Source organism: Pseudoalteromonas sp. AS84 (assembly GCF_038900255.1).
Lineage (GTDB): Bacteria > Pseudomonadota > Gammaproteobacteria > Enterobacterales > Alteromonadaceae > Pseudoalteromonas.
Genome location: NZ_JBBMQY010000002.1, coordinates 1 through 115,343 on the forward strand (window position 1 = coordinate 1; position 115,343 = coordinate 115,343).

Genomic DNA, 115,343 nt, shown 5'->3' on the forward strand with positions numbered 1-115,343 from the left:
GAGCTGGATTCGAACCAGCGAAGGCTGAGCCGTCAGATTTACAGTCTGATCCCTTTGGCCGCTCGGGAACCCCTCCAATGCAACGGCGCTGATAATAGCAAATTGCGTATTTAAGTAAAGAAAAAAGCTAAAGAAAATTGAAATAAAGCCGATAAATATCTATCAGTTACCACAATCGGCTAAAGACTATGCAAATAGATGATTTGTTAATCACAGAGAGTCAGTTAAACAGTAGACTCAATAATAGTGTGCATGAAAATCGCCGTGGCGAATTTGCACTATTATTAGCGATGCTGTCACATGACGCACTCGACTTTAGTCAATTTCATTTACCAAAAACTGAAATAGATAATTTAGTTATAGAAGAAGAGGCATTAAGAAAGCAATTTGGTGCAGGTCCAAAGCAACTTTTAGCCCCTGATGAATATAATATGTTGGTTGGACAATTTAATGCTTCATTAATATCTCAAGAAGGGGAGCGCTGTGGTATGACAAGTATTAAGCTAAGACAATGCTTAAGCCCTGAACCACTTGCGATTAGAAATGATGATATGCATATTCCACTTAATATAATAGATAACTGTGAGCTAGCTGTCAGAAGAAGAATTAAAAGCGAACAAACGCAACTAGCTAATCCCCCTATGGATGCAGCTGCTTTTTACGACAGCCTTAATAATGATGCATTACATCAACCACTTCACCTTATTGCTGTGTGATATATGATTGTAATAATCATCAGTTAATATATGCTTTATAACGGGTCTGCTTTATATATTTGCTAATAATTGATTTAATGAAAAAAAAGCATCCAAAAATTAAATGCAATTGCTATAATGGCATCAAATGGTATGACATGAAATGCCATTATCATTAAACCAAGGTAATTAGGAACGTAATGAAGAAAACATTCACGCTAAATCACGAGAAAATCAAATACCCTCGTATGGTTGATGCTGCAAAGCACGAAGTGAAAAAATATTTGAAAAGAGAGCGTAATAAAACGCTACCTGAAGATGCTGACTATTGGGCATTTGACTGTAAGTTTGGTAACACAGCTGAAGATGCGCAAGTTGTGCACGTAGCTGAATTAAGTAACCAAATTGGCGAAATTGAAAAGCAAGGTTTGACCTCTTTCTATGTAGAGATTTTAGCTCGACCTGCTCAACGTCAACAGTTAAATTTAGATGATGACGAATAACATTTAATTTAATTAAGTGTTCGAAGTTTTAAAATGAGCCCAAGTGGCTCATTTTTTGTTTTTATGTATTAAAGATTCACCATAAATCATTTTATTAGTAACTAATAAGTAGAATTTTAATTTATTAACATTTGCATAACAAAATGTAGTGATATAGGGTGTGTTTAATAAAAAAAACGAAACAGTTGTACCATGCCGATAAATTACTCTGACCATCAATTAAAATTAAGCCTAAAGAACTCTAAGGTACTTGTCGTTGACGATCAGCTATTGAGTCTCATAGTATTGAAAAAAATATTATCAGAGCATTTTAGTGTAACAACAACGAGCTGTGGTGAGGATGCGATTGAAATTTGTAAGCATAATCCGCCAGATATAATACTACTCGATATTAATATGGAAGGAATGAGTGGTATTGAAACATGTCTTAAATTAAAAAACATATCTGAAACACAAGATATTCCTGTTATTTTTGTTACCTCATCTGAAAATCAAGAAGAAGAGTGCTGGGAGGCCGGGGCTGTAGATTTTATAAAGAAACCAACTAACTCGGAAACTTTATATAGAAGGGTGCGCGCCCATATTACGATGAAACTGCAACATGACTTACTCAATCAAAAAGTATTTCTAGATGATTTAACAAAGGTATTCAATCGTCGTTATTTTGATGCGCATTTTTCTAAAATGGAACGAAGCGCTTTGCGAGAAAAAGTCGACTATGCGCTCTTACTCATCGATATAGATTACTTTAAGCAATACAACGATCTTTATGGTCATGTGCAAGGTGATACGGTTTTAAACCTTGTTGCACAAACTATTACTAATAGTTTACAAAGACCAACCGATTTTGTTGCGCGTTACGGCGGCGAAGAGTTTGTAGTTGTCCTACCGCATACAAGCATTGAAGGTGCAATTTGTGTTGCTGATAAAATTAAACAAAATGTGGTCGATTTAGGAATATTACACAGATATTCAGAATATGACTTTGTGACTATTAGTATTGGCGGTGCAACCCTACAACCATATGTAAATAACAAAAACACGTTGCAGATCGCAGATGAAAAAATGTATGAGTCCAAAATGCAAGGTCGTAATCAAGTGTGTTTTTAAGTTTAGCTAGCTAATAAATCACTCTGCCACTTAAAAACACCTTGTAGGTAATAAATATTAAATAAGATTATTTATTACACGCTATGACATTTTTTGTACTTTTTATTGCTACCACATGGGCAGTCATCATTTCTGCCCACTTTAATATCTTCAACTGGGTATATTGTGCCATCTAAATAACGCCATTGAGTATTTTCTTTAATAAACTGCGACTTTTCGTGAAGCTCACAAAATAAGTTTTGATAAAAATACTGGGCTTTAAATTCTACATTGCCAGTATTGTCATCATGGCTTGACCCAATTACATCAAGATTTATAAATCGACAGCTGTTAGCAAAATCATTGATTTCTTTAACCGGATTCTCAGCTTGTTTTTCTTTTGCGTAGGTTTGATAAACATATTTTGCATTTTTAATAACATAAGCGCTGAATCGTGAGCGCATAAGTTGTTCAGGAGTGTCAGCTTGTTTAACAGATAAGTGAAGCGGCTCGCAGCAATCGGCATAATTGTGCCCACTGCTGCAAAAACATAATGTGGTATCGAGTGAGGTCATAATAATAATACAAAGTTTAAAACATTAGTTTAACAAGCTTATTGGGCGAGTGATATCTCTGTTGTTTGAGACTTTTTAGTAAAACAGTATAGTTTTGTATTCGTTTTACTTAAATCGAACGATAAATTAGTCAGTAGTTGGTTATTAACTATATCGGTCCAAGTAATTACCGCTGCAAAGTTTCCGTTATGTAATGCAGAGTTTAATACATACTCTAGATTTACTAAGTGCTTTTGTCTAATAACAAGTAATTTACTTGTATCAATAGAGCATGAGTCAAGTAAAGCTTTACTCGGTACATGATCTGGAGCAATTAATAACGTCCATGCATTAGAGCTATTGTATTGGTGTAATACTTTTAAAAGCTCAAAGGTCGCTGAAATCTCATCTTCAATTTGAATCAAATTCACGCAATCGCTTTGCTCATCTTGTTGGTAACTTTTAACTGTTCTTACGGTAATAGGCTGTAACATAATTTCACTCACTGGGTTTTTATACAGTATCCATATACAGTAGTTTATACAGTGCTTTCGTGCAAGCATTTTATGCTATTTATTTGTACAGTCATTCAGCTTTTGATCATTTTTTTTGTTTTTTAATTTATAATTCTTTATTAATCAGTTTGTTATGGAGTTGTTTTTGAAAAGAGATTCTAAAAATAAATTTTTGAGTCGTGTCTTCATTACTGGCTTTTGTACTGTATAAGACTATTACTACAACCATATACAGTACTTTCAAACACTGTATACAGTACTTTTTCCATAGTTAGCCTATGTGTTTTCACTCGTGCGAGGGATCAAATGAGAAAACTGAAGTTGGTGGATTTGTTCGTACAAACTTGCTGCGTAACATTGAGCATCTTTAAATCGCTTAGTTTCGATATGTTTGCGTATATCTGTAACTGCTGCAGTGGCAGGTGCGTACCCTTGGCTACTTGCTAGGCTTAACCAAGCTACAGCATGAAATACACTTTGTGGTACGCCTTCACCTTTCACAAAAAATAAACCTAAATAAAACTGTGCTCTATGGTTTCCTGCCATTGCAGCAAGGCGCATCCATTTTGCAGCCAATGGAGCTTGATTATTTTTTAAATAATATAGGGCTTTATTTAACGTACTTTGTTCATCTTTTTTATTATCTACGGGCACAGAGGTATTTTCGGGTTGAGTAACAAAACCTAAAATATTATCTAGCTGTTGCTCTAAGTCTTGCTCACAAGGTGTTGTTTTAAGCATATTGGTTCATTTATTATTTTAACTACTTTAACAGTTTAGTATATAGCAAGGTAAAATGTCCTGTAAAAGATAATTTTTATGTTAAAATCTCGCCACTTTTTACTATCACAAGTTTATTATGTTCGAAGCCTTATTTAAACTGAGCGAAAATAATTCAACAGTTAAACGCGAATGCGTTGCTGGCCTAACTACCTTTATAACTATGGTATACATTGTATTTGTAAACCCGGCTATGCTCGCAGAGGCAGGGATGGATCAAGGGGCTGCATTTGTAGCGACATGTATAGCAGCTGCGATAGGCTGTTTCATAATGGGTTTATGGGCTAATTATCCATTAGCATTAGCGCCGGGTATGGGGCTAAATGCCTTTTTTACTTATGGTGTCGTATTAGGGATGGGCTATACCTGGCAAGCCGCGTTAGGGGCTGTATTTATGTCGGGTTGTATATTTTTGTTTTTAAGCTTATTTAAAGTCAGAGAGTGGATTATTAATGCCATACCTCTGGTGCTCAAGCGAGCAATCGCAACGGGAATAGGTGCTTTTTTAGCATTAATTGCCCTTAAAAATGCAGGCATTATTGTCTCAAGCCCGGCAACATTAGTGCAGTTGGGCGACATTACTTCTCCAGGACCGTTATTGGCTATATTAAGCTTTTTTGTAATTGCAGCACTTTTATACCGCGACTTTAAAAGTGGCGTGCTTATTAGTATTTTATTAGTGACTGGCATTGCTCTAAGTTTTGGGCTTGTTGAATATCACGGCGTTATGGCTATGCCACCATCAATAATGCCTACTTTTATGCAGCTAGATTTTGCAGCCGCTTTTGATATATCAATGATGAGTGTTATTTTTGCTTTCTTGTTTGTCGATCTTTTTGATACTTCGGGTACGTTAGTTGCTGTAACTCAAAAAGCAGGTTTAGCTGATGAAAAAGGTAACATGCCTCGTTTAGGGCGCGCACTAAGTGCTGACAGCTCAGCAACAATTGCAGGTGCGATGCTAGGCACGTCTACGACTACATCGTACATAGAATCGGTTGCTGGTGTATCTGTTGGCGGACGTACTGGCTTAACGGCTGTAGTTGTAGGTATTTGCTTTTTACTAATGATGTTTTTTGCACCGCTTGCACAAATGGTACCGGCATATGCAACGGCGGGCGCCATTTTATATGTCGCTGTGCTGATGCTGCAAAACTTAAAGTTTGTAAACTGGGATGATATGACCGATGCAATTCCTGTTACTGTGGTATTACTAATGACACCACTAACGTTTTCGATTGCGCATGGTATTGCACTTGGTTTTATATCTTATGCAGCGGTTAAAGTATTGTGCGGTAAGCAAGATCAAGTCAGTATTAGTGTTTGGATATTAACAGCCTTGTTTGTTTTCAAGTTTGCATTTTTGTCTTAATAGCTAACAAAAAATACAAAAAAAACCTGCATAAATTTTAATTTATGCAGGCTTTTTTAATGCTTATTTTTTAGTATATTAACGCTACCATTTCTTTTTAGGAGCAAACAGTATGTCTAAGTCGTCTTGCTCTTCTTCTGTTTTCTTTTTAAGTGCGCTTGCATTAGAGGCTCTTAGTTCAACACTAATCGCTTCTAAGTAACCTTCAACTTCTTGGCGTTTTGTTGTTACATATTCATCAGAGTAGGTAACTGCACTTAGTGTTGCCTGTGCTTTTTCAAAATACTGTCTTGCAGAACCAACCATGCTTGCTGAGCGGGCAGACAAGCCTCGTTTTATTTGGCTTTCAATATTAATACGCAGTTGTAGTTTTTCGAGACGCTTATCTTCTAAAACAAAAACTTGGCTGTCAATACGACCTTTACTGTGTTCAGAACGTAAAATTGAGCGTAATTTTTTAATGCCTTGAATTAGGCCTACAAGCTGTTTGTCATTGCTGGGTAATGTTAATGCTTCACTGCTGTTATCTTGAACTGGATTAGATAAGTGCGTTTTCGCTTCACTTAAGCGGCCTTTAAGTGCTTTAGATGTTTGCGAGTTAGTAACCATTGTATTTAAAGCTTCGTAAATACGGCGTTGTAACGTACGAATTAAATTTTCAGAAAGGGGAATATTAGCACTATTCATTAGCGCTTCTTCTGTTTCTTCTATTATAGCTTTTTGTTTTGTAAGCTCTTTACGGCGTTCAGCCTCTTGTTTTTCTTTGTGTTGCTGTACAGCACTTACCCAAAGTGCAATCACAATCAATGCAACTATAAGCACTATTATAATAGAAACGATCATGGCGTAATTCTCGGATGTATAACCTAATTTTTTAATCTTACATTAAATATACGTTAACAGGGTAGCTTTACGCTGATTAACTTAAAATATATACCAAAAATTTATAGGTTAAGCCCTTTACAAACTGTAGTAAGCCTAAGGACTTATAAACTGAAGCTGAATAATCATCGCTACCTCAAGCATATTTATTATGCTAGCCTTGAGTTCTAATCAGATAATTGCATACGTAAAGCCTATATGTGTCATTTTATGTAAATAACACTTGGTTTTAACTAGTATTGCCTTTATAAATAATATGAATAATAACGTTAAAATTTGCAGCCATGAAATTACAACAACTCAGATACATCGTAGAAGTACAAAATCATAAATTAAATGTTTCAGCGACGGCTGAGAGTTTATTTACCTCGCAGCCAGGAATTTCTAAACAAGTACGCATGTTAGAAGATGAGTTAGGTGTGCAAATTTTTGGTCGCAGCGGTAAGCATTTAACGCATGTAACGGGTGCTGGCGAAGATATTATTAATATTTCTCGCGAAATACTCTCTAAAGTAGAAGGTATTAAAGCTGTTGCTAATGAACATACGTTGCCTGACCAAGGTAAGTTAAACATTGCAACTACACATACCCAAGCTCGCTATGCTTTGCCTAATGTTATTCAAGGCTTTATGAAAAAATACCCTGCGGTATCGCTTCATATGCACCAAGGTACACCACAACAAATATCTGATGCTGCAGCACGTGGTGATGCCGATTTTGCTATTGCAACAGAAGCACTGCATTTGTATTCAGATTTAGTGATGTTGCCTTGTTATCATTGGAACCGCAGTATTGTTGTTGCTAAAGATCATCCGTTGGCTAAAAAAGCAAACAGTTTAACTGTGGCTGACATTGCTCAGTATCCACTTATTACCTATGTATTTGGTTTTACGGGGCGCTCAGAGTTAGATAAAGCGTTTAGCGCACACGGGCTTGAACCACACATTGTATTTACTGCAACCGATGCTGACGTTATAAAAACATATGTACGTTTAGGGCTAGGAGTAGGTGTTGTTGCGTCAATGGCGATAGATCAAGTGAGCGACACTGATTTAGTGTGTATTGATGCAAGCCACTTATTTGAAGCAAGTACAACTAAAATTGGTTTTAGAAAGGGCAGCTTTTTACGTACTTACATGTATGATTTTATCGAACGTTTTGCACCGCACTTAACTAAAGAGCGCGTAGAGAGAGCAAGTTTACTACGTAACCAAGATGACGTAGATAAATTATTTGCAGATATAGAGTTACCCGTTAAATAATGTCACTACATTGAACGAATAATAAAAAAGCCGTCTATTTTTAAATAGACGGCTTTTTACTTTTATAAAGAGCTGGTTAACATTCGATAATGTTAACTGCTAATCCACCGCGAGCGGTTTCTTTATATTTAGTTTTCATGTCGTTGCCGGTTTCAAGCATGGTTTTAATCACTTTATCAAGTGATACCTTTTGCTCGCCACTGCCACGAATAGCTAAACGTGAGGCATTAATTGCTTTAATTGCGCCCATTGCATTACGTTCAATACACGGCACTTGCACCAAGCCACCAACAGGGTCGCACGTTAGGCCTAAATTATGCTCCATACCAATTTCTGCAGCGTTTTCTACTTGTACAACGTTACCACCAACAATTTCTGTTAATGCGCCTGCAGCCATAGAACACGCAACGCCAACTTCACCTTGGCAACCTACTTCGGCACCCGATATAGAGGCATTCTTTTTATATAAAATACCAATAGCAGCAGCCGTTAATAAATAACGCGTGGCTATATCGCGGTCTACTTCTTTTACAAATGTGTGATAGTACATAAGCACAGCTGGTAAAATACCCGCAGCACCATTAGTTGGTGCGGTAACTACACGGCCACCAGCAGCATTTTCTTCGTTAACTGCAAGGGCAAATAAATCAACCCAATCCATTGCACGAAGAGGGTCGTTACTTACTTCTATATTTAGTTTTAAGTATAAGCTAGGTGCCCGGCGTTTTACTTTTAAGCCGCCAGGTAAAATACCTTCGGTGCGCATACCACGGTCAATACAAGCCATCATTACTTTCCAAATATGGAACAGTGTGTCTTTTACTTCATCTTCTGTGCGCAGTGTTTTTTCGTTTTTCATCATCAAGCTTGAAACACTAAACCCAGACTCTTTACACATCTCTAGCAGCTCTTTTGCGCTACCAAATGGAAAGGGGGCTGGGTTTTCTTCTCTTATATCGAGTGCCGCCTGTTTTTCGTTTTCAAACTCTTCGTCAGTAACAATAAAGCCACCGCCAATAGAGTAATATACTTTGCTGTAAACTTTTTTGCCGTTGTTTGAGGCAATAATTTCCATTGCATTAGAATGCTTAGGCAGCGTTTTGCGACGATGAAAAACAATAGCACCTTGTTTTGGAAACTTAGCTTTGTGTGTTTGGTTTAAATAAATAACCTGATCTTTTTCGATAGTTGCTAAAATATCGTCGACTAAATCGGCATCAATTGTTTCAGGATCGTAACCGGCTAAACCAAGAATTACTGCTTTACCCGAGCCATGGCCAACACCTGTTTGACCCAAAGAGCCATAAAGCTCTACTTTAATATCGGTAACATTTGCTAATAATTGTTGTTCTTGTAGGTCATTAACAAATAAGCGTGATGCGCGCATTGGGCCAACGGTGTGTGATGACGAAGGGCCAATACCAATGCTAAACATATCAAATGCACTGATCATAATGTGTGTCTCTACTTTGTTTTATCAGCACGAAGCTGCTCTTTGAACGGTCGAGCATGATAACGTGGAATTGTGATTGTGTAACTACTAATAACGAAGATTTAAACTGGTAAGGCGAGTTGTTTTGTAAAGTTTTTTATAATGCTTGCAGTCGCACCCCAAAGTAAACCATGTGGCGTTTTAAAACCTTGCAAAATAACCGTTTTCCCAGAACGTTGAAAAGGTAAGGGTTGCCAGTTAGCTTCGTTATTTAACTCAGTGACAGAGAGCAAAAAGCTCGCTTGTACTTCATTATAGTCATTTTCCCAGGTGGTGTCTTTTTTGAGTAAACCCACATAGGGGCTAATACTAAAACCCGTTAAGGTTGAATACTCAGGTAAGTGACCTAATACATTAACGTTGCTTTGGGCAATATTTAGCTCTTCTTTTAGTTCGCGAAGTGCTGTGGTGCGAAGGGTAATGTCGCTTACTTCAAATTTGCCTCCGGGCAAACAAATCTCCCCAGGGTGATGGTGTAAATAAGTAGGGCGTTTACACAGTAAAATATGTGCATGGTTATCTATATCAATAATTGGCAGCATAACAGCGCTAGCGCGCTTTTTACGTGTGTCTTTTAACTGATTTGGCGCAGCTGTAGGGCTTAACAGAAACCGCGCCGTAATGTGTTCACTATTCAAAGCGACCTACTGTTTTAATAAAGGGAGGATTTTATTTACTTTATCGTAAGTTTCTTGATATTCCAATTCGACTTTAGAATCAGCGACTATTCCGCCACCCGCCCAGCAGTAAATTTGCGCTTTGTGGCACACCAAGGTGCGAATAGTGATACTCGTATCCATATTGCCACAGGCACTTAAATAACCAATTGAACCACAGTAAATACTGCGGCGATGCGGCTCTAATTCTTCAATTATTTCCATCGCTCTAATTTTGGGTGCACCGGTTATTGAGCCACCCGGAAAAGCCGCTTTTAGCTGATCGACCGCTGTTTTACCTTCATCAAGTTCTGAGGTTACCGTGCTTACTAAATGATGCACTGCCGGAAAGCTTTCAATAGCAAAAAGGGAAGGTACGTGAACGCTGCCAGGTTTTGCTACTTTGCCTAAGTCGTTACGTAGTAAATCAACAATCATGACATTTTCAGCGCGATCTTTAGCTGATGCTGCGAGTATTTGCGCTTGGCGTTGATCCTCTAGTGCATCTGCTTTTCGCGGTAGCGTGCCTTTAATAGGTTTGGTTTCTACAACGTTATTATTTACAGATATAAAGCGCTCAGGAGAAATTGATAAAATAGCTCCTTGAGGGTGATTTATAAAGCTTGAAAACGGTGCTTTATTTGCTTCACGCAGTTTAATATAAGCAGCCCAAGGGGAGCCTTCAAACTGAGCGTTAAAGCGCTGCGCTAAATTAATTTGATAACAATCGCCACTTTTTAAATACTCCTCAATTTGGGAAAATTTTGCAGCGTACTCCGTTTCGCTCATATTTGATTGCCAGTCGCTGTTTAGGGCAAAGGACTGCGTATTAACTTGGGAGTTAACGTGTGTATTTAAATATTGCTGATAAAGCGCTAATCGATCGGTACTTGGCTGCGATACATAAAACCAGCTTTGTTGCTGCTTGTCGTAAATAAGGGCATCTAAGTAAAGGCCAATAGCCATTTGGGGAAGATTAATGTCTTCGATAGCACGAGTAGGGATGTTTTCAATTGTACGGCCTAGGTCGTAGCCAAAGTAGCCAAGCCAGCCGCCGTTAAAGGGTAAATCGTAACCGGCTTTTGTTTTATCAAGATGCGAAAGCTCATTATTCATAATTTCAAAGCAGTTATCACTACTTTCTATATTATTTAAAAAGCTTTTATTATTTTTTACTTCAAGGGTACTTTGCGGCTCAATGGCAATAATATCAAAACGGCTGTTTATATGATTACTATTTGCAGAATCTAATAGAATTGCATAAGGCAAGTGTGAAAAATGCGCAAAAACGTCAATGCAGTTTTGTGTTATGCCTAATTTAATACAATTTTTTTTATTGTTTAGCATTTACTGCCCCTTTAAGAACTGGCTCGAAACGGGCTGGGAGGGTATCATAAGTCAAATTTTTTGGCAGCACTAAGCTGCAAAAAACAGTGCAAACCACCGTCACCGGTTTGATTTAGATTACGCGACAACGCGTAACGGTAACTTAAGGAACCACTATGAGTACAATTTGTCAGCAAGACTTTATTGATAGCATTGAAGATGCATTGCAATATATTTCGTTCTATCACCCACTTGATTTTGTTCAAGCACTTGAAAAAGCTTACAACAAAGAACAAAGTAAAGCGGCTAAAGACGCCATTGCACAAATTTTAATTAACTCACGCATGTCGGCTGAAGGCAAGCGTCCACTTTGCCAAGACACCGGTATTATTACCTGTTTTGTTAAAGTAGGTATGGATGTTAAGTGGGATAAAACAGATTTAACCGTTCAACAAATGGTTGATGAAGGTACTCGTCGTGCATATTTGAATCCAGATAACCCTTTACGTGCATCTATTGTTGCAGACCCTGCTGGTACGCGTAAAAATACTAAAGATAATACGCCTTCGGTAGTACATATCGATTTAGTAGCGGGTGGTAAAGTAGAAGTAATGGTTGCGGCTAAAGGCGGCGGCTCTGAAAACAAAAGTAAAATGGTTATGTTAAACCCGTCTGATGACGTTGCTGAATGGGTAGAAAAAACACTACCAACAATGGGTGCTGGTTGGTGTCCGCCAGGCATGCTAGGAATAGGTATTGGTGGTACGGCTGAAAAAGCGGCAGTGATGGCTAAAGAGTCGTTAATGGATCCGGTTGATATCCATGAACTAATGGAGCGCGGCGCAGAGACAACTGAAGAAAAACTGCGTTTAGAAATTTTTGACCGTGCTAATAAATTAGGCATTGGTGCACAAGGCTTAGGCGGTTTAACAACGGTTGTTGACGTTAAAATTAAAACAGCACCAACGCATGCGGCTTCAAAACCTGTAGTAATGATCCCAAATTGTGCGGCAACTCGCCATGTACATTTTACGCTTGATGGCTCTGGCCCTGCGAATTTAAAAGCGCCTAAACTAGAAGATTGGCCACAAGTAACATTTGAAGTGGGCGAAGGCACACGTCGTGTTGACTTAAATACACTGACCAAAAAAGATGTTCAAGAATGGAAAATGGGTGAAACCGTTTTACTTTCGGGCACTATTTTAACAGGCCGTGATGCAGCGCATAAACGTTTGCAAGATATGATCAATTCAGGTGAAGGTTTACCAAAAGGCGTAGACTTTGATAATAAATTTATTTATTACGTTGGTCCTGTTGATGCGGTACGTGATGAAGCAGTAGGTCCTGCAGGCCCTACAACAGCTACTCGCATGGATAAATTCACCGATATGATGCTAGAAAAAACAGGCATTGTAGGCATGATTGGTAAAGCTGAACGTGGCCCTGCAACAGTTGAATCGATTAAAGAGCATAAATCTGTTTATTTAATGGCAGTAGGCGGCGCAGCTTACTTAGTATCTAAAGCGATTAAAAAAGCACGCGTAGTTGCTTTTGAAGATTTAGGTATGGAAGCTATTTATGAATTTGAAGTAGAAGATATGCCAGTGACCGTTGCAGTAGACAGTGAAGGCGCCAATGCGCATACACAAGGCCCTGCAATCTGGAAAGCTAAAATTGAAGAGCTTGATAGCAAGCTAAAATAACGTACGTTATGTTTTTAAAAAGCGAGCCTAGTGCTCGCTTTTTTGTTTTTTTAAATAGAGTTATTAGTAAGTTTACAGCTCTGACCAGTTAACGAAAAAGCTCACCTTCTACTGAAAACCTATAGGCAGCAGTACGTGGCGGCCAAGTCGCACCTGTATATTAAACTTTACACGCAATAGTGGTGTTACGTTCACGTAAACGTAAATTGGTATGGTTCTTATGTTTATAGTTTTTAAAACTTACAAATAACGATTTTGTGAATTTTTTATCTATTCAATTGTTTTAATTTGGTTATTTAATTTAAGCTCGATGTTTTCATCGGTTTTATCATCTGTGAGTGTAGCGAACTCTAATATGAAGTGATAAAGTCTCGTCAATTTCCAGCGCGCATACCCTCTCACGGGTTAACTATTTCGGAGTATTTTAAGTGGCTGTGTTTAATCGAGTTGAATTTGATAACCATGAACAAGTGGTTTTTTGTTCTGATGAAGAGTCAGGTTTAAAAGCAATTATTGCTGTGCATAATACTAACCTAGGTCCTGCAGTTGGCGGGTGTAGAATGTGGGATTATGCGAACGACGAAGATGCCGTTTATGACGTGCTACGTTTATCAAAAGGCATGACGTATAAAAATGCAGTAGCGCGCCTACCATTTGGTGGCGGTAAATCTGTTATTATTGGCAATGCAAAAGAAATTAAATCTGAGCAATTATTCCGTGCATTTGGTCGCCAATTAGAGCGATTAAATGGCAGCTATTACTCAGCAGAAGATGTAAACATCACATGTGCTGATGTCGCTATTATGAATAAAGAAACTAATTACGTACTGGGTCTTGAGGGTAAAAGTGGTAACCCATCACCATTTACAGCCTACGGTACTTTTTTAGGAATTAAAGCCGCGTTACAACATCAACGTGGCCACCAAGACTTTGCAGGCGTTAAAGTAGCCGTTCAAGGTTTAGGTGCTGTTGCTTATGGTTTATGTAAACATTTACATGATGCGGGTGCTGAACTGTTTGTAACCGACATAAACCAAGCAGCAGTTGACCGTGTAGTTAATGATTTTGGTGCCACTGCAGTTGGTATTGATGAAATTTACGACTTAAACGTTGATGTTTATGCACCGTGTGCATTAGGTGCAACGGTTAACGACTTAACTATACCGCGTTTAAAAGCGACTATTATTGCAGGCTGTGCCAATAATCAGCTGGCAGAGTCTCGCCATGGTGAAGTTATTCGTGAAAAAGGCATTTTATATGCACCTGATTACGTAATTAACGCCGGTGGTATTATTAATGTTTATTACGAAACAGCGCCAGAAGGTTACAGTGCAGCAGCGTCTAATAAACATGTTGAAGGTATTTTTAATACGTTAACTGAAATTTTTGCCCGTAGCGAAAAAGAGCAAAAATCAACGCATTTAATTGCTGATGAATTAGCGCAAGAGATCATTAAAAACGGCCTGTAATCTAAGTCCGAATTTATATAAGGGTGTGCAATTGCACACCCTTTTTTGATCTGTAAGTTAAGGGGGGTTGATCTTTACGGATTTAACCTTGAAAGATTAACAGACCCTAATGCAATTATTACTGAACAGCGGTACACTTTATTTTTAATTTTGTGCGGCAAATTATGACTCCCTCAACTTCTCTTATACAGCCTATCGATTTAGATAATTGGCCTAGAAAGCAACACTTTGAATTATTTAAACACTTTTCTCAGCCTTATTTTAACGTGTGTGTGCGTTTAGATGCTCAAGCACTGTACGACTATTGTAAAACCAATCAATATTCTTTTTTTCAAGCGTATGTATATTGCACCTTAAAAGCGTGCCATGAGTACGACTCAATAATGCTACGTATTATAGACAGTAAGCCATGGCTACTTAACAGTGTTCGCGCAAGCGTGGTGGAGCTTGCTGAAAACGATACATTTGTTTTTAGTTACTTTAATAGCACGGGCGAGTTTAAAGAGTTTGCAGAACATGCAAGAGATGTAAGCACAAAAGCGAAATTACAGCCGTTATTCTCTGATGCGTTTGCCCAAACGGAAGGGCAGGCAGACTTAATTCATATTTCTGTTTTGCCGTGGCTGAATTTTAGTGCGTTTTCGCATGCATTTAGTGAAGGTGAGAGTTTAGGTATTCCTAAATTTGTATTTGGTCAGTTTGATAAACACACCGGCACAATGCCTTTAGCTATTGATGTACACCATTCATTAATGGATGGTTTGCACGTAGCAAAGTTTATAAACACATTGCAGAATACATTTGGCACCTTTTGCAAAGTTTAATCTTAAAAGTCACCATTTTAACGGTAGTGCAAAGCAGTAAGTAATTTATAAGTAGTTTATAGGTCATACAATTCGAATTACTTTATATTTAAATACATACCTCATATGCTTGAAATACATGTGTGCCGGACATATTTATATACCATACCTTAGCTCAGGAAATCCCCATGATAAATGGACTGTTAATTGTTGTTTTAATTCTTTTTGTGGTGATTTTCTGGCGCTGGCCATCAATTCAAAATAGATTATGGCGCAGTAAATATAAAGACTTTGCTTTAAATTCGCAGCAAAAAGATATTTTACTGCGTTGCATGCCCATCTATAAAAAAATGACCGACGCTGACAGAGATAAATTAGAGCGACATATTACGTGGTTTTTAAACGAAAAACGTTTTGTCGGTTGTGATGGTTTAAGGTTAACGTCTGCAATGAAGTTAATTGTTGCCGCCGATGCGTGTGTATTAGTGCTTAATAAACCGTGGCCGTTATATAGAAATGTAAAAGAAATTTTATTATACCCAAGTGCTTATTACGCTCCGCAATCAACTCGCGATAGTGCAGGACTTGTGAGTTACCATAATACGGTAAGATTAGGTGAGTCTTGGCCTGGCGGTACGCTTGTACTCAGTTGGCATGATGTGCTTGAGGGTAATCGTTTACCAAGTGATGGACATAACCTGGTATTTCATGAGTTTGCGCACCAACTCGATCAAGAAACAGGCAAAACAACGGGGACACCCATTTTAAAAAGTTCAGCAGATTACAAAGAGTGGGGCCGAGTATTTAGCCGCGCGTTTACGCAGTTGAAAAGTCATGTTGCTTATAGCATGCCGCATGTTATTCACAGCTATGGTGCGACTAACGAAGCTGAGTTTTTTGCTGTACTCACCGAAACCTTCCTCGAAAAGCCCGCAGAGCTTCGCCGATACGATCCTGAAATTTATAGCATGTTGGTGAATTACTATCAATTTGACCCTATTGTTTGGCATTAAACCTACATAAACCGCGCTTTATCATATAACGCTGGCAAGTTGCGTTTGTTTTTGTTGCAATCATGTGAAATAGTTTTTACTGCAACAATAACAAGCGAGAAACGCATGAAAAAAATGCTTCATACAGTATTGGCGCTGTCGGTGTCATTAGCGATAGGGCAGGTAAATGCCGCTGAAAAAGATGAACAAAAATGGCAAGTAGATTCACCTAAAGGACAATTTGTTGACGCTGCAATTAGCGTTGAGCAGGGCACATGGATGAATATAGATATCAGCCCTGATGGTAAAACCGTGGTGTTTGACTTACTTGGCGATATTTATACTATGCCAATGAGTGGCGGTACAGCTACAAAGCTCACCTCTGATATTGCATGGCAAATGCAACCACGCTTTAGTCCTAACGGCAAAAGTATTGCGTTTACTTCCGATCAAGGGGGTGGCGATAACATTTGGATAATGGACTTAAATGGCGAGAACCAACACGCTGTTACTGACGAAACCTTTAGATTACTAAATAGCCCTGCATGGAGTCCTGATGGCGACTACTTAGTTGCACGTAAACACTTTACAGCTAGCCGCTCATTGGGTGCGGGTGAAGTGTGGTTGTACCATAAAGCGGGTGGCAAGGGCGTGCAGCTTACAAAACGCGAGAACGATCAAAAAGATTTAGGTGAGCCAATGTTTTCACCGGATGGTCGTTATGTATACTTTTCACATGATGCAACACCGGGTAAAACCTTTCATTATTCAAAGGATTCTGTAGCGGGCATTTATAAAATTAAGCGCTACGACCGTGAAACAGGTGAAATTGAAACCATAATCGATACGATGGGCGGCGCAATTAGGCCTACACCCTCACCAGATGGTAAAAAGCTTGCTTATATAAAGCGTGATGATTTTCAAACAAGCCTCTATTTATATGACTTAACTAGCGGTGAGCACACTAAACTTTACGATAAGCTTGAGCGAGATATGCAAGAAACATGGGCTATTCATGGTGTATACCCAACTATTGCATGGACACCCGATAACGAAGAGTTAGTATTTTGGGCTGGTGGTACAATTCACAAGCTAGATGTTGCAGAAAAATCCGTTAAAACCATTCCTTTTAAAGTGCAAACAAGTAAAAAAATTCAAAAAGCAGTGCGCTTTACACAAAACTTAGATACTGATGAGTTTGACGTAAAAATGCTGCGTAATGTGCAAGTAAGCCCAGATGGCGAAACGGCAATTTTTGAAGCGCTAGGACACATTTATAAACGCGATTTAGAGTCAGGTAAAATTAAGCGTTTAACAAAACAAACTGATCATTACGAATTATTTCCGCAGTATTCCCGCGATGGTAAAAAAATAGTTTACACCACATGGGATGATAACAAACAAGGGTCTGTAAGAGTGGTTTCTGCGCGCAGTGGTCGCGGCGATACAATTACTAAAGAGCCAGGTAAGTATGTAGAGCCTACGTTTAGTCCAGATGGGAAAACGGTTGTTTATCGTAAAGCCACGGGGGGGAGTATTTTAAACCCTAAGTGGTCACTTAATCCGGGGGTTTATAGTGTAAGCGCAAAAGGCGGTAAAAGTGAGCTTATTTCAAAAAGTGGTTATCAACCACAATTTGGAGATGCAAACGATCGCGTTTTTATAATGAGTCCTTGGCCAAAACCAACGCTAAGTGTGGTTGAACTTGAAAGTAAAAAAGTTCGCAAACTATATGAGTCAGAGCATGCTACAGAATTTAGAGTATCGCCAGATGGCAAATACCTAGCTTTTGCTGAGCGATTTAAAGTATTTGTAACGCCGTTTGTACAAAGTGGTAAAACAATTAATATTGGGCCTAAAGACAGCCAGTTTCCAATAGAGCAGTTATCGGTACGTGCTGGTGAAAACATTAGTTGGAGCGCTAAGAGCAACACGCTTTATTGGACATTAGGGCCTGAACTTTATCATGCAAGCCTTGATGGGATGTTTGCTATTAACAAAGCCGAAGATGCCGACCTTAAAGTAAAAAGTGGCGATAATATTGGTTTCAGTAAAAAAATGGCTGAGCCTAAAGGTATGATTGCGCTTACTGGTGCAAAAATTATTACTATGGACGGCGAAAAGGTTATTGAAAATGGTGTCATTATTACTGATGGCAAGCATATTAAAGCAATTGGTACAGCCAGTGATATAAGCATCCCTAAAGGTGCTGAGGTTATTGATGTAACAGGCAAAACAATTATGCCTGGTATTGTTGATGCTCATGCACATGGCTCGCAAGCAAGTAACGAAATTATACCTGAGCAAAACTGGAAAAACTTTGCAGGTTTAGCGCTAGGTGTAACTACAATTCACGATCCATCAAACGATACCTCTGAAATATTTACCGCAAGCGAAATGCAAAAGGCAGGCATGATTGTTGGCCCGCGTATTTTCTCAACGGGTACTATTTTATATGGCGCAAATATGCCAGGTTATACGTCGCATATTGACTCGTTAGACGATGCTAAATTTCATTTAGAGCGCCTTAAAAAAGTAGGGGCGTTTAGTGTTAAATCGTATAACCAGCCTCGCCGTGAGCAGCGCCAACAAGTTATTGAAGCAGGCCGGATGCTTGAAATGATGGTTGTCCCTGAAGGCGGCTCATTATTACAACATAACTTAAGTATGATTGTAGATGGACACACAGGTATTGAACATTCAATCCCTGTAGAGCACATATACGACGATATAAAGCAGTTATGGTCGCAAAGTGATGTTGGTTATACACCAACACTTGTAGTGGCTTATGGTGGCATTTGGGGTGAAAATTACTGGTACGATAAAACTGATGTATGGAATCATCCACGTTTAAGTAAATTTGTGCCAAAAAATCAATTATTACCGCGCTCTATGCGCCGCATTAAAGCGCCCGATCATCACTATAATCACTTTAATAACGCACGCGTTGCTGCTGAGCTGCAAGACCTAGGTGTATTAGTTAACTTAGGTGCTCACGGTCAGCGTGAAGGCTTAGGTGCACACTGGGAGATGTGGATGTTTGCACAAGGCGGAATGACACCGCTTGAGGCAATACGTGCATCGACACTCGATCCGGCTAAGTATTTAGGGCTTGATAAAAACGTAGGCTCGCTTGAAGTGGGCAAACTGGCGGATTTAATGGTTATAGATGGCGATCCGCTTAAAAATATTCGAGATTCGGATAAAGTAGATTACACCATGATCAATGGTCGATTATTCAATGCAGAGACAATGAATGAAGTGGGTAAAAAAGAGCGCGAACCACTTTATTTTGAAAAACTGTAATTTATTTTGATCTTTTGGAAGCGGCTATTAGCCGCTTTTTTTAGCTTTGTGTTATGTGTTTTAGCAAAGTAATACTTGGCATAACGAGAGATTGGTTACGCGTTACACGTGCTTGGCATATTAATCCCTCTTTGAGAGTAAGTAAGGTATGTGCAATTTCTAGCGCTTTAACTTTATTATTTTTGAGTTCGGGTGTAGCAAGTAATGCAGTTAAAATGATGTCTAATATGGTTTGTTTATGTTGCATACATTGCTTTGCTATAGGGTGTTGAGCATTAGGATACTCTGCTGCAGCATTTATAAAAAAACAGCCATTGAAATGCCCAAGCTTTGGTACTTGGTTGGCAAACCATAGTTTTAACCCAGTAAATAACGAAATAGCGACTTCAATAGCTAGTGGTTTATTACAGATCTCTTCAAACCAGCTATTAAACTGTGTATCTCTTTTGGCTAAGCACGCGCAAATTAACTCATCTTTACTGGCAAAATGATTATAAAGTGTTTTTTTTGCCACGTTAGATTCTGCTAGAATTTCATTAATGCCAACAGCATGTAAGCCTTTGGTGTAAAACAAAGTAAGTGCAGTATTTACAATATGTTCTTGTTTAGTCATTTAGTCTCCTCAAAAACAAAGGTTGACACAAGTAGACTGAGTTGTCTACCCTACGTGTATAGACAAGTCGGTCTACTTTTAATGTAAGAGATTAAAATGAATTTAAGTGATATCAAATTAGCCTGTGTTGCCGGTGTTTTTTCAGCGCTTGTGCTTGGATTTCTAGCGTGGTTGAACAACATGGGTGATTATGGGATATGGTTAATGGCACCCTTTGGTGCAACAGCAGTACTTGTATTTGGTATTCCAAATAGCCCATTAGCACAGCCAAAAAATGTGATTTTTGGTCATCTTTTAACTGCATTTGTGGGTATCGTTTTTGTAACTTATGTTGGCGATGGCAGTGCATCAATTGCATTGGCCGTTGGCATTGCAATTACACTAATGATGCTCACTAAAACAGTACATCCGGCGGCAGGTGCTAATCCTATTCTGATTATTGCATCAGGGCAGAGTTGGGACTTTTTGATTATGCCTGTATTAGCCGGGACGATGTTTATTGTTATTTGTGGCTTTGCTGCAAAATGGTTACTGGCTTTCTCGGTAAATAGTAGGCATAAAAAAACCGCTTAACGCGGTTTCTTTTAAAAATCATAAATGTTGATTAAACAACACCGCGCGGTAAGCGACAATCATGATCTTTACGAGCTAAAATTACAATCCAAAGCTCTTCCGCTGTGTAGCCTTCTTCATTTTCGGTAACAACAGTGAATGGGGCTTTTTTCTGTGCTTTTACAGGCGCAGCCGCTTTGGTTTTAGTTTTTTTAGCAGGCGCTTTGGGTGTCGTTTTACCAGAGCTTAATTCTTCAGTTAGCTCTACTAAATCAGCTAGGCGTAAGTTTTTCCCGCCATCGATGCTGTACCAGCCAGGTTTAGTTGTGATTTCAGGTTTTTTACCATTGGCAGCTTCGTACGCTGATTCAAAGGCAGATAACACTTCTGTTTTGTCTAGTTTGCTCATCAGAGACCCTATACGTTGTGAACACAGATAAAGAAGACGTATTTATACCTATTTTAAAACAGTTTTTCAATTTTTTGCGATTTTCCTTCCATTTTAAGCCTATAAGCGCCAATATTTGCACAAAATTCAGTGCAAAGTAAGGTAAGTTATATGCAACGTAGAGAATTTAACCAACTCCTAAATGACATTTTAAAGCCTCATTTAATTAAAGACTTTTGCCCAAATGGTTTACAAGTTGAAGGTAAAAATGAAATTAAAAAAATTGTGACGGGTGTAACCGCGAGTCAAGCATTAATAGATGCTGCTATTGAGCAACAAGCAGATGCTATTTTGGTTCATCATGGTTTTTTTTGGAAAGGGGAATCTCAACCAATAACGGGTATGAAAAAGCGTCGCATAGGCGCGCTACTAGCAAACGATATTAATTTATTCGGCTATCACTTACCACTCGATATTCATCCAGCAGTTGGCAATAACGCGCAACTTGCAAAGTTATTGGATATTGAAATTGAAACAGGGCTAGAGCCAACTTCAAATAGCGTAGCAATGAAAGGGCGTTTAAAAACACCATTAAGTGGTGAAGATTTTGCAGATAAAATTGCAAAAGTGCTTAATCGAACCCCGCTCACAAGCTTAGTACGCTCAGCTAAAATAGAAACCATTGCACTGTGTACTGGTGGTGGGCAAGGATATATTGACTTAGCAGCAGAGCAAGGCATTGATGCATATTTAACGGGTGAGGCATCGGAGCAAACAATTCATAGTTCTCGTGAGCAAAACATTGATTTTTTTGCTGCAGGGCATCATGCAACAGAGCGCTATGGTGTAAAAGCTCTGGGTGAGTTACTTGCTCAAGAGCATGGTTTTGATGTGACATTTATAGATATAGATAACCCAGTTTAACTAGGCTATCTATTAGTTAACCTGAACTCTACTTGAGGTAGATTTATTATCCAGAGTTCAGGTTAGTTAGACGAAATGAGCTACAGTGCCTCTGGATCTACCCAGCGGCGCAGACTTATCCAAGTGTTTCCTACTACTTCGTGACTGTATTGCGTAACCACAAGTAAGGCATGAGCATTGGGAATAAACTGTTTGTTCCATGGAAGTGCAGCAAAATTATGATAATCAGTGGCGGCGGTTATTACTTCAATACCTTGAGCATTGAATAAGTTTTTGGCGCGGGGCATGTGCAGCACAGATGTTACTAGCGCGACTTTAAAATCAACTAATTTAGGTGCTAATAATTTAGCTTCTGCTGCGGTATCCATCGCTTTAGGGTTTTGGAGTATACGACTTTTATTAATTCCTAAACTAATTGCTGTTTGATACATAAGCCCGCTATTAGTGGTATTTTTATAACCCCCGCCTGAAACTATAAGCTCTGCATTAGGGTAGTGCTTTGCTAGTTTTACACCTTCTAATAAGCGCGTTAACGCACAATTACCTAATTGATTATTAGCACTGAGTGCAGGATTTGGGTTTATATCGCAACCTAGTACAACTATTTTGTCTATTTTTGGATGCTTTAAAGCATTAAATGCAAGCGACGTAGGTTCATTATTGTGGATAATTAAATTGGCGATAAAGGGTGTGCTCAATGCAAGTAATACAATTAAGCTTGAAGCAGATAAGAAGAGAGCTGATTTGCGGCCTTTAAATGCGAGTAGGAGCATCAGGCACGCAAATAAACCAAATAGAGGCAGTGGCATAAGTAAACCACCAATAATTTTTTTAATAACAAACATAAGAGTTAAACGCTGTAGAGTTAATTACAGCGATATTACTCATTATATTGATGATTATCGACCGTTATTTAACTTACACGTATTTAAAAAGTGACGATAAACAGGGTTGTCTTTCATGTCTTTTTTCATTACTAAATACATAGGACGAGTAAGGCCAAGAGCACCCAAAGGAATTGACTTTATCAAGCCTTGGCTTTCATAAGGTGTAACTAGCCAATCAGGTAAAGCGGCAACGCCCATGCCGGCACTTACTAGTTGAAAAATAAGTAACCCTTGATCAACCGTTTTTAACGTACCGTCAAAACGTGCATTTTGAATGAAATGCTTAAATATATCTTGGCGTTCACGTGGGATTGGGTATGAAATAATAGTTTCGTTTTTTAAATCAAGCGCTGTTACATACGCTTTTTTAGCAAGTTCATGATCCGGTGCCACAATAAGCTTTAATTTAAAATCAAATAAGTGCGCGTATTCTAATGTGTCGGGTTCACGTATGTCAGATGTTAAAACTAAATCGAGCTCATCGCTTAGTAAGTCAGGAATCGCGTCGTAACTAAAGCCACGCTCGTAATCAATTTTTATATCAGGCCAAAAGTTATTAAATTCTTTAATAGTAGGTAATAACCAATGAAAGCATGCATGGCATTCCACACTTAAACGCAGTTGAGAAATAGGCTGATTTAAGCTTTCTTTCAAACGGCATTTAGTCGCTTCCATTTTTGGCAATATTTCGTGAGCTAACTCAAGTAATAGCATTCCCTGAGGAGTAAAACGGACTGGTTGAGTTTTACGCTCAAATAATTGGCAATCTAATTTGTTCTCTAAATCTTTGATTTGATGAGATAAAGCAGACTGTGTCAAAAATAACTCTCGTGCCGTATTAACCAAAGATCCTGTTTCTTTAAGGGTTGCTATGGTTTTTAAATGTTTAATACCAATCATCTTTAAAAATTCTCATGGGGAAAGTGAGTTCAGCTCAGATTAACCACATACTACGCCTATACAAAAAACGTTTCAACGTCTAGATGGCTAAAAGTTTGCGATTTATTGTGATTTATTACAGTTTATTGCTATGAATCGCGAAAATATTAGAGTTAGTAACGATAAAAGTCATTTAAAAACTGGTTTGATGAGTTTTAGATGAGTTTGCCTCATGTTGTATTTTAAGTATATCGATTACAGTGTGCTTTACATGAGCGTAAATTTTGACCATGTTGATAACTGTATGAGGCGGGGTTTGTTGAATGTTTACTTTAGATTATGATTTAAAAAATAGAGTCTTTTTGCTGTTTTGCTTTAGTTTAGCTCAATGGATGAGTATATACGTAATACCTAAGCCAGCGACTAACTCGCTGGCTCTTTTTATAAGGGTTTATTAATTAGTAATATGGCTTCTTTGGCAGTAACTGGTTTCGACTTTAAAAAGCCTTGGCCGTAATCGCATGCGGTCGATTGTAAAATAGCTAATTGTTCAGATGTTTCTATTCCCTCAGCAACAACTCCAAGCTTTAATGATTGAGCAAGTGATAAAATTGCTTCAACAAGTGGGTTGGTGGAATCTTGTAGGTGGTCAATAAAACTTTTATCTATTTTTAAAATATGAATAGGTAGTTGGTGCAAGTAGCCAAGTGCTGAATAACCCGTTCCAAAATCGTCAAGGCACAATTTTACTTTTAAAGGTGAAAGACCTTCTATTATTTGAGTGGCGAGTTCTAGATTTTCTATTAAGCCTGATTCGGTAATTTCTAAACATAAAGAACCCAGAGGTAATTGGTACTTATTATAAATAGAATGTATTTGCGCTACAAAATCGAGGCTTGCAAAATGTCGTGACGACACATTAACCGTTACTTTCAAAAAGCGATGACCTTGCTGGTGCCAATTGGAAATCTGCTGAGCGGCTAAATCAAGTAAATGTAAATCAAGATTTATAATTTGCCCTGTAGTTTCAGCTATCGGTATAAAGTCATTAGGGGGTACAAATCCTTTTTTAGGGTGATGCCAGCGCACAAGTGCTTCAAAACCAATAACCTCACTTGTGGTAATTGTAAAAATTGGCTGAAAATAGAGTTCAAATTCATTGTGTTCTATACCGTGTTGCAAGTCATTTTCGATATCCGCATGGGTTTTAAGTTTTTTACGCATCGTGTTATTAAAAAACTTAACTTGTCCACGCCCAGTGGATTTTGCTTCATACATAGCAGCATCAGCTTGTTGCAATAATATATAAGCTTTATCGTTTATGTTGTCGGTATAGGCAATACCAATACTAGTAGAGGCCTGAAGTAAGTGGCTATCTACATTTATAGGTTTTGATAATGCGCTTTTAATTCTGTTTAAAGCTTCATTAACTTGGTTTTTATGTGTAATATTTTCCATGAAAATAGCAAATTCATCACCACCTAAACGAGCGAACGTATCAGTGCCTCTTACTGTACTTTTAATTAAGTCGCATATTTTTATAAGAAAATGGTCTCCGACTTCATGCCCCAATGAATCATTAATACTTTTAAAACGGTCAAAATCTAGATACAACAGGGCATGGCTAGTACTCTTTTTAGCGCGCGTTAAACGTAAAATAGCATGTTTTATTCGCTCAATGAGTAATGAGCGGTTAGCAAGGCCAGTAAGTTCGTCATGTAATGCTTTGTGTTCGAGCTCTTGTCGGGCTAGTTGCCTATCTAACGCCATACTGATTTGGCGACTGACATAGGTGAGAAGAGCACTGTCGTGCTCGTTATAGTGCAGCGTTTTATCATAGCTTTGTACAACAATAACACCGCTTATTCGATCACTTGTTTTAAATGGAACACCTAACCATGACTCAGATTGTCTTCCCACCATTTTAAAGTCACCGTTATTAATATGACTTTGAAAGGCGTCTTTGTTGAGTAATAAGGTTTGTTCTGTTTGCAGTAGATAATATGAAGCAGTGTCTTTTAGCTGCTCTTTAGATATTTTTTGATGTGTTTTGGTATTAATGCCTTCTTCGACTATGTAAACAAGGTCAAGTATATCTACTTTTTTATCATATAAAGCGATAAAAAAATTATCAGCACGAAGTAGGTTGTTGATAATTGAATGCAGGGCTTCAAAGAAGGTATCTAAGTCGTTAGCTTTGTAGGTCAGGTTAGCTATTTGCAATAAGCTATTTTCTAATTTTTGTGCGTTGTTGAGCTGCTCAACGGTTTTTTGTAAGTTATTTACCGTATTTACCTGATTGATTTTAGCACTGAGTAAGTGGGCAACTGTTGTAAGTATTTCGAGGTGTGCGTTGGTAAAGTAGGCTTTAATAGGGTGCTCACAATCAATAACACCTAAAACTTGTTCTTTATATATAAGAGGCACGCATAGTTCTGATTGGGCAGGGCGCTCATCAGCAATGTAACGATGGTCTTTTGTTACATCATCGATAATTACGGCTTTGCCAGTAGTTGCAACAGCCCCAGTAATACCTTCACTAAAGCGTATTACTTTACGTTCGGCTTGATATTTGTCACGGGCGTGAGCAATACCCATAGATGCAACTTGATTTAATGTGTAAGCATTGTTGTCGGCAAGGTAAATCACACAATCAACAAACCCTAAACGGTTAACAACGTGCGTTGTAACATACTCAAATAGCTCGTCTAGTGTATCGAGTTGCAATAAGCTGGATGAAAATTGATTAATAATACTCAGTTGATCAGTTTTTATCTCAAGTGCTTTTGTAGCATCATTTTTGTAAGACATAGGCAATTTATATTATTCTTTTTATTTTTAAATACAGGGCTAAGTTAGCCTAATCTCGGATTTTGTACAAAATAAAGCGATGAGTGGTTTTAATTAGCTGTAAACTTTTACAACGAATGACTTTAATTAATTGTAAATAATAACAAAGGCTAATGCCAATTGAATTAGAGTACTAAGCTTTAACTAACAGCTCAGTAATGTAATCGACATATGCATTATTTTTAATAAAATCTTTACTCGAAAACCTCATATGCCTATGATCGGATAAATTCAGCCGTGGAACAAAGTAATGACAAGTAACAATACAAATTCTGTAACAACCCTTACTATCACTCGCCCAGATGACTGGCATGTACATTTACGTGATGGCGACCAGTTAAAAGATACTGTACGAGACATTAGCAGATACATGGGCCGCGCTATTATTATGCCAAACCTTGTTCCGCCGGCAACGTGTACTGATACCGCTCTTTCTTATCGAGAGCGCATTATGGCAGCAGGTCCAAAAGGTGTCTTTGAGCCTTTAATGGTGCTCTACCTTACTGATAAAACGACACCAGAAGAAATAAAAAAAGCCAAAGCAACGGGAAAAATAGTAGCTGCAAAGCTCTATCCTGCTGGCGCTACAACTAATTCTGACTCGGGTGTTACATCAGTAAAAAATATTTATCCGGTTTTAAAAGCAATGCAAGAAGTAGGTATGTTGCTGTTAGTACACGGAGAAGTTACCGATTCATCAATTGATATTTTTGACCGTGAAAAAGTATTCTTGGATACGATTTTAGGGGATGTTGTGAGTGACTTTCCAGAACTTAAAATTGTGCTAGAGCATATTACAACTAAAGATGCAGTAGAGTTTGTCGTTAATGCACCTAGCAATGTAGCAGCAACAATTACAGCTCATCACTTACTTTATAATCGTAATCATATGTTAGCCGGTGGAATTCGCCCACATTATTATTGTTTGCCAATTCTCAAGCGTAATATTCACCAGCAAGCATTAATGGCCGCAGCTATAAGTGGAAATAAAAAATTCTTCTTAGGAACTGATTCTGCACCACATTATAAAGATAAAAAAGAAGCTGCGTGTGGTTGTGCTGGAGCATATACGGCTCATGCCGCTATTGAGTTGTACGCGGAAGCATTTGAAGATGCGGGAGCTCTGGATAAGCTTGAAGGGTTTGCAAGCCACTTTGGCCCTGACTTTTATGATTTACCACGTAATACCGATACAATTACATTGCAAAGAAAACCATGGCAAGTACCAGCAAGCTTCACTTTAGGCGACTCTGAAGTTGTGCCTATAAAAGCTGAGGATACTATTGATTGGTCTGTTGAATAGCTAATATTATATATTTAAACCAAAAGCCGCCTAATTTTTTAGGCGGCTTTTTTGTTTGTGTTTTTGATATTATTGAGGCGTTATTTGACTGTATGGCGGTTGTAGGGAGTTTTTATACGGGCTTATAGCAATATATATTACAATAATACTTTATAGTTTTTGCTTGTAAATTAGTCAGTTAAAGGCGATTCAAAACAAATTTATATTTTTAATAAATAATTCCCAATTAATAGAGCGAAAAAAAATATAATGTGTTAATCTTACCTTGCTTTGAGTTTTTATGTATTGAATTTACGGATATTGTGCTGCGTTTAAGGTTACCGGTTAGGTTATTACTTGTTCCTGTACTGTACCTCCATATTTTTGAGCATTGACTCAGGGAGGATATTGCCATAATAATATGGCTGAATTTTAATTATTGACTTACAGGAAAATTTAGTATGTCGGTTACTGGTAAAGTAAAGTTTTTCAACGAAGCTAAAGGCTTTGGTTTCATTGAACAAGAAAATGGTCCTGACGTGTTTGTACATTTCAGCGCAATCACTGGTTCTGGTTTTCGCACTCTTAGCGAAGGTCAAGCAGTGACATTCAGCATCAAACAAGGTCAAAAAGGCCCTGAAGCTGAGAACGTAGAAGCAGCATAATTTATTATGTGAACTCTAGTTCATCTTGGTGAAGCAGTTCTCTGTTTCACCATAATTCCCCCCTCCTTAATCTACTTTATTTTACACTTTACAAATTCCTGCATTTAAAATATCTAGTTCATCTTTATTTCAATATACATCAAAAAACTTTAGCTATTCGAATAACCCAACAAGTTAAATCACTTTCTAGCGCTGTTAAAGCATTTCCTATAATTATGCAAAATAATCTTAAACTGATACCAATACAACCCCGAGATAATTCTTAATTAATTTGACGAATTAAGCTTGGCATTAACCAGATAAAAAATTCTGATATACGACTGCATGGATGTAGGAGGTGGTGCAGCAGCCTAAATAGACAAGAGAGCTAATTGTTATCAATAAGGTTTTATTACCCCAAAATAGATAGCGTAATTAAGAAAATTGGTATTCCTCGTGATTAGCTTAGATATTGGCTAACTTTAAGCTTTAAATAATATGAAATATTTTTGGAACGACGAGTGGGGTTCGTCTAATTATCAACAGTTATTGATTTACTAAATAAACCTGTCGTTAAGGTTATTATTACTATTTACGGGAAATACATTTTAATAGGAATTTTAAAAAGTACGAACGTGAAGTAGGTGCTTTTAATATTAGCGGTTACGCGGTGTTGTTTTTTTGTGCGATAAATGGTTTGTTTTTTCAGATGAAGTGTTGTTGGGGAGATAAAATGTACTGAAATCGTTTAAAAAATAACTTTTACGATATCTATCTATATTTTTTTTTGTTTTTTTTCAGTGCGAATTCAGCTTTAGCTAAATGTTGCAATAATGTTGTTTTATGTCAGTACAATGCGAATAAATACACCCCTTAAAAGGCTTTAATCGAAATATTAAGAAAAAGGTTAGTTGCAATAATGTTAACATTTGCGTGCTAGTACTTTTGTTTAAGCATTAACTTAGCTATTTATTTGCAGAGATTAGTAAACATCAAGTTGACAGCGCTAATTGCATTTAGCATTATTGGAAGGTTGATATCTATTAAAAGATATCAGGGTTGTTCTCTTCGGAGGATAATTAAATTATAAAAGTAACATTACTTAATTGGTTGGGAACTATGTCTGTTAAAATCAGAAAGAGTCTTGTAGCAACTGCGTTGGTTGGCGCTTTTGCATTTGCAAGCAGCAATGTGATTGCAGATCCTTTGAATGACGTGCAAAAAGCAGGTCAACAAATTCAAAAGGCTGCGGTTAAGTCTCAAACTAAAATTGACAATGTATATGGTCAAACTCAGGAGCTAATCGCTGAGTACCGTAGCGTTGTTGATGAGACTGAACTAATGAAAGTGTATAACGATCACGTGTCGCGCTTGGTTGATAGCCAAAACGCGTCTATTGAATCGTTTGATCGTCAAATCGCTACGATTGATAACACGAAACAAAACGTTGTGCCTTTGATGTATCGCATGATCGATACGCTTGAGCAATTCATCAAAGCGGACGTTCCATTTAATCTAGAAACGCGTTTAGCACGTGTTGAAAGACTACGTGAAATCATGGTTTCTGCGTCTGTAACGACGTCTGAAAAATTCCGTCAAGTACTTGAATCGTACACTATTGAAACAGCGTACAGCTCACTTGTATCTGCTTCACAAGGTACTCTAGAAGTTGATGGCAAGAGCATTAACGTTGATATCGGTCAGTTAGGTCGTATCACTTACGTTGCTCAGTCTTTTGACTTGAAACATGCTTGGGTGTGGGATAACAATACTAAACAGTGGAAAGAATTAGGTGAAGAATACCTAAAACCTGTTAAAGAAGTTATTCGTATGGCGCGTAAGCAAGCGACATTAGAACTTGTTAAACTACCTATCTTTGGCGCGGAGTAATCAATAATGAAGAAACTATTTAAAGGTTTTGCTGTTGCAGCAGTACTAACTGTTTCTGCAGGTACCGCGCTTAATGCACATGCAAATACTGGAGCTCTAGATAAAATTCTTGAGCAAGTAAAGCAAGAGCGTATCTCTGAAGGTAAAATTAATAAGCAACGTGAGCAAGAGTTCTTATCAGAACGTGCTGACAAGCAATCTTTACTTAACAAAGCTAAAAGCGAACTTGCTTCTGAGAAGTCTCGTGGTGAAAGCTTAGCTAAGCAATATGCACAAAATGAAAATACATTAGCTGAAAAAGAAGCAGCTCTACAAAGTGCTCAAGGTACTTTGGGTGAGATGTTTGGTGTTGTACGTCGTGCAGCTCAAGACGCTATTGGTTCTATCGAAGCATCACTAGTTAGTGCTGAGAAACCTGGCCGTGCAGAAATCTTACGTTCATTAGCTGCTGCTAAAGAACTTCCAACTGTTCGTGAACTTGAAGAACTTTGGATTTCACTTCAAACAGAAATGACTGAATCAGCTAAAGTTTCGACTTTTGAAACTGAAGTTGCTGGTCTTGATGGTAACCCGTCAATGAAGAAAGTAACACGTATCGGTAACTTTAACTTAGTTACAGATGATGGTTACTTAATCTACTCACCAGAAACTAAGTCTATTCAGCCTCTAGGTAAACAACCAGATGGTTATATTTTAGACGGTATCGCTGAGCTTGAAAATACATCATCAGATAACTACGCTGGTGTTTATATCGATCCGACTCGTGGTGCTATCTTACGTATCAACACTCAAAAAGCGACACTTATGGAATACTTCCATCAAGGTGGCGTAGTTGGTTATATCATTACAGCTTTACTAGCTTTAGGTATGCTAATTACTCTAATTCGTTTTGTTGACCTTACACTTACTACTAGTAAGATTAAGAGCCAGCTTAAAAATGTTGCTACACCGAATACAAATAACCCACTGGGCCGTATTCTTAAAGTTTACCATGACAACAAGAACCAAGATGTTGAAAACCTTGAGCTTAAACTTGATGAAGCGATTCTTCGTGAAACGCCACGCATCGAAGCTGGTATCAATATAATTAAGATTCTTGCTGCAATCGCACCATTACTTGGTCTACTAGGTACAGTAATCGGTATGATCCTAACGTTCCAAACAATCACATTGTTCGGTACGGGTGATCCGAAGATCATGGCAGGTAACATCTCTCTAGCACTTGTAACTACAGCGCTAGGTCTAATTGCTGCATTACCACTAATTCTACTTCATGCTCTTGTAGCTGGTCGTAGTAAGTCGGTATTACACATCCTTGATGAGCAAAGCGCGGGTATCGTTGCTACTCACGCGGAGAAGGAGAAAGCCTAATGCTAGTCCTGATGGAGATATGGGAATCTATCAGGGATTTTGTTGGCACAGGCGGCCAGGTTTTATACGTGGTCGCGATAGCACTCTTTCTGATGTGGGTTTTAATGATTGAGCGCTATTGGTTCCTACTTGCAGAATTTCCTCGCACAGCGAAAGAAATTGTAGCAAAGTGGGATGCCCGCCAAGACACTACGTCTTGGTACGCACACAGAATCCGTGAAGCATGGATTTCTGAAGCGTCTGAAAAATTAGATCAGCGTATGTTGTTGATTAAGACATTAGTAGCTGTTTGTCCTTTAATAGGCTTACTTGGTACTGTTACTGGTATGATCTCGGTTTTTGAAACCATGGCCAACCAGGGCACAGGTAATGCACGTTTAATGGCATCAGGTATTTCAATGGCAACAATCCCAACAATGGCTGGAATGGTTGCGGCATTATCTGGAGTATTTTTTAGCTCACGTCTTGAGACAAAAGCTAAAATGGTGAAAGCCAAACTTATTGATAGTATGCCTCATCACTAGAGAGAGAATTAAATATGGCACGTAAACAACGTTTTCGTGAAGAAGAAGAAGCTGCGGTTGATATGACGCCAATGCTTGACATCGTATTTATCATGCTTATTTTCTTTATCGTAACTACATCGTTCGTTAAAGAGGCTGGTATCGAGGTCAATAAACCAAAAGCTGCCCAAGCTACTAAGCAAAAAAATGCTAACATTTTTATTGCTATTCGTGGTAACGGCGAAATCTGGGTTGATAAACAACAAATTGATGTTGAACGTATTTCAGCAAAAATCGAAAGTTTATTAGCAGAGCAACCTACCGAAGTTGTAATTATACAAGCTGATAAAGAAGCTAAACACGGTACGGTAGTTAAAGTTATGGACCAGATTAAAGCGACGGGTGACAACCTTAGAATTTCAATAGCTGGAGATCAGTAATGATTCGTTTTCTGTTTTCACTGATTGCAGGTGGGGCAGTTACTTTCGGCTTGTTCTACTTCATGGCCTTCCTCATCTCTGGTGGGGCTGACCGTAATACGGAACAAAAAGAGCAGATCATAGTCGAAATAATGACGAATCCGCCTGAATCTAAGGTGCAGGAGAGGAAGCGTGTACCGCCTCCTCCTCCGCCACCGCCAAAGCAGCCGCCTAAACCGCAGCCGCCACAGCCGGAAAATAATAATCCTAATCCTGGTGCTATGTCATTTAACATGGGTAGCATAGATATAGGTAGTTCAGCTGGTGGACTAAGTGGTCCTGGTGCATTTGGACGAGATGGTGATGCGACACCGATCGTTCGTATAGAACCAAAATATCCAACGCAAGCAGCGCGAGATGGCAAAGAAGGTTGGGTACAACTTTCATTCACAATTGATGAGTTAGGTGGAGTAACTGACGTTGAAGTAATTGACGCAGATCCGAAACGTATCTTTGACCGTGAAGCTAAACGTGCACTGCGTAAGTGGAAGTACCGTCCTAAGATCATTGACGGAAAACCACAGAAACAACCAGGTTTACAAGTTCAATTAGACTTTAAACTTAACCAAGGCAACTAAGGAGGCGAGTAATGAGAAATTTTTCTAAAGTAACTGCTCTTGCAATTCTTATGTCTGTGACTGGTGCTACTTTAAGTGCATCTGTTTTAGCGGCGCCAGATTACGCAAAGATTGAAGAGCGTAAAAAAGCAAAAACTAAAATCATGGGCGAGCGTACTGGTAAAAAGGTAATTAAAGCGTTTGACTTGTACAACGAAGAAAAAGTTGATGAAGCAATTGTTTTGCTTAGAGAGATTGATGCTTCGAATGATTTTGATAAAGCGACTGTAAATCGTTACCTAGGTAGCATGTACGCGCAAAAAGAAAAGTATGACGAAGCAATTAAATATTCTAAACAAGCAGTTGCCCCTGATGTTTTAAACTTTGCTGATCAAGAACAAACTCTAAAACTGTTAGGCGATTTATACGCCGGTACTGAAAAGTATCAAGAAGCCAAAAAAGCTTATGTAGCTTGGATGGACTTTACCGGTCAAGAAGATCCTACGGTTTATACGCGTATTGCCCAAGCTAATTTCCAGTTAGAGCAGTTTCGTGATGTTTTTGAACCAGCAGATAAGGCAATTAAACTTCAAAAAGAGCCAAATAAAGGCCCTTTCCAACTAAAACTAGCTGCATACTTTGAACTTAAAGATTATGCAAACATGGTTAAAGTTGGCGAAGAAATTGTTCGTGTATGGCCTGATGATAAAAAAGCTTGGGTTGGTTTAGGTAAATATTACCTACAAACTGAGGATTATTCTAAAGGTTTAGCAACGATGGAAGTTGCTTACAAGAATGGTTACTTTGAAAATGAAGTAGATTATAAAGTCTTGTCTAACTTTTATTCTTTAAACGAGATCCCTTTTAAAGCAGCTGTAACGCTTGAAAAGGCTATTAAAGAAGACAAAGTAAAGCGTACCAAGCAGAATATTAGCGCGATTGCGAGTAACTATCATCGCTCTAAAGATTTAGAAAAAGCTGCTAAGTACTACGAAGAAGCTGCTAAATTTGATGACGACGCTGAGAACTATCGCAAAGCTGGTTCGTTACTTTTACAATCTGAGAAATTTAGTGCCGCTGTTGTTCGTTTGAACAAAGCATTAGAGCTTGGCTCTGATAAAAAGGGTACTATTTACTCAGATTTAGCTGAAGCGTATTACTACCAAGGTAAGTATAAGCAAGCATATGCTGCAATTACTAAAGCTATGGATGACCCTCGCACACGCAAGTTTGCAAAAGGTTGGTCTACATATATTAAAGATAAAGCCGCTCGCAACGGTGTTAAAATTTAATTTTATTTAGCTAAAGCAACTTATAAAAAGCCCCTCTGGGGCTTTTTTTATTGGAACTACTATGTATAAAAAGCTCTCTTTTTCATTATTACTGTGCCTATTTTTAGCTGCATGTTCAAAGCAGCCTCAATCTTATGAGTCATTTGAAGATGCGCAAGTCGCTTTAAAAACTTTAAACATGGCACTTGTACAACCAGGCGCTAAAAAAAACGATAGAATTACTAAAGAGCAATTGGTGTTCTCTGATGCATATTTAGCTAAACGTCATACTATTTATCAGAACTTAATGGGTATGGACCTTAATCTCAATCAAATTGCACAAGTAAACTATTTGGTTATTGCAGAGCGTTTTCCTGAGCGCTATTTTAATTGGCCGGCTCAAGTCGATGTATTAAAAAACATGCTTGCTTTCGAGGACTCAAAAAGTACACCAGATAATGTTATTACTTGGCTTAAGTTAACCCAAGATACACTAGACAGTGCAAAACAAAGCAATTTAAAGCTGAATAAAATTGAGCTCACATTATTACAAAGCTATGTATTGAGTGCTATAGGAAGTAATGATGCTCAACCAGCACTTAAGAGTCATATAAGAGCTTTTAGCGATTATTTAGCTAGTTATAAGCCCAGAGGCAGTGTTGGTTTAAGAGGGCTTCCAAATGGAACACAGTGGTATCAGAGCAAGCTTAATTACTTTAGTGGCGAAGTACACTCACCGCTAGAATGGGTTACTCTTCTTAATGAAAAAATAAAAGTATCAGAGCATGTAGTATTCGATAGCAAATTGTCTACCTCTCATCAAACATCATTTGTAGTAAAGTATCTCTCGGGTGAAAAGTTAATAGAGGGACTTGATTGGCAGTCTGCTTATCTAGACTTACCGGCAATGGCGAGCAATATGAACATGTCCGATAAAGATAAAACTCTTATGCTTGCAATGATGGAATCAGATATTGGCATTCATTACCATGCGTGGACTTTGCCACAAGCAAAGGTGAACCTTATGAAACGCTTAGAAATAAGCCAGGAAGAGGCCCAATATTTAGTTGAAGATATATTACTTTATCCTGGACAATCATTTAGCTTTATACAGCAACTGATGTAATAACTTTTAAGTGCGCTCATGATGCGCACTTTGTACATCGTTGAATTGCAGGGTCTTGTTCAAGCAATTTGGCTGATATCTTTTCTTCACAGTCACAGCAGTAACCGTATTGGCCAATTTCTATTTGGCTTACTGCTGCTTCTAGTTTAGTCATGCGATTGATTAAAAGCGCATATTCAGGCCCTAGTTTCTGTGCTGCACAGTCTAACCATTCATTGTTTGCTGTACTGTTTAAAATTTTTATTAAATGCTGGTGTGCCGGATAGGCTGATTGAGAAAGCATAGTTAATATATGCAATTTAACTTGTGCTATTTCATCGTTTAGAATCTTTTGATGATGCATTATCAGTACAACCTTATTAAATTGTCTTTTCGTTATACTGATATTATCTAGATGCTTTAATCTAGCCGTTATGATTTGAATCAAGTTGCGGTGCTTTGGCGTATTTATTTAATACGCTTGCCACATCTTCTTTACTTTTTAAACGCCTGATTTCATCAAATAAATCGATCGCTTGCGGGTATTGGCGTTTAAGGTAACCTAGCCATTGCTTTGTACGAGAAGCAAAGTACTTTACATCTTTTGCAGGGTCTTGATGAATAGCAGAGTGGATTAAGTGATAAATAATATGCTCCCATTGAAGGCCATCATATTGTTCGTTATTTACATGAGCTTTAATTTTTTTTGCTAGATCAGGGTGCGAAAGGGCGCCACGACCAAGCATTAAATCAGTGCATTCACTACGTTTTTGGCAAAGCATAGCGTCTTCAACTTGCCAAATTTCACCATTAGCAACAACGGCAATGTTTTTATCTTTTATTATTGGCGGAATTTTTTCCCAATATGCTGGCGGGTTATAGCCATCACGTTTGGTCCTAGCATGTATAGCTATACTATTTGCGCCCGCACTTACCACAGCATCAACTATTTCTTGGCTATTACTGTCATCATCAAATCCTAAGCGAATTTTTGCACTTACTTCATGTTTATCATCTACAGCGTCTCGGACTGCTTTGATAATAGTGTACATATGATCAGGATCTTTAAGTAGTACAGCGCCTCCTCGACTACGATTTACAGTTTTTGCTGGACATCCAAAGTTAAGGTCGACCCCATGAGATCCTAAAGCAATTGCTCTTACTGCATTTTCGGCTAACGGATTTGCTTCTTGGCCGAGCAACTGAACACGCACAGGAGTACCTGCTCGCGTAAATCCATTATTATGTAGTTCAGGGCAAAATCGATGAAAAACTTTGTCAGGTAAGCATGTTTCAACCACTCTTACAAACTCGGTAACGCACAAATCGAACCCACCAATATCAGTGAGTAATTGGCGCATTTTAAAATCAACGACACCTTCCATAGGTGCTAAAACAAGTTTCATAAGGTGATTAATTTGATAAAAAACTGGACGCATAGTTTACCTGTAAATCACACATTGATAAATCTGTAATTACCAACCATATTTAATGTAGAAACCGCAAAAGTAAATATTATGAAAATAAATGAAAGTTTTTATTCTTGTACAGGTCTACTTAAGCATACAAGCAATTTAAAATACATTTTTATTGCTGAGATTTACAATACTTGATTAAAGAGAGTCACAAAATGAATACAGTTAAAAAAAATACAATCGCGTTAACTTTAGGTGCAGTAGTTGTTGGCTCTGCAAGCTTTGTATCTGCAGATGTACAGGCTAATCCATTTGAGTTTCAACAATTAGTGACAGGTTACCAACTTGACGCTAAAGAAGGCAAGTGCGGCGAAGGTAAATGTGGCGGCGATGCAAAAGATGCAAAAGCTAAAACAGAAGGCAAGTGCGGCGAAGGTAAATGTGGCGGCGATGCAAAAGATGCAAAAACTAAAACAGAAGGCAAGTGCGGCGAAGGTAAATGTGGTGGCGATGCAAAAGATGCAAAAGCTAAAACAGAAGGCAAGTGCGGCGAAGGTAAATGTGGTGGCGACGCAAAAGATGCTAAAGGCATGAAAGCTAAAGCTGAAGGCAAGTGCGGCGAAGGTAAATGTGGCGGCGACGCAAAAGATACTAAAGGTGCTAAAGCTAAAGCGGAAGGCAAGTGCGGTGAAGGTAAATGTGGCGGCCGTTAATATCTTATTCTAAATAAGTTATGCTAAAAGGGCCTTAAGGCCCTTTTTTGATAAGTTAGAGGTAGTTATGACACAAGTTCAGAGTACAGATTTCGGGATGGTGGGCCTTGGCCTACGACGAGAAATGCTTGGTGAGCTCCTTGAGCACGTACCTAATCAAGTAGATTTTTTGGAAGTTGCGCCGGAGAACTGGTTAAAGCTAGGGGGGCGTTTTAAAAAACAATTTAAAACATTAACAGATGCAAATAACTTTGTGTGCCATGGCTTGTCACTGTCTATTGGCTCACCCGAACCATTGGATGTTGAATTTGTTAAATCTTTAAAATTTTTTTTTGAAGAACACAATATAAAAATTTATAGTGAGCACTTAAGTTACTGCTCTGGCACCGGGCATATGTATGACTTAATGCCAATTCCGTTCACGCCAGATGCTATTGCACACGTTGTTCCACGTATTAAACAAGTACAGGACATACTTGAGCAACAAATTGCGATAGAAAATGTTTCTTATTATGCAGCTCCTGGGCAGCAGTTACCTGAGCTGGAATTTACAAATACCATTTTAGAGCAAGCAGACTGCAAGCTTTTACTTGATGTGAATAACATTTATGTGAATTCGATTAATCATGGCTATAACGCACAAGCGTTTTTAGCTGGGTTACCCTCTAATCGTATTGCCTATGGGCACGTTGCAGGCCATTATAATGAGGCTGATGACTTAATAGTGGATACACATGGTGCTGATGTCATTGATCCTGTGTGGAAGCTATTGGATAAGGCATATGAAGTGCATGGCGTATTTCCAACCTTGCTTGAGCGCGATTTTAATATTCCTACTATGGATGTGTTAACCAAAGAATTAGATATAATTCATGAGCTACAAGCTAAACACATTACTTCAACTTTTTCAAAACAACGAGCTTAATATAAGCCTTTATAAATATTAAAAGAGTGCCTGGTTATGAGCTTTATTGAAATACAAAACAAATTTATGGCGCATATTCGCGAGCCTAAAAATAATAAGCCCAGCGGTATTGAAGACAGACGTATGGCCATTTATCGCGACCTATTTTTCAATAACATTGAAGGTTTTATATCATCAGGTTTTCCGGTATTAAAAACCTTATACACCGACAAGCAATGGCAGGTACTTGTACGTCAGTTTTTTAGCGAATATGATTGTCATTCGCCGTACTTTTTAGATATAGCAGGGGAGTTTGTTAATTACTTATCTAGTGATTATAAAATGAAAGAATACGATCCTGTGTTTATGCTAGAGCTTGCCCATTACGAATGGGTAGAGCTTGATGTATCGATTGCGCATGAAGATGAGCAAGCGCAAAAATTACAAACAACAGCACTCACTAGTTCTGCTTTGTATTTATCGAAAGCGGCAAGAAATTTAAGTTATCAATTTCCAGTTCAAAATATTAGCAATCACTTTATACCTAAAGAGCCATCAGCCCAGCCTAATTGTTTTGTTGTATATAGAGATGAAGATGATGACGTTCAATTTTTGGCTACCAATGCGATGACTGCTTTATTGCTGTCAATTATCGAGGCAAGTGATGGAGCGACATTTGATGAAGTTTGCCAACAGGTATTAGCTCACGCGCCGCAATTTAATGCAGAGCAAATTGCTCAAGGTGCATTGGTTACCCTTAATGCTATGGTTGAACGCGGTGTCATTGTGACAAAAAATCAAGATTAAGGTCTTTATTGATGATTTTACATCGTCTATCATGACACCCTTATTTGCCGTGCTTAATAAAAGGTTGTACCAATGTCAGATGATAAAGACTTTAAAGATCCGTTCAACGCTACTTACTTTCTTGCTTTCTTAGCTGTATTTGCAGGGATTGGTTGTTTAAATGCAATATTGGGCTGGATCACTAGCTTAACTTAAAATGCATAGCGTTTATTAAGGCTGTTGCTTACTTCAGCCTTGAGTCTCTTTATTTCTTATTACACTCCCTACACTTAATACTTCTTTTATAATAACGCCAAACTCGCAATTAAAGGTTAGTTAAGGTTATAATCACCTGCTTTGTAATATAAACAATTGAGCAGTTAAAATTATGACTCAAGTAACACCAGCAATTATCAAAAACAGCATAACTACAATTGCTGATTATCCAAAAGCGGGCATCATGTTTCGCGATGTAACCACTTTAATGGCAAATCCAGAAGCCTTTAAAGCAACTATTGACGCGTTTATCGCTGAATATAAAGATCAGGGTTTTACTAAAATAATTGGCACAGAATCACGTGGCTTTATTTTTGGTGCGCCATTGTCTTACGCGTTAGGTATTCCGTTTATTCCAGTACGTAAACCAGGTAAGTTACCACGCGAAGTTATTCGTCAAGATTACTTACTTGAATACGGTGAAGACACGCTAGAACTGCACGTTGATGCAATTGTACCTGGCGATAAAGTATTACTAGTTGATGACTTGTTAGCAACTGGTGGCACAATTGAAGCCACTGCTAAATTAGTTCATAAACTAGGTGGCGAAGCCACAGATGCTGCATTTGTTGTATCATTACCTGAACTTGGTGGCGAGCAGCGCATCAAAAAAATGGGTATTAAAATCCTAAAATTGGTTGAATTCGAAGGCGAGTAATCGATGAGTTATCAGGTTCTAGCGAGAAAATGGCGTCCTCAAACCTTTCATGAATTGGTTGGGCAGTCTCATGTTAAGCAAGCGCTTGTAAATGCGCTTACACAAAATAGACTGCATCACGCTTATTTATTCACTGGAACCCGCGGTGTAGGTAAAACGACCATTGCACGTATTTTTGCTAAAAGCTTAAATTGCGACGAAGGTATATCTGCAAATCCGTGTGGTCAATGTAGCAGCTGTTTAGATATAGAAGCAGGGCGCTACATTGATTTACTCGAAATAGATGCGGCTTCTCGAACCAAAGTAGAGGACACCCGCGAAATACTCGATAACGTTCAATATGTGCCAACGCGTGGACGTTATAAAGTATATCTAATCGATGAAGTTCACATGCTTTCTAAGCACAGCTTTAATGCGCTTTTAAAAACGCTTGAAGAACCACCAGAGCATGTGAAATTTTTATTAGCGACGACCGATCCTCAAAAGTTACCCGTTACAATTTTATCTCGCTGTTTGCAATTTAACTTAAATGCGTTATCGCAAAGTGAAATTAAAACACAGCTTGAACACGTACTTACTCAAGAGCAGCTTAGCTTTGATACCGATGCACTTAGTATTATTTCAAAAGCCGCTGATGGCAGTATGCGTGATGCACTTAGCTTAACCGACCAAGCTATTGCGCAAACAAATGGTGATATTAATAATCAAGCAGTACAAACTATGCTTGGTTTAATGGATACCCATTACAGCCAAAGCTTGCTTGCAGCATTACTTGCTCAAGATGGTGCTGCATTAATGGATGAAATTGCACAAGTGGCAAGTCGTAATCCTAATTATGTGGCATTGCTTGATGATTTAATTGCACTTACGCATTTGACTCAACTAACCCAGTTAGTGCCAGAAGCGGCAGGGCTAGATGAAAAAAATGTAGATTATATTGCTCATGTTGCACAGCATACGAGCCCACAGCAAATTCAAGTTTATTATCAGTTGCTGTTAAATGGTAAAAAAGATTTACAATGGGCACCAGAGCCTCGCTTAGGTTTTGAAATGATCATGCTAAGACTATTAGCATTTAAGCCTACAGACGCTCAACAAAGTGTACCTATAGTTAATGAAGAGCCGGCTCAAAATAAGCAAGGCCGAGCAAGTGCACTGCGAGATATATTAAATAAAAATAAAACACCGCAAAATAGCTTATCAAGTGCTAGCCGTGAGCAGGTAAGCAATGCTTTACCGGTTAATAATACCGAACAACCAAAACCAGTTGAATCAGCGCCAACGATTGCCACTGAAATATCTAATGATGAAGTCGCACAAAGTAAAAATGAACCAGCGAATGATGCAGTAGAGCAACCGGTTCAACAAACAGAAAACACTCCTGAACAACAAGTCTCAGTTAATGAGCAACCACAAGCTAATGTTGTTTCGGATGATCAAGCCCAGCGTCAAAGTGAAGATGAAGCTTATATGCAACACAGCGATGCTGAACAAACGTTAGCCTCGCAGTTTGACGATATAATGAGTAGCGCTGTAGATCAGGGCTTTAACCCTGCTACTAATACAAATTCAGATCCTTCATTAGAGCTTGCAGCTAATCAAAATGTAAGTACACCAATTGCCGAGCAAGAAGCGCAAGCTCAATCGGCCATTGCCCGTATTTTACGTGACAGAAACATATCGGGTGCAGGTAGGTTATCAAGTAAGAATACAAATACATCTGCGAGTAATGTAGCAGTACAGCCAAGCCAAGCGCCTGCTAAAAAGCCTGAACAGCATCCAAGAATGCCTAAAGCCCAAAGTGTTCATCAAGGTAGTGCAGATACAAGTGCAAGTGAGCTTAATGGCCCTTCAAGCACTACGTCTGGCGATACCCCTCCTTGGGCAACTGATAGCGCAGGTGAGAGTGAAAAAAAGCATGAGCTCCCAGTAACAGGGGGCCAAACCCAGGTACATAGTCAATCCAGCACAAAGCCAGCTAGTAAGATTGATTTTAAAGCAAAACACCAAACAATTACCGAAAATTTAGCGCCAGAATTACTTGAGCAAATAAACCCTCAAAAAGCGCCCGAAATAGTGCCAGAGGAAGTAAGTATTCCTGCGCCTGATGATTTTCAAAGCCCAATTAGTGAAATTAGATTTGCACATCAACAAGATGAATGGGCTTATTTAATTAAACGTATGGGGCTGGGTGGTCGTATGCGCCAATTTGCACTGCATTCAATATTTACCAAGCAAGGCAACAGTTTACATATAGATGTTGATGAATCACAAAAGCATTTAGATACACCGATGCTTCGCCAAAGATTAGATGCCGCACTGTCGAGTATTTATGAGCATAACGTGTCGTTAAGTATTAATTTTGCTAAGGGAGTTATTGACTCTCCTTATCTTATTCAGCAAAAAATTGATGCAGGTCGCCATCAACAAGCAATCGATGTGATCACATCTGACGAAAACATAGTACAATTTCAGCAAGTATTTAGCGCCGAAATCGACGAAAACAGTATTCAGGCATTGTAATTACTTACAATCGCCCTTATGTTCATGTTAATTAATGTATTAAAAGAAAGAGAGAAAGTTATGTTTAAAGGTGGAATGGGCAACATGATGAAGCAAGCGCAGCAAATGCAAGATCGCATGCAAAAAGCCCAAGACGAAATTGCAACATTAGAAGTTGTTGGCGAAGCCGGTGCCGGTTTAGTTAAAGTAACTATGCTTGGTAACCACAACGTACGTCGTGTTCAGCTTGATGAAAGCCTAATGGAAGATGACAAAGACATGATTGAAGACTTACTTGCAGCAGCATGTAACGATGCTGTACGCCGTGTTGCAGAAGAAACACAAGAGCGCATGGGTAAAGTAACTGGCGGTATGCAATTACCACCAGGTATGAAAATGCCGTTTTAAGTAAATAATGCAACTTTCAGATAGTTTAAATCAGCTTATAGAAGCACTGCGCTGCCAACCGGGCATTGGTCCAAAGTCAGCGCAACGTATTGCTTTTCACTTGCTTGAGCGCGACCGTAAAGGGGGCACTCAGCTTGGTAATGCACTCACTAAAGCAATGACAGCCATAGGGCATTGTCAGTCTTGTCGTACTTTTTGCGAACAAGCTCAGTGCGACATTTGTTTAAGTACAAAGCGTCAAGACAGCGGCATATTATGTGTTGTTGAATCGCCAACTGACGTACTTGCCATTGAGCAAACGGGTCAGTACTTAGGGCTATATTTTGTTTTAATGGGTCATTTATCGCCAATTGACGGTATCGGCCCTAAAGAAATTGGCTTAGACGTTTTAGAGCAAAAACTTGCTCAAGGCGGTATTAATGAGGTTATTTTAGCGACTAACCCTACCGTTGAAGGCGATACTACTGCTCATTATATTGCTCAGCTTTGTCATAAATATAAAGTAGGTGCTTCGCGTATTGCTCACGGTATTCCTGTGGGGGGCGAGCTTGATTTAGTAGATGGTAGAACGCTTATGCATGCTTTTAGCGGCAGGCGTTTAGTTACACAAGACTAATTCTAAGCCACTATTTGAAAACAAACTGTAAAAGCCTACATGATTAAATTATGTAGGCTTTTTTGTTTTTAAGGTAAGCTTAGAGGTGGCCTGTTATGTTTTATTCTTGTAGGCTATCTATCTAATTAGTAAGGAATACAATGAAAGATAATCAACCCTACCAAGGTACATTGCTGGGTAGTAAGCGTTTTTTACCGCTTTTTATTACGCAGTTTTTCTCAGCGATAAACGATAACGTGTATAAGCAATCAGTGCTTATTCTATTGATATTTCAGGCTGCAACGCTTGCTGATGGCGCACTTTATTCAAATATTGCTGCTGGGTTATTTATTCTGCCTTTCTTTTTATTTTCAGGGATGGCGGGGCAGTTAGCTGAAAAAACAGAAAAATCCAAACTAATCAGAATCGTTAAGCTATGGGAAATCCCTATTATGGTTGTAGGGGCAGTCTCTATTTTAACGCAGTACGTTTGGCTGATGTTAGCCACCGTATTTTTAATGGGCGTACAAAGTACGTTTTTTGGTCCATTAAAATACTCTATTTTACCGCAGCACGTAGCCCCTAACGAATTAACAAAAGCGAATGGCTTGGTTGAATCAGGCACGTTTGTGGCGATACTAATTGGTACAATTTTTGGCACCTATTATATTACTCAATCAGTAGGACCTACGCTTATAAGTATTGCCGTATTAGTACTGGCCATTATGGGTTATGTGAGCAGTCGCTTTATACCCATTAGTGAGGCAAACGAGCCTAACTTAAAATTTACCTATAATATATTTTCATCCACAAAAAACGTATTTTCAGCACTTAATTCGCAAACAGAATCGGTTGGTAAATCAGTACTTGGGATCAGTTGGTTTTGGTTAATTGGCGCAATTGTTTTAACCTCCTTACCAAATTATGTAAAACACACAATGGGCGGGGATGAACTGGTTGTAACTAGCGCGCTTGTTGTGTTTTCACTAAGTATTGCTATTGGATCGTTATTGTGTGAAAAGCTTTCTCGCTCTCGTATAGAATTAGGGATTGTGCCTTTTGGCGCTATTTTAATTACCTTGTTTTTATACTTACTGAGTCAAGAGCCTGCTATTAGCTCTTATTTACCTCAAAACCTTGAATTATTGACGCTTGAGCAGTTATTAGAAACAGGCGACATGTTGTGGCATTTTGTATGGATGGCAGGCATTGGCATTGGCGCTGGTTTTTATACTGTACCGTTGTATGCGCTTATTCAACAGCGTACTGAAGAGTCGAGTCGCTCACGTGTTATAGCGGCTAACAATGTATTAAATGCGTTGTTTATGGTGGGCAGTGCTGTTTTAAGTATTGTAACGTTGTCTATTCTGGAGTGGAGTATTTCAGAACTACTACTGTTACTAGCTGGGCTAAACTTACTTATCTCTGTTTATATTTATACCAAAGTACCAGAGTTCTTTTTACGATTTATTATATATATTTTAGCTATTTGTATGTACCGAGTGCGTACAAAAGGTGAAAGTAATATTCCAGATGAAGGCGCTGCCGTTATAGTGTGTAATCACGTGAGCTTTGTCGATTGGATGTTTATTTTAGCAGCATCACCAAGGCCTATCCGGTTTATGGTTTTTGCTCCTATTTATTATTCCCCAGCACTGCATTGGTTATTTAAAATGGCCAAAGCTATTCCCATTAACAGTGAAAAAACCAATCCAGAAGCGTTTAAAAAAGCGTTTGACGAAGTGGCCGCTGCGCTGAATAAAGGCGAGCTTGTTGGTATTTTTCCTGAAGGGAAGCTGACTAGTGATGGCTCAGTGGATATTTTTCGCCGCGGAATAGAGCGTATTATTGAACGCTCACCTGTGCCCGTTATTCCGGTGCATTTAGGGGGCCTGTGGGGAAGTATGTTTAGCCGAAAAGCTAAGTGGCAACTACCACGATTAAAATGGTCTTTGGTGTCGGTTGCAGTAGGTACCTCGATTGCCGCTGACAAAGTAGTAGCAGACGATTTACGTGAGCAAGTATTGGCTTTAAAAGCGCTTCATTCGAAAGATATTGACTAATTTAATGATTAACTTAATAGATAACTCAACATCGCATACACCTTCAGAACCACACATTATAGTTGATGACTTTGTAGCGCCTAAATGCGCTGGGTTTATTGAAATATTATATCAAGATGACGATATTTTACTGATCAATAAACCCAGTGGGTTATTAAGTTTGTCGGGTAAAAACCCGCTTAACTGGGACTCAGTACATTACCGTTTAGTGCATGGTCAAAAAGGGTTAACAGCCGCTTTTGCTGAGGCTAAGTTACCGCATCGGTTAGATTTGGGTACATCGGGCATTATGATTGTTGGATTAAACGCCAAAGCATCCAAGCATCTTAATATACAGTTTCAGGCGCGTACTATTCAAAAGCGTTATGTAGCAATGCTAGAAGGGTGCTTGGCTGTTAGTGAGGGGGAAATTACTGCGCCAATAGCAAAGGATAAGCTGCTTTTTCCGCGAGTTAAAATTTGCCAAGCGACGGGCAAAGTAGCGGTGAGTGAATACAGTGTGCTTGAGCGGCTTAAACAACCGTGCAGAACCTTAGTGCAATTTACGCCCGTTACCGGACGTACCCATCAACTACGAATACACAGCCAGTTTATAGGGCACCCAATTTTAGGCTGTGATTTATATAAAAGTGCACAAAGTGAGTACATGGCAGGACGCTTACAATTACATGCCAGCGATTTATATTTTGAACATCCAACAACAAGCGAAAAGATTCATATTAATTGTCCGCACCCATTTTAGATAAACGAGATATTCTATTTTTTCGTTTCACCTTTTTTTGATTTTTCCCTTGAAGTTCTAACACCTCACCCCATATTAAGTGCATAACGCAGACACTTTGCAAATTGGAGATATATAAATGACTGCAGCACAAAAAGAAACATTAGGCTTTCAAACAGAAGTAAAACAATTATTAAACTTAATGATTCATTCTCTTTATTCTAATAAAGAAATATTTTTACGCGAACTTGTGTCAAACGCATCAGATGCGGCAGACAAGTTACGCTTTTTAGCGCTATCTCAAGGCGACCTTTACCAAGGTGATGCCGATTTACGTGTTCGTATTAGTGCAGATAAAGAAGCAAATACAATTACCATTTCTGATAACGGTATTGGTATGACACGTGATGAAGTAATAAGCTCATTGGGTACTATTGCAAAGTCGGGTACTGCTGAGTTTTTCAAAAACTTAACGGGTGATCAAAGTAAAGATTCACAGTTAATTGGTCAATTTGGTGTTGGTTTTTACTCAGCATTTATTGTTGCCGATTTAGTAACTGTTCGTACACGAAAAGCGGGTGAAACAACAGCTTACGAGTGGGAATCTCAAGGTGAAGGCGAATACACGCTTCAAGAAATTGAAAAAGAAGGCCGTGGTACCGACATTATTTTACATCTTCGTGATGAAGAAAAAGAATTTGCTGACGATTACCGCCTGCGCGGCATTGTTACTAAATACTCAGACCATATTTCAACACCTGTACAAATGTTTAAAGCAGAAGTACCAGAGTCTGAAGGCGAAGACGGCGAAAAAATTCCAGCAGTACCAGGTGAATGGGAAAGTATTAACCGTGCAACTGCATTGTGGACACGTGATAAATCAGAGCTTTCTGATGAAGAATACAAAGAGTTTTACAAGCACGTAAGCCACGACTGGGAAGATCCACTTAGCTGGGCACATAATAAGGTTGAGGGTAAAACTGAATACACGAGCCTTTTATACATCCCTAAAAAAGCACCTTTCGATTTATGGAACCGTGAACGCCAAAGTGGCTTAAAACTTTACGTACAACGTGTATTTGTAATGGATGATGCTGAGCAGTTCATGCCAAGCTACCTTCGTTTTGTGAAAGGTTTACTAGATTCAAACGATTTACCACTAAACGTATCTCGTGAAATTCTACAAGATAACAAAGTAACGCAAGCTATTCGTAAAGGGTGTACATCGCGCATTATTAAAATGCTTGAGCGTATGGCTAAAAACAAAGCTGACGATTACCAAGTATTTTGGAACGAGTTTGGCCAAGTAATGAAAGAAGGCCCAGCTGAAGATGCGGCAAATAAAGAAGCTGTGTGTAAACTATTACGTTTTTCTTCGACTCATACTGATTCAGAAACGCAAGATGTGTCGCTTGAGCAATATGTTGAGCGCATGAACGAAGGTCAGGATAAAATTTACTATGTAGTAGCTGATACATTTACCTCTGCGAAAAATTCTCCGCATTTAGAGATTTTCCGCAAAAAAGGCATTGAAGTATTACTACTAAGTGACCGTGTTGATGAGTGGATGATGAGCCACTTAACTGAATTTGCTGATAAGCAACTACAGTCAATTACACGTGGTGACCTAGATTTAGGTAAACTTGACGACGAAGAAACTAAAAAAGCACAAGAAGAGTCTGAAAAAGAAATGGCTGGGCTTGTTGAACGTATTAAAACAGCATTAGGTGAAGACGTTAAAGAAGTACGCTTTACGCACCGCTTAACAGATTCTCCAGCGTGTGTTGTAAGCGACGACAACGATATGAGCTCACAAATGCAAAAGCTAATGGAGTCTGTAGGTCAAGCAGCCCCAGAAGCAAAACCTGTGTTTGAGCTAAACCCAGAGCACCAACTTGTTAAGCATTTAAATGACGAACAAGATGAAGATAAGTTTTCACAGTGGTCACATGTTTTATTAGACCAAGCATTACTTGCAGAACGCGGTACACTTAAAGATCCAACAGGATTCGTTACTCGCTTAAACAAGCTAATGCTTGAACTAAGTAAGTAGTTAACTACTTATTTAGTTAATAAAAGTATAAATTATATACTTTAAATAAAAGGGAACGTGTGTTCCCTTTTTTAATGCGCTGTAAATACATCAACAACTCATCAATTAGTATAAGTTGCTTGAGTATCTGCGGCGCTTGTGGAAGAATTCAGGCTTTAAAATAAATATCCATACTAGGGGACAATAATATGCGCATTATTCTTTTGGGCGCGCCGGGTGCAGGTAAAGGTACTCAAGCTCAGTTTTTAATGGACAAATACGGTATTCCACAAATTTCTACTGGCGATATGTTACGTGCGGCAATTAAAGAAGGCACACCACTAGGCCTAGAAGCAAAAAAAGTAATGGATGCTGGTCAACTAATTTCTGATGATATTATTATTGGTTTAGTAAAAGAGCGTATTACTAAAGCGGATTGTGAGAAAGGCTTTTTACTTGATGGCTTCCCACGCACTATTCCTCAAGCTGATGCAATGAAAGAAAATGGCGTAGTGGTTGATCACGTTATTGAATTTGATGTTGCTGATGAAGTAATTGTTGAGCGCATGGGCGGACGTCGCGTTCACCCTGGTTCTGGTCGTGTCTACCACGTTGTTTACAATCCACCAAAAGTGGAAGGTAAAGACAACGAAACAGGGGAAGACTTAATTGTTCGCGCAGACGACACTGAAGAAACAGTACGTAAACGTTTAGGTATTTACCACGAACAAACTATGCCATTAGTTGATTACTACCAAGCAGAAGCTGCTGCTGGTAACACTCAGTACCACAAACTAGATGGTACACAAGCTGTTGAAGCTGTAAGTTCACAACTTGGTGAGCTTTTAGGTTAATTATAAAAGCACATTAAAAAACCGCCAATTGGCGGTTTTTTATTTTAAGTCTATTTAGCCTTGCTTAATTAGTGCTAATTAATCGGCTTTACAGCGTTTTAAGTTTCTCAATTACGCTGTTATATTCTGGTTCAGTTGAAAGACTACTAACTAATTGTTTATAAATGATGTTGTGACTTTCATCTAAAATAAATACAGTTCGCGTTAGTAAACCCATATCTTTAATAATTAATCCGTATTTTTGGCCAAAATCGCGCCAAACAGAATCAGATAACGTAGTGATTTTATCGATATTTTCAGCTTTGCAAAAACGCTTTTGAGCAAATGGTAAATCAGCACTAATTGTCAACATAGCAACCGCAGGAAATTGCGAGGCTACTTTTTCATTAAAGTGTTTAGTTTGCAGGCTACAAATACCTGTATCAAGGCTGGGTACTACACTTATCAATACAGCTTGACCTTTGTAATCCTCAAGCGTTACAGGGATGAAGTTGTCATCAACTACTTTGAAATTTGGCGCACTATCACCTACTGAGACACCTTTGCCTAATAAAGTTACTGGTTTGCCCTGTGCAGATACTTTTCCTATGTCTAGCGTGTTTTCTGGGTAATCGGCTGCAATAGCCACAGAGCAAAATGCACTCAAAACAAAGGCAAGTGAACGTAACATAAGGTATTTCCTTTTAAATTAACGCAATGGGCGTCAGTGTATTATACTGCGCTATAGTAACCAAGTGATTATACAGCTCTAATTAAACTGGGATTAGTTCTGTAATATAAAAATTGTAACTGTGCTAAACTTTGATTAACATGAAGTTACAAAATATATCTTCAATAATAAAAATAAAAACCACTATAAAGTAATTTTAATGCTCATGACTGGTTTAGAAACAGAGAGATAATATGTCAACATCGGTACTAATATGTGATGACTCAAAATTAGCTAGGCGTCAACTAGCTCGCTCATTACCTGAAGATTGGGATATTAAAGTTGAATTTGCACTCGACGGTGTTGATTGTATAAAGCAAATAAAGTTAATTGAACCAGAGATACTTTTTCTCGATTTAAACATGCCTGAAATGGATGGCTATGAAGTTTTAATCGCTATGAAAGAACAGGGGCTAAACATACTCACTGTTGTCGTCTCTGGTGATATACAGCCAAGTGCACATCAAAGAGTGCTTGAACTTGGTGCTATCGACTTTATTCAAAAACCATGTTCCCCCGAAAAGCTAGCCAGCATAATTGAACACCATGGGATTAAAGATAAAGCTATGCGTGAGCGTCTCTCTCATTCGCTAGGAGAGCAAGTCGACCCTGATGTTCGAGATATATACCAAGAGCTCACTAACGTTGCTATGGGTCAGGCTGGGGATTTACTTGCGCGCCTTCTTAATGTGTTTGTCGAGCTACCAATTCCTAATGTGAATATTTTGGAAGTTAATGAACTCGATATGGCGCTGCAGTCTATAGACAATAATGCAGCTACATCGGGTGTGTGCCAGGGCTTTATTGGCGGTGGTATTTCGGGCGAGGCGCTATTACTTTTAAATGATTCAAGCTTTAAAGAAATAGCTTCTTTGATGAATTATGACGGTGAGTTAAACGATAAAATTGAACTTGAGCTGCTTATGGATATTAGTAATATTTTGATAGGCGCTATTTTAACGGGGCTTTCTAAGCAGCTCGATATGTCATTTAGCCAAGGGCACCCAATAGTACTTGGCCAACACAGAGATGTGTCTGAGCTGGTTAAATCAAACAAGTCACGTTGGCAACGCACCCTTGCTATAGAGATTAGTTACGGTATTGAAAACCATGATATAAATTGCGACCTCATGCTGTTATTTACTGAAGATTCACTTAAAACTTTGAAGTATAAAGTTGCTTACCTATTAGAAGATTAAGTTATGGCTGCAGATTTAGAAATGAATGAGATCCATTGGTTAATGGATATGTTTAATACCGTTGATGTAGGCCTTGTAGTACTTGATAGAGATTATAAGGTGTGTGTATGGAATGGTTTTATGGAAAACCATTCAGGGCTTCTACCAAGCGCAGTAAAAGATAAAGACCTATTTGATTTATTTCCAGCAATAGACGAAAAATGGTTTAGAAGTAAATCAGAATCGGTTTTTGTTTTAAAAAACCGCTCTTTTACGATTTGGGAGCAGCAGCCATACATTTTTAGGTTTAAAAATTATCGACCTATTACTGGTAAAGCTGATTACATGTATCAAAATGCGACATTTATCCCTCTTACAAATACGATGGGCGAAGTTAGCCATATTTGTATTATTTTGTATGATGTAACAGATGTCGCGGTAAATAAAAAAGAGCTTGAAGAGTTAAACAAAAAATTAGAACAAGTAAGTCAAACAGATAGCTTAACGCAGCTTGCAAACCGTGGACACTGGGAAGGTACGCTACGCCAAGAGTTTTTGAGAGTTAAGCGAAGTGGTGGCTGTAGTACATTATTAATGTTTGATATTGACCACTTTAAAAAAATAAATGATGAATATGGCCATAGCTGTGGTGATGAATCGCTTCGTCACCTATCTAACTTACTACGTACGACGCTGCGCGAAACTGATGTTGCAGGGCGTTATGGCGGTGAAGAGTTTGCAGTAACATTACTTGATACAGATAAAGAAGGCGCTTTTGTATTTGCTGAGCGTTTAAGGGTATTGATTGAAACTAACCCTGTTAAGTATAAACACTTTGAAATAACAATGACGGTAAGTATAGGGCTAGCTGGTAACAGTAATGATTTTAAAAATCATGAGCGCTGGATAGAGGCTGCAGATAAAGCATTGTACCAGTCTAAAAATACAGGGCGAAATAAAGTAATAGCCTACGAAGATATAAAAAATGACGCTTAAGCGTCATTTTTTATATCCAGAATTTAGAGTTAAATAATAGGGTGTTTGTATAGTCAGCTAAGCCAACCAGCACAACAAATTTTTATTATCCCCTATTGTTACTCAGTTGTGTGTCGAGAGTCATCGGTTGGACACTGACCAATTATAGAGACCTCACCACAATTTGACTCTTGTTCAAGTTTTACTTTAAACCCCCATAATCTGTAAAGATGCTTAATTACTTCTTTGTGCGAGTTTGCTAAAGGAATATTATTATGGGGTACATAGCGTAAGGTTAGTGAACGGTCACCTCTAATATCAACATCATACACTTGAATGTTAGGCTCATGATTACTCAAGTTGTACTGCGCTGAGAGGGCTTCTCTCACTGCTTTATAACCATTGTCGTTATGTATTGCGCCAATTTCTAAATGGGGATTATTAGTATGATCAATAATAGTAAATAATTTAAAATCACGAATTAACTTAGGCGATAAAAACTGGCTAATAAAACTCTCATCTTTAAAGTTTTCCATTGCAAAATGCAGTGTATCTAGCCAATTACTGCCTGCATATTCAGGGAACCAACGTTTATCTTCTTCAGTTGGGTGTTCACATATTCTGCGAATATCAACCATCATATTAAAGCCTAAAGCATATGGGTTAATGCCTGAATAATACTTACTGTTATAAGGTGGCTGATAAACTACGTTGGTGTGGCTTTGTAAAAATTCTAACATAAACGAGTCGGTGAGTTTTCCCTCATCATATAAGTGATTAAGGATGGTGTAATGCCAAAAAGTTGCCCAGCCTTCGTTCATTACTTGAGTTTGTTTTTGTGGGTAAAAGTATTGCGAAATTTTACGAACAATACGTATAACTTCACGTTGCCAAGAGTCGAGTAATGGGGCATTTTTTTCAATAAAATACAAAATATTTTCTTGGGGCTCAGAAGGAAAATGGCGTACTTTCTTTTTGGTTTCTTGCTGTTGCTCAGGAATAGTCCGCCATAATTCATTTACTTGCGATTGAAGGTAGTCTTCACGCTCTTGTTGACGTTTTTGCTCTTCAAATAACGATATTTGTTGTGGACGTTTGTAGCGATCCACTCCGTAATTCATTAAGGCATGACATGAGTCGAGTAGGGCTTCTACTTGTGTAATACCATGCTTTTCTTCACAGCGGCTTATGTAGTTTTTAGCAAATACCAAGTAATCAATAATTGAACCAGCATCGGTCCAGGTTTTAAATAAGTAATTACCTTTAAAAAATGAGTTATGTCCGTAACATGCATGTGCCATTACAAGCGCTTGCATAGGTAGGGTATTTTCTTCCATTAAGTACGCAATACAAGGGTCTGAATTTATCACTATTTCGTAAGCGAGACCCATTTGTCCGCGCTTATAATTTTGCTCTGTTTGAATGAACTTTTTACCGTAAGACCAATGGCTGTAACCAATAGGCATGCCAACGCTTGAATAAGCATCCATCATCTGCTCTGCGGTTATCACTTCAATTTGATTAGGGTAGGTGTCTAACCTGTAGTGAGCTGCAACACGGGCAATTTCACCTTGGTATTCATCTAATAAATCAAAGGTCCAATCTGGGCCATCACTCATTCGTTTATCATTCATAATGTTACCTCGCTTTAGGTTATGCAGAGTTTTGCTGTTGACGACCTTTTTTAAATAGCTCCCTAAAAATTGGGTAAATATCTTCAACGCTTTGTATATGCTGTATGGCGAAATTACTATGGCTGTGTGTTATGGATTCATATTCGCGCCATAGGCTTTGATGAGCACGAGTGGTTATTTCAATATACGCAAAATAGCGTACTGCGCTTAAGAGCTTATTACGTAAAATTTCACCACACTGCGGGGTGTCGTCAGCCCAGTTATCGCCATCAGAGGCTTGTGCGGCGTATACATTCCACTCGTTTGCGTGATAACGCTCTTTTATTATTTCGTTCATTAATTTAAGTGCGCTTGAAACAATAGTGCCGCCCGTTTCTTGGGAATAAAAAAACTCTTGCTCGTCTACTTCTTTTGCTTGTGTGTGGTGGCGAATATAAACAACTTCTATGTCTTTATAGCTGCGTGTTAAAAATTGATAGAGCAAAATATAAAAGCGCTTTGCCATGTCTTTTGTTGGCTGATCCATTGAGCCTGACACATCCATAATACAAAACATCACCGCTTTGCTGGTGGGATGAGGGCGCTTTTCGTAGTTACGAAAACGTAAATCGTAGTTATCAATAAACGGAACCGACTTAATTTGCACTTTTAATGCTGCAATTTCTTTTTGTAATAAAGCAATTGCTGCTTTATCGTTATGTGGGCTAGCAAGTAGCAGAGCAAGTTGTTCTTCGAGCTCTTTTAAACGGCGTTTTTTACCTGCACTCATTGCCACACGACGCGCAAGCGAGCCTTGAAGTGAGCGGACAATGTCAATATTACTTGGCATGCCGTCGCTACAAAACCCTGCGCGGTGGGTTTTCATTTGCACTAACTTATCAAGTTGGTTTTCTTGTAAGTTAGGGAGCTCTAAATCTTCAAACAGTAAATCAAGGTATTCATCTTTTGATATCGAAAATACAAACTCATCTTGTCCTTCGCCCGAATCGCTGGCGTCACCTTCACCGGCACCGCCGCCTTGTCCGCCTTTAGGGCGCTCAATTTTATCACCTGTAGAAAACTGATCGTTACCAGGGTGAATTTGTTCTCTATTCCCGCCTTTTCCTTGATGAAATGTAGGTTCGCTGATATCGCGTTGTGGAATAGAAATACTCTCACCAGAGCTTGAATCGGTAACGCTGCGTTTGTTAATCGCATCTGAAACTGCTTCTTTAATTTGCTTTTTATAGCGCCTAATAAAGCGCTGGCGATTAAGCGTACTTTTATTTTTTCCGTTTAAACGCCTATCTATAAAATGCGCCATATCGACCTCCTATATACTACGACTATGAAGGTTATTGCGATTTTCTAACCCGTAAATACCACTCAGAAAGCAAGCGAACTTGTTTTTGTGTATAGCCTTTTTCGACCATACGGTTCACAAAGTCTTCGTGCTTTTGCTGATCCTCTGCAGACGTTTTAGTATTAAACGAAATAACGGGGAGTAAATCTTCAGTATTAGAGAACATTTTTTTCTCAATTACCGTGCGTAATTTTTCGTAGCTTGTCCATAGCGGGTTTTTACCGTTGTTATGCGCACGGGCACGCAGTACAAAATTCACTATTTCATTACGAAAATCTTTAGGATTAGAAATTCCTGCTGATTTTTCTATTTTTTCAAGTTCGGCATTAAGTGCCTCGCGGTCAAATAGTTGTCCGGTATCGGGGTCGCGATATTCTTGGTCTTGTATCCAAAAGTCTGCATAAATTACATAACGGTCAAAAATATTTTGTCCGTATTCTGAGTAGGATTCTAAATAGGCGGTTTGCAGTTCTTTACCTATAAACTCAACGTATTGCGGTATTAAATAGCCTTTTAAAAAGCTTAAATAACGCTCTTCTATTTCACTTGAAAATTGCTCGCGCTCTATCTGTTGCTCAAGCACATAAAATAAGTGCACCGGATTTGCAGCAACCTCAGTGGTATCAAAGTTAAACACGCGGGATAAAATCTTAAACGCAAAACGAGTAGAGAGCCCCGTCATACCTTCATCAACACCTGCGTAATCGCGGTATTCTTGATACGATTTTGCTTTAGGGTCGGTGTCTTTTAGAGTTTCGCCATCGTATACCCGCATTTTTGAATAAATACTGGAATTTTCTGGCTCTTTTAAACGTGATAATGTTGTAAATTGCGCCAATGTTTTAAGTGTACCTGGTGCGCATGGCGCGTTGTACAGCTCGCTGTGCTCAAGTAATTTGTCATAAATTTTAATTTCTTCAGTTACACGCAAGCAGTAAGGTACTTTTACAATATAAACACGGTCTAAAAATGCTTCGTTGTTTTTATTGTTTTTAAAGGTTTGCCACTCAGACTCATTAGAGTGAGCGAGGATCATGCCATTAAAGGGCAGAGCACTAATACCTTCTGTGCCGTTATAGTTACCTTCTTGGGTTGCGGTAAGTAAAGGGTGCAGCACTTTAATAGGTGCTTTAAACATTTCTACAAATTCCATCAGCCCTTGGTTAGCTAAACATAAAGAGCCCGAGTAGGCGTATGCATCAGGATCGTTTTGGGCAAAGTGCTCAAGCTGGCGAATATCTACTTTACCCACTAGCGCCGAAATATCTTGGTTGTTTTCATCTCCTGGTTCGGTTTTGGCAATGCCTATTTGATTTAAAATAGAAGGGTAGCGTTTAACCACTCTAAACTGGCTAATATCACCATTGAATTCTTTTAAGCGTTTACCAGCCCAAGGCGACATAATGGTTTTTAAGTAGCGCGGTTTAATACCGTACTCTTGCTTTAGTACGTCGGCGTCCTCTATTGGGTCAAATAGTGCAAGGGGATGGTCGTTTACCGGAGAGCCTTTAATTGAATAAATAGGCACTTGTTGCATTAAATATTTTAGTTTTTCGGCAATAGATGATTTACCACCCCCAACAGGTCCAAGCAAATAAAGCACTTGCTTGCATTCTTCAAGCCCCTGGGCGGCGTGTTTTAAATAAGAGACTATTTGCTCAATGGCGTCTTCCATACCATAAAAATCAGTAAAAGCTGGGTAGCGTGCAACTACTCTATTAGAAAACAATCGACTTAGTCGTGCATCCGTTGCGGTATCTACTATGTTTGGTTCGCCAATTGCCATGAGTAGGCGTTCTGGTGCGCTGGCGTAGGCAGACTTATCGGTTTTACAAATTTCAAGAAATTCAGCGATACTGTATTCTTCTTCCTGTGCCGCTTCGTATCGTGCTTGGTAATGCTCAAAAATCGTCATAATAACCTCCGAAACCCGCTGTAAAAAGGTGCTTACTTTTTAAAGTCTAGTCGCGAATGTGTATTTTTGTGCAATAAAATTAAAAATTTAAGTGAAAAAAGATCATGTTACTAAAAGTGTTTTATTAAATAGTAAGGCGCTTGGGAGTGATGAATAAGAAACAAAAAAAGACGCCTAAGCGTCTTTTTTACATTAGCGTTTAAAGGCTAATTAAGCGAAGTTAGCGTTCGCGAATTCCCAGTTAACAAGCGACCAAAAACCTTTAAGGTAATCTGGACGAACGTTACGGTAATCGATGTAGTAAGCGTGTTCCCATAAATCCACTGTAAGGATTGGAGTAACGCCATCATCAGTTAATGGTGTAGCAGCGTTAGATGTATTAACGATGTCTAGTGAACCATCAGCAAGCTTAACTAACCACGTCCAGCTTGAACCAAAGTTATTTACTGCTTTGTCATTTAATGCATCTTTAAACGCATCGAAAGAACCCCATTTAGCGTTGATTGCATCGGCAACTGCGCCAGTAGGCTCGCCGCCGCCGTTTGGAGATAAGCTGTTCCAGTAAAAAGTATGGTTCCAGATTTGTGCTGCGTTGTTAAATACGCCGCCTTCTGATGAACATACGATCTCTTCTAGAGATTTGTTTTCAAACTCAGTACCAGGGATTAAACCATTAAGCTTAACCACGTATGTGTTGTGGTGTTTGCCATGGTGAAACTCTAGCGTTTCTTTTGAAATATGTGGCTCAAGTGCGTCGATTGCATATGGTAGTGACGGTAGTTCAAATGCCATTTTTTTATCTCCATCTTCTTTGGTTGATAGTCCATTTGGTAATACGTAATGCCTGTTGAAACAGAGCAGTTACCTATACCAAGCGGTAATATAGTGTTACTATAATTGTTGAGTATTTTACTCAAGTTTAAGCAAACAGCAATGCTATTGCGAAAGACTATTTCAATTGCGGCTTTATTTGCCCATTTTAAGTTATATATTTGTGGTCACGATGAGTTATTTTCAAGACCTAAATATATTTAGCTATCGTTACTTTGAGGTTGTAGATGGAAACCATTGATAAAATTAAACAGCAAATTTCAGAAAATCCAATAATCCTTTTCATGAAAGGGTCACCAAAATTACCAAATTGTGGTTTTTCTTCACAAGCATCGCAAGCGTTAATGTCATGTGGTGAACCATTTGCATACGTTGATATTTTACTTAATCCAGACATTCGTGCTGAGCTTCCAGCATACGCAAATTGGCCAACATTCCCACAACTTTGGGTAGATGGCGAATTAGTTGGTGGTTGTGACATTATTATCGAAATGTTTCAACGCGGTGAATTACAGCCGTTAATTACTGAAACTGCTGCTAAATATAAAGAAGCTGACGCAGAGTAATTTATTACTCAACCTGAACTCAGGTTATTAAGCTCTTTAAACACAAAGCCACTTCTTAAGTGGCTTTGTTGTTTTTAATTTGTGTAAATTTATGAATAAGGAAGGCTCACTTGTACGTTTAAGCCGCCCTCTATTTTGTTATGTAAACTTATATGCCCTTGATGCGCTTCTGCTATTTCTCTGCATAAAGCTAGCCCTAAACCACTCCCCGTACTTTTTGTTGAATAAAAGGGCACTAAAGCATTTGCCATTACTTGCTCGCTCATTCCTTTGCCGCAGTCGCTTACATTTATAACACATGTTTGGGGTACAAACTCGACCTGAATATGTATTTCATTGGCGTTGGAGCCTGACTCGTGTGAATTTTTTAATAGGTTTATCAGCAGCTGCTCGAGTTGGGCTTGATCAGCTTGTAATTCATTGTGTGAATTTTTTATTTCGTAGCTAAATTGCCAGTGATTTTTTAAATTATTGAGTGTGTTTTGCCAGTTAATCCGTGTTTTTTGTGGCTGAGGTAATTTAGCAAACTTGCCATAGCCTTGTACAAATTCAGTTAAATGACTAATTCGCTCATCAATAGTTGCAAATACACGGGCAAGGCGGGGCTCATCAACTTTATTTGCGAGCAATTGTGCGCTATGTAACATGGACGACATAGGGCCGAGTGAATTATTCAATTCGTGGCTGATAATGCGTATTACCTTTTTCCACACGGCAACTTCTTGGCGACTAAGCTCACGGGTTAATTGTTTAAATATATATAAATGATGCTTTTGGTTATTGAGTAAAAACTCCCCGGTGGCTAAATGCCAAGTTTGCGAGTCTTGATTCTCTATTTCTATATTAAAGAGGCCATCAACACCGTGCTCTATAGCTGCTATTAATTGCAGAGGCGAATTTTTGAGTAATTTACTTAGCTGCATACCTTCAAGGCGGGTTGCGCTATTAAATAAACTACGGCTAATTAAATTACTAAATACCACCGTATTATTATCATTGACCAGTAATAACGCTTGCGGCGAGCTTTGCAATACTTTATCAAGCATTAACTCGCGCTGGTAAATCCATTGTTTTTCTTGGCGAAGCTGTTTAGCGGTTTGATTATAAAGTCGGCATAGTTTTCCAAGTTCATCATTACTTTTATACGCTAGTAAGCTGGAGAGCTCACCATCTTTAAAATTAAGCAACCCGGTTTCGAGCGATTGCATGCCAAGCTTTATTGGCTTGGTGAGAGCTCTTGAAAGCAAGGTGCTAAATGCAAGCGTTAGTAATATTAAAAACAGAGTGTAGTACATATCAAAACCACTAAGTGCGGCAATAATAAAAACAGGCAGCGCGCTACAAAGTGCGCAAATTAACAGAACCTTTTGGCTTAGGGTAAAGTGGCTAATAATGTTTGGCATTAATAATCAATACCCATTTTTTGTAACCGCCTGTAAAGTGCTTGTCGGCTTAAACCAAATTCACGGGCCACTTTGGCTATAACACCTTGATGAGCGCGCATTGCGTGTTCTATTTCCTGTTTGGTCGGCTCTGCTTTTGCTTCTTGTTGAGCAGTAACCGATGACGAAAGTGCAAAGTCATCGACTGTAAGCGCACCTGTTGGTTTTAGTACCGCTACACGTTTACAAGCATTTTCTAGCTCTCGAACGTTACCTGGCCATTTATAATGTTGAAGTGCTTGCTCTGTGTTTATAGTCAGCTCTCGGTGAGGTAAAAAATGGCTAATAAGTGCTAAAACATCATCTTGTCTTTCACTTAGGGCAGGCACATTGAGCTCAATTACATTAAGACGATAATATAAGTCTTCCCTAAATCGACCTTGTTGAATTGCTTGTAGTAAGTTTTCGTTAGTAGCCGATATAACCCGCACATTTACCTTTCGTGTTTGTGTTGAGCCTAAACGTTCAAACTCGCCGGTTTGTAGTACGCGTAGTAATTTTATTTGTCCTGAAAGTGGTAAATTACCAATTTCATCTAAAAATAACGTACCGCCATCAGCTGCTTCAAATCGACCAATACGTTGTTTGGTTATCCCCGTGTATGCGCCAGCTTCAGCGCCAAAAAGTTCGGCCTCTATAAGTTCTTGCGGTAGTGCACCGGCGTTTACCTTAATAAAAGGTTGCGATACAAGCGGGGAGTTTTTTTGAATAATATGCGCAATACACTCTTTGCCACTCCCATTAGGGCCTGTAATTAATGCAGATATATCAGATTTAGCCACTTGAAGCGCCATAGTAACCAGTCGTTCCATCGCAGTACTTTTAAATATTAGCCCAGCAAGGTCTGCGCTTTTAAATGTACCTTCACGTTCTTGTTGATGGCGATTATGTGTCGCCACTATTTTTTTAGCACTGCCTAGCTCTATTAAGTTACCGATACAAACTAGTAGTTTTGCATCATCCCAGGGTTTTGGTAAGTAATCAGCAGCACCGGCTTTTACAAGCTCAATGGCGGTGGCAAGTTCGGTCCAGGCTGTAATAAGTATAATAGGTAGGTGTGGGTTTATTTCTCGTAGTTCATAAAACAACGTTTTACCTTCTTCGCCAGAGGTTGTGTCGCTGGTAAAGTTCATGTCTTGAATTACAAGCTCAATTCGTTGATAGCGAACTATTTGCAAAGCATCAAATGGATTTGTTGCAGTGACTACCGAAAAATCGTGGATCTCGAGCAACAATGAAAGTGCGTCGAGTACTGCTTGGTTATCATCAACAATGAGTATTTTATGAGTCATAGGTTATTTTTATAATTTTTTAATGGCTACACTGCCTTACTAAGCAGTGTAGCATAGTGATTTACATATTATTAAATAGTGCGAGTTGCGATACTGGGCGAAATATTGGCAGCGCGTTTAGCCGGCGCTAATACTGCAAGTAAACTCATTAAAAATACGGCAATGGCGGTAACGGCTATATAACTTGGCGGTAGTGCGGCTACAGAAAAATACTGCATTAACATTTTCCCAAGTAGTATTGCTGTTACTACACCTAAGGCTAAACCTAGGCTACAAATTAATGCATTTTCTACTAAAAAGTAGCTAACAATAGCTGACTTTCTTGCGCCAAGTGCTCTGCGTGTACCAATTTGCTTAGTACGTTTGCTAATATTAAATAAGGTTAAGCCAAAAATACCGAGAGCGGTTATAAGTACTAAAATAGTGATTAATACTATGAGCATGCGCATCATAAGGCGATCTTGAGCGGTATACTCATTTTTTAATTCATCAAGCCCTTTAATGTTGTTAATAACGCGTTTGCTGTAATTTTCGAGCATAGCATTTTCTATTTCTTTCATTACAGCTGCTCGCTGACCAGGCTTAGTACGAACGGCAACTTGTGCATAACTTGCTGCTTTAATATAAGGAATAAACGCAAGATTATCGGGTTTACTGTCTTTGAGCCACGGGCCTTTCATTTTTCCGATCACGCCAATAACTTTAAGTGGTAGGTCACCAAAATAAACTATTTTCCCTAAACCATCTCCATCAGGGTAGAGCTCATCAAGTAAGGCTTTAGTGACTATAGTGACGTTGGTACGCTTTTGTGTAATTTCGTTTGTAACGAGCACTTCATCTTCGGTAAAGTTTCGCCCTGCAATTAAGTTAACGCCGTAGGTATTAATTGCGTGGTCATCTATAAAAATATAAGCGGTCCTGACACTTAGGCCTTCTTGTGGAGCAGGTTTTAAATTAAAGCTCGAAGCGCTGCCACTCCCTGATAGTGGAATACTACTGCTTAATGCGGCATCGACCACGCCTGGCATTTTTCTAAGCATGCTTTCATCAAGCTCAAACTGCTGACTTAAGTTAATATCAGTACCAAAGGTCATTACATTAAACTTAAATATATCTTGTTCAGGGTAGCCCGTTTCTTGGTTTAAATAGCTAATTCTGTCTTGAATGATAAATGCAGCATTACTGACTATTGCCGTTGTGATTGCAATTTGAATTAGTAGTAATACAGCGCCCACCTTTGAGCGGCATAAGGCGTTAAATATAGGTTTTATTTCTAACATTGTGACATTCCTTATTGGCTCTTAAGATAAATAGCAGGATTGGTTTTACACACTAACCAAGCTGGGTACAAACCAGCTAAAATGCAGGTTGTAATTGCAATCAATGGGGCGCTCAATAGCATGGTTAAATCCATTGTCGCTAAGTTTTCATAGTAGTCGTAGCTTTGTCCTACGCCCATTAAGCCAAGTTGTGCTAGTACAATTCCTAGCATGCCACCTATAAAGCCAAGCATGGCGACCTCAACTAAGTGCTGTAAAAATATTTGCCTTTTACTAGCACCTAATGCGCGTCTTACACCTACTTCCGGCGCTCTGCGTAAAAACTTAGCTAAAAGTAAACCTAAAATATTGGCTAAGCAGACACCTAAGAACATAAAGCTCAGGCCCACTAAAATTTTATTGTCTTCGGTGACGACGTTGTTGTATTGCATCCATTGGTTTACATCGCGAAGTTTATACTCAAGTTCTTTACGATTAAATCGACCACGTTTTTGTTGTTCTTGCATATAGGCTAATAAGTAATTTTGATAGACTTTTTTTTGTTCAAGCGTATTTAGCTCTGCCCAAAACTGGATCCATACTTGCTCAGATTGCAGTTTATCTGCAAAGGTTGGTGTGTTTTCGTGTTTCCATCCATTGCTATTGCCCCAACTTACTAGCTCTTTTGCCTTTATTAAGCTAAAGGGCATAAATAACTCTTCTACTTGATTAAATGCACCGTTATTTAAATCATAATATTTAATATTGAGAGGCCAATGGTTAATAACACCAACTACTTGATAGCTTGCATCATCTAAGTAAATCAGTTCTCCGACGGAGTTTTGTCCTGCAAATAGTTTATCGTTTATCTCTTTGGTAATAACAACCACAGGTGCGGCTGAGTTTTCTTGCTCTTTGCTCCAAGCCCCTCCGTATAGAAATGACAAATTAAACATGCTAAAAAAGTCAGGCGTTGTCATGCGAGCATTACCTATAAAAGGCTTTATTTTGTCGGAGTCTAGATAAACTGAAAAGCCGGTACGCATCATAGCCACTTTTTTCTCTGACGTGGGTGCGTTTAATAAGTTCTCTGCATCTTGATAGGTCAGTTGCAGTGGCATGTTATCTTCTGTCCACCACGTAATACCATCGTCCATTGTTTGTAATTGCACACTGTAAAGTTGGCTGCTTTTTTCTGGAATAGGATCGGCCGACATCATGTGATAAACACTAAGGCTGGTCATTGTTATGCCTATACCTATCGCAATGGCAAGTACCATTAAAAAGCTAACCAGTGGGGTGCGCTTGAAGCTGCGCCAACTTAAATCTAAATAATGAATAAACATTAGTTAAACCCCCGAAGCTGTTTTTATAGTTTGCGCGCCCTGATAAAGCGTAAAGTCGGCAAGTTGTCCATCAACTACTTGAATATTACGCGGAGCACGACGGGCTAATTCGCTATCATGCGTTACCATTACAATAGTGGCACCGTCGCGATTGATTTGTTCAAGTAACTCCATAACTTGGCGAGCCATTAAGCTGTCAAGGTTACCTGTTGGCTCATCGGCAAGTAAAAAACGAGGTTCACCAGCAAGCGCACGGGCTATTGCCACACGTTGTTGTTGGCCACCAGAGAGTTGTTGAGGTAAGTGTTTAGCGCGAGATGCTAAACCAACTTGTTCAAGGCATTGCTCAATTCGACGTTTTCGCTCATTTGCTTTAATCCCTCTGTAGCGAAGAGGGACTTCTATGTTTTCATATAAATTTAAATCGGGGATCAAATTAAAGCCTTGGAATATAAAGCCAATTTTTTGATTACGTAAATCAGCACGTTGGTTATCGTTTAGGCTGCCAACATTAACGCCATCCAACAGGTATTCACCTTCGTTAAAAGGCTCGAGCATACCTGCAATATTTAAAAAGGTTGTTTTTCCTGAGCCGCTAGGACCAGTAACAGCAATAAATTCGCCTTCGTTTACGTGCAGGTTAAAGTCTCGAAGCGCATGGGTTTGTACCATTTCTGTTTGGTATACTTTACTTACATTGTTCATTTGTAACATGGTTGTTCCTAATTATTTTTAGCGTTGGTTGAGAACGTCTGTTTAATTTAATAAAATCGTGTTGGCTTGCTTAAAGTCGCTGTAGCTTGAAATAATAATTTCATCGTTTTCTTTTAGTCCGCTCAAAAGCTCAACCGCATTAATGCTGGTGGCACCTATTGTAATAGGTATGCGCTTTGCGATATTGCCATCGACTTTATAAGCTACAATTCCGCCTTGCTGCATAAATGCACCACGCTTTACTTGCATTACACCTTCTCGGTTGTCGAGTAAAATACGTGCAGTTAAGCGTTGGTTCTGACGAATATTGTTAGTAACACCTTTAAACCGGACGCGTGCTGTTACTTCACGATTATTTACTTCTGGTGATATGGCGGATAAATTCCCCATCACTGTTTCATTGCCTAACTTAAGCTCTACTTCCATACCGAGCCCTAATTCGTTTGCGTAACTTTCAGGAACTTGGAGTTCGGCTTCAAAATTACTTAAGTCGACGAGAGTCATAAGAGGTTGGCTTTGCGTCACTGCGGCTTTTTGTTGCACTAATAGGTTACCCACAATCCCTGTAACGGTAGCCTTAATAGATAGGTTTCTTACTTTTCGGATTAAGTCATCAACAATAAGTTGTTGGCGGATTACATCACTTTTAGCTGCTTGTAGTTCAAAGGCGAGCGTGTCTTTGGCAAGTAATACCTCTTGTTGTGCATGCTTATATGTGAGCCTTGCACGTGATAAATCATCAACTGCTTTTTCAAGATCAATTTGGCTGATTAAGTGCTTTTGAATTGATAACTGCGCACGACGATTTTCGCGCTCAGCGGCGTTAAGCTCAACTTGTGCCATATCGAGTGTTTTATTTAAGGTGAGTGTTTGGCGTCTTGCTTGCAAATGTTGCCTTTGCTGCTCGCCTTCAAGCCTTTTAAGTACAGACTCCTGTTGCTTTAATTCATTAGTCAACTCAGGACTTTGCAGCAGGGCAAGTGTGTCGCCTTGTTTTACTGTATCACCGGCCTTTACTTTTAAATCTATAAATCCACGTTCTGGGCTATAGATTTGAGGGGCATTGGCAGCAACAATTTTACCACTGGCGGCAATGTCCCGAATAAGCGCTTTAACATGTACTTTTGCAATTTGCACTTTTGAGCGGCTAATAGAGCTTTTAGCGCTATGGCTAGTTAAAAAAATATAAGCAATTGTAGAGACCACAATGAAAACAATCGCAGTGATTATTGCGTATTTTTTATAGCTGATAGGTGCCTTTACCTGTACATCTTGTGCGCTGGTATCTTTAATCATTTAATTCTCCCTACATTGCTTTTATGTATTCTTCGCACAGCAGTAATAAAGCTGCTGTGCAAATTGCGGCAATAGGAGAGAGTAAAAATAAGCTTAGAGTAAACATAGTAATTCCAATTAGCGATTATATATAAAGCTATACGATTAATATGCCAACAATTATGGTATTGATATTTAAGTGATTTTATTTTTTTGTTCTTTAAATTCATGTCCGCGGACAGTTTGTGTGTCCGCATCGGACACTGGTTTAAATAAAAATTCACTATAAACGTACAAAAAATGACATGAACTTTCATAACTATACTAATGAGCAGCAATAATCGGGGATGTTAAGTCATTAAAGTAATGAAATAGCACAAAACTATCTAAATGTTAACTGAATAGCCCCTCCGTTGCTGAATACTTATTCACTTTTTGTTGCCTTTACGTTTACGTAAGCTGTCACGACGAAGCCTTGTGTTTTTTACAATATGTTAAAGTTGACACCAGTGTCATGAAAAAATAGTGGTTAAAATAACGCTAAATGTTAAAAGTAATGGTAAAAAGAAATCTTGCTATGAAGTGAGAAATATTCAAGAATGTGAATATGTATTCAAAGTGCTATTGACTCTATTTAAGATAGAGGCTAGTTTTGTCCGTCTGTTAGCAAATCGTCGAGTAGTTCATCCACGCTAACAGTGCAGCAAGGGGAGGGGTCTATGTTATACGACTCAAAGTTAGAAAAAGAAAATTGTGGCTTTGGCTTAATAGCTCAAGTTAATGGTCAAGCTAGCCATAGGCTTATTCGTACAGCTATTACGGGGCTTGATCGCATGCAGCACCGTGGCGGTATATCTGCTGATGGTAAAACAGGTGATGGCTGTGGTTTATTATTACAAAAGCCAGATAGCTTTTTCCGTGCTATTGCTAGTGAACACAACTGGCACTTAGGCAAAAACTATGCAGTGGGTATGATATTTTTAAATTCAGATCCCGTTTTAGCGCAAGCTGCAAAAAAAATACTTAGTGAAGAATTAGAAAAAGAAACGCTAAATATTTTAGGTTGGCGTGTAGTACCAACCGACCCATCAATGCTGGGTCCTATTGCTGTACAGCAATTACCGGGTTTTGAACAAATTTTTGTTAGCGCGCCAGAAGGTTGGCGCTCTAAAGATTTAGAGCGTCGCTTGTACGTAGCGCGCCGCCGTGCTGAAAAGCGCATTGTTGATGACGAAGCTTTCTATATCGCAAGTCTATCTGGTTTGGTAACTATCTATAAAGGCTTAATGATGCCTGCAGATTTACCTAATTTTTATCTAGATTTAGCTGATATTCGTATGACAAGTGCGATTTGTGTTTTTCATCAGCGTTTTTCTACTAATACACAACCGCGTTGGCCTTTAGCTCAACCTTTCCGCTATTTAGCACACAATGGTGAAATTAATACTATTGAAGGTAACCGCCAGTGGGCACGCGCACGTTCATATAAGTTTGCGTCACCGCTTATTCCTGATTTACAAAGCGCAGCGCCGTTTGTAAACGAAACCGGTTCTGATTCATCAAGCCTAGATAATATGCTTGAGCTGTTTTTAGCTGGTGGCATGGATTTATTCCGCGCTATGCGTATGCTCGTGCCACCTGCATGGCAAAAAAACCGTGCAATGGACGATGATTTACGTGCATTTTACGACTTTAACTCTATGCATATGGAACCATGGGATGGCCCCGCCGGTATTGTTATGTCGGATGGTCGTTTTGCGGCTTGTAACCTTGACCGTAATGGGCTTCGTCCTGCGCGTTATGTAATTACACAAGATGGTTTTATTACGCTTGCATCAGAAGTAGGTATTTGGGATTACACTGCCGATGAAGTGGTTGAAAAAGGCCGCGTTGGTCCAGGTGAATTATTAGTCATTGATACTAAACTTGGCAAAATTTGGCACTCTGATGAAATTGATCAAGATTTAAAATCTCGCCACCCTTATAAATCATGGCTTGAAGAAAACGTTAAGCGTTTAGTTCCATTTGAAGAACTGACTGAGCAAGACGCCGGTAATCGCTCATTTGATGACGAAACGTTAGCTAAATATCAAAAAATGTTTGGTTATACCAACGAAGAGCTTGATAGCGTTATCCGTGTAATGGGTGAAAATGGTCAAGAAGCGACAGGCTCTATGGGTGACGACACGCCATTTGCTGTGCTTAGTGAAGGACACCGTTCGCTTTATGATTACTTCCGCCAAAAATTTGCGCAGGTAACAAATCCACCTATCGATCCATTGCGTGAAAACCATGTAATGTCGCTTGCAACGTGTATTGGTAGTGAGCAAAACGTATTTAACGAAACTACAGGCCATGCTAAGCGCCTACAGTTCGATACACCAATTTTAATGTACGCAGATATGCAGCAGCTATTAAATGCTGATGAAGCGCACTACAGCTACTGTAAAATTGACATTACCTACACAGTTGAAGAGGGTTTAGAAAGCGCGGTTACGCGTATTTGTGACCAAGCACAAGAAAAAGCAGCCGCTGGTTGTATTATGCTTATTTTAACTGACCGTAACTTTGATGAAACGAATTTACCAATCCCTGCGGCAATGGCTGTAGGCGCTGTACAAAAGCGCCTTGTTGATAACAACCTTCGTTGTGAATCAAATATTATTATTGAAACAGGTAGTGTGCGTGATGCGCACCAGTTTGCTGTGTTATTAGGTTTCGGTGCTACAGCAATTTATCCATACCTAGCGTATGAGTCGCTTGTTGCGATGAGCGACAGCAAAATTATTAATAAATCGTACTGCGAGGTTACTCTTGCTTACCGTAAAGCCATTAATAAAGGCTTATACAAAATTATGTCTAAAATGGGCATAAGTACGGTTGCGTCATACCGTTGTTCAATGTTGTTTGAAGCAGTTGGTCTATCTGATGCCATTGTTGACATGTGCTTTAAAGGTGTGGCAAGTCGCATACAAGGTGCATGCTTTACTGACTTTGATGACGATCAGCAAAGTTTGCACAAACTTGCTTTAAGTAAGCGTAAATTATTAAGCCACGGTGGTTTATTTAAGTACGTTCACGGTGGTGAGTATCATGCTTATAATCCAGATGTTATTCAAACACTGCAAAAAGCGGTGCGTTCAGGTGATTATAAAGACTACAGTGCGTACGCTGATTTAGTTAATAATCGCCCAATAGCGACTTTGCGCGATATGTTAGCGCTTAAATTACCTGAGCAAGGTATAAGCATCGATGAAGTAGAGTCTGCAGAAAACTTATACAAGCGTTTTGACTCAGCAGCAATGAGTATTGGTGCGTTATCACCAGAAGCGCATGAGGCGCTAGCAATTGCAATGAACCGCTTAGGGGGTTGTTCAAACTCAGGTGAAGGCGGCGAAGATAAACTACGTTATGGTACAGAGAAAAACTCGCGTATTAAGCAAGTCGCTTCAGGTCGATTTGGTGTAACGCCTCATTACTTACGCAGTGCTGACGTTATTCAAATTAAAGTAGCACAAGGTGCAAAACCAGGCGAAGGTGGACAATTACCGGGTGAAAAAGTAACCCCTTATATTGCAAAACTTCGTTATTCGGTACCGGGTGTTACGTTAATTTCGCCACCACCGCATCACGATATTTATTCAATTGAAGATTTAGCTCAGCTGATTTTCGATTTAAAACAAGTAAACCCTAAAGCACTTATTTCTGTAAAACTGGTCTCAGAACCAGGTGTAGGAACCATTGCAACAGGTGTTGCTAAAGCATATGCCGATTTAATTACTATTTCTGGTTATGACGGCGGTACAGGCGCAAGTCCGCTTACTTCTGTTAAATATGCGGGTAGCCCTTGGGAGCTTGGTCTTGCTGAAACGCAGCAGGCACTTGTTGAAAATGGCCTTCGTCATCGTATTCGCTTACAAACAGATGGTGGTTTAAAAACAGGTTTAGATATTATTAAAGCAGCGATTTTAGGTGCCGAGAGCTTTGGCTTTGGTACCGGCCCAATGGTTGCGCTTGGTTGTAAATACTTACGAATTTGTCACTTAAATAACTGTGCGACCGGTGTTGCAACACAAGACGAAACACTTCGTCAAAAGCATTACCACGGCTTACCAGAAATGGCGATGAACTACTTTAAGTTCATAGCTCAAGAAGCGCGTGAAATTATGGCAAGCTTAGGTGTTGCAAATTTAACTGACTTAATTGGTCGCCTGGATTTACTAGAAGAAATTGAAGGTAAAACAGCGAAGCAAAAGAAAATTGATTTATCTTCTGTAATTGCTCAGCCAAATAACCCAACAGGTGAGACTCTTTATTGCAGTGTACCTAATAGCTCGCATTATTTAGGAAAGCTCAATGAGAGCTTACTTGCTAAGGCACAAGAAGCAATTGATGCATCAAGCGGTATTTCACTAGTAAGTCGTATTTGTAATACGGACAGATCGGTTGGTGCAATGCTTTCTGGCTATATTGCTGATAAATATGGTAATCAAGGTATGGCGGCAGACCCTGTAGCAATTGAACTACATGGTACTGCGGGTCAATCATTTGGTGTGTGGAATGCTGGCGGTCTTGAAATGACACTGGTTGGTGATGCTAATGATTACGTAGGTAAAGGCATGGCGGGTGGTAAGCTAGTAATTCGTCCACCACTTGGTTCGTCTTTTGAAAGTCATAAAGCAACAATTGCAGGCAATACATGTTTATACGGCGCAACGGGTGGCAAACTATTTGCTGCAGGTTGTGCTGGCGAGCGTTTTGCAGTGCGTAACTCAGGTGTGCAAGCGGTTGTAGAAGGCGTAGGTGACAACGGTTGTGAATACATGACGGGCGGCGTTGTATGTGTACTGGGCAATGTAGGTGTTAACTTTGGTGCGGGTATGACAGGTGGTTTTGCTTATATTTTAGATGAACGAAATGATTTTGAAAAACGCATTAATCCAGAGCTTGTAGAAATAGTAACACTGGATGAATTAACATCGCATCAAGAGCATTTACGCGGCTTAATTGCCGAGCATTTAGAGCTTACAGGCTCATGCCGTGCAGAAAGTATTTTAGCTAACTTTGAATTGTACTTACCTATGTTTAAATTAGTTAAACCGATATCAAGCGACGTAAAAAGTTTACTCGGGCATCGCGCTCGCAGTAGTGCCGAACTACGTGTTCAGGCGCAATAAGGGGGCAGTATGAGCGAAAATGTATATCAATTTATAGACGTGCAGCGTGTAGACCCACGCAAGAAACCAATCTCGTCACGTAAAAAATCTTTCGTAGAAATTTACGAACCCTTTTCAGAGAATCAGGTTAACTCACAAGCTGACCGTTGTTTAGATTGTGGTAACCCATACTGTGAGTGGAAATGTCCAGTACATAACTACATTCCACAATGGTTAAAGTTAATACGCACAGGCCGTATTATCGAGGCGGCTGAGCTTTCTCATCGTACAAATAGCTTACCAGAGGTTTGTGGGCGTGTTTGCCCACAAGACCGCTTGTGTGAAGGCTCGTGTACGCTCGACGAAGAGTTTGGTGCAGTTACAATTGGTAATATTGAAAAGTATATTACTGATGAGGCATTTAAAATGGGCTGGAAGCCTGATATGTCTTATGTAACATGGACCGACAAAAAAGTAGCTATTATTGGTGCGGGCCCTGCAGGTTTAGGCTGTGCTGATATTTTAGTACGAAATGGTGTTAAACCAGTGGTGTTCGATCGTCACCCAGAAATTGGCGGACTACTCACATTTGGTATTCCTTCTTTTAAACTTGAAAAATCAGTAATGCAAAAGCGCCGTGAAATTTTCACTGAAATGGGCGTAGAATTTAAGTTAAATGTTGAAGTAGGTGTTGATATTACACTTGATCAAATTTTAGCTGATTACGACGCTGTATTTTTAGGGGTTGGTACGTATCAGAGTATGCGTGCGGGCCTTGAAAACGAAGATGCACCAGGTGTTCACGATGCATTGCCGTTTTTGATTGGTAATACGAACCGTGTAATGGGCTACGACGAGACAAAACAACCGTGTATTGATATGGCTAATCAAAAAGTAGTTGTACTTGGCGGTGGTGATACAGCGATGGACTGTGTACGTACGTCTATTCGACAAAATGCGGCAAAAGTAACCTGTGCTTATCGTCGTGATAAAGAAAATATGCCAGGCTCTAAACGTGAAGTTAAAAACGCGAAAGAAGAAGGCGTTATATTTACGTATAACGTTCAGCCTAAAGGCATTGTATTGGACGATAAAGGTAAAGTGACCGGCGTTAAAATGGTTAAAACTAAATTAGGCGAACCTGACGCAAAAGGCAGAAGCCGCGCTGAAGAAGTACCTGGTTCAGAGCATGTTATTGAAGCAGACCAAGTTATTATGGCGTTTGGTTTCCAACCTCACAAAATGGATTGGTTAGAAAAATACGATGTAGAAATAAACCACTGGGGTGGCATCAATGCACCAGAACAAGGTGAGTTTACACATCAAACTACTAACCCTAAAATATTTGCTGGTGGCGACATTGTACGTGGTTCAGATTTAGTGGTAACTGCTATTTTTGAAGGACGTAACGCTGCAGAAGGTATTATGGATTACTTAAAAGTTTAATTGCTCGTATTGATTAAATGATATTTAAAGCAAGCCAAGAGGCTTGCTTTTTTATTTGTTCTATTCGAATGTAATATCAACGTAATTTGTGGCAAACGGGGCTATATTCACACCGCCTTTTGTATGATTTTCTTTAGCCATATCTCCAGTTACTAACTTCATATAGTAACTACCAGAAAAAGTTGCTTTGTCATTAGTGGTTGTTCTTTCTAAGCCTAATGCGTTTACTTTGGCATCTACTAACCAGCTTTATGGGCTAGTTTCATGCATACAAACGTTTCCGACACTCCTTTATTCTTCATATTCTAATACTAGTTCGGTTAATTAAGTGGTCTATCTTGAGATAACAGAATCGTGTCGATAATAAGGCTAAATTTTCGCTATTTAGCTGTTCTCGTTAAGTCCTCTTACAGTACTCTGCATTCATGCAGTCGTATCTCACAAGCGTTAACGCAGCTAGCATTAAGCTCAACTTCTGAAATTAATTAATGTGTTGTGTACTAGGTCCACACACAATTCATAGAACCGTTATTACCACCTTTAGCTGAGCAGGTTTATGTTATTGCTCTACACCCAGTCAGTTCAATTATTAAAGAAATAAAAGGGCAAACTTAAATAATTTTAGAAAATGGTATTAGGGCTAAGTAATTTGATTTCATAAAAATGTATTTATCTGGGATAAGTGCAAAAGGCTAAATATATAGGCACAATTGTCAGTGCTAATTACTAACCTTAATAGTTGATTTAAACATAAAGTCAGTTCATTATTAAAGGCTGTTTACGGTTTGCTTACTTTATATAATAAGGTTGGCTCTTACTATAATGATAAAATAAATATAAATTATGTACGAATATTCAAACAATTCAGAAAGGAAGCTCATTGTCCGATTCTTTTCTTCGATAGGCTTTATAGCAACCTTTTCTATGGCTAGCTTAGCGTTTATCAATAATAGCTATTTGTTAGCATTTACTTTAGTAGCTTCTTCGTTTGTTTATTTATTGGCATTCAATATAGGTAGAGGTGTAGAGAAATCTGCAACCATAATTTTATACAACCTTTATGCACTGATGTTTTACCTAGTCCTCACTGGTGGAGCACAAGGAACAGGACCAATATGGATATTTATAGTATCTCCTGTTACTTATTCAATACGTGGGCTTAAGCGAGGTACTTATGATATTGTTTTATTTTTATCGGCGATTGTTCTCGGTTTCTATTGCGCTGATACATTTAATATATATGACTACAATCCTGAGCAGTTTCCAGTCAGAATCATACTCGCTTTTATAATTGTTGCATCGCTGAGTGGTTATTACGAATTTTCAAGAGAAAAATACAGCAGTAAATTAATTGCTTTAAGCCAAAAAAATGAATTTTTAGCAACTATAGATCCACTCACTAATCTGCCAAACCGCCGTTTCACTATGAATAAGCTTATAGTTTTTAAAAATGAGCTTAAAAACAATAATATTCCGTTTGTAATATTATTAGCTGATGTAGATAATTTTAAAAAAATTAATGATCAATTTGGCCATGATTTTGGCGATGAAGCTCTTATCCATTTAGCCAAAACATTTGAAAATAATATTCCGCAAAATGCGATTGCTTCCCGTTGGGGCGGTGAGGAGTTTTTAATTGTGATTCCAGATGCAACAGTTGAGCAGGGGGAGCTCGTTGCAGAAAAAATCCATAATGCCCTTGAATCTTCAGCTGTAAGCCTATTCTCTGATAGTGTAAATATAACGCTAAGCATTGGCATCACAGCTGCAAACGCTGAGCGCTCAATTGACCTTGATATTAAGCGAGCTGATGAACTACTTTATAAAGCAAAAGAGCAAGGTAAAAACAGAACGTGCTCTTTTTAAATGTTTATTTCAATCCATCGAGAACGAATCTAGAGATGGCCTTATTTTAGCTTTTCTGCGTTTTACGCTCATATAGCAAAATATATTGCACGCAACTTGTACCGTGATTAAAGCCCAATAACTAATACCTAAACCACTTAATCCATTTTCCTTTTCGCTTGCAAGGTAATAGGCCACAACCGCTAGGTGAAAAACTAAAAAGCTATTTAAAAAACGAAATAAGCGTTGTTTAAAACAAGTATGTTTATATTTACTAAATATAATTAAACAGGTGCTTAGTACTAATAACAACCAACTTAAAATTATACAAAAATCAACTAAAGTACTGTGCATTATTTAATCCTTGAAGACGTTATTTACTAACACTTTAAGCGTGAGCCATTATTAGTTCTTTAGCATTTGCTTTAGCTGTTTTGCTTATATTGTCGCCGCCAAGTAAACGGGCTATTTCATTAATACGGCCATCTTTATTTAAAAGCAGCATATGAGTAAACGTTTCGCCTTGTGCTATTTCTTTAGCTACAAAAAATTGCTGATGTGCACTACTGGCAACTTGCGGTAAATGAGTAACACAAATCACTTGAGTCGACTTACCTAATTGACGTAATAACTTACCTACAGCAGATGCCGTTGGGCCAGAAATACCTACATCAACCTCATCAAAAATAAGAGTTGGGGTTGTTACTTTTTGGGCAATAATTACTTGTATAGCAAGACTTATACGAGAAAGCTCACCACCAGATGCTACTTTAGCTAACGGCTGAAGTGGCTGCCCCGGATTAGTTGATACTAAAAACGACACATTATCGTACCCTAAGCTATTAGGTGCGCGGCTACTCTCTTGAGTTAGAGCTATTTCAAATACACCGTTTTCCATCGATAAATTAGCCATGCTTTCACTTATTAGTGTGTTAAGTGTATTCGCATACTCATAGCGACTTTTACTTAGTTCATCGGCAGCTTGCTTATAACTAAGTAACGCGCTTTCTATTTCTGACTCTAGTTGCTCCAGACGATTACTATTATTACTTATTGACTCAAGCTCTTGAGCAATCGATTGATGAAACTCAACTAGCTGCTGTGGTTTTATATGATGCTTACGCGCTAAATCCATCGCACCGCTTAGTCTATTTTCTACTTCACCTAAACGAGCAGGGTCTAAATCTGCTTGCTCAGTGTAATTACGCACTTCACGGCTTGCTTCTTCAACTTGTACTGCGGCTTCACTAAGGAGGGCTGCTACGCCAGCTAAGCTTTCGTCGTATTGAGCCAGCTCAGCGAATTGTTGGGCACTGTGCTGCAGCATTGAACAAGCATTTTGCTCATCACTTTCATATAAATATTGTAATTCACGTTGGCACGATTCTAATATTGTTTGGCTATTACTAAGTTTGTAATGCTCAGCCTCAATTAAATCAAACTCATTTTCTTGTAATGCAAATTCATCAAGTTCAGCAACTTGATACTCTAACAATTGTTTTTGCGCAGCTTGCTGCTGCTGTTGTTGCTCTAAGTGTTTAAATTCTTTTTGTAAGTTAGCAAACTGTTTATAGTTTTTATTTACCGAGTTTACTAAATGGTGATGCCCTGCATAGGCATCTAAAAGCTGTAACTGATGCTCAGCTTTTAATAAATGTTGGTGGGCATGTTGTCCATGAATAGATATTAAATATTGTCCAAGTTCTTTTAATTGTGACGCGGTAACTGCACTACCATTAATATAGCTTTTACTACGGCCGTTTTTGCAAACAACACGACGCAACAAACACTCATTGTCTGAAGTGCTTAGCATATGTTGCTCTAAAAATGCTTGAGCAAGCGGTAGATCTGTTAAGTCAAATTGTGCACATACTTCTGCTTTATCAGAGCTTGGGCGCACTGCTGATGCTTCAGCGCGTTCACCTAAGCACAGGGATAGGGCATCTATAGCAATAGATTTACCAGCACCTGTCTCACCTGTGATCGCGGTCATACCGCTGCGCCACTCGGTGCTTAAATTACTCACGATTGCGAAATTTTTAACTTCTAAACCAATTAACATACTGTTTATCCATCCAGTCAATTAACTGTTAATTTATACAGTGTTTTGGTTTTTTGCAAATTAATTTTGTATTATTTACGCAACACTTACATCTTGAGTAAACTGTGTGTCGGTAGTCTGGGAGGAGGCATCAATTTGATCATCAACAATATCAGTAGGTTGTATATTCTCTTCAGTTTTAAGCAGAGCAATGAGGGGAGGTAATGTATTAATATAAAAATTCTTATTGTATAAAATTCCTTGCTGAGGCAATTCAGATACAAAGTACTGTATATTATCAATCAATGGTTGGATTATATTCGTTTGATTAGTTTTAATTAACTCGTTGGACAACGTATTAATTAGTAGGTCAGCGGTATCTTCAAGTTGCTGTAAATTTTCGTCTGTATGCGATTGCACAACAAAAAAATTATTTACAATAGCTTGAATGCGAGGAACGTATTTTGGGCGAATTATTTTAGCATCAAGTAGATCATTAAGCTTTGTTTTAAGGCGAGTATTTACATGCGAAACACGTTCATTAAATAGCTTTTTTCTAGCTTCAATTGCCTTTTTACGATTACTTTCTACTTTAAGGTAAGTAGCTAGTAATGTAATCAATAACAATAAAGCAAAAAAAACAACATAAGTCATTATTATCCGTTCCTGAAATGGTTAATTATTTTTATAGTGACATTTTGCTCTATAGTACTGCTTTTAGCAATAAAATTAGTATAAACGACTACCCCAATTTAGTTTTGTACGCAAAACGTTGTAGTAAGAGTAATTTTTTGGATGAATTAAGCGCAATTGTTTGTCGGCTTTTTTAATTACTACTTCATCACCGGGTAATACGGCAAGGACTACATGGCTGTCGCAACTTACCTGAAGGCTATCTGTATTTTCTAGGCTTAGCTTTAAACGAACCTCGTTATCGGCATCTACCACTAAAGGTCTGCTAGATAAGGTATGAGGAAACATAGGTACTAACGAGATTGCATTTAGCTCGGGCGTTAAGATTGGCCCGCCACCTGATAGCGAATAGGCTGTAGAGCCTGTCGGGGTTGATACGATTAAACCATCAGAGCGTTGAGAAAATACAAAGTCATTATTTATAAAGGCTTCAAACTCAATCATGTGAGCTACTTTATCGGCATGAAGGACCGCTTCGTTAACAGCTGAGTTGGCGCTTTTTAATTCATTATGTCGATATACTTCTACTTCTAATAAAAAGCGTTTTTCTTCAAGGTACTCACCACTGAGTACTTGCTCTAAGCTTGCTTCAAACCCTTCAGGGTTTAAATCAGTTAAAAAGCCAAGGTTACCTCTATTTACACCAATTACAGCAATGTTAAAGCGCGCAAGCACGCGTGCTGCGCCAAGCATGTTACCGTCACCACCTACAACAATGGCTAAATCGGCTTGTTCACCTAAGTCGACTAACTTTACAAGTTTGTCATGCGGAATATCGTCTAACTGACTCCCTGTGCGTTTTTCTACTATTACCTCAAAGCCAAGCGCAAGTAAAAAGGTATGTAAACGCTGCAGAGTAGCCGCTGCTCCCGGGTGATTAGGTTTGCCAATTAGGCCTATGGTGTTAAAAGGAGAGTCCATAATGTACGCACAAAGAGATTTAATAATAGTAGAGTAACTCAAAACAGAAGTGTTTGAAAATACAGATTATAGCAATATTATAAACCTTCAATTTTATTCGCAGTGAGTTAGCTGCATGACTTGAAAAAGAACTAAACGCCCCGATATCTCTTTCATGCAACAAGATGTAGATACCATGAAACTAAACCCACGAGATCAGCAAATTTTTTCAGCTGTTATGAACATGTACTGTAATGGTGAAGGCTTGCCTGTTCCATCAACAAAAATTGCCAAGCTCAAAGGCATGGCAGTGTGTTCGGCTACAGTTCGTAATGCTATGGCTCGCTTAGAAAAAGTGGGCTTATTGTATTCACCTCATACATCCGCTGGGCGAGTACCGACAAATGAAGGATTTGATTATTGGTTTGACGAATTTTTTGTGCTTGCTGATATCGCTAATTATTGGCAACCACAGCAATCACAACTCGTTGAGTTAGCCCATGGTTTGAGCCAAAAATATCAAGTCTGTTGTTGTGTTGGTTTACCTCAAGCCAGTTCACAGCAAGTATTTAGAGTAGAAGTGCTTGATTTTGATTCTACCGACTGGCTTATTTTATTAATAGATAGGGCAGGGCAGAGTCATAATATTTGTATTGATAAACCTCATGATTCGTCAGACTCTGTTCGTTATCAGTTTGCCACATGGTTAAATACAGTATTTAGCCAACAAACCTTAATGGAAGGTTTGTACCGTATGCAAGCTATGGCAAATACAGCGCCTCGAAATTGCCATGATTCGCTTAATCAATGGACGCGACAATTGAGCCAGAAATTAGGCTCAGATAACAGTATTGTTGTTGGTGAAAATTACCTCTACAAACAAATTGATTGCGAGCAGAGCTTAAATATAGGTGTTTCATTTTTAAATTACGTAGAAGATAAGCTCGCTTTTAAAAACGGGTTATCAGTACTTAATAGCGAAAAGCTGCCTTTTACTGAGTGCAACGAATTGATTGTAATAAGTGTGCCATACTTTCAAAATCAAGAATATCAAAGCCGCTTTTGTATAATTTGTCCTAAATCAGCGCAGATTGAAGAAATAATTCAAGAATTTAAATTAATTGAGGCATCTAACTCTTGAATCTTTTTATTCAATCCCCATAATTACCGCAGTTGTAAAGAATTGGAGCACGTATTTTATGTCTGAGCAGACACAAAACCCTGAGCAAGAAGTAGAATTAAACGAAGAAATTTCTAAAATGCAGGCTGATGTAGAAGCAGCAGTAGAAGCCGCTGATCAGCATGCAGAACAAGAGCAAAGCCCTGAAGCAGAAATTGCTATGTTATATGCAGAGCTTGAAGCTGCAAAGCAAACAATTGCTGATCAAAAAGACGGTGTTGTTCGTGCCGCAGCAGACGTAGATAATATTCGTCGTCGTGCAGCACAAGATGTAGAAAAAGCACATAAATTTGCACTAGAAAAATTTGCCAACGAATTACTACCTGTAATTGATAACCTTGAACGTGCTATTGAATTTTCTGATAAAGAAAATGAGACTTTAAAGCCGTTACTTGAAGGTATCGATATGACGGTTAAGAGCTTTAATGACGCTGTTTCTAAATTTGGTGTTGAAATTGTAAACCCACAAGGTGAGCAGTTTAATCCAGATTTTCATCAAGCAATGTCAATTCAGCCAAGTAACGATGTAACACCTAATACAGTGCTTGCTGTTATGCAAAAAGGTTACACATTGAATGGTCGTTTATTACGCCCTGCGATGGTTATGGTTTCTAAAGCTGCTGATGCTTAATTAATTTAAGATTATTAGCTTTGATAAAAATGCCTCATATTGAGGCATTTTTTTTGTCTTTTTTATAGTGAATTAACTGTACGAGCATAGTGAGTAACACGGCGCTAAACATTAAACTTGAAAATGGCACTGCGCTTTCTGCATGCATAATGGCAAGTAGCGGGCCAACTAATGCACCACTACCAAAACGAAGTGTGCCAATTACGGCCGTTGCCGTACCTGTGTTTCTTTCAAATTTCATTAATATTAGTGAATCAGCATTACTTGCAGTGACACCTAAACTCATCATTAATGGCGCAATAGCAGCCACAATATAATAAAGTGATAAGTGCAATAAGCTAAATGTTAACAGCGAAAGCCCCGATACAAACCCACATACAAGCCCAATATAGAGCATTTTTCGAGAGCCCAGCCTTGGTACAATTCGCGTATTTAAAAAGTTACCAAACATCAGCGCCATTACGTTAAACGCAAATAGCACACCAAATAATTGTTCTGAAACCTCATATAAATCTAAATATATAAAAGGTACTGAGGTTAAAAAGCAAAAAAATCCAAACGATACAAACATAGAACTGAGTATATCTGCACGTGCGTCTTTATTACTGAGTACTGTTTTATAGCTATCAAAAAACAGAGCAAGGCCCTTTTTTTCATTTGTATGAATAGGTATATCTATTAAATACACTTGTACAAACGCTAATATTAAAAAGCTATAACCAGCAAGTACTAAAAATATGGTCGACCAAACAGAGAACCCTAAAATAAACGAACCAACAGAGGGGGCTACTAACGGTGCTACCATCATGATCATCGACACATACGACATTCCCTTAGCTGTATTTTGCTGATAAATATGGCGAATAATACCCGGTACGACTACGGTTGCTGCAGCTCCCGTAAATGCTTGCACTGCTCTAAGAGTCCAAAATGCATGGATTTCGGTAGTAAATGCCAGTGCAAGTGAGCTTGCGCCAAATAGGGTTAAGCCAATACGTGCGAGCTTACGACGGCCAATTTGATCGGCAATAGGGCCAAAAAATAACATACCTAATGAATAACCCGCTAAGTAAATACTCAACGATATTTGTACATTTGGCATATTAGTGTGTAAATCGTTTGCAATTACCAGCATGGCGGGCAAATACATATCAATCGCCAATGGAGTAATCGCTACGATACTGGCTAATAAAGGCAATAAAATACGGGTATTAAAAGACGAGGCTGAGGCGTCCATGTGTAAACTCAACAATCACTAAAAACAAGGGCTATAGTGTAACAGGGCATTGTATTTGGATAAACTTAGTTTGCCTGCTAAGTTTATCGTCTCATCGCATCTTTTAATATAAAGGTATATAAAGCAAATATTTTAAATTGGTACTGTGTTTGCTATTCTACAAGCAATAAAAAATTTATTACTTAAGAGAATTACCATGAAAAAACTAGTACTTGCAGTATTAGCGACAGCTGTTTTAGCCGGTTGTAAAACGTCGCCAACAGGACGCACACAAATAGCGCTTTACTCAGATCAACAAATGAGTGAAATGGGCACTGCTAGTTTTGCAGATATGAAAAAAAACCAACCAATTAATAAAGATGTAAAAACAAATGCATATGTAAATTGCATTGCTGAAAAAGTAGTGGCTGTATTACCAAAAGAATACGCGTCGCAAAATTGGGAAGTAGTCGTATTTGAAGATGAATCTGCTAACGCTTTTGCACTACCTGGTGGTTACATTGGGGTTCATACGGGCTTATTAAAAATAGCCACCAATCAAGACCAACTAGCAACAGTGCTAGGGCACGAAGTTGGGCACGTAATTGCTGAGCATTCTAATGAACGAGTTTCACAAAGCTCTATTTTAGATACCGGTATGCAGCTGGGCAGCGCAGCACTTGAAATGGGTAATATTCAATACCGTAATGAAATTATGCAGGGTCTAGGCTTAGGCGCACAGTATGGTGTTGTTTTGCCATTTAGCCGTTCGCATGAGTCAGAAGCTGATGAAATTGGCTTAGATTTAATGGCGGAAGCAGGCTTTAATCCACAAGAATCAGTAACCCTTTGGCAAAATATGAGTGCTGCAGGCAGTGGTACAACACCTGAGTTTTTATCAACTCACCCAGCGCCAACTAACCGTATTAAAAACTTACAAGCGCAAATGAGCAAAGCTCTTGGCGAACAAAGTACAGCTAAAGCGCAGGGTAAAAACCCACAATGTAAGCTGTAATTTAGCTTATATAATAAAAACCCTGTAAATAGTTTACTTACAGGGTTTTTGTTTTTTTACTATAAAAACTTATTATCTAGTATTCAGGTTATTTAGTATTAAGTGCCTTGTTAAATACGTCTTTAAAACGATCAAAATCTTCAATTTGCGGCAAATGACCTAAATTATTCAGTTCAAATAGTTGAGCATTAGGGATAAGTGATGCAGCATGCTTACCTAACTTATCGTATCGACCAAGCTCGTAATCAACACCGTCTTTTTTCCAGTTCCGACCTGGACCGGTCCTGTCTCGTGTACCAATAATTAATTTAACCGGCACAGTTAAATCTTTAAATTCGGTTATTACAGGCTGAGTGAAAATCATGTCATATGTTTTAGCATTTACCCACGCCATTTTTTCTTTATCTGGGCCTTGTATTTGCCCTGTTATAAAGTCAGTTAAGGCTGAATATGTTGTATTCCACTTACCATCGTAGTAATTTTTTTGTTGATACTTTCTTACACCTTCAGGTGTTTTTGCTAATTCATTTTTATAGAAAAAGTTAGTATCTTTGTAATCAACATACTGCAAGTAGTTTTCAAGCCCAATAGGGTTTACTAAAATTAGCTTTTTAGTGGTGTTTGGATACATTAAAGCAAAACGACTCGCTAGCATCCCGCCCATTGAGTGCCCTAATACAATCGACTCCTTTATATTAAGTGAATCTATTAACGCGTGAGTATGATGAGCAAGCGCCGCAAATGAATATTGATAATCCGTTGGTTTAGACGATTTGCCAAAACCAATTTGATCAGGGATTAATACGCCGTAACCTAAAGATTGCAGGTATTGCGCAGTTGTAGTCCAGTAATCTGCATTAAAATTTTTGCCATGCATAAGCGTAACTGTAGGCATGTCGGATTTGGTTGGCTTTAAGTAAATATAGGCCATTTTTAATGATTGCTTTTGCGACTCAAGTGCAAAATAATTTACTTTAAAATCGTATTCGTAATTACTTAAAAGTGCATCGTAAGATAGAGACTCTGTATTTACTTCACTACTTGCTAAAGCATTATTAGTTAAAGCTAACAATGCAGAAAAACAAATAACTTTGATTGATGACATGTTGATACTCCTAGTAAGGCAAGCGTGTGGCTTAAATGAAGTACGACAATAGCTAAGTATTAGACGCTGTTCAATTAAATACTTTTTATGCATAAAAAAAGGAGCGCTTAAAAGAGCTCCAATATATGTAATTTTAACGCAGTGTGGCTGTTTAAAATGTCCACTCTACATGTATTTGCGGAACTGACTCTGTGACCTCAGTACCTAGCTTGTTGTGCCAGTATTGAAGCTCCATACCTAGCAGTAGTGTATTTTCTTTCATTTGAAGGGCATGACCCATATCCCACACTAAAATAGGCTGTGCGAGTATCCACGCTTCTACGTCGTTACCAAATTCATCTTCACGCTCTGCGATGTATTCAGCGTGGCCTTTAAAGCTAAACTTTTGTGAGCCAATAGTGAAAGGATATTCAAAAGCTACATCAAGCATCCAGCTATTAGTTTCAATAGGTGCGCCGCCTTTTGCGACACCTTCACTATCGTCAATGTAGGCTGTGAACAGCGTTTGAAAAAAGTTGAACCCAGGTACATCCCAGCTTAATTTAACACCTGGTAGATACTTCATTACTTTTGCATCGCCAGCAACGTTAATACCGCCCGTTAGGCCAATATCTAATAATGCGCCAGAGCCAATTTGCTTACCAGTGATGGCAGATAAGCTAACCGTTGAGTACCACTCACCATAAAAATCAGCATCTTGGTAACCATCATCTATATCGTCTTTACTGTAATCGATAAAAAAGAAGTTATCGCCATAATCGTAACCTGATGCATGTTGAACCGAGTATACAGTGGTGTCTGACTCTTGCTCAGTGAATGGATTTTTTTGGCTGCCATTATTTATATGTAGTGCTGTACTGCTCCAATTGGCAGCAAAAGCCGACGATGATAAAGCTAGAGAAGTAAGGGTAATAAAAGGGAGTAATTTTTTAAATTTCATAACTGTTTAATAACTATAATTTTAGTGACACGCGGAAGCGGCAATTATAGCAGAAGAGATTGATTTGTTGATCGCTAATTTAACACATGTTGCAGCCTACTTAATAAGCTGCAACATGTAATAACTCAATGTATTACGCTTTATTACGGCGTAAACAAATAATAGTAATCGCCGTAAATGCTAAAATAAAACAGTAATAAGAAGACGTTGATACTTCCCACGGGCTAATTTTAAACGTAGCACCTAACAGTAGCGCTTGTGCGCCATAAGGAAGAGAGCCTTGCGTTACACAAGCAAATATATCAAGCAAACTTGCAGAGCGTTTACCGCTTATTTCACCATCATCTGCCAGCTTTTTAGCAATAGGGCCAGCAACAATAATAGATACGGTGTTATTGGCAATACACATATTACTTGTCATAACCAATGCTGCAATACCTAATTGATCAGCTACTTTACGATGCCATTTTGCAATGATTTTTGTAATCGCCTGAATTTTATGAGCAATATAATCAAGGCCACCGTTAATCCGAATAAATTCAGATAAGCCACCAATAAACATTGATAGTAAAAATATTTCCTGCATATCGGTAAAGCCTTTGTAAATGTCTTTTACAAAGCTTGCGCCTTCATAACTTCCTGTAAAGCCCATTAATGCAGCAAAAATAATACCGCTAAACAACACTACAAATACGTTCAAGCCAGCAACGGCTAACACTAAAATAAAGGCATAAGGAAGTACTAACCAAATATCGTAATCTTTGGTTTCAACAACTTGCGCCGCAGGTGTTAAATAAAACAATAAGCCAATAGTTAGTATTGCAGCAGGGACTGCAATTTTAAGATTCTCTTTAAACTTGTCTTTCATTTCACAGCCCTGTGTTCGCGTGGCTGCAATAGTGGTATCGGAAATAATTGATAGGTTATCGCCAAACATAGCACCAGATACAATCGTACCTGCCATTAAAGCTGGATCTATACCTGTTTTAATTGATACAGCATAAGCAATAGGACCAATAGCACCAATCGTTCCCATAGACGTACCCATTGCTGTAGATACAACCGCTGCAATTAAAAATAAGCCAGGAAGCAACAACGCAGGTGGAATAAGAGATAAGCCTGCATTTACTACCGCATCCACACCACCGGTTGCACTGGCAACGGCAGAAAAAGCACCTGCAAGTAAGTAGATTAAACACATTGTAATAATATTGTTGTGCCCGGCACCCTTAATAAAGGTTTCTACACACTCATTTACTGTGCCTTTATTTAAAATGAACGCAAGCATTATGGCAGGTAATATAGCCACTGGAGCAGGAAGTTGATAAAAAGCGTAGTCAACCCCTTGAGATTGTAAATATAAACCAGAGCCTAAAAATAGTGCTACAAAAGTTAAAAGGGGTAGTAAAGAAAGTATTGCTTTGTTTTTGTTAAATGATGGCTGCATCATAATCCTCGAAACCAGTTAATTTACAACAGCCAAAAATTCCTCTTTTAGCTGAATTTAGCAAATCTACCTACTATGTTAATCATTAACAAAATTAGGAGAATGCAGCGCCCGCAAGCCAAAGACCAAATCGACGCGAAAGAGAAGTTTAAATGTATAGATGGCTAAAGTAAACTGGTATTGTTATTATTATTTAATTAAAGGGTTACCTGACTATTGCATGACTTTTAGATAATATCTACAAAGTAACGCTATTTTCAGCGATTAATATTTGTCCAACTGCATAAAAATGCCCAAACGCGTATTTGCAATGCTCCGGATATATACTCAGATTAGTAAAAAACGGATTCAAATTTAAATTAGGTAAAAACAATGACTACAAATCGAATAGGCGTTTTTGGTGCTAACGGCAGAATGGGCTTAGCATTACTGGAAGCTGCAACAATTAAAGAGCAAACACAACTTACAGGTGCATACGTTCGTAGCAGTTCATCGTTATTAGGTATTAATGTAAATCAAGTAAATAGCGCAGCCGATAATAGTGTTAGCTTTAGCGAAGAAACCACAATAGATAATGTAGATGTTTTAATCGACTTTACGCTTCCCGCTGGTATGAAAAACCATTTAAAAACCGCTGTAGCACAAAAAATTCCTATGGTTATTGGTACAACGGGTTTAACAAGCGACGATATGGCACTTTTACACGATGCTGCTAAGCATATTCCTATTGTATTTGCGCGGAACTACAGTGTAGGAGTCAATGTATTACTGAACCTTGTGCAAACCGCAGCGATTAAATTTGGTGACGATTTAGATATTGAAATATTTGAAGCGCATCATCGCCATAAAATAGACGCACCATCGGGTACTGCGCTCGCTATAGGTGAGTCAATCGCAGAGGCAAAAGGCTGGGATCACGACGAGGTTGCTGTATACGACCGAAGCCAAGTAGAAACCGCTAAATCGCAAAACGAAATTGGTTATTCGGTACTAAGAGGGGGCGATATAGTAGGTGAACACACCGCATACTTCGCCACAATGGGCGAAAGACTCGAATTAACCCACAAAGCAAGTTCAAGAATGACATTCGCTTTAGGTGCTGTAAGGGCTGCAAGCTGGTTGAAAAATAAACCTGCAGGACTTTATGATATGCAAGATGTGCTAGATCTGAAGTAGTTTAGTTACTTTTTTAGCTGTTTGGGTCTAATTTCACCTACAGTGACTTGTTTGTAACAATTTACCAAATAATGTTAGACCTAAATAGCATCTTCATGTAATATGCAGCCAATTTGCCAAAAATTACTAAATGCGTGTTTCCAATTATACCCAAGTGGCTAGTAAATCCAGGGTTTCAGTGGGAATAAAAATAGTTTTAGGCAAGAAAAAATGATTGAAGGTTTAGTGGTTTACATCTGCATCATTTAAGACTGCGTAAAACAATTTAAGCTCACAAAAATCTGGTTTTGACGATCCCTCTGGGTATTGGCGGGGTGTTAAGCAATTGCTTGCTCCCGTTTTTTACTGTTAGGAGGTTTAACTTGACTAAATCCGCTCTGTTAGTCCTAGAAGACGGCACAGTGTTTCGCGGTACTGCAATCGGCGCTGACGGCATGTCTGTCGGTGAAGTAGTATTCAATACGTCTATGACTGGTTATCAAGAAATTTTGACTGATCCATCATACGCGGAACAAATCGTAACTTTGACGTACCCACACATCGGTAATACGGGTACCAACAGCGAAGACGAAGAAGCGAATCAAATTTGGGCTAAAGGCCTAGTGATCCGTGATTTGCCACTGCTAGCGAGTAATTTCCGTAACGAGCAATCGTTAGATGATTACTTAAAAGAACGTAATATTTTAGGTATTGCGGACATCGACACCAGAAAATTAACTCGAATTTTGCGTGATAAAGGCGCACAAAACGGGTGTATTATTGCTGGCGACGAGCTAGACGAAAACAAAGCGCTACAAGCCGCGCAAGCCTTCCCAGGTTTAAAAGGTATGGATTTAGCAAAAGTTGTCTCAACCAAGGAAAATTTTGAGTGGCGAGAATCAAGCTGGACATTAGGCGAAGGATTTAAAACCCTTGATACTGCTGATGAAAAGTTTCATGTTGTTGCCTACGACTTCGGTGTAAAGCGTAATATTTTACGTATGCTTGTAGACCGAGGCTGTAAACTTACAGTAGTACCAGCGCAAACCTCTGCCGCTGACGTACTGGCTTTAAACCCTGATGGTATCTTCCTATCTAATGGCCCTGGCGATCCTGAGCCATGTACTTACGCTATTGATGCAATTAAAACCTTTTTAGAAACCGACACACCTATTTTTGGTATCTGTCTAGGTCATCAGTTATTAGCCCTTGCCTCAGGTGCTAAAACAGAAAAAATGAAATTTGGCCACCACGGCGCTAACCACCCAGTTAAAGACTTAGACCGCGATGTAGTTATGATCACGGCTCAAAACCATGGTTTTGCAGCTCAAGAGTCAAGCCTGCCAAGTACGCTTCGTGCCACGCACAAATCGTTATTTGATGGAACGCTTCAAGGTATTCATCGTACAGATAAACCTGCGTTTAGCTTCCAGGGTCACCCTGAAGCAAGCCCTGGTCCGCACGATGCAGCCCCATTATTTGACCACTTCATCGATTTGATGCAAGCGCGTAAACACTAATTTAACTGGAGTAATAATGCCAAAACGTACCGACATAAAAAGCATTCTTATCTTAGGCGCAGGCCCAATTGTAATTGGTCAAGCTTGTGAATTTGACTACTCTGGTGCACAAGCGTGTAAAGCACTTAGAGAAGAAGGCTACAGAGTTATATTAGTTAACTCAAACCCAGCAACTATCATGACCGACCCTGATATGGCCGATGCAACCTACATCGAACCAATTCATTGGGAAGTGGTAGAAAAAATTATTGAAAAAGAAAAGCCAGATGCAGTGCTGCCTACAATGGGTGGTCAAACAGCATTAAACTGTGCGCTTGAACTAGACAAGCACGGTGTATTGGCTAAGCACGGCGTTGAACTCATTGGTGCAACGGCTGATGCAATCGACAAAGCAGAAAACCGTGAACGCTTTGACATTGCAATGAAAAATATTGGTCTTGAATGTCCACGTGCTGAGATTGCTCACACAATGGAAGAAGCTAAAGACACAATGACTCGCATTGGCTTGCCATGTATTATTCGTCCATCTTTCACTATGGGCGGCACCGGCGGCGGTGTAGCGTATAACATGGAAGAGTTTGAAGAAATTTGTGAGCGCGGCTTAGACTTATCGCCAACAAACGAATTACTAATTGATGAATCACTGATTGGTTGGAAAGAGTACGAAACAGAAGTTGTACGTGATAAAAACGACAACTGTATTATTGTTTGTACTATTGAAAACTTTGACCCTATGGGTGTTCACACTGGCGATTCAATCACCGTTGCACCAGCGCAAACGCTAACCGACAAAGAATACCAAATTATGCGTAACGCCTCTATGGCGGTATTGCGTGAAATTGGTGTTGAAACTGGCGGCTCTAACGTACAGTTTGGTATTAATCCTGCTGATGGCCGTATGGTTATTATTGAGATGAACCCACGTGTATCACGTTCATCTGCATTAGCATCTAAAGCAACGGGTTTCCCAATTGCTAAAATTGCTGCAAAGCTAGCAGTAGGTTACACGCTTGATGAACTTCAAAACGACATCACTGGCGGTAAAACACCAGCGTCTTTTGAGCCTTCAATCGATTACGTTGTAACAAAAATACCTCGCTTTAATTTCGAAAAATTTGCCGGTGCTAACGACCGTTTAACTACGCAAATGAAATCAGTTGGCGAAGTAATGGCGATTGGCCGTAATCAACAAGAGTCACTGCACAAAGCATTACGTGGTCTTGAAGTGGGCGCAACGGGCTTTAACCCGATAGTTGCGCTTGATGACCCTAAAGCAAAAGAAAAAATTATCCGTGAACTACGCGAGCCAGGCGCTGAGCGTATTTGGTACATTGCCGATGCAATGCGCCATGGTATGAGCGTTGATGATGTTTACGAACTGACTAAAGTTAATCGCTGGTTCTTAGTACAAATAGAAGACATTTTAAAAGACGAAGCAAAAATTGGTGAAGTAGGTATGGCGGGCTTAAATGCCGACTTCCTACGTAAACTTAAACGCAAAGGTTTTGCAGATCCGCGTATAGCTGAAATTGCGGGTGTATCTGAAGCTGAAATTCGTAAAAAGCGTCATTTATTAAACATCGTGCCAGTATACAAGCGTGTTGATACGTGTGCAGCTGAATTTAGCTCAGACACTGCTTATATGTATTCAACTTACGATGAAGAGTGTGAAGCTAACCCAACTGATCGTGATAAAATCATGGTTATTGGTGGCGGCCCTAACCGTATCGGTCAAGGTATTGAGTTTGATTACTGTTGTGTACATGCTTCGCTTGCGCTTCGTGAAGACGGTTATGAAACCATCATGGTTAACTGTAACCCTGAAACGGTATCTACCGATTACGATACATCTGACAGGTTATACTTTGAACCAATTACACTTGAAGACGTACTCGAAATCGTACGTGTTGAAAAGCCAAAAGGCGTTATCGTGCAGTATGGTGGTCAAACACCACTTAAACTAGCGCGTGAGCTTGAAGCGAATGGCGTGCCAGTGATTGGTACTTCACCTGATGCGATTGACCGTGCAGAAGACCGCGAACGTTTCCAACAACTTGTTGAGCGTTTAAACTTACTTCAGCCAGAAAATGCAACAGTAACTTCAACTGAAGAAGCTTTACTTAAATCAGTTGAAATTGGCTTCCCATTGGTTGTACGCCCGTCGTATGTACTTGGTGGTCGTGCAATGGAAATTGTATACGACGAAGACGATTTACGTCGCTACATGACCGAAGCTGTGCAAGCATCAAACGAAGCGCCTGTATTGCTGGACCGTTTCTTAGATAATGCGATTGAAGTTGACGTTGACGCAATTTGTGATGGCGAGCAAGTAATCATCGGCGGTATCATGGAGCACATTGAGCAAGCGGGTGTTCACTCAGGTGACTCAGCATGTTCATTACCAGCACATTCATTATCGCAAGAAGTGCAAGATGTAATGCGCAAGCAAGTAACCGACATGGCGCTTGAACTTGGTGTTGTTGGCTTGATGAATACACAGTTTGCAGTAAAAGATGGCAAAGTGTACTTAATTGAAGTTAATCCACGTGCTGCACGTACTGTACCGTTTGTATCTAAAGCAACCGGTGTGGCGCTTGCAAAAGTAGCTGCACGTTGTATGGCAGGTCAGTCTTTAGCAAGCCAAGGTATTACTAAAGAAGTGATCCCTCCTTACTACAGCGTTAAAGAAGTTGTACTGCCGTTTGCTAAGTTTCAGGGTGTGGATCCAATCCGTGGTCCTGAAATGCGTTCAACGGGTGAAGTGATGGGTGTTGGTGATACTTTCGCCGAAGCATTCGCAAAAGCACAATTAGGTGCAAGCAACACTTTACCACGCGGTGGTCGCGCGCTATTATCTGTTCGTAATAGCGATAAGCCACGTATTGTTGAATTAGCCAAAATCATGACCGACTTAGGTTTTGAACTTGACGCAACTGGTGGCACGGCACAAGCTCTTGAAGAAGCTGGCATTGAAGTACGACGTGTAAACAAAGTATATGAAGGCCGCCCGCATATTCTTGATTATATCAAGAATAAAGAGTACAGCTATATCGTTAATACCACCGAAGGTCGCCAAGCGATCGAAGATTCGAAGGTGTTACGTCGTGGTGCATTGCAAAATAAAACCAACTATACGACAACCTTGAACGCGGCATTCGCTAACTGTACTGCTAATAAAGCAGATGACCGCAGTAAAGTGACGTCAGTTCAAGAGCTACACCTGCGATTGAACTAAGGAAATGTGCCAAGGCCAACTAGGGCCTTGGTGTTAAGTGAGAAAAGTATGCAATCAATTCCGATGACAGTTCGTGGCGCAGATTTACTGCGTAAAGAGCTTAACGAATTAAAAACAGTTACCCGTCCTAAAATCGTAAGTGATATTGCGGTTGCACGTGAACATGGTGACTTAAAAGAAAATGCTGAGTACCACGCTGCGCGTGAGCAACAGGGTTTTTGTGAAGGTCGAATTCAAGAAATTGAAGCAAAGCTTTCAAATGTTCAAATTATCGACGTAACTAAAATGCCGAATACTGGTAAAGTTATCTTTGGCACTACGGTAACTATTGTAAATGTAGAAACCGATGCAGAAGTAAAATACCGTATTGTGGGCGATGATGAAGCAAATATTAAAAACAATTTAATATCTGTTAACTCGCCTATAGCGCGTGGTTTAATTGGTAAACAAATGGACGACGCAGTGTCTATTGAAACACCAAAAGGTATTGTTGAGTACGAAATCATTGAAGTTGAGTATCTTTAACGCACAACTCACTTTAACGTTTTAAATAAAAGCCGATGTAATTACATCGGTTTTTTTATGTCTTAAATAAATTACTATACTGATAAGGGCGTTCATATTGCATAAAGAGTAGGCATGATGATATAGGTGCATAATCACTTCATTAAAAGGAACACTCAATGGCTAATATACTTTACCCTGCGCCTTTAAAAGTAGGATCAAAAATAGCAATTTGCTCACTTTCAGCAGGTCTTAAAGAAAAGTTCCATGCACGATTAGACATTGTTATAAATGGATTAAAAAATCGAGGGTATGATGTTGTTGAAGGTGAGTTTTTACGTCAAAACAAACCGCGTGAACAGCTTAATGCTAAAGCACATGCTCAGCAATTAATGGGCTTTTTATTAGATGAAGAAATTGATGCAATTATGCCGCCAATGGGTGGTGAGCTGGCAATGGAAATACTGCCACTGCTTGATTTTAATGCCATTAAACAAGCAAAGCCTAAATGGTTAGTTGGCTTTTCTGATGTGAGTACTATTGCCTGTGCATTAACGGCTAAGTGCCAATGGGCGACCCTGCACAGTGCTAACCTTATGCAGTTGCATCCTGATGAAAAAAATCCGTATAGCTTACAAATATTCGAAACCCTTACTTACGAAGCGGGTAGTAAATTTGAGCAAGGGCCTTCCTCTTTATATCAAAAAAACAAGCCTAGCTATGCGCAAAACCCAAATGAATTACTAAGTCCTAGCGAGCCAACAAAATGGCAATGTTTAAACTACACAGATAAACGCACCATAGAAATGTCAGGTCGCTTATTTGGCGGATGTTTAGATACAGTAGGTTTACTGCTCGACTCACCATTTTTAGCACTACATGAATTTAAAAAGGACAGTGCGCCCGAAGGGCTTATTTTATACCTAGAAAACTCAGAGCTTACACCTACAACCGTTGCACGATTTTTACTGTCATTAAAATTAGCTGGCATATTTGACGACATTAATGGTTTGGTTTTAGGGCGAAGTGAAATTACTCAAAGTCATTATGATGCCTTTGACTATCGACATGCGCTTGATGTAGTACTGGGTGGGTGTTTATTCCCAGTCATTTTTGATGCTGACATAGGGCATGTTCAACCTAACTTAAATTTAGTTAACGGCGCTACGTGTACGCTTATTGCTGATATAAATGAAGGTATAGTAAACAGTGCATCGTTAAATATTCAACTTTCGTAGTTTTTATCGCATTTAGTTTTGAAAAACAAATAAGTACAGGCGTATAATGTGCCTGCAGTAAGTGCTAATGCTTACTGTAAATTCTCAGGGCGGGGTGAAATTCCCCACCGGCGGTATGTTTAAAGTTACTTGTAACTCAAACGAGCCCGCGAGCGCTTTATTTAACTTATTTTTACAGTTAAGTAAAGGTCAAGCAGATCTGGTGAGATGCCAGAGCCGACGGTTATAGTCCGGATGAAAGAGAATATAGCTTATTTATGTACACCTAAAACCTAGCTTTTTGGTGAGCATTTTTAATGCTGTTTTGGTTTAATTCATGCAATTTTATTTGTATGGCTTTGCCATGCCTTTCAGTGTCCTGAATCTATTATTTTTTATTTGGAATATAATGATGATTCAGTCTCTACTTACTCAATTCGGCGAAAGCCAAATCCGCGTACAAAGCGCAATTACTGCACTACAGCAAGGGCAAGGCGTACTTGTTGTTGATGACGAAAACCGTGAAAATGAAGGCGACTTTGTATTTTCAGCTGAGCATTTAACGAGTTCTCAAATGGCCGAAATGATCCGCGAAGGCAGCGGCATTGTTTGCTTATGCATGGGGGAGAAGCGTATTAAACAGCTCGACTTACCGCAAATGGTTACCCACAACACGAGTCAAAATAACACAGCTTATACAGTCACTATTGAAGCTAAGCATGGCGTTACAACAGGCGTGTCTGCTGCTGATAGAGTAACGACTATAAAAGCGGCGACAGCCGATAACGCTAAACCAAGTGATTTATCGCGCCCAGGGCATGTATTTGGTTTAAGAGCACAAACGGGCGGAGTATTAGTTCGTCGTGGCCATACCGAAGCATCCGTTGATTTAATGCAACTTGCCGGCTTAAAACCATTTGGTGTAATTTGCGAACTAACAAATCCAGATGGTTCAATGGCGCGCTTACCTGAGGTGAGTGATTATGCTAATAAACATAATATGACCGTAGTTTCTATTGAAGATTTAGTACAATACATTCAGGCAGCGCAGCTTCAAGTAAGTTAAACCGCTTTGAAGAAAAAAAACCACTTATTTAAATAAGTGGTTTTTATAATATTGTTATCATTTAAGTTTATAACGTATTACTCATAAAATCTGAATAACTTGCTCTTTTGCCAAGCGAGATTTAGGTAGTTTAGCATTATAATCTTCAGCGCTATCATGGTAGCCAAGCACTAATGCCACGTCGCATACGTAACCATCGAGTTCTTTTTCAAAAACTTCGCCAATCAGCTGTGCATCAACGCCTTCCATTGGAGTAGAATCAATACTTAAGCGCGCAGCTACATGCATAGTGTTACCTAAAGCAATGTAGGTTTGTGCTTTAGTCCACTCTTCATTAACGCCTTGCTCATCAGTATTCATATCCACAAACGCATAAGCCCCAAAAGCTTGTTCGCGATTTTCTGCTTTAGTACGACCATTTTTAATATCTGCATCAATGATTTGTGCGTAATCATCGCGGGTATATTTAGGGTTGTGAGCAAATAATATTATATGCGACGCTGTTTTAATATGTGGCTGGTTAAACGCAAATTTATTAGCAAATGTACTGTGCATACGCTCTTTGGCTTCATCTGATTCAATTACGATGAATTTCCAAGGTTGCGAGTTAATTGATGATGGAGATAAGCGCATAGCTTCGTAAATAACTGCTAAATCGTCTTGAGATACACGTTTCGTTGCATCGTAACGTTTTGCTGTGTAACGCTTTTCTAAGTCATTAATAATAGGGTGAGTCATTGGTTTCTCCAAAATAAATAAGATTAGCTGTACAAAGTATTCGTCATTTACTTTATGTATAAATAATACAGCTTGCTTTGCATTAAATAAATCGCATAATCATTGAATCATTATCAAATATAAATAGATAATATGAATATAGAAGATTTAAAACTTATTTTAAAAGTCGCTGAGTTTAGAAGCATTACGCTTGCAGCTGCTAAATTAGATATGCGTACAGCCACAGCAAGCGCTGCTATTAAGCGTGTTGAGTCTGCGCTTGGTAGTGAACTATTTGTTCGTACAACACGTCATTTAAGGTTATCGGCTGCTGGGGAGCGCTACATACCACAATGTGAGCAGGCTTTAGCAGTGCTTGAACTTGCAAAGCAAAACCTTAAAGGTGAACATGACGAAATAGAAGGGGAGTTACGTGTTGCACTTTCATCTGACTTGGGGCGCAATTTAGTGATCCCATGGATTGATGAACTCATGGATAGTTATCCTAAGTTAAGCCTACGAACACATATAAGTGATAGTAATATCGACTTTTATCGTGACTCAGTTGATATAGCACTTCGTTATGGCTCGCCTAATGATGCAAGTGTTTATGGTTTTAAAATTTGTAACGTACCACGCTTATTATGTGCAACTGACGAATACCTCTTACAAAACGGGACTCCCGTGCATCCTGATGATCTAGCGTCGCATCAAGGTTTGTTTTATCAGTTGCAGGATATTATAAATAATACGTGGGAATTCAGTGATGGTGAGTCAAAATATAAAGTTAAAATGGGTGGCAGGCGCGCCTCAAACGACGGCGATTTAGTAAGGCGCTGGTGCGTTGCGGGTAAGGGCTTAGCTGTAAAGTCGGCACTTGATATAGCCGACGATTTGCTTAACGACAGGGTGGTTACCGTAATGCCAAATTATCAACATGTTAATGGTGAACTTTGGCTTATTTGCCCAAGTAGGCAGTCAATAACCCCTGCGGTGCGTTTACTACGTGATGCATGCAGAGCAAAATCCCAAGCTATTTTGCAGCAGTTGGTAAATAAAGGAATTATTGATAAAAGCGTACTGAGCTAATTTAGGAAGAGTTATGCAAGTTGATGATATTAGAGTTTTTATTCCCTGTAAAAGCTATGAACAATCTCAGCGCTTTTATAAAACGCTTGGATTTAAGATTGAAGATGCCTCAAATGATTTATGTGTGTGTACCTTTGGCGAATGTACGTTCTTTTTACAGCGTTATTATAATAAAACGTTTGCTGAAAACTTAATGCTGCAACTTTGTGTGTTAAATATAGATGAAGCATACGAACTCATTAGTAACCTAAACGGTTTTGACATCCGCTTTGAGGGTATAAAGCAAGAACCTTGGGGTAGCGTTATTTACTTATGGGGACCATCGGGTGAGCTTTGGCACGTAACTGAATTAAATTAAAAATAAAAAGGAATAAATATGAAATTTAACAAATATATAATCATTTTGATGGCGGCCTTACTTGCTTCTTGTAGCTCGTTTATGAGTAACAATACAGGTAAAAATACACAATCTAGTAGCTTAATGGATTTTTTATATCCTGATCAACAAAGCCGTGCTACCTATAAACCTGAAATACCTGTTTTAAAACTCCCTGTTACCGTCGGAATTGCATTTGTACCGTCTAAAAACTGGCAGCCAGACGGGCTAGAGACCCAAAACCAAGTCGAATTACTCGAAAAAGTAAAAAAGTCATTTCTTCAATATGATTACATTGACCGCATTGAAGTTATACCAAGCACCTATTTAAAGGGTGGTGAAGGTTTTGCAACACTCGAGCAAGTAGGGCGACTTTACGATGTAGATGTAATGGCACTGGTTTCATATGATCAAATTACGCAATCTTATGAAAATAATGCAGCCTTACTTTATTGGACAATAGTGGGTATGTACGTTATTCCAGGTAATGAAAATACAATCCAAACCTTTGTGGATACAGCTGTTTTTGATATTAAAAGTAGAAAAATGCTATTTAGAGCACCTGGTATAAGTAAGCTTGAAAAAAGAACAACAGCAATAGGTATTGATGAAACGTTATCTGAAAAGTCGGCTGAAGGTTTTAATCTAGCGGTTAGTGATATGAGTACTAATTTAGATGCAGAACTAGCAAGGTTTAAAACACGTGTTAAAGAAGAGAAAATTGCAAAAGTCGAAAATAAAGATGGCTCCAGCAGCGGTGGCTCTTTGAGTATTTATATACTCGTTTTGTTGTCGTTATTAGTTATGCGTAGCAAAAAAGTTTAAAGCAAAAAATAGCTAAGTACTTTAATAATGCCACCTACTTTGAGCAGGTGGCATTATTTTTTATTCGCTAACTTAGCTTAACTTAGCTTTTTATTAAAAAACTCAACGGTACGTTGCCATGCAAGCTCGGCATTGTCTTTATCATATCGACCTGTAGAGTCGTTATGAAATCCATGATTTGCCCCTTTATACATATGCATAGTGTATTCAACGTTATTAGCTTTTAAATCTTGTTCGTACTGTGGCCACGACGCGTTTACACGTTTATCAAGCTCGCCTAATTGAATCATTAATGGAGCTTTAATGTTTTTACGTAAACTTTCACTGGCAGGAGTGCCGTAAAAAGGCACTCCTGCGCTGATTAAATTACTATCTACAGCTGCTAAATAATTAACAATGTAGCCACCAAAACAAAAGCCCACAGCGCCGAGTTTACCGTTACTGTTAGCATGCGATTTTAAAAAGTGTGCTGCGGCTACAAAATCGTTTTGAATTTTAGCGCGGTCCATGGTTTTTTGCATAGCGCGTCCTTCATCATCGTTACCAGGGTAGCCACCCAGTGGAAAGAGCGCATCGGGTGCAAATGCAATAAAACCTACCTTAGCTAAGCGTCTTGCTACATCCTTTACGTATGGGTTTAATCCACGGTTTTCGTGTATCACAAGCACAACAGGAAGTTTACCTTCTATGTTTTTAGGGGTTGCTAAGTAACCATTGCCTTTACCGTGCCCGTTTGGCGAATCGAATTCTTCGTACGTTGCCGTTATATCGTCATCGTTAAACGACACTTGTTCAGCCAGCGCGTAATTAGGTAATAATGCTGATGTAAGTACAGCCATTGAAAAACCAAGTGCAGCAAGCCCCCCGAGTTTTTTCATAAAAGTACGACGGTCCATTAAACCGTGGGCGTATTCGTCATACCAATCAAAGGCTTCTTGAGGAATGTGATCAGAGGGAGATGTATTCATGGCTGTTCCTTAATTTTATTATGTTATTTAAATACCATAACGTATTAGGAATAAAAAACGAGCAATATTTTCTCTCTTTTTATCGAATTATTAATAAAGCCCAAATACTTATTCTCTTGAAGATATTTCTTTATTATCAAAATTTAATATGTCCTTTATCGTTAGTTCACTCAAGTTTCTACCATCTTTTAATTTAATTTCTACAGTAGTTAGGATATAAACTTGAATACTTAAAACAAGCATAAATGCTGGCATTAAAATATAGAATAGATGCCCTACATTGTTAGCTTTATATTCTCTTTTAACTGTTTTATAAAAAGAGCTAATATTCAAGTAATATAAGTAGAATGATAACAACAATAAAATAATGCTAATTGATAAGTAGATGTAGCTAAGTGATTCAGATGAATTAGCTCTTAAAAAGCTAATTGTAGATGTATAAAAAATTAGACCGACTAATCCAAAATTTCTAATTGCATCAAAGATATCTTTGATTTTTGTTTTCTCATCGTGCCATTGTGCCATTGTGCCATTGTGCCATTGTGCCATCTTAATAAAGTCTTTTTTGAATGCGAAATAATAACTTACACTTGGTTCATAGTTATTTCAAATAAAAAGCTCGACATAATATGCCGAGCTTTTTTGGTTGGGATGTTACTTAATTTAGCTGTGAGTAGGCGCTGGTTGGGCATCTACTAGTGGTGGCTTGCCACGCATTTTACGTACTAATCGTTTAGCATCTTCTAGTGCAACATACTGGCACGGTATAAGTATCAGTGTAATTACTGTGGCAAATAACACACCAAAAGCAAGTGATACAGCCATTGGGATAACAATTTTAGCTTGTAAACTCGTTTCAAAAATAATTGGCATTACACCAATAAAGGTAGTGATTGAGGTAAGTAATATTGCTCTAAAGCGACGAGCACCGGCTTGCATTACAGCATCCTTAATCGAAACACCTTCAGCGCGGGCTTTGTTTATAAAATCGACCATAACGAGGGAGTCATTTACGACCACACCCGCTACAGCAATAATGCCAAACATAGATAAGCTACTCATGGTCATACCTAAAATCATATGCCCAAACATCGCGCCAACTACACCAAACGGAATAACCGACATTATAATAAGTGGCTGCGAGTAAGAGCGAAGCGGAATGGCTAACAAGGCAAATATAATCATCATTGATATACCAAAATCACGAAGCTGCTCTGAAGCGCTATCCATCTCTTCTTGAATGCGCCCAGCTACATCACTTGTAACGCCAGGGTAGCTTTCAAGTAATGTTGGTAAGTACTCATCACGAATTTCTTCTGCAATTGCAAATGGTTCGGCTTGGTCGGTATTTACCGCAGCCCATACGTTTACAGTACGTTTAGAGTTTTCGCGGCGAATACGGTTTACACCGTCAACTAGTTTAACTTCGGCTACTTCACTTAACGGAACTTCAGCACCAGTAGGTGTGATAATACGCACACTTGCGATATCACTTATTGAGTTACGTTCGTCTTCTGGATAGCGGATCATGACTTTAATTTCTTCGCCTTCACGCAATATTCGCTGTGCTTCTAAGCCGTAGTAACTAAAGCTTACTTGCGATGCGACATCAGCAAGCGTTAAACCCATGCTGTAAGCGAGTGGTTTTAAATCAAGTTGCACTTCGTCGGTAGCGCTTTGCATTGAATCGTTTACGTCGCCAACGCCTTCCATTGTTTGTAATTTAGCTTTTAATTTACCAGCCACTTCTTTTAGCTCGTCAGCATTTTTGCCTTCAAGTTTAAAGCTAACGTCGCCATCATCTCGACCGCCATTCATGATACTGTCTTGAATGGTCATGGTTTTAATGCCCGGTAAAGCGGGCATTTGCTCGCGCCATAATGCACTTAGAGCAAAGGTGTCGATAGGGCGTAAATCAGGCTCTACCAAAATAGCCATAATATTTGCTTCAGTTCGTCCGCGAAGGCTTACCGATAAATCGCGGATCATCGGTTTACCGTATTGCTCTTGTAGTTGCTGATCGACCTTTAACAACACGCTTTCAATTTTACGTGCGGTTTCAAGCGTTGCTTGCTCAGATGAAGCTAGGTTCATTTCTATATCAATACGCGGAAAATCGTGCGGTATTTTAGGGTTTGGTACAAACTTAACTAAACCACCTGCAAACATACCTGCGCTTACAATAAGCAAACACATAAAGCCAACAATTACGGTATAGCGATAGTGAATACAGCGGCCAACAAAAGGAAGGTAGTAGTTATTCACAAAGCCTTTTAAACCACTATCAATCACCATACGTAAGCGATGTAATAGGTTTTTAGGATTTGGTTTACGTGGGTTCATTGCTGCAATATGGGCAGGTAAAATAAGTTTTGATTCAATGAGTGAAAAAATCAAACATAAAATAATAACGCCACCAATTGCTTTAGAAAAAGCAGCGCCAGGGCCAGTTGCGAGTGTTTGTGGTAAAAATGCCGCAATAGTCGTCAGTACACCAAAGGTTGCTGGCATCGCAACACGTTTTACACCGCGTACAACGTTATCAAGTGTATGACCGTATTTTTCTATTTCGGCACTGGCTGATTCGCCCACAACAATGGCGTCATCCACTACAATCCCGAGCACAAGTATAAAGGCAAAAAGAGAGGCTAGGTTAATTGTTACATCTAAAAAGCCAATGGGCATAAACAAAAAGGCGCCCAGAAAAGACACCGGTAAACCCATCATTACCCAAAATGCCAAGCGTAGCGGTAAAAATAGTGCCAGCACTATCATTACTAACAAACCACCCCAAATCATGTTATCGACCATCATATCGAGTCGACCTTCAAGGTAATAAGTTAAATCAACAATAGGGGAGAGCTTAACGCCTGCTGGTAAAAGTGGCTCTTTAGCGGCCATGTAGCTTTTAAGAACTTTTGCTACATCGGTAATATCTTGATCTTTTGATGCGTTAACTTCAAACGAGAGTGAGTTTTTACCATTGTATTTTGAATACTGTAAGCCTTCTTCAAAGCCATCGTTAATGGTGGCTACATCGCCTAAGTAAATTTGTGCGCCATCAGCAAGGGTAATAAGTGGGAGTTTTTCAAACTCAAAACCACGGTAGGCTTGTTTTTCAACACGCATCGAAATATAACCGTTTTCAGAGCGTATTTGCCCCGCTGACATATTGGCCGAAAAGTTTTGCACAGCGCCTGCAATATCTCTAAATGTTAAGCCATATTCGCGCAGTTTATCGGGGCTGACTTCTATACCAATTTCGTACTCTAAGCCACCGTTAAAATTAACAAGGTTAACGTGAGGCAGTGCTTGTAACTCGTCTTTTATATCGTTGCCAAGCTCTTTTAACTGGTAGTTACTCATGTCGCCATAAAGCGCAAGTATCATTACTTCTTGCTCAAATTTATCGCGGCGAACAACAGGGCGCTCCATCCCCGCAGGAAAGGTGTTTATTGAATCAACTTGTACTTTAATTTCATCAAGTACTTCTTGTGGATTGTATTGCTCTTCTATTTCAATCCATGCTTGTGAAAAACCACGGTTAGAGTACGTAATTAGGCGTTTAATGCCTTCAATACCTTCGAGGTTTTCTTCAACTTTTATGGTTATGCCTTCTTCAACCTCTTGCGGGGCAGCCCCTGGGTAAACCGCTTGTACGCTTATCCAGTTGCTTTCAAACTGTGGGAACATTTGTTTGCGAATCGTCATCGCCATTAAAATACCGCCTACTAATATAAATATCATTAGTAGGTTGGCAGCAACGGGATTTCGGGCAAACCATGCTATTAACCCTGTTTCACGAGTGTTCATGATTATTCCTCTTTCAGCGCAAGTTGAGTTACATCAGTTTTATCAGGCGCAATATCTTCAACTTTTACTGCCATACCTTCTGTTGGATACTCAAGCGCTGAGGTAACAATTTGCTCGCCATTTTTTAACCCTTGGCTGGCTATAATCATGCCGTTTTGTTCGCGTATAATATTGAGGGTTTTAAACGACAATGTTAAATCGTCATTTAAAATTACAATTTTATTATCTTTAACTAAATGGTGCGCAACAATAATCGCGTTATCAAGCGGGCGACCTTCAATGGTAGCGTTAATATATGAACCAAAACGAAGAGGGCGTGTTTTATCGCCGTATGGAGTTGCAAGTTGTGCAACCAAATAGCTCATACGGCTTGTTTGATCAACCACACCTTCGGTGCGAATTACTTTGGCTTGCCACATTGTTTGCTTACCCGCGTATTCTGCGTTAAATGTAACATTTGAGCCTACGCCGCCATTTTTTAAATATTGCAGTTCTTGGTCGGCAACTGGTAAACGTACCTCTGCAACAGATGTCGCACTTAATGCACCAAAACTATTACCTGGGTTTACTACGGAGCCTAAGCTAATTGTGCGCTCATTAATAATGGCATCATAAGGGGCTTTAATATAAGTACGTTCAAGATTGCGGCTAGCACGTTTAACACTTGCTTGAGCTGAGCGGTAACGCGCTAGTTTTTCGGCCAGTTGTGGTTTACGTAAATAAAGTTCTGAGGCAATAGCTTCGCTTGAGTCCGATTTAATACGCTCCCATTCAGCTTTTGCTACGTGTGCTTGTGCGCGTTCTATTTCAAGTGCTGAGCTTGCTTGTGCTAAACCTGCTTGCGCTTCAATAAAGTCTGCCTCGTAATCATTTGCATCAATTCGTGCTAAAATATCGCCTTGCTTTACAAACGCGCCTTCAACAAATTGATCTGATACCGAAATAACTTGCCCACTAACTTGTGCTATCAGCTCGGTACGGTCCTTTGGTTTAACAATGCCGTACGATTTAACATCGAGCGTTATAGAATCTAAAAGTATGCTTTGTGTTGCAACTAAAGGGCGTAAATCTTGCTCTGGCTTTTCTTCCGGTGGTTTTTTCATTGCCGTAAAGGCGAAAGCTAAAGCAATACCGCCTGCTAAAACAGCAATTGGGAGTATTATTTGTTTTGTAGTAGCCACAAGGCATTCCTTCATAATTGATGGTGACAGAGCAATAATACGCAATAAAGTGTTTACAAGGCGTTTTAAGATGTAACAAAGCATTACATATGTACATTACAACTCAACATGCGGCTAATTACGTTCCTAAAAAGGAATTAAAGTAAGTGTGTTTTATTCAGAGGATATTATGAAAACCGAATCGATGAGTTGCAGGCTAGGCTGCGGTGCATGTTGTATTGCGCCAAGTATTAGTTCGCCTATTCCAGGTATGCCAAATGGTAAAAAGGCCGGAGAGCGCTGTATTCAGCTAGACGAACGTAATTTATGTAAGTTGTTTGGTGATTCAAGCCGACCTAAAGTATGTAGTGATTTTAGCGCTATGCTTGATGTGTGCGGGTCAACAAATGCACAAGCTCTAGCGCTTATTACAGAGCTTGAAGAGCTAACTTAATTTTCGTTTTTAATACACATCTATTTACATATATTATTTATAAAAATAAAAATCTTCACAAAGCTATTAAAAGCAGTCGTTAATTTATTTAATGGTGAAATATTAGACATATTTAATTTTGTTGCTAATATGGGAAATTGTAAGATGCTTTTTATACATCTCATCTATAGGTGATTTCGTTCAATCTTAGTTTTTAAAAGGAAAGAAAAATGAAAAATTTACTTACAGTATTTACATTAGGTGTGACTTTATTAGGTTGTTCAAACTTACCCATTAAAACCGATATTAAAGAAGACCACTTTAGACTCGAAAACTTTAAAAGAGAGCAGGGAGTAGATCTAGAATATGTCCACTTGATGTGCTTTAACAAAAAACCTACACAATGGGCTGAACCAAAGCAGTATATCAGTGGTGAGCATGATTTATGGGTAAAGGCGAGTGTTTCAAACCCTGATGTTTTAAATAGTCAAAAAGAAGCTTTTGTTAATTTTAACGTTAATTTAGATTCTGATAAAAGCTACATGCTAAATAGAAAAAGGGAAGGGGATAAAATATCAATCTGGATACAAGAAGTTGAAACCGGTACGGTTGTTTCGCAGGTTCTTACAGATGAGCTTAGTCGCCCTTTACAAATTGATAATGAGCTAAGAAAAAGACAATGTCGTTCTGGTTCAATATAAGCTGAGTAATCAAAGCTCTTAATATTTAGTATGCCGTTTATTTTTTGCTAAATATTTATTCAAAGACCTGTTTTAAATAAACAGGTCTTTGAATGTGATAGCTCAATTCTACCAACTATACGTTGCGCTTAACGTATATTGCTCACCTCGCCCTGGTGTACCAGGTATCTCTTCAAACGATTCACCCCATAGGTTATCTGCTGCTAAAGTAATAAATAAGTTTTTTAGCATTGGCGGCGTAATTTTTAACGTTAAATGAGTAAATAAAGCATCGTCGTCACTACCGCGCAGCGCATTTTCGTGCTGTTTGCGCCACTCGTTATCTATTCTAAACTGCAATATATCAGTAGGATTCCACACTGCGCCGAGTGTTAGGCGGTGATCAGGGAAGTTTAATGCGTAAAAACTAGCGTCAATATCTGCCGCACCGTAATTTTCTGATTTATGAAGGTAGGTGTAACTCGCTACAATTTCGGTGGTTTCAAAGTGTTTAGTTGCTAAGAACTCAATGCCCGTCGTATTTATATCTACAGGGTTTGCAAAGCGCGCAGAGCTTGAATCAAAATTAAACGTCCAATCGGTTAAGTTGTCATCTTTGCGATAAAAAATAGCCGAATTAAGTTGCCAAGTTTGCTCATCAACTAATAAACCTAGCTCTAGGCTTTTAGTCGTTTCGCGCTCAAGGGTGTAATTACTTCTAAATAACCCGCCTGAATCACTTCCGCCAATGGCGGTATAGCCTGCTACTTGGCTTGCCTCTGCGTACGATAAATAAAACGTGCGCTCAAAACCTTTACTGTTATGTGTATTAAGCGTTATATCACCAATAAGTGACAGTTCAGAGTCGTCTCTATTTGTATCGTCAAACGCAGCACCTAAACGAAATGTAAGTTGTTTGTTACCCTCAAGCGCCATTTTGTATTCAGGTAATACGCTTAATTTATAATACTTACGAGAGGTAAAGTTGTTTTCAAGCGTGGTAGATTCAATTGAGTCGTCAATAAACTGTACTGAATAATTTACAGCAAATACATCGCTTTGAGCATGATGCCCCGATAGCGCTAACGACTTAACTTCACTTTTGTGAAACGCTTCAAAAGCGCTTGGATTTTCGCGAGAGTAAATATAATGATCGTCGTGTGTGCGGTAATATGCCGACACTTCAAAGTTACTATCCTGTGCATAATTTTGCTTATGGTTTAGCATTAATAAGCGGGTTTCTAGCTCTTCTGTTTCGTTAACGCCAAATGGAGTGTACAAATTTGGCCAACCAAAAAACTTATCTTGTGAGCCAAAAAATAAATCTGTTTGAGAATCAGCGCTAGCTAATTGAACGCGACCCGATGCACGCGTAAAGTCGTGATCGCCGTTATCAATAGTGCCATCGCTTTGTGAGTGAGAAATCTCACCTTCAAAACCAAGCTTCCAATCCTTTGCGCCTTCAAGGGGCATACTCACACCTGCATGTAAGCTTTGTAAGTTAAAATCGTTTGTGCCAGTACCTACCGATACACTGCCGCCCGTGCTAATTGGTTTCCAGCCAAACGATACAGTGCCTACAGAGCTATTAGCCCCATTAAGCGCGTTGTCTGCGCCTGTTAAAATATGAGGGCCGGTAAGCATTTGCGGTGCAATAGGAATTTCAGCAAAGTAATGCCCAGATTGTGGGTCAAGTAAAGTAGCACTACCAATCCTAAAGCCGGTGTTTTCAAAAATACCACCGCGTATAGTTACATCGGCTTGCGCTTCAGCCATATTACGTGATTGTAAATCAACACGTGGGTCATACTCTAAATTAGATACTGGAGAGTCAAATGTACCTACAGGTAATGTGTTTGCAGTGGGCGATGCCTCAACTGTTATTTTTTCGATTGCCGACTCATCAGATAGCGTATTAGCATTAGCATTAGCAAATGCAGTAACACTGCATAATATTGCAGGTATTATAATGTGTGGTGTGCGATTCATGTGTTTCTCATCATTTTTTATTTGTAGCTGCGGTTACAATTAATTTCAAAGCTTATATTTGAGCATGATAAAATAACTAAATGTAACTGCAGTCATTTTGTGCGCGATTGTACATTAATTTGTTAATAACTGCATTTGATAACCATTTACACTTTATTTATTGGGTAACATTTATAATGGATACGACACAACAAAATACTATTTACTTTGCTGGTGGCTGCCTGTGGGGCGTACAAGAATTTTTAAAGCACTTACCAGGCGTAATAAGTACTGAAGCAGGGCGCGCTAATGGTACAAGTAAAACCACTAACGGCGAATACGATGGTTATGCCGAATGCGTAAAGGTAATTTTTGACCCAAAAGTCGTTAGCCTAAATAAGCTGTATGACTACTTTTTTGAAATTATTGACCCATACAGCATTAATAAACAAGGGGATGACGTAGGCCCCAAATATCGCACTGCCATCTATAGCAAAAGCCAAGATCATTTAGAGGTTGCTAGCAATTATATAAGCCAGCGAAGTGATGCTGATAAAATTGTGGTAGGAGTAGAGCTGCTAACTAACTACGTGCCAAGCGATCCTGAGCATCAAGACCGCTTAACTAATCATCCTGATGACTATTGCCATATACCGCTTGAGTTACTGCATAAGTATAAATCGTAAATTTAACGCGGTGTTTTTTGTAGACGTGCAGCTTGCTGACGTGACGAGCGCAGCTCGTAATTACTTTATTTTAAAAGTCCCAAAAACAAACAGACACAAAAAAGCTCACAAACCTGTGAGCTTTTTCAAAATAAACTTTAAACTTACTGCTGCTTTTGCGGCGGGAAGTTACTTAAAATTTCGCTGACTGTTTTATTAATTGATGCTTCACGTTGTTCTGGCGATTGATTTTTCTTTAATCGACCTTCTTTCGCACCGCGCCATACAAGCTGGTTAGATTCACGATCTACAATATCAATAATCAACGTACCCACTTCGTATTCACGCGCGGTTGTATCACGTTGAAAACCAGTACCCCAATAACCCCAATGCGGGCGGTAGTTTACATTAAATGTATCTACTTCAAGCTCTTTGTCTACCGATGCATGATAATTAACAAGCACATCAGCTTGTGCTGCATCAACTAAGCTCATACCTAATGTTTGGCTCAGCTCTGCGTTTACGGCAGTGCGAACACGCTTTTCCATTAGGCCATTTATTTGATAGTTATTTGTGTCTTTAGTTAGGCTGGCGTTTTCTACCCAAGCAAATGTTTTAAAATTACTAAAGTTAGCTGATTTATCGTAATCCCAATCTGGGGTTTGTGTACAGGCTGTAAGTAGTGCTAGCGCTGCAACAATAAGTATATTTTTCATTACGTTTGCTCCAATAAAATGCATTAATTTAAAATAACACACATAGTTTAAATGTGTATTATTTAAACGTCCTAAATATTAGTCTAATTGCTAGGGCTGAACGACTAATTAACCTCTGTTAATTAGTCGTCATTAAATGTTTAATGTTCAACTTCTATCCAATCTTTTTCATCCACCCAGTTTTGTGCACCGTCTTTTACCGAGCGAATCGGCACAATGTAGTCACAACTTATTTGTGGCTTAACTGAGGCAAATATAGGCACAAAACCAAAGCTTAGTGCGGTTTCTATAATTGCTTTTTGATTTTGTGGATCGATATCAGCCGCTTCATCTATGTAAATAGGTATACGGTATAGGTTTTGTTCCTGGTCACTTAATAAGTAGCGAATAAACAACATGCCACACAATAACTTAATCGTAATACGTGTGCCGTTTGACCCCGCCGAATCTATTTTTTCAAAGTGCTCTGTTTCACCTGCGCGGTTAACCACTTCAAATCGAATATCAAATAAATCGGTAAGTGTTAAGCCCGCTTTATCTGAGGCGAGTTTTATTAAGTGATCTTTCGCTTCGTTTACCGCGCTTTCGCTGTACGGTTCTTGGCTAAGTAAATCAAGCGTGTCACCTTGCTCAAACTGATGCGACGTGCTGATAATGGTATCGATACTATCAACCAGCATTTTGCGAGGTATTACGTTAATTTTAAACGCTTGCAGGTTTGAAATACGGTGCTGGCTTATGCCTTTATTAAAGCTATTCATTTCGCGGCGAAGGCGGTCTAAATCTTCTCGCAAGCCTTTAATAGTTGCAGCCACTTCGGTAAGCGCAACACGCGCTTGGCGCTCAACGGCATCGCGTTCGTTATCAATATTATGAAAGGCACTAATTAGCTTTTGATATTTTGTAAACTCGTCGTTTTCATTGTCGAATTTAGTAATACCTGCGTTATATACATGCAAATAGGTGTTGCGTACGTTTATGTCAAAATTACGCAGCTCTTGGCAGTCTTTATTAAAGTGATGAACAAGGTCGCTTAAGTTATCAAAGTCGACTGTAATATCAATCATGTATGGAGTTACTTTACCGCTGTATAAATCAAGCGTGTGATCAATTCGCTCGCTCTTAACTTGGCGCAGACGCTCAGTTTGACGATTAATTTGCTCTTGTTTTGACTTAATTAACGAGCGGCGGTCGGCAATTGAGCCACTATTTTTTTGAATATCTTGCAGGTAGTCGTCAACTTGTTCGCGCTCAGCTAATAACTGCTCTTTTAGCATGGCTTGCGCTTCAACCGACTGCTGCATTACCTCAAACTGCTCTAAGCGTTTTAGGGCGCTCTCAGCGCTCATTAGCTCATCGTATAATTCGTCTTTTTCTTTTTGCTTATCTGCAACGTTTGCAGCAACATCGCGCTGTTGCTTAAACTCTTTAAGTGAATGCTCAAGTGCACTGAGCTGAGCGGTTAATTGCTCTTTGTTTTCGCCACTTTGCATTTGTACAGGGGATAGCTTTTTAAGCTTAATGCTCGCACCTGGTAGCGTTAGTACACCGCCTTTAACGTTTTCACTTAATAGCGATAAAAACTCACCAAATGCGTCTTCGTCATCAATGGTTATATCGCCATTGGTGGTGGTCGCAAACGAGAGAATATCTGGGTTTAAAATGCGCGATATTTCTTCTACTTCTTTTAACGAGAGGTCTTCGCGCATACGGGTAAACAAATTAAACTCAAGGTTTTTAAGTTGCAGCTTTAAGCTCTTAATTTGTTTTTGTGTTTCGCTAATGCGGTAGTCAAGCGTATGTAGGCTTTGCCCTTGTGCGCTGGTTATAGAGTGCGAAAGCGACTCGTAATCTTGCTTTAACTGAGTCAGGCTGGTTTTAAGCGTGGCTTTATTTACCAGTTCAAATTCACTTTTAAGCGCATCGTAATCTAAAAACCACTGCTCAATTTGAGTTTGTCTGCGCTCTATATCGCGCGATTGTTGTACGTATAGGCTTTGCTTTTGCTCAAATTCGTGTTTTTCGTGCTCTATATCTTCAAGCGCTATGGCAAGCTCAGAGAGTTGCGACTCTTGATAGGTATCAAAATCAATCAGTGCTTGGTCAATTTTAGGTGCGTACGCCGCTAATTTACCTTTAAGCACGGTTTGGTTTTCGAGCATTGATTCAAGCGCGGCTATAGGCTCTTGCATTGACTCAAGGGCTTTTAATTCGCGTTTTGAGCGGTTTACTTTATCAAACGAGCGACGCCATACTTCATAAAAGTCGACCTTAGAGTTTGACATATGGCGTTCAAACACGCGTAGCATAAAGCGTTTTACGTCGCTTGCGCCTAATTTATGTAAGTTAAGAATACGTCTAAATATTTCTTTATAAATAGAGGAGTCTTGCACATTATTAAGCGGGATCATTTTTAAGTTTATGTCGCCATCAAAAGGCGTTGCGCCACCAGTCAATAGCGCGTTTAGCTCTTGTGCTTTTAACTCAATAGGATTGTAGTTAAGTGATTTTAAATGGTTGAACAGCTTGGTAAATTTAATAATGGTTTTACCTTGCGTGTACTGCTCTAAATCAAGCTTTCCTTGATAACAAAAGTACTGATGCGCATAACCGGCAATTTTACCAAGTCCTGCAACACCAATTACTACCGAGCCATGAGGCAAGTTAGCTTCGAGTAAAATGTACGACTGATCGGATGAAAAATAAAACTTACGGGTTTCATCTAAATCGTGTCCGTCCCATTCTGTTAAGCGTAAATCGTTAATAAGCGGAAACTGCAAGGCGTTAATAACCGAGCTTTTACCTGTGTTATTGGGCGCGCAAATAGAGCTGCTTTTATCAAGCGGGATCACACATTTTGCATAGCCTGCGGTGTTAAGTAGGGCGAGTTTACTTAGTCCGTATAGATTTTTCATTCCTCGTCCTCTGTAACGTAGGTTTCTTCGTTTACTTCCATGAGTGCATCTATGTAGCGGTGAATTGGCGCTTGTAGCATAAAGCCGCCTTCTACTTCACGGGCTAACCCTAAGCGCACCATGCGCAGGTATACGTCTTTGCGCAGGTCCGATCCCGAAAATATCTCAAGCTGATCAAACAAATGTTTGTTAATTTGCACCAGCGTTTGCATAAGCTCTAAATCGTTTATGTCGTCAAACAATGCGCGCATTGGGTCTTTACCCGTATTGGCGTAGTGCTCAATTAAAATGTAAATGGTAAGCGCGATAGCGCGAGATATTTTGCCCATATTTGGTGTGCTCTCGTCGCTACCAAAATAATAAAAGCCACGGCTGTCGCGTTTTAAATCGTTACCTAGGGCGGTAAATAGGGCGGTGTAGTCTTCTATGTGTTGGTCAAGCTCTTGCCACATTACGTTGTCTTGCTCGCAAATGTGATAACCCGCTACTAATTTTTTATTTATGGTTTGTAGATGGGTTAGCTCGTCTAAGTTTATGTGTGTCATGGTTTATTTACCTGCCTTTGAATCTGGCTGAGGCTCTGAATTAAATGGATATAAAGAAAAGTGCTGACCGGCAATTTTTACGCGGGCTTTTTCATCACTTTGAATTATTTTAATATCGCTGTCGCTAACTAATTTTTGATACAAAAATAGCATTTCGTCGGCATCGAGATCTGGGTAGCTTTCGTCTAAAAATTGCAGCAAGGGCTGCGGCTTTTTGCGTTTTTTATTAAAGCGCTTAGCAAAGCTGGTTTTAACATCGTTGTAGTCAGGAATATTAGGCGTAACAAATGCAGGCACGTCTTGTTGATCTGGCAATTGGTATTCTTCGTGTTCAAATTCAACCAAGCTTGCCATGTAAGCCACAATATGGCGTTGCTGACCAAGTGAATATCGCTGTGCGTCGCTCACAAAATGTGGCTGCACCGCACTTAGCATGTTGTCTACGCCATTTTTGCGCACAAGCCCAAGTACTTTGGCTGCTTGGCGAGTAATTAAGTTATTACGGCGTAACTCTTCGCGCAGCGGCATAAGCATGTCGGCACTTTTACGCAAGCTTTCTCTACCTACTAAATGCATTTCGAGTATACGGGTACGTAATTGCTCAAGCATACGTTTGTCGTTGTACGCTTTACCTGAGCGCTCAATGTGCAGTATTTGCTTACTTATTTGCTCTTCAATGAGGGTAAAACACGCATGAAATTCACCACGAATATCAATCATTTCAAGCATGGGCTCTATGTATTCGTCAAACGCTTCTATTACCGCTTTATAACGCTTTTGCAGCGATTGCACCGCATTATTAGATTTAGCTTGTTCAACAATATTTAAAATAGCGTTTTCGTTGTGCGTATAGAGCTTCATTATTTTACGCACCCGATCATCCATAATGCGGCTGTAGCGGCGTAAATCGTCAAAGTCTTCTATTTCGCCAGCGTTATCTAGGCGATTTCCTAAACGTGCAAGGTCGTCGACTAATACGCTAATTTCTTGCGCTAAGCCTAAATGTTCTTCTTGCAGTAAAAAAGTAGCAAAGTCGGCAATGGCACGATTTATTTCAAGCTGTGAGGATTTAGCCAGTGGAATTAAAATATCTTGGTTTAACAAACGATTTGTTTCTTTATAAATACGTTCGTTTGACCACGTAGGCTGCTTTTGCTTAATCGCGTTTTGTACGTCTTTTAGGCTAAAGTCAGCCATTTTAAAACGTTTAAATAATAGCTCTAATACACCCCAATGTTCGGTTATGGTGTTTAGCAGCTTTTTAGCTGGGATCATAAGGGGTTACAACATCCTAGTATTTTATTATTGAGTTCTTTTAGAAGACTCATTATTACGTATTTTTAATTAACCTTGTCTGTATATAGTATTCGTTTTTAAGACCATTTAATAATAGTTTTTGCATAGAGGCAGTGCTAAAATTCGCGCCGAAAATAGGCACATGAAATGGAATGTTATTTGTGTGTTCTTTAAAACTATATCAAAGGTTGTTTAACTACCATGGTTTCCTCGATTATTCTAACCCTGATAGCGATTGCATTTTTACTGATCGTTATAGAAGATATAATCCATGTCAATAAAGCTAAAACCACGCTGTTTTTTGGTACGCTTTGCTGGATTCTTCTTTTTATATACCCTCTACACGGGCAAAGCCCCGATACAATTCAACACCTCCTAAATGAAAATATTTTAGAAATTGCCTCGTTATGGTTATTTTTAATGGCTGCAATGACCTTTGTAGCGTATTTAAACTCAAAGGGGTTTATAGAAAATATTGTCCATCGCGTTATGCCAAAAAGTATTAGCGAAAAAAAGCTCATGTTTTTGGTGGGTGGTTTTGCATTTTTGTTTTCGTCGATTTCAGACAACGTAACAGCCACGCTTATATCGCTTGCGGTTGTTATGTCGTTAAAACTTGAACCTAAAAAGCTTATTAAATATGCCACGCTTATTGTGTTTGGGGTTAACTCAGGTGGGGTATCGCTAATAACAGGTGACGTAACCACGCTAATGATATTTTTAGATGGCAAAGTAACCATAGCTCATTTATTACTGCTTATAGCGCCAGCACTTACAAGCGTTATGTTACTAGCCGCGCTACTGTCTATCGGTATGAAAGGGCGTGTTGAATTTGCTGGTGCAGGTAAAACCCGCATTGAAAAAACCGACATTACCATTGCTGTTATATTTTTATCTACTGTAATTAGCACACTTACGCTGAGTGTAATTTACAGCGTACCGCCTTTATTAACTTTCTTGTTTGGCTTATCAGTGATGTTTTTAGTGGCGCAATTTTTAATGCGCAAAAAAGACATAAACAAAGACATAATCGATTTTGTTCGCGATATAGAATACGACACGTTATTGTTTTTTGTAGGCGTACTTTTACTTGTAGGCGCACTTAAAGAAATTGGTATGTTGAGTAAATTTACCGACCTATACACGGTAATGGCACCAGAATACGCAAACTACTTAATGGGCATATTATCAGCAGGGGTAGATAACGTACCGCTTACTGCTGCATTATTAAAAGCCGATATAGTAATGAGCCAACAGCACTGGTTGTCGTTTACTTATGCAACGGGCGTAGGCGGTTCAATGCTTATCATTGGGTCGGCTGCGGGCATTATTGCCATGAGCAAAGTTAAAGCGCTTACCTTTATGAGCTACTTGCGTTTATCGCTGCATTTATTAATTTGCTACACCGTAGGTTATGCAGGCTCGTATTACATGGGCAGTTTTATCTAATTTAAGTGTTATTAATAATTAAAACGCTTGACAGCTAGACGTCTAAACGATAACTTTCAAAGCCCCGCTACTTAGCGGGGTTTTGTTTTATTAGCCACTGGTTAATAAAGCATTCAGAAGAGGTGCGATACTTAGGTACTTAATGTTAGGCGACGAAAGCCAATGATCATTAAGGAGGGAAGTACTCGCCGAGGAAAATAATGGTACGTCGTCATTGTTTTTCGGTTTATGGGGCTGAATCCTCAAAACTGTCACCAATATAGGTGGAGAGCTTCTGGCAGTGGACTTATCTTCAAGCATTCCTTTGCCAAGTTCTTCTTGTTTTATTGCGGTTTGGATACCGCGAAAGGAGACTAAATGACTACCCAATCAGCGCCACAAACAGTGCCACAAACAGAGTTAAGCGCAAAATCAGATTACATCGTTGCCAAATTTGGCGGAACCAGTGTTGCAAACTTCGAAGCGATGAGTCGCTGTAGCGAAATTATTGTTGCAGATAAAAGCGTACGTATTGTTGCCGTGAGCGCTAGTGCCGGCGTAACTAACCATTTAGTTGCACTGTGCAAACCAAGTATTACCCCAAGTGAGCGCCAAGAACACATAAACGGCGTGCTTGCTATTCAACAAACTATTTTAGATGAGTTATCGCTTGATGCCGATTTAGCGGTTGGCTTTAACGAAACCCTAAAAGCATTTCAAACATTGGCTCAAGAGTCACTAACTACCGATCAGCAACACGACGAGCTACTTAGCTTTGGTGAGCGTTTATCGTCGTATTTGTTTGCTCAGGTGCTGCGTTTAAATGGCTTAAACGCCGATCGCTTTGATGTGCGCAAGGTGCTTAAAACCGACAGCCAATTTGGTAAAGCAACGCCTAATGTTGCAGCCACAGCGCAAGCCGCTAAAGAATTTTTAATTCCGTTATTAGATGAGCAAGTAATTGTTACTCAGGGCTTTATTGGCAGTGACGAATACGGCCAAACAACAACGCTTGGACGTGGTGGTTCTGACTATAGCGCTGCACTTTTAGCTGAAGCAATTAACGCTAAAAGCGTGCATATTTGGACCGACGTAGTGGGCATTTTTAGCACCGACCCGCGTTTGTGCGCAAAAGCGACGCCTATTGCACGTTTAAGTTTTGACGAAGCCGCCGAAATGGCAACCTTTGGCGCAAAAGTATTGCACCCAGCGACTATTTTACCAGCAAGCCGCAGCCACATTAACGTGTTTGTAGGTTCTAGCCGCGAGCCAGAGCGTGGCGGTACATGGATTGAGCGCGAAAAATCGCAGCAACCAGGCATACGCGCAGTAACGCAACGTAAAAACCAAATATTGCTTACGCTTAAAAGCCCAGAAATGCTACTCGCTAGTGGCTTTTTAGCACGCGTATTTACACTATTAAGTGAATACAATATAT

98 protein-coding genes and 2 riboswitches (1 of these 100 running past the window's edge) are annotated in these 115,343 nt (G+C 39.1%); of the genes, 56 read left to right on the forward strand and 42 right to left on the reverse strand.

Annotated features, from left to right (window positions below; translation table 11 throughout):
- Positions 1-188 precede the first annotated feature (188 nt).
- The 3 genes from WNY79_RS02395 (at position 189) to WNY79_RS02405 (ending at position 2,308) form a co-directional block, all read left to right on the forward strand.
- Entirely contained in the window at positions 189-716 is a 528-nt protein-coding gene (locus tag WNY79_RS02395; RefSeq protein WP_342875021.1) for a VC2046/SO_2500 family protein, read from the forward strand.
- A gap of 179 nt (positions 717-895) precedes the next feature.
- Positions 896-1,198, forward strand: coding sequence for a DUF6172 family protein (locus WNY79_RS02400; protein ID WP_342875022.1), 303 nt, complete (start codon positions 896-898; stop codon positions 1,196-1,198).
- Positions 1,199-1,390: 192 nt separating this feature from the next.
- Positions 1,391-2,308: a diguanylate cyclase gene (locus WNY79_RS02405; RefSeq protein WP_076924089.1), complete on the forward strand. Its 918-nt coding sequence runs from the start codon at positions 1,391-1,393 to the stop codon at positions 2,306-2,308.
- A gap of 74 nt (positions 2,309-2,382) precedes the next feature.
- On the opposite strand, the gene WNY79_RS02410 is transcribed toward WNY79_RS02405, so the two are convergent.
- The 3 genes from WNY79_RS02410 to WNY79_RS02420 form a co-directional block, all read right to left on the reverse strand.
- Positions 2,383-2,862: a YchJ family protein gene (locus WNY79_RS02410; protein ID WP_342875023.1), complete on the reverse strand. Its 480-nt coding sequence runs from the start codon at positions 2,860-2,862 to the stop codon at positions 2,383-2,385.
- A gap of 38 nt (positions 2,863-2,900) precedes the next feature.
- On the reverse strand, positions 2,901-3,335 hold the full coding sequence (locus WNY79_RS02415; RefSeq protein ID WP_007583705.1) for a SulA-like leucine-rich domain-containing protein: 435 nt from the start codon (positions 3,333-3,335) through the stop codon (positions 2,901-2,903).
- Between the two features lie 297 nt (positions 3,336-3,632).
- Positions 3,633-4,097, reverse strand: coding sequence for a sel1 repeat family protein (locus WNY79_RS02420; protein ID WP_342875024.1), 465 nt, complete (start codon positions 4,095-4,097; stop codon positions 3,633-3,635).
- Positions 4,098-4,215: 118 nt separating this feature from the next.
- On the opposite strand from WNY79_RS02420, the gene WNY79_RS02425 reads away from it, so the two are divergent.
- Entirely contained in the window at positions 4,216-5,508 is a 1,293-nt protein-coding gene (locus WNY79_RS02425; protein WP_342875025.1) for an NCS2 family permease, read from the forward strand.
- A gap of 84 nt (positions 5,509-5,592) precedes the next feature.
- On the opposite strand, the gene WNY79_RS02430 is transcribed toward WNY79_RS02425, so the two are convergent.
- Entirely contained in the window at positions 5,593-6,351 is a 759-nt protein-coding gene (locus WNY79_RS02430; RefSeq protein WP_076924091.1) for a hypothetical protein, read from the reverse strand.
- Between the two features lie 323 nt (positions 6,352-6,674).
- Between WNY79_RS02430 and cysB the strand changes: the two genes are divergently transcribed.
- Complete coding sequence (cysB, locus tag WNY79_RS02435) at positions 6,675-7,652, forward strand: HTH-type transcriptional regulator CysB (protein ID WP_002961670.1); 978 nt, start codon at positions 6,675-6,677, stop codon at positions 7,650-7,652.
- 76 nt (positions 7,653-7,728) lie between these two features.
- On the opposite strand, the gene WNY79_RS02440 is transcribed toward cysB, so the two are convergent.
- The 3 genes from WNY79_RS02440 to pabB all read right to left on the reverse strand — a co-directional run bounded on the left by WNY79_RS02440 (position 7,729) and on the right by pabB (position 11,147).
- Positions 7,729-9,105, reverse strand: a complete 1,377-nt coding sequence (locus WNY79_RS02440) for an L-serine ammonia-lyase (protein WP_342875026.1) — start codon at positions 9,103-9,105, stop codon at positions 7,729-7,731.
- A 101-nt stretch (positions 9,106-9,206) separates the two neighbouring features.
- The gene (locus tag WNY79_RS02445; protein WP_076924093.1) at positions 9,207-9,782 is read right to left on the reverse strand and encodes a CoA pyrophosphatase; all 576 of its coding nucleotides are present in this window, start codon (positions 9,780-9,782) and stop codon (positions 9,207-9,209) included.
- 6 nt (positions 9,783-9,788) lie between these two features.
- Positions 9,789-11,147: an aminodeoxychorismate synthase component I gene (gene pabB, locus WNY79_RS02450; protein ID WP_197185969.1), complete on the reverse strand. Its 1,359-nt coding sequence runs from the start codon at positions 11,145-11,147 to the stop codon at positions 9,789-9,791.
- Positions 11,148-11,302: 155 nt separating this feature from the next.
- On the opposite strand from pabB, the gene WNY79_RS02455 reads away from it, so the two are divergent.
- The 5 genes from WNY79_RS02455 (at position 11,303) to WNY79_RS02475 (ending at position 19,399) form a co-directional block, all read left to right on the forward strand.
- A complete protein-coding gene (locus WNY79_RS02455; RefSeq protein ID WP_007583843.1) occupies positions 11,303-12,829 on the forward strand; it encodes a fumarate hydratase in 1,527 nt (508 codons plus the stop codon).
- Positions 12,830-13,257: 428 nt separating this feature from the next.
- On the forward strand, positions 13,258-14,298 hold the full coding sequence (locus WNY79_RS02460; protein ID WP_170070653.1) for a Glu/Leu/Phe/Val dehydrogenase: 1,041 nt from the start codon (positions 13,258-13,260) through the stop codon (positions 14,296-14,298).
- Positions 14,299-14,483: 185 nt separating this feature from the next.
- Positions 14,484-15,122, forward strand: a complete 639-nt coding sequence (locus WNY79_RS02465; RefSeq protein WP_342875238.1) for a chloramphenicol acetyltransferase — start codon at positions 14,484-14,486, stop codon at positions 15,120-15,122.
- Between the two features lie 167 nt (positions 15,123-15,289).
- On the forward strand, positions 15,290-16,114 hold the full coding sequence (locus tag WNY79_RS02470) for a M90 family metallopeptidase (RefSeq protein WP_076924099.1): 825 nt from the start codon (positions 15,290-15,292) through the stop codon (positions 16,112-16,114).
- A 105-nt stretch (positions 16,115-16,219) separates the two neighbouring features.
- The gene (locus WNY79_RS02475) at positions 16,220-19,399 is read left to right on the forward strand and encodes an amidohydrolase family protein (protein ID WP_342875027.1); all 3,180 of its coding nucleotides are present in this window, start codon (positions 16,220-16,222) and stop codon (positions 19,397-19,399) included.
- Positions 19,400-19,439: 40 nt separating this feature from the next.
- On the opposite strand, the gene WNY79_RS02480 is transcribed toward WNY79_RS02475, so the two are convergent.
- Entirely contained in the window at positions 19,440-20,012 is a 573-nt protein-coding gene (locus WNY79_RS02480; RefSeq protein WP_342875028.1) for a TetR/AcrR family transcriptional regulator, read from the reverse strand.
- Between the two features lie 96 nt (positions 20,013-20,108).
- On the opposite strand from WNY79_RS02480, the gene WNY79_RS02485 reads away from it, so the two are divergent.
- Complete coding sequence (locus WNY79_RS02485) at positions 20,109-20,585, forward strand: HPP family protein (protein ID WP_007375881.1); 477 nt, start codon at positions 20,109-20,111, stop codon at positions 20,583-20,585.
- Between the two features lie 31 nt (positions 20,586-20,616).
- Here WNY79_RS02485 and WNY79_RS02490 read toward each other — a convergent pair whose 3' ends face one another.
- Positions 20,617-20,973, reverse strand: coding sequence for a hypothetical protein (locus WNY79_RS02490; protein ID WP_007375880.1), 357 nt, complete (start codon positions 20,971-20,973; stop codon positions 20,617-20,619).
- Positions 20,974-21,123: 150 nt separating this feature from the next.
- Here WNY79_RS02490 and WNY79_RS02495 point away from each other — a divergent pair, with 150 nt between their 5' ends.
- Positions 21,124-21,876 (forward strand): Nif3-like dinuclear metal center hexameric protein, encoded by a 753-nt coding sequence (locus WNY79_RS02495; protein ID WP_342875029.1) that lies wholly within the window; start codon positions 21,124-21,126, stop codon positions 21,874-21,876.
- Between the two features lie 80 nt (positions 21,877-21,956).
- Here WNY79_RS02495 and WNY79_RS02500 read toward each other — a convergent pair whose 3' ends face one another.
- The 3 genes from WNY79_RS02500 to WNY79_RS02510 form a co-directional block, all read right to left on the reverse strand.
- Entirely contained in the window at positions 21,957-22,721 is a 765-nt protein-coding gene (locus WNY79_RS02500; RefSeq protein WP_342875030.1) for an ElyC/SanA/YdcF family protein, read from the reverse strand.
- 54 nt (positions 22,722-22,775) lie between these two features.
- Complete coding sequence (locus WNY79_RS02505) at positions 22,776-23,663, reverse strand: LysR family transcriptional regulator (protein ID WP_342875031.1); 888 nt, start codon at positions 23,661-23,663, stop codon at positions 22,776-22,778.
- Between the two features lie 420 nt (positions 23,664-24,083).
- Complete coding sequence (locus WNY79_RS02510; protein ID WP_197185972.1) at positions 24,084-26,453, reverse strand: EAL domain-containing protein; 2,370 nt, start codon at positions 26,451-26,453, stop codon at positions 24,084-24,086.
- 289 nt (positions 26,454-26,742) lie between these two features.
- Between WNY79_RS02510 and pyrC the strand changes: the two genes are divergently transcribed.
- From pyrC to WNY79_RS02555, 9 genes are all read left to right on the forward strand, one after another.
- On the forward strand, positions 26,743-27,795 hold the full coding sequence (gene pyrC / locus WNY79_RS02515) for a dihydroorotase (protein WP_076924107.1): 1,053 nt from the start codon (positions 26,743-26,745) through the stop codon (positions 27,793-27,795).
- A gap of 440 nt (positions 27,796-28,235) precedes the next feature.
- The gene (locus WNY79_RS02520) at positions 28,236-28,439 is read left to right on the forward strand and encodes a cold-shock protein (RefSeq protein WP_002961702.1); all 204 of its coding nucleotides are present in this window, start codon (positions 28,236-28,238) and stop codon (positions 28,437-28,439) included.
- Positions 28,440-29,537: 1,098 nt separating this feature from the next.
- Positions 29,538-30,308, forward strand: a complete 771-nt coding sequence (locus WNY79_RS02525) for a DUF3450 domain-containing protein (protein ID WP_076924108.1) — start codon at positions 29,538-29,540, stop codon at positions 30,306-30,308.
- Positions 30,309-30,314: 6 nt separating this feature from the next.
- On the forward strand, positions 30,315-31,679 hold the full coding sequence (locus WNY79_RS02530) for a MotA/TolQ/ExbB proton channel family protein (protein WP_076924109.1): 1,365 nt from the start codon (positions 30,315-30,317) through the stop codon (positions 31,677-31,679).
- Complete coding sequence (locus WNY79_RS02535; protein WP_002961709.1) at positions 31,679-32,203, forward strand: MotA/TolQ/ExbB proton channel family protein; 525 nt, start codon at positions 31,679-31,681, stop codon at positions 32,201-32,203. Before WNY79_RS02530 ends, WNY79_RS02535 begins: the two co-directional genes overlap by 1 nt.
- A 14-nt stretch (positions 32,204-32,217) precedes the next feature.
- Positions 32,218-32,622 carry a biopolymer transporter ExbD gene (locus WNY79_RS02540; protein WP_076924110.1) on the forward strand — a complete coding sequence of 135 codons (405 nt, stop codon included), beginning with the start codon at positions 32,218-32,220 and terminating at the stop codon, positions 32,620-32,622.
- Positions 32,622-33,239, forward strand: coding sequence for an energy transducer TonB (locus tag WNY79_RS02545; protein WP_024590813.1), 618 nt, complete (start codon positions 32,622-32,624; stop codon positions 33,237-33,239). Before WNY79_RS02540 ends, WNY79_RS02545 begins: the two co-directional genes overlap by 1 nt.
- 11 nt (positions 33,240-33,250) lie before the next feature.
- Complete coding sequence (locus tag WNY79_RS02550) at positions 33,251-34,510, forward strand: hypothetical protein (protein WP_342875032.1); 1,260 nt, start codon at positions 33,251-33,253, stop codon at positions 34,508-34,510.
- Between the two features lie 61 nt (positions 34,511-34,571).
- Entirely contained in the window at positions 34,572-35,615 is a 1,044-nt protein-coding gene (locus WNY79_RS02555; protein WP_342875033.1) for a hypothetical protein, read from the forward strand.
- A gap of 16 nt (positions 35,616-35,631) precedes the next feature.
- Here the strand turns inward: WNY79_RS02555 and WNY79_RS02560 are convergent, their stop codons facing one another.
- Both WNY79_RS02560 and WNY79_RS02565 read right to left on the reverse strand, forming a co-directional pair.
- On the reverse strand, positions 35,632-35,958 hold the full coding sequence (locus WNY79_RS02560; protein ID WP_076924115.1) for a conjugal transfer protein TraR: 327 nt from the start codon (positions 35,956-35,958) through the stop codon (positions 35,632-35,634).
- Between the two features lie 61 nt (positions 35,959-36,019).
- Entirely contained in the window at positions 36,020-37,000 is a 981-nt protein-coding gene (locus WNY79_RS02565) for a tRNA-dihydrouridine synthase (RefSeq protein WP_342875239.1), read from the reverse strand.
- A 224-nt stretch (positions 37,001-37,224) separates the two neighbouring features.
- Between WNY79_RS02565 and WNY79_RS02570 the strand changes: the two genes are divergently transcribed.
- The 12 genes from WNY79_RS02570 (at position 37,225) to adk (ending at position 49,521) form a co-directional block, all read left to right on the forward strand.
- Positions 37,225-37,722, forward strand: coding sequence for a hypothetical protein (locus tag WNY79_RS02570; RefSeq protein ID WP_197185974.1), 498 nt, complete (start codon positions 37,225-37,227; stop codon positions 37,720-37,722).
- A 67-nt stretch (positions 37,723-37,789) separates the two neighbouring features.
- Positions 37,790-38,647, forward strand: coding sequence for a DUF692 domain-containing protein (locus WNY79_RS02575; protein ID WP_342875034.1), 858 nt, complete (start codon positions 37,790-37,792; stop codon positions 38,645-38,647).
- 36 nt (positions 38,648-38,683) lie between these two features.
- The gene (locus WNY79_RS02580) at positions 38,684-39,433 is read left to right on the forward strand and encodes a putative DNA-binding domain-containing protein (protein ID WP_342875035.1); all 750 of its coding nucleotides are present in this window, start codon (positions 38,684-38,686) and stop codon (positions 39,431-39,433) included.
- A gap of 72 nt (positions 39,434-39,505) precedes the next feature.
- Positions 39,506-39,628 (forward strand): hypothetical protein, encoded by a 123-nt coding sequence (locus WNY79_RS02585; RefSeq protein ID WP_002962301.1) that lies wholly within the window; start codon positions 39,506-39,508, stop codon positions 39,626-39,628.
- 172 nt (positions 39,629-39,800) lie between these two features.
- Positions 39,801-40,346: an adenine phosphoribosyltransferase gene (gene apt / locus WNY79_RS02590; protein ID WP_007375861.1), complete on the forward strand. Its 546-nt coding sequence runs from the start codon at positions 39,801-39,803 to the stop codon at positions 40,344-40,346.
- Between the two features lie 3 nt (positions 40,347-40,349).
- Positions 40,350-42,869 carry a DNA polymerase III subunit gamma/tau gene (dnaX, locus tag WNY79_RS02595; RefSeq protein ID WP_342875036.1) on the forward strand — a complete coding sequence of 840 codons (2,520 nt, stop codon included), beginning with the start codon at positions 40,350-40,352 and terminating at the stop codon, positions 42,867-42,869.
- 60 nt (positions 42,870-42,929) lie between these two features.
- Complete coding sequence (locus tag WNY79_RS02600) at positions 42,930-43,256, forward strand: YbaB/EbfC family nucleoid-associated protein (RefSeq protein ID WP_002962306.1); 327 nt, start codon at positions 42,930-42,932, stop codon at positions 43,254-43,256.
- Between the two features lie 7 nt (positions 43,257-43,263).
- Positions 43,264-43,872: a recombination mediator RecR gene (recR, locus tag WNY79_RS02605; protein WP_008165968.1), complete on the forward strand. Its 609-nt coding sequence runs from the start codon at positions 43,264-43,266 to the stop codon at positions 43,870-43,872.
- 140 nt (positions 43,873-44,012) lie between these two features.
- Positions 44,013-45,914: an MFS transporter gene (locus WNY79_RS02610; protein WP_342875037.1), complete on the forward strand. Its 1,902-nt coding sequence runs from the start codon at positions 44,013-44,015 to the stop codon at positions 45,912-45,914.
- A gap of 4 nt (positions 45,915-45,918) precedes the next feature.
- Positions 45,919-46,656, forward strand: coding sequence for an RluA family pseudouridine synthase (locus tag WNY79_RS02615; protein ID WP_290192458.1), 738 nt, complete (start codon positions 45,919-45,921; stop codon positions 46,654-46,656).
- 118 nt (positions 46,657-46,774) lie between these two features.
- Positions 46,775-48,688, forward strand: coding sequence for a molecular chaperone HtpG (htpG, locus tag WNY79_RS02620; protein WP_076924124.1), 1,914 nt, complete (start codon positions 46,775-46,777; stop codon positions 48,686-48,688).
- Positions 48,689-48,876: 188 nt separating this feature from the next.
- Complete coding sequence (gene adk / locus WNY79_RS02625) at positions 48,877-49,521, forward strand: adenylate kinase (protein ID WP_076924125.1); 645 nt, start codon at positions 48,877-48,879, stop codon at positions 49,519-49,521.
- A gap of 88 nt (positions 49,522-49,609) precedes the next feature.
- Here the strand turns inward: adk and tpx are convergent, their stop codons facing one another.
- On the reverse strand, positions 49,610-50,191 hold the full coding sequence (gene tpx, locus WNY79_RS02630) for a thiol peroxidase (protein WP_342875038.1): 582 nt from the start codon (positions 50,189-50,191) through the stop codon (positions 49,610-49,612).
- Between the two features lie 233 nt (positions 50,192-50,424).
- Between tpx and WNY79_RS02635 the strand changes: the two genes are divergently transcribed.
- Both WNY79_RS02635 and WNY79_RS02640 read left to right on the forward strand, forming a co-directional pair.
- Complete coding sequence (locus WNY79_RS02635) at positions 50,425-51,429, forward strand: response regulator (RefSeq protein WP_007584074.1); 1,005 nt, start codon at positions 50,425-50,427, stop codon at positions 51,427-51,429.
- Positions 51,430-51,432: 3 nt separating this feature from the next.
- Positions 51,433-52,404: a diguanylate cyclase gene (locus WNY79_RS02640; protein WP_342875039.1), complete on the forward strand. Its 972-nt coding sequence runs from the start codon at positions 51,433-51,435 to the stop codon at positions 52,402-52,404.
- Between the two features lie 98 nt (positions 52,405-52,502).
- On the opposite strand, the gene WNY79_RS02645 is transcribed toward WNY79_RS02640, so the two are convergent.
- From WNY79_RS02645 to WNY79_RS02660, 4 genes are all read right to left on the reverse strand, one after another.
- The gene (locus WNY79_RS02645; protein WP_342875040.1) at positions 52,503-54,017 is read right to left on the reverse strand and encodes a SpoVR family protein; all 1,515 of its coding nucleotides are present in this window, start codon (positions 54,015-54,017) and stop codon (positions 52,503-52,505) included.
- A 19-nt stretch (positions 54,018-54,036) separates the two neighbouring features.
- A complete protein-coding gene (locus tag WNY79_RS02650; RefSeq protein WP_342875041.1) occupies positions 54,037-55,320 on the reverse strand; it encodes a YeaH/YhbH family protein in 1,284 nt (427 codons plus the stop codon).
- Positions 55,321-55,351: 31 nt separating this feature from the next.
- Entirely contained in the window at positions 55,352-57,274 is a 1,923-nt protein-coding gene (locus tag WNY79_RS02655) for a PrkA family serine protein kinase (RefSeq protein ID WP_342875042.1), read from the reverse strand.
- A 210-nt stretch (positions 57,275-57,484) separates the two neighbouring features.
- Entirely contained in the window at positions 57,485-58,066 is a 582-nt protein-coding gene (locus tag WNY79_RS02660) for a Fe-Mn family superoxide dismutase (protein WP_002960323.1), read from the reverse strand.
- 266 nt (positions 58,067-58,332) lie between these two features.
- Between WNY79_RS02660 and WNY79_RS02665 the strand changes: the two genes are divergently transcribed.
- Positions 58,333-58,671 (forward strand): Grx4 family monothiol glutaredoxin, encoded by a 339-nt coding sequence (locus WNY79_RS02665; protein WP_004335359.1) that lies wholly within the window; start codon positions 58,333-58,335, stop codon positions 58,669-58,671.
- An 89-nt stretch (positions 58,672-58,760) separates the two neighbouring features.
- On the opposite strand, the gene WNY79_RS02670 is transcribed toward WNY79_RS02665, so the two are convergent.
- From WNY79_RS02670 to WNY79_RS02695, 6 genes are all read right to left on the reverse strand, one after another.
- Positions 58,761-60,074, reverse strand: a complete 1,314-nt coding sequence (locus WNY79_RS02670; RefSeq protein ID WP_342875043.1) for an ATP-binding protein — start codon at positions 60,072-60,074, stop codon at positions 58,761-58,763.
- Positions 60,074-61,405, reverse strand: a complete 1,332-nt coding sequence (locus WNY79_RS02675) for a sigma-54 dependent transcriptional regulator (protein ID WP_342875044.1) — start codon at positions 61,403-61,405, stop codon at positions 60,074-60,076. Before WNY79_RS02675 ends, WNY79_RS02670 begins: the two co-directional genes overlap by 1 nt.
- Before the next feature lie 71 nt (positions 61,406-61,476).
- Positions 61,477-62,685 (reverse strand): FtsX-like permease family protein, encoded by a 1,209-nt coding sequence (locus tag WNY79_RS02680; protein ID WP_294113158.1) that lies wholly within the window; start codon positions 62,683-62,685, stop codon positions 61,477-61,479.
- Between the two features lie 11 nt (positions 62,686-62,696).
- Positions 62,697-64,010 (reverse strand): ABC transporter permease, encoded by a 1,314-nt coding sequence (locus tag WNY79_RS02685; RefSeq protein WP_342875045.1) that lies wholly within the window; start codon positions 64,008-64,010, stop codon positions 62,697-62,699.
- Between the two features lie 3 nt (positions 64,011-64,013).
- Positions 64,014-64,724, reverse strand: a complete 711-nt coding sequence (locus WNY79_RS02690) for an ABC transporter ATP-binding protein (protein WP_197185988.1) — start codon at positions 64,722-64,724, stop codon at positions 64,014-64,016.
- 42 nt (positions 64,725-64,766) lie between these two features.
- Complete coding sequence (locus WNY79_RS02695; protein ID WP_342875046.1) at positions 64,767-66,020, reverse strand: HlyD family efflux transporter periplasmic adaptor subunit; 1,254 nt, start codon at positions 66,018-66,020, stop codon at positions 64,767-64,769.
- Between the two features lie 698 nt (positions 66,021-66,718).
- On the opposite strand from WNY79_RS02695, the gene gltB reads away from it, so the two are divergent.
- From gltB to WNY79_RS02710, 3 genes are all read left to right on the forward strand, one after another.
- Positions 66,719-71,176 (forward strand): glutamate synthase large subunit, encoded by a 4,458-nt coding sequence (gene gltB / locus WNY79_RS02700; RefSeq protein WP_170070676.1) that lies wholly within the window; start codon positions 66,719-66,721, stop codon positions 71,174-71,176.
- Positions 71,177-71,185: 9 nt separating this feature from the next.
- Positions 71,186-72,601, forward strand: coding sequence for an FAD-dependent oxidoreductase (locus WNY79_RS02705; protein WP_076924143.1), 1,416 nt, complete (start codon positions 71,186-71,188; stop codon positions 72,599-72,601).
- Between the two features lie 843 nt (positions 72,602-73,444).
- Entirely contained in the window at positions 73,445-74,467 is a 1,023-nt protein-coding gene (locus tag WNY79_RS02710; protein WP_342875047.1) for a GGDEF domain-containing protein, read from the forward strand.
- A 367-nt stretch (positions 74,468-74,834) separates the two neighbouring features.
- Here the strand turns inward: WNY79_RS02710 and recN are convergent, their stop codons facing one another.
- From recN to nadK, 3 genes are all read right to left on the reverse strand, one after another.
- A complete protein-coding gene (gene recN, locus WNY79_RS02715) occupies positions 74,835-76,508 on the reverse strand; it encodes a DNA repair protein RecN (protein WP_342875048.1) in 1,674 nt (557 codons plus the stop codon).
- A 75-nt stretch (positions 76,509-76,583) separates the two neighbouring features.
- On the reverse strand, positions 76,584-77,141 hold the full coding sequence (locus WNY79_RS02720; protein ID WP_342875049.1) for a hypothetical protein: 558 nt from the start codon (positions 77,139-77,141) through the stop codon (positions 76,584-76,586).
- Between the two features lie 75 nt (positions 77,142-77,216).
- The gene (gene nadK / locus WNY79_RS02725) at positions 77,217-78,101 is read right to left on the reverse strand and encodes an NAD(+) kinase (protein ID WP_004335384.1); all 885 of its coding nucleotides are present in this window, start codon (positions 78,099-78,101) and stop codon (positions 77,217-77,219) included.
- Positions 78,102-78,255: 154 nt separating this feature from the next.
- Here nadK and WNY79_RS02730 point away from each other — a divergent pair, with 154 nt between their 5' ends.
- The gene (locus tag WNY79_RS02730) at positions 78,256-79,221 is read left to right on the forward strand and encodes an HrcA family transcriptional regulator (RefSeq protein ID WP_342875050.1); all 966 of its coding nucleotides are present in this window, start codon (positions 78,256-78,258) and stop codon (positions 79,219-79,221) included.
- Positions 79,222-79,279: 58 nt separating this feature from the next.
- Positions 79,280-79,891: a nucleotide exchange factor GrpE gene (gene grpE, locus WNY79_RS02735; RefSeq protein ID WP_007375833.1), complete on the forward strand. Its 612-nt coding sequence runs from the start codon at positions 79,280-79,282 to the stop codon at positions 79,889-79,891.
- A gap of 34 nt (positions 79,892-79,925) precedes the next feature.
- Here grpE and WNY79_RS02740 read toward each other — a convergent pair whose 3' ends face one another.
- Positions 79,926-81,128 (reverse strand): Bcr/CflA family efflux MFS transporter, encoded by a 1,203-nt coding sequence (locus tag WNY79_RS02740; RefSeq protein ID WP_342875051.1) that lies wholly within the window; start codon positions 81,126-81,128, stop codon positions 79,926-79,928.
- A gap of 196 nt (positions 81,129-81,324) precedes the next feature.
- Here WNY79_RS02740 and WNY79_RS02745 point away from each other — a divergent pair, with 196 nt between their 5' ends.
- Positions 81,325-82,122, forward strand: a complete 798-nt coding sequence (locus WNY79_RS02745) for a M48 family metallopeptidase (protein ID WP_342875052.1) — start codon at positions 81,325-81,327, stop codon at positions 82,120-82,122.
- Positions 82,123-82,210: 88 nt separating this feature from the next.
- On the opposite strand, the gene WNY79_RS02750 is transcribed toward WNY79_RS02745, so the two are convergent.
- The 3 genes from WNY79_RS02750 to WNY79_RS02760 form a co-directional block, all read right to left on the reverse strand.
- On the reverse strand, positions 82,211-83,227 hold the full coding sequence (locus tag WNY79_RS02750) for an alpha/beta hydrolase (RefSeq protein ID WP_342875053.1): 1,017 nt from the start codon (positions 83,225-83,227) through the stop codon (positions 82,211-82,213).
- A gap of 151 nt (positions 83,228-83,378) precedes the next feature.
- Positions 83,379-84,167, reverse strand: a complete 789-nt coding sequence (locus tag WNY79_RS02755) for a nucleoside-binding protein (protein WP_342875054.1) — start codon at positions 84,165-84,167, stop codon at positions 83,379-83,381.
- A gap of 133 nt (positions 84,168-84,300) precedes the next feature.
- The gene (locus WNY79_RS02760; protein WP_024599618.1) at positions 84,301-85,614 is read right to left on the reverse strand and encodes a Na+/H+ antiporter NhaC family protein; all 1,314 of its coding nucleotides are present in this window, start codon (positions 85,612-85,614) and stop codon (positions 84,301-84,303) included.
- A gap of 372 nt (positions 85,615-85,986) precedes the next feature.
- Between WNY79_RS02760 and dapB the strand changes: the two genes are divergently transcribed.
- The 6 genes from dapB to ribB all read left to right on the forward strand — a co-directional run bounded on the left by dapB (position 85,987) and on the right by ribB (position 94,311).
- On the forward strand, positions 85,987-86,790 hold the full coding sequence (gene dapB, locus WNY79_RS02765; protein ID WP_076924152.1) for a 4-hydroxy-tetrahydrodipicolinate reductase: 804 nt from the start codon (positions 85,987-85,989) through the stop codon (positions 86,788-86,790).
- 362 nt (positions 86,791-87,152) lie between these two features.
- Positions 87,153-88,289, forward strand: coding sequence for a glutamine-hydrolyzing carbamoyl-phosphate synthase small subunit (gene carA, locus WNY79_RS02770; RefSeq protein ID WP_342875055.1), 1,137 nt, complete (start codon positions 87,153-87,155; stop codon positions 88,287-88,289).
- A gap of 16 nt (positions 88,290-88,305) precedes the next feature.
- A complete protein-coding gene (carB, locus tag WNY79_RS02775; protein WP_024599615.1) occupies positions 88,306-91,524 on the forward strand; it encodes a carbamoyl-phosphate synthase large subunit in 3,219 nt (1,072 codons plus the stop codon).
- 48 nt (positions 91,525-91,572) lie between these two features.
- Positions 91,573-92,049, forward strand: a complete 477-nt coding sequence (gene greA, locus WNY79_RS02780) for a transcription elongation factor GreA (protein WP_024599614.1) — start codon at positions 91,573-91,575, stop codon at positions 92,047-92,049.
- 158 nt (positions 92,050-92,207) lie between these two features.
- On the forward strand, positions 92,208-93,266 hold the full coding sequence (locus WNY79_RS02785; RefSeq protein ID WP_342875056.1) for a S66 peptidase family protein: 1,059 nt from the start codon (positions 92,208-92,210) through the stop codon (positions 93,264-93,266).
- Between the two features lie 76 nt (positions 93,267-93,342).
- Positions 93,343-93,516, forward strand: a riboswitch (FMN riboswitch).
- Positions 93,517-93,657: 141 nt separating this feature from the next.
- Positions 93,658-94,311: a 3,4-dihydroxy-2-butanone-4-phosphate synthase gene (gene ribB / locus WNY79_RS02790; RefSeq protein WP_342875240.1), complete on the forward strand. Its 654-nt coding sequence runs from the start codon at positions 93,658-93,660 to the stop codon at positions 94,309-94,311.
- 81 nt (positions 94,312-94,392) lie between these two features.
- Here ribB and WNY79_RS02795 read toward each other — a convergent pair whose 3' ends face one another.
- Positions 94,393-95,049 carry a nitroreductase family protein gene (locus WNY79_RS02795; RefSeq protein ID WP_342875057.1) on the reverse strand — a complete coding sequence of 219 codons (657 nt, stop codon included), beginning with the start codon at positions 95,047-95,049 and terminating at the stop codon, positions 94,393-94,395.
- Between the two features lie 132 nt (positions 95,050-95,181).
- Here WNY79_RS02795 and WNY79_RS02800 point away from each other — a divergent pair, with 132 nt between their 5' ends.
- Genes WNY79_RS02800 through rhlP form a run of 3 tightly spaced genes read left to right on the forward strand, consistent with a single transcriptional unit; the run spans position 95,182 to position 97,318 of the window.
- Positions 95,182-96,117, forward strand: a complete 936-nt coding sequence (locus WNY79_RS02800; protein ID WP_024597432.1) for a LysR family transcriptional regulator — start codon at positions 95,182-95,184, stop codon at positions 96,115-96,117.
- Between the two features lie 13 nt (positions 96,118-96,130).
- Positions 96,131-96,475 (forward strand): lactoylglutathione lyase, encoded by a 345-nt coding sequence (locus WNY79_RS02805; protein ID WP_076924158.1) that lies wholly within the window; start codon positions 96,131-96,133, stop codon positions 96,473-96,475.
- 18 nt (positions 96,476-96,493) lie between these two features.
- Entirely contained in the window at positions 96,494-97,318 is an 825-nt protein-coding gene (gene rhlP, locus WNY79_RS02810) for a rhombotarget lipoprotein (RefSeq protein ID WP_182711577.1), read from the forward strand.
- A gap of 77 nt (positions 97,319-97,395) precedes the next feature.
- On the opposite strand, the gene WNY79_RS02815 is transcribed toward rhlP, so the two are convergent.
- From WNY79_RS02815 to WNY79_RS02830, 4 genes are all read right to left on the reverse strand, one after another.
- The gene (locus WNY79_RS02815) at positions 97,396-98,286 is read right to left on the reverse strand and encodes a dienelactone hydrolase family protein (RefSeq protein WP_342875058.1); all 891 of its coding nucleotides are present in this window, start codon (positions 98,284-98,286) and stop codon (positions 97,396-97,398) included.
- 108 nt (positions 98,287-98,394) lie between these two features.
- Positions 98,395-98,835, reverse strand: a complete 441-nt coding sequence (locus tag WNY79_RS02820; RefSeq protein WP_342875059.1) for a hypothetical protein — start codon at positions 98,833-98,835, stop codon at positions 98,395-98,397.
- A gap of 114 nt (positions 98,836-98,949) precedes the next feature.
- Positions 98,950-102,099: an efflux RND transporter permease subunit gene (locus WNY79_RS02825; protein WP_342875060.1), complete on the reverse strand. Its 3,150-nt coding sequence runs from the start codon at positions 102,097-102,099 to the stop codon at positions 98,950-98,952.
- A 2-nt stretch (positions 102,100-102,101) separates the two neighbouring features.
- A complete protein-coding gene (locus WNY79_RS02830; RefSeq protein ID WP_024599525.1) occupies positions 102,102-103,280 on the reverse strand; it encodes an efflux RND transporter periplasmic adaptor subunit in 1,179 nt (392 codons plus the stop codon).
- Positions 103,281-103,449: 169 nt separating this feature from the next.
- Here WNY79_RS02830 and WNY79_RS02835 point away from each other — a divergent pair, with 169 nt between their 5' ends.
- Positions 103,450-103,713, forward strand: a complete 264-nt coding sequence (locus WNY79_RS02835; protein ID WP_342875061.1) for a YkgJ family cysteine cluster protein — start codon at positions 103,450-103,452, stop codon at positions 103,711-103,713.
- 209 nt (positions 103,714-103,922) lie between these two features.
- Positions 103,923-104,393, forward strand: coding sequence for a hypothetical protein (locus WNY79_RS02840; protein WP_342875062.1), 471 nt, complete (start codon positions 103,923-103,925; stop codon positions 104,391-104,393).
- Positions 104,394-104,501: 108 nt separating this feature from the next.
- On the opposite strand, the gene WNY79_RS02845 is transcribed toward WNY79_RS02840, so the two are convergent.
- Positions 104,502-106,361 (reverse strand): TonB-dependent receptor, encoded by a 1,860-nt coding sequence (locus WNY79_RS02845; protein ID WP_342875063.1) that lies wholly within the window; start codon positions 106,359-106,361, stop codon positions 104,502-104,504.
- Between the two features lie 176 nt (positions 106,362-106,537).
- On the opposite strand from WNY79_RS02845, the gene WNY79_RS02850 reads away from it, so the two are divergent.
- Positions 106,538-107,026: a peptide-methionine (S)-S-oxide reductase gene (locus tag WNY79_RS02850; protein ID WP_342875064.1), complete on the forward strand. Its 489-nt coding sequence runs from the start codon at positions 106,538-106,540 to the stop codon at positions 107,024-107,026.
- A 143-nt stretch (positions 107,027-107,169) separates the two neighbouring features.
- Here WNY79_RS02850 and WNY79_RS02855 read toward each other — a convergent pair whose 3' ends face one another.
- From WNY79_RS02855 to WNY79_RS02870, 4 genes are all read right to left on the reverse strand, one after another.
- Positions 107,170-107,721: a DUF4136 domain-containing protein gene (locus WNY79_RS02855; RefSeq protein ID WP_166420701.1), complete on the reverse strand. Its 552-nt coding sequence runs from the start codon at positions 107,719-107,721 to the stop codon at positions 107,170-107,172.
- Positions 107,722-107,861: 140 nt separating this feature from the next.
- On the reverse strand, positions 107,862-110,636 hold the full coding sequence (locus WNY79_RS02860; RefSeq protein WP_342875065.1) for an ATPase: 2,775 nt from the start codon (positions 110,634-110,636) through the stop codon (positions 107,862-107,864).
- The gene (locus WNY79_RS02865; RefSeq protein ID WP_342875066.1) at positions 110,633-111,181 is read right to left on the reverse strand and encodes a hypothetical protein; all 549 of its coding nucleotides are present in this window, start codon (positions 111,179-111,181) and stop codon (positions 110,633-110,635) included. Before WNY79_RS02865 ends, WNY79_RS02860 begins: the two co-directional genes overlap by 4 nt.
- A 3-nt stretch (positions 111,182-111,184) precedes the next feature.
- Positions 111,185-112,456, reverse strand: coding sequence for a hypothetical protein (locus WNY79_RS02870; RefSeq protein WP_170070695.1), 1,272 nt, complete (start codon positions 112,454-112,456; stop codon positions 111,185-111,187).
- A gap of 222 nt (positions 112,457-112,678) precedes the next feature.
- On the opposite strand from WNY79_RS02870, the gene nhaD reads away from it, so the two are divergent.
- Entirely contained in the window at positions 112,679-113,926 is a 1,248-nt protein-coding gene (gene nhaD / locus WNY79_RS02875) for a sodium:proton antiporter NhaD (protein WP_076924170.1), read from the forward strand.
- A 109-nt stretch (positions 113,927-114,035) separates the two neighbouring features.
- Positions 114,036-114,208, forward strand: a riboswitch (Lysine riboswitch).
- Between the two features lie 75 nt (positions 114,209-114,283).
- A protein-coding gene (gene lysC / locus WNY79_RS02880; RefSeq protein ID WP_342875067.1) for a lysine-sensitive aspartokinase 3 crosses the window boundary here: on the forward strand, positions 114,284-115,343 show its 5' portion. Its footprint extends 344 nt past the window's final position; the window shows 1,060 of its 1,404 coding nt (coding positions 1-1,060); the start codon lies at positions 114,284-114,286; its stop codon lies off the right edge, out of view.

Excerpts from the sequence above, each read along its gene's own strand:
- WNY79_RS02395 (WP_342875021.1), top strand. The coding sequence starts at position 189 with ATGCAAATAGATGATTTGTTAATCACAGAGAGTCAGTTAAACAGTAGA.
- WNY79_RS02400 (WP_342875022.1), top strand. The coding sequence starts at position 896 with ATGAAGAAAACATTCACGCTAAATCACGAGAAAATCAAATACCCTCGT.
- WNY79_RS02405 (WP_076924089.1), top strand. The coding sequence starts at position 1,391 with ATGCCGATAAATTACTCTGACCATCAATTAAAATTAAGCCTAAAGAAC.
- WNY79_RS02410 (WP_342875023.1), bottom strand. The coding sequence starts at position 2,862 with ATGACCTCACTCGATACCACATTATGTTTTTGCAGCAGTGGGCACAAT.
- WNY79_RS02415 (WP_007583705.1), bottom strand. The coding sequence starts at position 3,335 with ATGTTACAGCCTATTACCGTAAGAACAGTTAAAAGTTACCAACAAGAT.
- WNY79_RS02420 (WP_342875024.1), bottom strand. The coding sequence starts at position 4,097 with ATGCTTAAAACAACACCTTGTGAGCAAGACTTAGAGCAACAGCTAGAT.
- WNY79_RS02425 (WP_342875025.1), top strand. The coding sequence starts at position 4,216 with ATGTTCGAAGCCTTATTTAAACTGAGCGAAAATAATTCAACAGTTAAA.
- WNY79_RS02430 (WP_076924091.1), bottom strand. The coding sequence starts at position 6,351 with ATGATCGTTTCTATTATAATAGTGCTTATAGTTGCATTGATTGTGATT.
- cysB (WP_002961670.1), top strand. The coding sequence starts at position 6,675 with ATGAAATTACAACAACTCAGATACATCGTAGAAGTACAAAATCATAAA.
- WNY79_RS02440 (WP_342875026.1), bottom strand. The coding sequence starts at position 9,105 with ATGATCAGTGCATTTGATATGTTTAGCATTGGTATTGGCCCTTCGTCA.
- pabB (WP_197185969.1), bottom strand. The coding sequence starts at position 11,147 with ATGCTAAACAATAAAAAAAATTGTATTAAATTAGGCATAACACAAAAC.
- WNY79_RS02455 (WP_007583843.1), top strand. The coding sequence starts at position 11,303 with ATGAGTACAATTTGTCAGCAAGACTTTATTGATAGCATTGAAGATGCA.
- WNY79_RS02470 (WP_076924099.1), top strand. The coding sequence starts at position 15,290 with ATGATAAATGGACTGTTAATTGTTGTTTTAATTCTTTTTGTGGTGATT.
- WNY79_RS02475 (WP_342875027.1), top strand. The coding sequence starts at position 16,220 with ATGAAAAAAATGCTTCATACAGTATTGGCGCTGTCGGTGTCATTAGCG.
- WNY79_RS02480 (WP_342875028.1), bottom strand. The coding sequence starts at position 20,012 with ATGACTAAACAAGAACATATTGTAAATACTGCACTTACTTTGTTTTAC.
- WNY79_RS02485 (WP_007375881.1), top strand. The coding sequence starts at position 20,109 with ATGAATTTAAGTGATATCAAATTAGCCTGTGTTGCCGGTGTTTTTTCA.
- WNY79_RS02490 (WP_007375880.1), bottom strand. The coding sequence starts at position 20,973 with ATGAGCAAACTAGACAAAACAGAAGTGTTATCTGCCTTTGAATCAGCG.
- WNY79_RS02495 (WP_342875029.1), top strand. The coding sequence starts at position 21,124 with ATGCAACGTAGAGAATTTAACCAACTCCTAAATGACATTTTAAAGCCT.
- WNY79_RS02500 (WP_342875030.1), bottom strand. The coding sequence starts at position 22,721 with ATGTTTGTTATTAAAAAAATTATTGGTGGTTTACTTATGCCACTGCCT.
- WNY79_RS02505 (WP_342875031.1), bottom strand. The coding sequence starts at position 23,663 with ATGATTGGTATTAAACATTTAAAAACCATAGCAACCCTTAAAGAAACA.
- WNY79_RS02510 (WP_197185972.1), bottom strand. The coding sequence starts at position 26,453 with ATGTCTTACAAAAATGATGCTACAAAAGCACTTGAGATAAAAACTGAT.
- pyrC (WP_076924107.1), top strand. The coding sequence starts at position 26,743 with ATGACAAGTAACAATACAAATTCTGTAACAACCCTTACTATCACTCGC.
- WNY79_RS02520 (WP_002961702.1), top strand. The coding sequence starts at position 28,236 with ATGTCGGTTACTGGTAAAGTAAAGTTTTTCAACGAAGCTAAAGGCTTT.
- WNY79_RS02525 (WP_076924108.1), top strand. The coding sequence starts at position 29,538 with ATGTCTGTTAAAATCAGAAAGAGTCTTGTAGCAACTGCGTTGGTTGGC.
- WNY79_RS02530 (WP_076924109.1), top strand. The coding sequence starts at position 30,315 with ATGAAGAAACTATTTAAAGGTTTTGCTGTTGCAGCAGTACTAACTGTT.
- WNY79_RS02535 (WP_002961709.1), top strand. The coding sequence starts at position 31,679 with ATGCTAGTCCTGATGGAGATATGGGAATCTATCAGGGATTTTGTTGGC.
- WNY79_RS02540 (WP_076924110.1), top strand. The coding sequence starts at position 32,218 with ATGGCACGTAAACAACGTTTTCGTGAAGAAGAAGAAGCTGCGGTTGAT.
- WNY79_RS02545 (WP_024590813.1), top strand. The coding sequence starts at position 32,622 with ATGATTCGTTTTCTGTTTTCACTGATTGCAGGTGGGGCAGTTACTTTC.
- WNY79_RS02550 (WP_342875032.1), top strand. The coding sequence starts at position 33,251 with ATGAGAAATTTTTCTAAAGTAACTGCTCTTGCAATTCTTATGTCTGTG.
- WNY79_RS02555 (WP_342875033.1), top strand. The coding sequence starts at position 34,572 with ATGTATAAAAAGCTCTCTTTTTCATTATTACTGTGCCTATTTTTAGCT.
- WNY79_RS02560 (WP_076924115.1), bottom strand. The coding sequence starts at position 35,958 with ATGCATCATCAAAAGATTCTAAACGATGAAATAGCACAAGTTAAATTG.
- WNY79_RS02565 (WP_342875239.1), bottom strand. The coding sequence starts at position 37,000 with ATGAAACTTGTTTTAGCACCTATGGAAGGTGTCGTTGATTTTAAAATG.
- WNY79_RS02570 (WP_197185974.1), top strand. The coding sequence starts at position 37,225 with ATGAATACAGTTAAAAAAAATACAATCGCGTTAACTTTAGGTGCAGTA.
- WNY79_RS02575 (WP_342875034.1), top strand. The coding sequence starts at position 37,790 with ATGACACAAGTTCAGAGTACAGATTTCGGGATGGTGGGCCTTGGCCTA.
- WNY79_RS02580 (WP_342875035.1), top strand. The coding sequence starts at position 38,684 with ATGAGCTTTATTGAAATACAAAACAAATTTATGGCGCATATTCGCGAG.
- WNY79_RS02585 (WP_002962301.1), top strand. The coding sequence starts at position 39,506 with ATGTCAGATGATAAAGACTTTAAAGATCCGTTCAACGCTACTTACTTT.
- apt (WP_007375861.1), top strand. The coding sequence starts at position 39,801 with ATGACTCAAGTAACACCAGCAATTATCAAAAACAGCATAACTACAATT.
- dnaX (WP_342875036.1), top strand. The coding sequence starts at position 40,350 with ATGAGTTATCAGGTTCTAGCGAGAAAATGGCGTCCTCAAACCTTTCAT.
- WNY79_RS02600 (WP_002962306.1), top strand. The coding sequence starts at position 42,930 with ATGTTTAAAGGTGGAATGGGCAACATGATGAAGCAAGCGCAGCAAATG.
- recR (WP_008165968.1), top strand. The coding sequence starts at position 43,264 with ATGCAACTTTCAGATAGTTTAAATCAGCTTATAGAAGCACTGCGCTGC.
- WNY79_RS02610 (WP_342875037.1), top strand. The coding sequence starts at position 44,013 with ATGAAAGATAATCAACCCTACCAAGGTACATTGCTGGGTAGTAAGCGT.
- WNY79_RS02615 (WP_290192458.1), top strand. The coding sequence starts at position 45,919 with ATGATTAACTTAATAGATAACTCAACATCGCATACACCTTCAGAACCA.
- htpG (WP_076924124.1), top strand. The coding sequence starts at position 46,775 with ATGACTGCAGCACAAAAAGAAACATTAGGCTTTCAAACAGAAGTAAAA.
- adk (WP_076924125.1), top strand. The coding sequence starts at position 48,877 with ATGCGCATTATTCTTTTGGGCGCGCCGGGTGCAGGTAAAGGTACTCAA.
- tpx (WP_342875038.1), bottom strand. The coding sequence starts at position 50,191 with ATGTTACGTTCACTTGCCTTTGTTTTGAGTGCATTTTGCTCTGTGGCT.
- WNY79_RS02635 (WP_007584074.1), top strand. The coding sequence starts at position 50,425 with ATGTCAACATCGGTACTAATATGTGATGACTCAAAATTAGCTAGGCGT.
- WNY79_RS02640 (WP_342875039.1), top strand. The coding sequence starts at position 51,433 with ATGGCTGCAGATTTAGAAATGAATGAGATCCATTGGTTAATGGATATG.
- WNY79_RS02645 (WP_342875040.1), bottom strand. The coding sequence starts at position 54,017 with ATGAATGATAAACGAATGAGTGATGGCCCAGATTGGACCTTTGATTTA.
- WNY79_RS02650 (WP_342875041.1), bottom strand. The coding sequence starts at position 55,320 with ATGGCGCATTTTATAGATAGGCGTTTAAACGGAAAAAATAAAAGTACG.
- WNY79_RS02655 (WP_342875042.1), bottom strand. The coding sequence starts at position 57,274 with ATGACGATTTTTGAGCATTACCAAGCACGATACGAAGCGGCACAGGAA.
- WNY79_RS02660 (WP_002960323.1), bottom strand. The coding sequence starts at position 58,066 with ATGGCATTTGAACTACCGTCACTACCATATGCAATCGACGCACTTGAG.
- WNY79_RS02665 (WP_004335359.1), top strand. The coding sequence starts at position 58,333 with ATGGAAACCATTGATAAAATTAAACAGCAAATTTCAGAAAATCCAATA.
- WNY79_RS02670 (WP_342875043.1), bottom strand. The coding sequence starts at position 60,074 with ATGCCAAACATTATTAGCCACTTTACCCTAAGCCAAAAGGTTCTGTTA.
- WNY79_RS02675 (WP_342875044.1), bottom strand. The coding sequence starts at position 61,405 with ATGACTCATAAAATACTCATTGTTGATGATAACCAAGCAGTACTCGAC.
- WNY79_RS02680 (WP_294113158.1), bottom strand. The coding sequence starts at position 62,685 with ATGTTAGAAATAAAACCTATATTTAACGCCTTATGCCGCTCAAAGGTG.
- WNY79_RS02685 (WP_342875045.1), bottom strand. The coding sequence starts at position 64,010 with ATGTTTATTCATTATTTAGATTTAAGTTGGCGCAGCTTCAAGCGCACC.
- WNY79_RS02690 (WP_197185988.1), bottom strand. The coding sequence starts at position 64,724 with ATGTTACAAATGAACAATGTAAGTAAAGTATACCAAACAGAAATGGTA.
- WNY79_RS02695 (WP_342875046.1), bottom strand. The coding sequence starts at position 66,020 with ATGATTAAAGATACCAGCGCACAAGATGTACAGGTAAAGGCACCTATC.
- gltB (WP_170070676.1), top strand. The coding sequence starts at position 66,719 with ATGTTATACGACTCAAAGTTAGAAAAAGAAAATTGTGGCTTTGGCTTA.
- WNY79_RS02705 (WP_076924143.1), top strand. The coding sequence starts at position 71,186 with ATGAGCGAAAATGTATATCAATTTATAGACGTGCAGCGTGTAGACCCA.
- WNY79_RS02710 (WP_342875047.1), top strand. The coding sequence starts at position 73,445 with ATGTACGAATATTCAAACAATTCAGAAAGGAAGCTCATTGTCCGATTC.
- recN (WP_342875048.1), bottom strand. The coding sequence starts at position 76,508 with ATGTTAATTGGTTTAGAAGTTAAAAATTTCGCAATCGTGAGTAATTTA.
- WNY79_RS02720 (WP_342875049.1), bottom strand. The coding sequence starts at position 77,141 with ATGACTTATGTTGTTTTTTTTGCTTTATTGTTATTGATTACATTACTA.
- nadK (WP_004335384.1), bottom strand. The coding sequence starts at position 78,101 with ATGGACTCTCCTTTTAACACCATAGGCCTAATTGGCAAACCTAATCAC.
- WNY79_RS02730 (WP_342875050.1), top strand. The coding sequence starts at position 78,256 with ATGCAACAAGATGTAGATACCATGAAACTAAACCCACGAGATCAGCAA.
- grpE (WP_007375833.1), top strand. The coding sequence starts at position 79,280 with ATGTCTGAGCAGACACAAAACCCTGAGCAAGAAGTAGAATTAAACGAA.
- WNY79_RS02740 (WP_342875051.1), bottom strand. The coding sequence starts at position 81,128 with ATGGACGCCTCAGCCTCGTCTTTTAATACCCGTATTTTATTGCCTTTA.
- WNY79_RS02745 (WP_342875052.1), top strand. The coding sequence starts at position 81,325 with ATGAAAAAACTAGTACTTGCAGTATTAGCGACAGCTGTTTTAGCCGGT.
- WNY79_RS02750 (WP_342875053.1), bottom strand. The coding sequence starts at position 83,227 with ATGTCATCAATCAAAGTTATTTGTTTTTCTGCATTGTTAGCTTTAACT.
- WNY79_RS02755 (WP_342875054.1), bottom strand. The coding sequence starts at position 84,167 with ATGAAATTTAAAAAATTACTCCCTTTTATTACCCTTACTTCTCTAGCT.
- WNY79_RS02760 (WP_024599618.1), bottom strand. The coding sequence starts at position 85,614 with ATGCAGCCATCATTTAACAAAAACAAAGCAATACTTTCTTTACTACCC.
- dapB (WP_076924152.1), top strand. The coding sequence starts at position 85,987 with ATGACTACAAATCGAATAGGCGTTTTTGGTGCTAACGGCAGAATGGGC.
- carB (WP_024599615.1), top strand. The coding sequence starts at position 88,306 with ATGCCAAAACGTACCGACATAAAAAGCATTCTTATCTTAGGCGCAGGC.
- greA (WP_024599614.1), top strand. The coding sequence starts at position 91,573 with ATGCAATCAATTCCGATGACAGTTCGTGGCGCAGATTTACTGCGTAAA.
- WNY79_RS02785 (WP_342875056.1), top strand. The coding sequence starts at position 92,208 with ATGGCTAATATACTTTACCCTGCGCCTTTAAAAGTAGGATCAAAAATA.
- ribB (WP_342875240.1), top strand. The coding sequence starts at position 93,658 with ATGATTCAGTCTCTACTTACTCAATTCGGCGAAAGCCAAATCCGCGTA.
- WNY79_RS02795 (WP_342875057.1), bottom strand. The coding sequence starts at position 95,049 with ATGACTCACCCTATTATTAATGACTTAGAAAAGCGTTACACAGCAAAA.
- WNY79_RS02800 (WP_024597432.1), top strand. The coding sequence starts at position 95,182 with ATGAATATAGAAGATTTAAAACTTATTTTAAAAGTCGCTGAGTTTAGA.
- WNY79_RS02805 (WP_076924158.1), top strand. The coding sequence starts at position 96,131 with ATGCAAGTTGATGATATTAGAGTTTTTATTCCCTGTAAAAGCTATGAA.
- rhlP (WP_182711577.1), top strand. The coding sequence starts at position 96,494 with ATGAAATTTAACAAATATATAATCATTTTGATGGCGGCCTTACTTGCT.
- WNY79_RS02815 (WP_342875058.1), bottom strand. The coding sequence starts at position 98,286 with ATGAATACATCTCCCTCTGATCACATTCCTCAAGAAGCCTTTGATTGG.
- WNY79_RS02820 (WP_342875059.1), bottom strand. The coding sequence starts at position 98,835 with ATGGCACAATGGCACAATGGCACAATGGCACAATGGCACGATGAGAAA.
- WNY79_RS02825 (WP_342875060.1), bottom strand. The coding sequence starts at position 102,099 with ATGAACACTCGTGAAACAGGGTTAATAGCATGGTTTGCCCGAAATCCC.
- WNY79_RS02835 (WP_342875061.1), top strand. The coding sequence starts at position 103,450 with ATGAAAACCGAATCGATGAGTTGCAGGCTAGGCTGCGGTGCATGTTGT.
- WNY79_RS02840 (WP_342875062.1), top strand. The coding sequence starts at position 103,923 with ATGAAAAATTTACTTACAGTATTTACATTAGGTGTGACTTTATTAGGT.
- WNY79_RS02845 (WP_342875063.1), bottom strand. The coding sequence starts at position 106,361 with ATGAATCGCACACCACACATTATAATACCTGCAATATTATGCAGTGTT.
- WNY79_RS02850 (WP_342875064.1), top strand. The coding sequence starts at position 106,538 with ATGGATACGACACAACAAAATACTATTTACTTTGCTGGTGGCTGCCTG.
- WNY79_RS02855 (WP_166420701.1), bottom strand. The coding sequence starts at position 107,721 with ATGAAAAATATACTTATTGTTGCAGCGCTAGCACTACTTACAGCCTGT.
- WNY79_RS02860 (WP_342875065.1), bottom strand. The coding sequence starts at position 110,636 with ATGAAAAATCTATACGGACTAAGTAAACTCGCCCTACTTAACACCGCA.
- WNY79_RS02865 (WP_342875066.1), bottom strand. The coding sequence starts at position 111,181 with ATGACACACATAAACTTAGACGAGCTAACCCATCTACAAACCATAAAT.
- WNY79_RS02870 (WP_170070695.1), bottom strand. The coding sequence starts at position 112,456 with ATGATCCCAGCTAAAAAGCTGCTAAACACCATAACCGAACATTGGGGT.
- nhaD (WP_076924170.1), top strand. The coding sequence starts at position 112,679 with ATGGTTTCCTCGATTATTCTAACCCTGATAGCGATTGCATTTTTACTG.